This window comes from Lentiprolixibacter aurantiacus (genome assembly GCF_026241225.1).
GTDB lineage: Bacteria > Bacteroidota > Bacteroidia > Flavobacteriales > Flavobacteriaceae > Lentiprolixibacter > Lentiprolixibacter aurantiacus.
Map to the genome: position 1 here is coordinate 57,672 of NZ_JAPFQP010000001.1, position 115,343 is coordinate 173,014.

General features: G+C 44.0%; 98 protein-coding genes and 1 tRNA gene (2 of these 99 cut by a window edge). 64 read left to right on the forward strand and 35 right to left on the reverse strand.

What is annotated here, in order from left to right; translation table 11 throughout:
- On the forward strand, nucleotides 1-794 hold the 3' end of the coding sequence (locus OO016_RS00240) for an alpha/beta hydrolase family protein (RefSeq protein WP_266009955.1). It extends 1,600 nt beyond the left edge of the window; 794 of the gene's 2,394 nt are visible here — the last part of the coding sequence; its start codon lies beyond the left edge, outside the window; the stop codon is at nucleotides 792-794.
- A 39-nt stretch (nucleotides 795-833) separates the two neighbouring features.
- On the opposite strand, the gene OO016_RS00245 is transcribed toward OO016_RS00240, so the two are convergent.
- Nucleotides 834-1,277 (reverse strand): hypothetical protein, encoded by a 444-nt coding sequence (locus OO016_RS00245; protein ID WP_266009957.1) that lies wholly within the window; start codon nucleotides 1,275-1,277, stop codon nucleotides 834-836.
- A gap of 147 nt (nucleotides 1,278-1,424) precedes the next feature.
- Here OO016_RS00245 and OO016_RS00250 point away from each other — a divergent pair, with 147 nt between their 5' ends.
- Nucleotides 1,425-1,955: a hypothetical protein gene (locus OO016_RS00250; protein WP_266009959.1), complete on the forward strand. Its 531-nt coding sequence runs from the start codon at nucleotides 1,425-1,427 to the stop codon at nucleotides 1,953-1,955.
- A 61-nt stretch (nucleotides 1,956-2,016) separates the two neighbouring features.
- A complete protein-coding gene (locus OO016_RS00255) occupies nucleotides 2,017-3,153 on the forward strand; it encodes a serine hydrolase domain-containing protein (RefSeq protein WP_266009961.1) in 1,137 nt (378 codons plus the stop codon).
- Nucleotides 3,154-3,210: 57 nt separating this feature from the next.
- Here the strand turns inward: OO016_RS00255 and OO016_RS00260 are convergent, their stop codons facing one another.
- Nucleotides 3,211-4,299, reverse strand: coding sequence for a DUF4932 domain-containing protein (locus tag OO016_RS00260; protein WP_266009963.1), 1,089 nt, complete (start codon nucleotides 4,297-4,299; stop codon nucleotides 3,211-3,213).
- A gap of 132 nt (nucleotides 4,300-4,431) precedes the next feature.
- Entirely contained in the window at nucleotides 4,432-4,659 is a 228-nt protein-coding gene (locus OO016_RS00265; RefSeq protein ID WP_266009965.1) for a hypothetical protein, read from the reverse strand.
- 187 nt (nucleotides 4,660-4,846) lie between these two features.
- On the opposite strand from OO016_RS00265, the gene OO016_RS00270 reads away from it, so the two are divergent.
- The 6 genes from OO016_RS00270 to OO016_RS00295 all read left to right on the forward strand — a co-directional run bounded on the left by OO016_RS00270 (nucleotide 4,847) and on the right by OO016_RS00295 (nucleotide 9,537).
- Nucleotides 4,847-5,560 carry a Type 1 glutamine amidotransferase-like domain-containing protein gene (locus tag OO016_RS00270; protein ID WP_266009966.1) on the forward strand — a complete coding sequence of 238 codons (714 nt, stop codon included), beginning with the start codon at nucleotides 4,847-4,849 and terminating at the stop codon, nucleotides 5,558-5,560.
- A gap of 12 nt (nucleotides 5,561-5,572) precedes the next feature.
- A complete protein-coding gene (locus OO016_RS00275) occupies nucleotides 5,573-6,250 on the forward strand; it encodes a class I SAM-dependent methyltransferase (RefSeq protein WP_266009967.1) in 678 nt (225 codons plus the stop codon).
- Between the two features lie 121 nt (nucleotides 6,251-6,371).
- Nucleotides 6,372-7,139: a DUF6090 family protein gene (locus tag OO016_RS00280; protein WP_266009968.1), complete on the forward strand. Its 768-nt coding sequence runs from the start codon at nucleotides 6,372-6,374 to the stop codon at nucleotides 7,137-7,139.
- A gap of 57 nt (nucleotides 7,140-7,196) precedes the next feature.
- Nucleotides 7,197-7,721, forward strand: coding sequence for an ester cyclase (locus OO016_RS00285; RefSeq protein WP_266009969.1), 525 nt, complete (start codon nucleotides 7,197-7,199; stop codon nucleotides 7,719-7,721).
- Nucleotides 7,722-7,755: 34 nt separating this feature from the next.
- On the forward strand, nucleotides 7,756-8,457 hold the full coding sequence (locus OO016_RS00290) for an NAD(P)-dependent oxidoreductase (protein ID WP_266009970.1): 702 nt from the start codon (nucleotides 7,756-7,758) through the stop codon (nucleotides 8,455-8,457).
- 75 nt (nucleotides 8,458-8,532) lie between these two features.
- Nucleotides 8,533-9,537, forward strand: coding sequence for an acetamidase/formamidase family protein (locus OO016_RS00295; RefSeq protein WP_266009971.1), 1,005 nt, complete (start codon nucleotides 8,533-8,535; stop codon nucleotides 9,535-9,537).
- Nucleotides 9,538-9,594: 57 nt separating this feature from the next.
- Here the strand turns inward: OO016_RS00295 and OO016_RS00300 are convergent, their stop codons facing one another.
- Together OO016_RS00300 and OO016_RS00305 are read right to left on the reverse strand one after the other, a co-directional pair.
- Complete coding sequence (locus OO016_RS00300; protein ID WP_266009972.1) at nucleotides 9,595-10,290, reverse strand: helix-hairpin-helix domain-containing protein; 696 nt, start codon at nucleotides 10,288-10,290, stop codon at nucleotides 9,595-9,597.
- Complete coding sequence (locus OO016_RS00305; protein WP_266009973.1) at nucleotides 10,287-10,712, reverse strand: hypothetical protein; 426 nt, start codon at nucleotides 10,710-10,712, stop codon at nucleotides 10,287-10,289. The genes OO016_RS00300 and OO016_RS00305 overlap by 4 nt, the downstream gene beginning before the upstream one ends.
- A 186-nt stretch (nucleotides 10,713-10,898) precedes the next feature.
- Between OO016_RS00305 and OO016_RS00310 the strand changes: the two genes are divergently transcribed.
- The 8 genes from OO016_RS00310 to OO016_RS00345 all read left to right on the forward strand — a co-directional run bounded on the left by OO016_RS00310 (nucleotide 10,899) and on the right by OO016_RS00345 (nucleotide 18,805).
- Nucleotides 10,899-11,372 (forward strand): ester cyclase, encoded by a 474-nt coding sequence (locus OO016_RS00310; RefSeq protein ID WP_266009975.1) that lies wholly within the window; start codon nucleotides 10,899-10,901, stop codon nucleotides 11,370-11,372.
- Nucleotides 11,373-11,478: 106 nt separating this feature from the next.
- The gene (gene lacZ / locus OO016_RS00315) at nucleotides 11,479-14,577 is read left to right on the forward strand and encodes a beta-galactosidase, LacZ type (protein ID WP_266009977.1); all 3,099 of its coding nucleotides are present in this window, start codon (nucleotides 11,479-11,481) and stop codon (nucleotides 14,575-14,577) included.
- An 11-nt stretch (nucleotides 14,578-14,588) separates the two neighbouring features.
- The gene (locus tag OO016_RS00320) at nucleotides 14,589-15,290 is read left to right on the forward strand and encodes a CPBP family intramembrane glutamic endopeptidase (protein ID WP_266009979.1); all 702 of its coding nucleotides are present in this window, start codon (nucleotides 14,589-14,591) and stop codon (nucleotides 15,288-15,290) included.
- Between the two features lie 95 nt (nucleotides 15,291-15,385).
- Nucleotides 15,386-15,898, forward strand: a complete 513-nt coding sequence (locus tag OO016_RS00325; RefSeq protein WP_266009981.1) for a hypothetical protein — start codon at nucleotides 15,386-15,388, stop codon at nucleotides 15,896-15,898.
- Between the two features lie 60 nt (nucleotides 15,899-15,958).
- The gene (locus OO016_RS00330) at nucleotides 15,959-17,320 is read left to right on the forward strand and encodes a TlpA family protein disulfide reductase (protein WP_266009983.1); all 1,362 of its coding nucleotides are present in this window, start codon (nucleotides 15,959-15,961) and stop codon (nucleotides 17,318-17,320) included.
- 64 nt (nucleotides 17,321-17,384) lie between these two features.
- The gene (locus tag OO016_RS00335; RefSeq protein WP_266009985.1) at nucleotides 17,385-17,771 is read left to right on the forward strand and encodes a hypothetical protein; all 387 of its coding nucleotides are present in this window, start codon (nucleotides 17,385-17,387) and stop codon (nucleotides 17,769-17,771) included.
- A 32-nt stretch (nucleotides 17,772-17,803) separates the two neighbouring features.
- Nucleotides 17,804-18,208, forward strand: a complete 405-nt coding sequence (locus OO016_RS00340) for a VOC family protein (RefSeq protein WP_266009988.1) — start codon at nucleotides 17,804-17,806, stop codon at nucleotides 18,206-18,208.
- A 6-nt stretch (nucleotides 18,209-18,214) separates the two neighbouring features.
- The gene (locus OO016_RS00345) at nucleotides 18,215-18,805 is read left to right on the forward strand and encodes a hypothetical protein (protein ID WP_266009990.1); all 591 of its coding nucleotides are present in this window, start codon (nucleotides 18,215-18,217) and stop codon (nucleotides 18,803-18,805) included.
- On the opposite strand, the gene OO016_RS00350 is transcribed toward OO016_RS00345, so the two are convergent.
- Nucleotides 18,802-19,560, reverse strand: coding sequence for a DUF481 domain-containing protein (locus OO016_RS00350; protein WP_266009992.1), 759 nt, complete (start codon nucleotides 19,558-19,560; stop codon nucleotides 18,802-18,804). The genes OO016_RS00345 and OO016_RS00350 overlap by 4 nt on opposite strands.
- A gap of 198 nt (nucleotides 19,561-19,758) precedes the next feature.
- On the opposite strand from OO016_RS00350, the gene OO016_RS00355 reads away from it, so the two are divergent.
- On the forward strand, nucleotides 19,759-20,166 hold the full coding sequence (locus OO016_RS00355; protein WP_266009994.1) for a hypothetical protein: 408 nt from the start codon (nucleotides 19,759-19,761) through the stop codon (nucleotides 20,164-20,166).
- 129 nt (nucleotides 20,167-20,295) lie between these two features.
- Nucleotides 20,296-21,459 carry a glycoside hydrolase family 16 protein gene (locus OO016_RS00360; protein WP_266009996.1) on the forward strand — a complete coding sequence of 388 codons (1,164 nt, stop codon included), beginning with the start codon at nucleotides 20,296-20,298 and terminating at the stop codon, nucleotides 21,457-21,459.
- Between the two features lie 48 nt (nucleotides 21,460-21,507).
- Here OO016_RS00360 and OO016_RS00365 read toward each other — a convergent pair whose 3' ends face one another.
- From OO016_RS00365 to OO016_RS00395, 7 genes are all read right to left on the reverse strand, one after another.
- On the reverse strand, nucleotides 21,508-21,690 hold the full coding sequence (locus OO016_RS00365; protein WP_266009998.1) for a CPXCG motif-containing cysteine-rich protein: 183 nt from the start codon (nucleotides 21,688-21,690) through the stop codon (nucleotides 21,508-21,510).
- Nucleotides 21,691-21,699: 9 nt separating this feature from the next.
- Nucleotides 21,700-23,049 carry a TolC family protein gene (locus tag OO016_RS00370; RefSeq protein WP_266010000.1) on the reverse strand — a complete coding sequence of 450 codons (1,350 nt, stop codon included), beginning with the start codon at nucleotides 23,047-23,049 and terminating at the stop codon, nucleotides 21,700-21,702.
- A complete protein-coding gene (locus OO016_RS00375; protein WP_266010002.1) occupies nucleotides 23,049-26,342 on the reverse strand; it encodes an efflux RND transporter permease subunit in 3,294 nt (1,097 codons plus the stop codon). The genes OO016_RS00370 and OO016_RS00375 overlap by 1 nt, the downstream gene beginning before the upstream one ends.
- On the reverse strand, nucleotides 26,342-27,472 hold the full coding sequence (locus OO016_RS00380; RefSeq protein ID WP_266010004.1) for an efflux RND transporter periplasmic adaptor subunit: 1,131 nt from the start codon (nucleotides 27,470-27,472) through the stop codon (nucleotides 26,342-26,344). The genes OO016_RS00375 and OO016_RS00380 overlap by 1 nt, the downstream gene beginning before the upstream one ends.
- A 12-nt stretch (nucleotides 27,473-27,484) precedes the next feature.
- The gene (locus tag OO016_RS00385) at nucleotides 27,485-27,946 is read right to left on the reverse strand and encodes a MarR family winged helix-turn-helix transcriptional regulator (protein ID WP_266010005.1); all 462 of its coding nucleotides are present in this window, start codon (nucleotides 27,944-27,946) and stop codon (nucleotides 27,485-27,487) included.
- A 157-nt stretch (nucleotides 27,947-28,103) separates the two neighbouring features.
- Nucleotides 28,104-28,997 carry a leucine-rich repeat domain-containing protein gene (locus OO016_RS00390; RefSeq protein ID WP_266010006.1) on the reverse strand — a complete coding sequence of 298 codons (894 nt, stop codon included), beginning with the start codon at nucleotides 28,995-28,997 and terminating at the stop codon, nucleotides 28,104-28,106.
- A gap of 178 nt (nucleotides 28,998-29,175) precedes the next feature.
- Nucleotides 29,176-31,086, reverse strand: coding sequence for an ABC-F family ATP-binding cassette domain-containing protein (locus OO016_RS00395; protein WP_304608058.1), 1,911 nt, complete (start codon nucleotides 31,084-31,086; stop codon nucleotides 29,176-29,178).
- A gap of 65 nt (nucleotides 31,087-31,151) precedes the next feature.
- Here OO016_RS00395 and OO016_RS00400 point away from each other — a divergent pair, with 65 nt between their 5' ends.
- Nucleotides 31,152-31,535: a DUF983 domain-containing protein gene (locus OO016_RS00400; RefSeq protein ID WP_266010008.1), complete on the forward strand. Its 384-nt coding sequence runs from the start codon at nucleotides 31,152-31,154 to the stop codon at nucleotides 31,533-31,535.
- Here OO016_RS00400 and OO016_RS00405 read toward each other — a convergent pair.
- The 7 genes from OO016_RS00405 to topA form a co-directional block, all read right to left on the reverse strand.
- Nucleotides 31,532-32,587: an NAD(P)/FAD-dependent oxidoreductase gene (locus OO016_RS00405; protein ID WP_266010010.1), complete on the reverse strand. Its 1,056-nt coding sequence runs from the start codon at nucleotides 32,585-32,587 to the stop codon at nucleotides 31,532-31,534. The genes OO016_RS00400 and OO016_RS00405 overlap by 4 nt on opposite strands.
- Before the next feature lie 110 nt (nucleotides 32,588-32,697).
- A complete protein-coding gene (porN, locus tag OO016_RS00410) occupies nucleotides 32,698-33,600 on the reverse strand; it encodes a type IX secretion system ring subunit PorN/GldN (RefSeq protein ID WP_266010012.1) in 903 nt (300 codons plus the stop codon).
- A gap of 20 nt (nucleotides 33,601-33,620) precedes the next feature.
- On the reverse strand, nucleotides 33,621-35,189 hold the full coding sequence (gene porM, locus OO016_RS00415; protein WP_266010014.1) for a type IX secretion system motor protein PorM/GldM: 1,569 nt from the start codon (nucleotides 35,187-35,189) through the stop codon (nucleotides 33,621-33,623).
- 53 nt (nucleotides 35,190-35,242) lie between these two features.
- Entirely contained in the window at nucleotides 35,243-35,890 is a 648-nt protein-coding gene (porL, locus tag OO016_RS00420; RefSeq protein WP_266010016.1) for a type IX secretion system motor protein PorL/GldL, read from the reverse strand.
- 60 nt (nucleotides 35,891-35,950) lie between these two features.
- Nucleotides 35,951-37,306, reverse strand: coding sequence for a T9SS ring complex lipoprotein PorK/GldK (porK, locus tag OO016_RS00425; RefSeq protein ID WP_266010018.1), 1,356 nt, complete (start codon nucleotides 37,304-37,306; stop codon nucleotides 35,951-35,953).
- 116 nt (nucleotides 37,307-37,422) lie between these two features.
- On the reverse strand, nucleotides 37,423-38,580 hold the full coding sequence (locus tag OO016_RS00430; RefSeq protein WP_266010020.1) for a formimidoylglutamase: 1,158 nt from the start codon (nucleotides 38,578-38,580) through the stop codon (nucleotides 37,423-37,425).
- 9 nt (nucleotides 38,581-38,589) lie between these two features.
- On the reverse strand, nucleotides 38,590-41,070 hold the full coding sequence (topA, locus tag OO016_RS00435) for a type I DNA topoisomerase (RefSeq protein WP_266010022.1): 2,481 nt from the start codon (nucleotides 41,068-41,070) through the stop codon (nucleotides 38,590-38,592).
- A 135-nt stretch (nucleotides 41,071-41,205) separates the two neighbouring features.
- On the opposite strand from topA, the gene OO016_RS00440 reads away from it, so the two are divergent.
- On the forward strand, nucleotides 41,206-44,346 hold the full coding sequence (locus tag OO016_RS00440) for a WD40/YVTN/BNR-like repeat-containing protein (RefSeq protein ID WP_266010024.1): 3,141 nt from the start codon (nucleotides 41,206-41,208) through the stop codon (nucleotides 44,344-44,346).
- Between the two features lies 1 nt (nucleotide 44,347).
- Here OO016_RS00440 and OO016_RS00445 read toward each other — a convergent pair whose 3' ends face one another.
- Complete coding sequence (locus OO016_RS00445) at nucleotides 44,348-45,589, reverse strand: LVIVD repeat-containing protein (protein ID WP_266010026.1); 1,242 nt, start codon at nucleotides 45,587-45,589, stop codon at nucleotides 44,348-44,350.
- A 349-nt stretch (nucleotides 45,590-45,938) separates the two neighbouring features.
- Between OO016_RS00445 and OO016_RS00450 the strand changes: the two genes are divergently transcribed.
- From OO016_RS00450 to msrA, 17 genes are all read left to right on the forward strand, one after another.
- Nucleotides 45,939-47,591: a glucosamine inositolphosphorylceramide transferase family protein gene (locus OO016_RS00450; protein WP_266010028.1), complete on the forward strand. Its 1,653-nt coding sequence runs from the start codon at nucleotides 45,939-45,941 to the stop codon at nucleotides 47,589-47,591.
- A 147-nt stretch (nucleotides 47,592-47,738) separates the two neighbouring features.
- Nucleotides 47,739-49,181: a tRNA (N6-isopentenyl adenosine(37)-C2)-methylthiotransferase MiaB gene (miaB, locus tag OO016_RS00455; RefSeq protein WP_266010030.1), complete on the forward strand. Its 1,443-nt coding sequence runs from the start codon at nucleotides 47,739-47,741 to the stop codon at nucleotides 49,179-49,181.
- A 2-nt stretch (nucleotides 49,182-49,183) separates the two neighbouring features.
- A complete protein-coding gene (locus OO016_RS00460) occupies nucleotides 49,184-50,446 on the forward strand; it encodes a sigma-54 interaction domain-containing protein (RefSeq protein ID WP_266010033.1) in 1,263 nt (420 codons plus the stop codon).
- A 2-nt stretch (nucleotides 50,447-50,448) separates the two neighbouring features.
- Nucleotides 50,449-50,994 (forward strand): LptE family protein, encoded by a 546-nt coding sequence (locus OO016_RS00465; protein WP_266010035.1) that lies wholly within the window; start codon nucleotides 50,449-50,451, stop codon nucleotides 50,992-50,994.
- Between the two features lie 6 nt (nucleotides 50,995-51,000).
- The gene (locus OO016_RS00470) at nucleotides 51,001-51,915 is read left to right on the forward strand and encodes a DUF8458 domain-containing protein (RefSeq protein ID WP_266010037.1); all 915 of its coding nucleotides are present in this window, start codon (nucleotides 51,001-51,003) and stop codon (nucleotides 51,913-51,915) included.
- A gap of 4 nt (nucleotides 51,916-51,919) precedes the next feature.
- On the forward strand, nucleotides 51,920-52,288 hold the full coding sequence (gene secG, locus OO016_RS00475; RefSeq protein WP_266010039.1) for a preprotein translocase subunit SecG: 369 nt from the start codon (nucleotides 51,920-51,922) through the stop codon (nucleotides 52,286-52,288).
- 137 nt (nucleotides 52,289-52,425) lie between these two features.
- A complete protein-coding gene (locus OO016_RS00480; protein ID WP_266010041.1) occupies nucleotides 52,426-52,704 on the forward strand; it encodes a co-chaperone GroES in 279 nt (92 codons plus the stop codon).
- A 21-nt stretch (nucleotides 52,705-52,725) separates the two neighbouring features.
- Nucleotides 52,726-54,357 carry a chaperonin GroEL gene (gene groL / locus OO016_RS00485; RefSeq protein ID WP_266010044.1) on the forward strand — a complete coding sequence of 544 codons (1,632 nt, stop codon included), beginning with the start codon at nucleotides 52,726-52,728 and terminating at the stop codon, nucleotides 54,355-54,357.
- A 114-nt stretch (nucleotides 54,358-54,471) separates the two neighbouring features.
- Nucleotides 54,472-54,924: an XrtF-associated fRMsr-like GAF protein gene (locus OO016_RS00490; protein WP_266010046.1), complete on the forward strand. Its 453-nt coding sequence runs from the start codon at nucleotides 54,472-54,474 to the stop codon at nucleotides 54,922-54,924.
- Nucleotides 54,925-55,013: 89 nt separating this feature from the next.
- Nucleotides 55,014-56,546 carry a bifunctional phosphoribosylaminoimidazolecarboxamide formyltransferase/IMP cyclohydrolase gene (gene purH, locus OO016_RS00495; RefSeq protein WP_266010048.1) on the forward strand — a complete coding sequence of 511 codons (1,533 nt, stop codon included), beginning with the start codon at nucleotides 55,014-55,016 and terminating at the stop codon, nucleotides 56,544-56,546.
- 56 nt (nucleotides 56,547-56,602) lie between these two features.
- Nucleotides 56,603-57,631 carry a rod shape-determining protein gene (locus OO016_RS00500; RefSeq protein ID WP_266010050.1) on the forward strand — a complete coding sequence of 343 codons (1,029 nt, stop codon included), beginning with the start codon at nucleotides 56,603-56,605 and terminating at the stop codon, nucleotides 57,629-57,631.
- 68 nt (nucleotides 57,632-57,699) lie between these two features.
- Nucleotides 57,700-58,521 carry a rod shape-determining protein MreC gene (gene mreC, locus OO016_RS00505; protein WP_266010051.1) on the forward strand — a complete coding sequence of 274 codons (822 nt, stop codon included), beginning with the start codon at nucleotides 57,700-57,702 and terminating at the stop codon, nucleotides 58,519-58,521.
- Complete coding sequence (locus OO016_RS00510; protein WP_266010052.1) at nucleotides 58,508-59,017, forward strand: rod shape-determining protein MreD; 510 nt, start codon at nucleotides 58,508-58,510, stop codon at nucleotides 59,015-59,017. Before mreC ends, OO016_RS00510 begins: the two co-directional genes overlap by 14 nt.
- Nucleotides 59,014-60,882, forward strand: coding sequence for a peptidoglycan D,D-transpeptidase FtsI family protein (locus tag OO016_RS00515; protein ID WP_266010054.1), 1,869 nt, complete (start codon nucleotides 59,014-59,016; stop codon nucleotides 60,880-60,882). The genes OO016_RS00510 and OO016_RS00515 overlap by 4 nt, the downstream gene beginning before the upstream one ends.
- Entirely contained in the window at nucleotides 60,872-62,155 is a 1,284-nt protein-coding gene (gene rodA / locus OO016_RS00520; protein WP_266010056.1) for a rod shape-determining protein RodA, read from the forward strand. The genes OO016_RS00515 and rodA overlap by 11 nt, the downstream gene beginning before the upstream one ends.
- Before the next feature lie 126 nt (nucleotides 62,156-62,281).
- Nucleotides 62,282-62,743, forward strand: a complete 462-nt coding sequence (msrB, locus tag OO016_RS00525) for a peptide-methionine (R)-S-oxide reductase MsrB (protein ID WP_266010058.1) — start codon at nucleotides 62,282-62,284, stop codon at nucleotides 62,741-62,743.
- The gene (gene msrA / locus OO016_RS00530) at nucleotides 62,733-63,275 is read left to right on the forward strand and encodes a peptide-methionine (S)-S-oxide reductase MsrA (RefSeq protein WP_266010060.1); all 543 of its coding nucleotides are present in this window, start codon (nucleotides 62,733-62,735) and stop codon (nucleotides 63,273-63,275) included. Before msrB ends, msrA begins: the two co-directional genes overlap by 11 nt.
- Before the next feature lie 80 nt (nucleotides 63,276-63,355).
- Here msrA and OO016_RS00535 read toward each other — a convergent pair whose 3' ends face one another.
- Nucleotides 63,356-65,488, reverse strand: a complete 2,133-nt coding sequence (locus tag OO016_RS00535; protein WP_266010061.1) for a carboxy terminal-processing peptidase — start codon at nucleotides 65,486-65,488, stop codon at nucleotides 63,356-63,358.
- Between the two features lie 309 nt (nucleotides 65,489-65,797).
- Here OO016_RS00535 and surE point away from each other — a divergent pair, with 309 nt between their 5' ends.
- From surE to OO016_RS00560, 5 genes are read left to right on the forward strand one after another with little or no spacing between them, the layout of a single operon-like run.
- On the forward strand, nucleotides 65,798-66,577 hold the full coding sequence (gene surE / locus OO016_RS00540) for a 5'/3'-nucleotidase SurE (RefSeq protein WP_266010063.1): 780 nt from the start codon (nucleotides 65,798-65,800) through the stop codon (nucleotides 66,575-66,577).
- Nucleotides 66,570-66,854 (forward strand): hypothetical protein, encoded by a 285-nt coding sequence (locus tag OO016_RS00545; RefSeq protein ID WP_266010065.1) that lies wholly within the window; start codon nucleotides 66,570-66,572, stop codon nucleotides 66,852-66,854. The genes surE and OO016_RS00545 overlap by 8 nt, the downstream gene beginning before the upstream one ends.
- Before the next feature lies 1 nt (nucleotide 66,855).
- Nucleotides 66,856-67,965, forward strand: a complete 1,110-nt coding sequence (lpxB, locus tag OO016_RS00550; RefSeq protein ID WP_266010066.1) for a lipid-A-disaccharide synthase — start codon at nucleotides 66,856-66,858, stop codon at nucleotides 67,963-67,965.
- Nucleotides 67,966-67,998: 33 nt separating this feature from the next.
- A complete protein-coding gene (locus OO016_RS00555) occupies nucleotides 67,999-68,565 on the forward strand; it encodes a C40 family peptidase (RefSeq protein WP_266010067.1) in 567 nt (188 codons plus the stop codon).
- Between the two features lies 1 nt (nucleotide 68,566).
- Nucleotides 68,567-70,627: a ComEC/Rec2 family competence protein gene (locus tag OO016_RS00560; protein ID WP_266010068.1), complete on the forward strand. Its 2,061-nt coding sequence runs from the start codon at nucleotides 68,567-68,569 to the stop codon at nucleotides 70,625-70,627.
- Here OO016_RS00560 and OO016_RS00565 read toward each other — a convergent pair.
- From OO016_RS00565 to OO016_RS00575, 3 genes are read right to left on the reverse strand one after another with little or no spacing between them, the layout of a single operon-like run.
- Nucleotides 70,587-72,353: a peptide MFS transporter gene (locus tag OO016_RS00565; RefSeq protein ID WP_266010069.1), complete on the reverse strand. Its 1,767-nt coding sequence runs from the start codon at nucleotides 72,351-72,353 to the stop codon at nucleotides 70,587-70,589. The two genes, OO016_RS00560 and OO016_RS00565, sit on opposite strands and share 41 nt — an antisense overlap.
- A gap of 48 nt (nucleotides 72,354-72,401) precedes the next feature.
- On the reverse strand, nucleotides 72,402-73,970 hold the full coding sequence (locus tag OO016_RS00570) for a peptide MFS transporter (RefSeq protein ID WP_266010070.1): 1,569 nt from the start codon (nucleotides 73,968-73,970) through the stop codon (nucleotides 72,402-72,404).
- 21 nt (nucleotides 73,971-73,991) lie between these two features.
- Nucleotides 73,992-76,157: a S9 family peptidase gene (locus OO016_RS00575; protein ID WP_266010071.1), complete on the reverse strand. Its 2,166-nt coding sequence runs from the start codon at nucleotides 76,155-76,157 to the stop codon at nucleotides 73,992-73,994.
- Between the two features lie 163 nt (nucleotides 76,158-76,320).
- On the opposite strand from OO016_RS00575, the gene OO016_RS00580 reads away from it, so the two are divergent.
- Together OO016_RS00580 and OO016_RS00585 are read left to right on the forward strand one after the other, a co-directional pair.
- Nucleotides 76,321-77,640, forward strand: a complete 1,320-nt coding sequence (locus tag OO016_RS00580; protein ID WP_266010072.1) for a hydroxymethylglutaryl-CoA reductase, degradative — start codon at nucleotides 76,321-76,323, stop codon at nucleotides 77,638-77,640.
- Nucleotides 77,641-77,643: 3 nt separating this feature from the next.
- Nucleotides 77,644-78,558 (forward strand): GYDIA family GHMP kinase, encoded by a 915-nt coding sequence (locus OO016_RS00585; protein WP_266010073.1) that lies wholly within the window; start codon nucleotides 77,644-77,646, stop codon nucleotides 78,556-78,558.
- Nucleotides 78,559-78,607: 49 nt separating this feature from the next.
- Here the strand turns inward: OO016_RS00585 and OO016_RS00590 are convergent, their stop codons facing one another.
- The 7 genes from OO016_RS00590 to OO016_RS00620 all read right to left on the reverse strand — a co-directional run bounded on the left by OO016_RS00590 (nucleotide 78,608) and on the right by OO016_RS00620 (nucleotide 86,317).
- The gene (locus OO016_RS00590; protein ID WP_266010075.1) at nucleotides 78,608-80,728 is read right to left on the reverse strand and encodes a peptidylprolyl isomerase; all 2,121 of its coding nucleotides are present in this window, start codon (nucleotides 80,726-80,728) and stop codon (nucleotides 78,608-78,610) included.
- A gap of 88 nt (nucleotides 80,729-80,816) precedes the next feature.
- The gene (locus OO016_RS00595; protein WP_266010077.1) at nucleotides 80,817-82,106 is read right to left on the reverse strand and encodes a hemolysin family protein; all 1,290 of its coding nucleotides are present in this window, start codon (nucleotides 82,104-82,106) and stop codon (nucleotides 80,817-80,819) included.
- A 2-nt stretch (nucleotides 82,107-82,108) separates the two neighbouring features.
- Nucleotides 82,109-82,309: a hypothetical protein gene (locus tag OO016_RS00600; RefSeq protein WP_266010079.1), complete on the reverse strand. Its 201-nt coding sequence runs from the start codon at nucleotides 82,307-82,309 to the stop codon at nucleotides 82,109-82,111.
- Nucleotides 82,306-82,908 (reverse strand): LPS export ABC transporter periplasmic protein LptC, encoded by a 603-nt coding sequence (lptC, locus tag OO016_RS00605; protein ID WP_266010080.1) that lies wholly within the window; start codon nucleotides 82,906-82,908, stop codon nucleotides 82,306-82,308. Before lptC ends, OO016_RS00600 begins: the two co-directional genes overlap by 4 nt.
- A 3-nt stretch (nucleotides 82,909-82,911) precedes the next feature.
- Nucleotides 82,912-84,282 carry a tetratricopeptide repeat protein gene (locus OO016_RS00610; protein ID WP_266010082.1) on the reverse strand — a complete coding sequence of 457 codons (1,371 nt, stop codon included), beginning with the start codon at nucleotides 84,280-84,282 and terminating at the stop codon, nucleotides 82,912-82,914.
- A gap of 40 nt (nucleotides 84,283-84,322) precedes the next feature.
- A complete protein-coding gene (gene bamG, locus OO016_RS00615) occupies nucleotides 84,323-85,588 on the reverse strand; it encodes a BamG family beta-barrel-assembly machinery protein (protein ID WP_266010083.1) in 1,266 nt (421 codons plus the stop codon).
- The gene (locus OO016_RS00620; protein WP_266010084.1) at nucleotides 85,589-86,317 is read right to left on the reverse strand and encodes a type III pantothenate kinase; all 729 of its coding nucleotides are present in this window, start codon (nucleotides 86,315-86,317) and stop codon (nucleotides 85,589-85,591) included.
- A 125-nt stretch (nucleotides 86,318-86,442) separates the two neighbouring features.
- Here OO016_RS00620 and OO016_RS00625 point away from each other — a divergent pair.
- The 5 genes from OO016_RS00625 to OO016_RS00645 all read left to right on the forward strand — a co-directional run bounded on the left by OO016_RS00625 (nucleotide 86,443) and on the right by OO016_RS00645 (nucleotide 95,040).
- Nucleotides 86,443-86,515: transfer RNA gene (locus tag OO016_RS00625), tRNA-Phe, on the forward strand.
- Between the two features lie 715 nt (nucleotides 86,516-87,230).
- The gene (locus OO016_RS00630; RefSeq protein ID WP_266010085.1) at nucleotides 87,231-87,857 is read left to right on the forward strand and encodes a hypothetical protein; all 627 of its coding nucleotides are present in this window, start codon (nucleotides 87,231-87,233) and stop codon (nucleotides 87,855-87,857) included.
- A gap of 179 nt (nucleotides 87,858-88,036) precedes the next feature.
- Nucleotides 88,037-90,991, forward strand: a complete 2,955-nt coding sequence (locus OO016_RS00635) for a serine hydrolase domain-containing protein (RefSeq protein ID WP_266010086.1) — start codon at nucleotides 88,037-88,039, stop codon at nucleotides 90,989-90,991.
- Between the two features lie 103 nt (nucleotides 90,992-91,094).
- Nucleotides 91,095-94,127 (forward strand): hypothetical protein, encoded by a 3,033-nt coding sequence (locus OO016_RS00640; protein ID WP_266010087.1) that lies wholly within the window; start codon nucleotides 91,095-91,097, stop codon nucleotides 94,125-94,127.
- Between the two features lie 373 nt (nucleotides 94,128-94,500).
- A complete protein-coding gene (locus OO016_RS00645; protein ID WP_266010088.1) occupies nucleotides 94,501-95,040 on the forward strand; it encodes a lipocalin-like domain-containing protein in 540 nt (179 codons plus the stop codon).
- A 188-nt stretch (nucleotides 95,041-95,228) separates the two neighbouring features.
- On the opposite strand, the gene OO016_RS00650 is transcribed toward OO016_RS00645, so the two are convergent.
- Together OO016_RS00650 and OO016_RS00655 are read right to left on the reverse strand one after the other, a co-directional pair.
- Entirely contained in the window at nucleotides 95,229-97,697 is a 2,469-nt protein-coding gene (locus OO016_RS00650) for a YbcC family protein (RefSeq protein ID WP_266010089.1), read from the reverse strand.
- An 11-nt stretch (nucleotides 97,698-97,708) separates the two neighbouring features.
- A complete protein-coding gene (locus OO016_RS00655; protein WP_266010090.1) occupies nucleotides 97,709-99,370 on the reverse strand; it encodes a proton-conducting transporter transmembrane domain-containing protein in 1,662 nt (553 codons plus the stop codon).
- 501 nt (nucleotides 99,371-99,871) lie between these two features.
- Between OO016_RS00655 and OO016_RS00660 the strand changes: the two genes are divergently transcribed.
- Entirely contained in the window at nucleotides 99,872-100,744 is an 873-nt protein-coding gene (locus OO016_RS00660; protein WP_266010091.1) for a DUF808 domain-containing protein, read from the forward strand.
- 38 nt (nucleotides 100,745-100,782) lie between these two features.
- Here the strand turns inward: OO016_RS00660 and OO016_RS00665 are convergent, their stop codons facing one another.
- The gene (locus tag OO016_RS00665) at nucleotides 100,783-102,114 is read right to left on the reverse strand and encodes a YfcC family protein (protein WP_266010092.1); all 1,332 of its coding nucleotides are present in this window, start codon (nucleotides 102,112-102,114) and stop codon (nucleotides 100,783-100,785) included.
- A 645-nt stretch (nucleotides 102,115-102,759) separates the two neighbouring features.
- On the opposite strand from OO016_RS00665, the gene OO016_RS00670 reads away from it, so the two are divergent.
- The 13 genes from OO016_RS00670 to OO016_RS00730 form a co-directional block, all read left to right on the forward strand.
- Nucleotides 102,760-103,977, forward strand: a complete 1,218-nt coding sequence (locus OO016_RS00670; protein WP_266010093.1) for a gluzincin family metallopeptidase — start codon at nucleotides 102,760-102,762, stop codon at nucleotides 103,975-103,977.
- A 138-nt stretch (nucleotides 103,978-104,115) separates the two neighbouring features.
- Entirely contained in the window at nucleotides 104,116-105,099 is a 984-nt protein-coding gene (locus OO016_RS00675; RefSeq protein ID WP_266010094.1) for a serine hydrolase domain-containing protein, read from the forward strand.
- Between the two features lie 50 nt (nucleotides 105,100-105,149).
- Nucleotides 105,150-106,370: a S41 family peptidase gene (locus OO016_RS00680; RefSeq protein ID WP_266010096.1), complete on the forward strand. Its 1,221-nt coding sequence runs from the start codon at nucleotides 105,150-105,152 to the stop codon at nucleotides 106,368-106,370.
- A gap of 185 nt (nucleotides 106,371-106,555) precedes the next feature.
- The gene (locus OO016_RS00685; protein WP_266010098.1) at nucleotides 106,556-107,413 is read left to right on the forward strand and encodes a DUF5694 domain-containing protein; all 858 of its coding nucleotides are present in this window, start codon (nucleotides 106,556-106,558) and stop codon (nucleotides 107,411-107,413) included.
- Between the two features lie 196 nt (nucleotides 107,414-107,609).
- On the forward strand, nucleotides 107,610-108,995 hold the full coding sequence (locus OO016_RS00690) for an amidohydrolase family protein (protein ID WP_266010099.1): 1,386 nt from the start codon (nucleotides 107,610-107,612) through the stop codon (nucleotides 108,993-108,995).
- 200 nt (nucleotides 108,996-109,195) lie between these two features.
- Nucleotides 109,196-109,753 carry a DUF7010 family protein gene (locus OO016_RS00695; RefSeq protein ID WP_266010100.1) on the forward strand — a complete coding sequence of 186 codons (558 nt, stop codon included), beginning with the start codon at nucleotides 109,196-109,198 and terminating at the stop codon, nucleotides 109,751-109,753.
- The gene (locus OO016_RS00700) at nucleotides 109,750-111,228 is read left to right on the forward strand and encodes a serine hydrolase (RefSeq protein ID WP_266010101.1); all 1,479 of its coding nucleotides are present in this window, start codon (nucleotides 109,750-109,752) and stop codon (nucleotides 111,226-111,228) included. Before OO016_RS00695 ends, OO016_RS00700 begins: the two co-directional genes overlap by 4 nt.
- Nucleotides 111,229-111,246: 18 nt before the next feature.
- Nucleotides 111,247-112,164 carry a diacylglycerol/lipid kinase family protein gene (locus OO016_RS00705; RefSeq protein ID WP_266010102.1) on the forward strand — a complete coding sequence of 306 codons (918 nt, stop codon included), beginning with the start codon at nucleotides 111,247-111,249 and terminating at the stop codon, nucleotides 112,162-112,164.
- A 133-nt stretch (nucleotides 112,165-112,297) separates the two neighbouring features.
- Nucleotides 112,298-112,765 carry a hypothetical protein gene (locus tag OO016_RS00710; protein ID WP_266010103.1) on the forward strand — a complete coding sequence of 156 codons (468 nt, stop codon included), beginning with the start codon at nucleotides 112,298-112,300 and terminating at the stop codon, nucleotides 112,763-112,765.
- A gap of 242 nt (nucleotides 112,766-113,007) precedes the next feature.
- Nucleotides 113,008-113,676: a metal-dependent hydrolase gene (locus OO016_RS00715; protein ID WP_266010104.1), complete on the forward strand. Its 669-nt coding sequence runs from the start codon at nucleotides 113,008-113,010 to the stop codon at nucleotides 113,674-113,676.
- Nucleotides 113,673-114,383, forward strand: coding sequence for a hypothetical protein (locus OO016_RS00720; protein ID WP_266010105.1), 711 nt, complete (start codon nucleotides 113,673-113,675; stop codon nucleotides 114,381-114,383). The genes OO016_RS00715 and OO016_RS00720 overlap by 4 nt, the downstream gene beginning before the upstream one ends.
- A 14-nt stretch (nucleotides 114,384-114,397) precedes the next feature.
- Complete coding sequence (locus OO016_RS00725; protein WP_266010106.1) at nucleotides 114,398-115,078, forward strand: CPBP family intramembrane glutamic endopeptidase; 681 nt, start codon at nucleotides 114,398-114,400, stop codon at nucleotides 115,076-115,078.
- A 130-nt stretch (nucleotides 115,079-115,208) separates the two neighbouring features.
- A protein-coding gene (locus tag OO016_RS00730) for a hypothetical protein (RefSeq protein ID WP_266010107.1) crosses the window boundary here: on the forward strand, nucleotides 115,209-115,343 show its 5' portion. It continues 48 nt past the right edge of the window; the window shows 135 of its 183 coding nt (coding positions 1-135); it begins with the start codon at nucleotides 115,209-115,211; its stop codon lies off the right edge, out of view.

Consider the following 115,343-nt stretch of genomic DNA (forward strand, 5'->3'; position numbering starts at 1 on the left):
TGCCTGAAACCATATACCTCAACCAGTTCGAGGACTCAAATTTGAAGACGGTAGCGAACTTTGACGAAGATTTTAATGTAGCAAGCATCACCCGGGAAGGAGGTGAGGTTCGAACAGAAAACCTTTCCGTCTGGCGGGAACAGGAAATCAAACTCAAATGGCAAAAAAAGGGAAGCCGGGCAGTAATTGTGGGCTGGAACTATGAGCTTGAGGAAGAAACGGATTCAATAACTTCAATACCCGACTCATTGATTGCGAGTTATACCATCCGTATTCCGGAGATGCAACTTGATTCTTCTGCTGTACTGGTTTTTTCCATGGCTGAATCTGCGGAATCCGCGAAGCCCAAATCCGAAGGCAAATGGGTAAAAAACAATGATAACAATAACGGGAATAATGAGTCTGCAAATGATGTAGAAGACATAAAAGATGCAGAGGACAAAACCGATAGGGAAATGGAGGAATCAGATGATGACGAGGACAAGGAAAAAGAGCCCATTGATTTCACTATTCAACTTAGGGATTCCACCGGACAAAAGATATCATTCGAGTTGAGCAGGTTTTCCCCACTGCAAAGAGAAATTGAAGTGGTTATCATGAAAGTGGATTTTATCACCGGCAATAAACAATCGGAAAAGATCTTCCAGACCTTTTACTTTCCGGTAAAAGATTTTCAGGAATTAAACCCGGATTTCAATATCTCCGGGATGGAAGAGATCCGGTTTGTTTTTGACAAAACGGAAAGCGGGGTGGTTAATATGGACAATATTGGGTTTATGAAAAGCTTATATTAAGCAGAAAGCTCGGATTTGAAATCCGAGCCTTCTGTTTCACTATTTGACCCTCCTTCTGATTTCATAAAGCTGTGGAACCATGTCCATTATATCCGATCCGATAGCGGAAACTGCTTTTACAGGTCCGGAAAAAATAATGGAATCGTTGCGCACTTCCATATTAAAAGATAACCTGGCGCCTACGAACGTAGGGACCTCCAAATACTCGAACTTCTGGTGGATAACCTTGCCGTCATAGGTATACGTCCCGGCAGCACCGTCGGGACTGTCCTTCCATTGATATGAGAAGTGTGTTGGTGTTAACAAGGTTATGCCCAAAGGAGTGCCATTACTTTTCATCTCCGTGGTGTCATTCCTATAAACAGACCGGAAGTAAACCATTTCCCAGGCACCTATATGAGCATTTTTATTATTGCCACAACCATAACAGCTTAAAACGATCACGGCCCCAAGAACCAGGATGTAGTTGAATTGTCTCATCATCTGTATTTGAATATTGGTAATATGCGGAGTAAGATAATTTTTTTGCTGATAAGCTCATAATATCTCCTCGCAAAGGGCAGCGGTAATTCACAATTGAGAAATAATTAGCCTAATTCCCTATCTTGAAAATCAAATAATCTTACAAACATGAAAAAAGTTCTTTTCTCCCTGATTCTTGGATTCTTCTGCATAGGGGGCTTTGCTCAGGAATCAAGCAAGTACCATCAAAAAGTAAAAACCATAGACAGCACCGTTGAAGCCCTTTACGATGTAATTTCCGGGCCAAAGGGCCAGCAAAGGGACTGGGACTTTTTCAGGTACCTGTTTCACCCTGAAGCCAAACTGGTTATTGCCGGAAAGCAAGAAGACAGCACATATAATTCAAGGTATATTACCATTGAAGAGTATATTGAAAGTGCCAGTAAATGGATGTATGAAAATGGCTTTTACGAAAAAGAACTGCACAAGGTTACTGAAAGGTTCGGGCCCATAGCACACGTATTTTCCAGTTACGAAAGCTTCCGGACTGCAGCAGATAAGACACCTTTTATGCGGGGCATAAATAGCATTCAGTTAATGTACACTGGTGATAGATGGATGGTGATGAATATTTATTTTACACAGGAGACCGAAGAAAATCCGATCCCTGAAAAGTATTTGCCTTCCAGGAGCGAGTAATGTATTTCAGTTACCTGGTCCTATCTGCACATAATTCGTAAACTTTTTATACAAAACGATAATGAAAAAAATCCTCCTGTTAAGCTGTGTATTATGGTTGGGCCTTTTAAGTGCCCAGTCTGATAATAATGCCGCAATCCTTGATGCTGTCGATGAAAGGCTCGATGAAATATGGACTGAGGCAAATGTTCCCGGGATATCCCTATCCATTGTATTTCCCGATGGTACTACCGAAACATTAACCAGAGGATATGCCGATATTGAGAAAGGTATTGAAATGAGTTCAGACACAAAGATGTTGGGGGGTAGCACAGGTAAGGTTTTCTACTCTGTAGTTGCCCTGCAATTGATCGGGGAAGGAAAGATAAAGCTGGATGAACCCATTTACAATGCCATGTCCGACTATCCCTGGTTCAGCCAGATACCCAATGCCAAACAACTTACCGTCCGCTCCCTGATGAGGCATGAAACAGGCATCCCCCGATATGTTTTTAGTGAGACGTTCCAGGAAGATGTTACAGTGGATGTAAACAAGAAGTGGAAACCGGAGGAACTTCTGTCTTACATTTTTGACTCGGAACCTCTGTTTGATGTCGGCACAGATTTCGCCTATTCAGACACCAATTATATCATCCTGGGTATGCTTATTGAAAAAGTGACAGGGAATTCGCTTTATGATGAAGTGCAGACCAGAGTCTTGGATAAAGCCGGGTTAAAAAATGTGGTTCCGCAGACAGGAAGGTCTTTCCAGAAAATAGCACAGGGATACAACGCCCCGGATGATTCTTTCTTCCCAGGCCTTCAATTTGACAAGGAAGGAAAGAGCAATTACAACCTGCAGTTTGAGTGGGCTGGTGGTGGTCTTGTAATCACCACACATGACCTGGCAATACTGGGGAAAAAGATCTATGAAGGTCAGATGTTTGACAATTCCTTACTCAATGAATATTTTAAGGGTATAGATGCAGGAAGGTTGGGCGGTGAATGGGGCCTGGGTGTTCATATACGGGAAACCCCTGACGGAATGGTTTACGGCCACAGCGGTTTTATGCCAGGGTATATTACCAATATGCTTTATTTTCCGAAATACAGCTTTGGCATCTGTTATCAGATCAATACTTCGGATCGAGCCAGAACAGGTATCCTGAGGCAATTACCCACTATTAGCGGTACCATTGTCAAAGCCATGGAACAATAGGATTTCTTAAATTAAAATCATAAATGATTAATCCTGTTTACCGGGCTTGCTTCTCCATTATTCTTTTGATGCCTGATATTCGGTGCACCATAGGATCATCTCCATTTGAATCTCCTGTACTTTTTTGGAAGGCTTTGAAATGTAGAGTTCCAGTGTCTTTTCTGCAAAGGCCTCAAATCGAATAAAGCCCCTACCTCTGGTCATAGATTGGGAGGTTTCCTGAAATATTCGGTTGAATTCCTCTTGTCTGTCCCTGAGTTTGTCTTTTACATAAAGCAGGTAAACCGACCAGGTCATGTATTCATTGAACTTAAGTTCTGGTGAAAAATAATACTCTGCATCCCTGGTATTTCCCCATATTTCGGGATCAGACATTGCAACTTCGATTTGTTTAACATGCTTGCTGCTCACAGGGTTGACATAACCGTGGTCCAGCTCAGTGAATATTACCCTGGCATACCGCAATTTCTCAAATTCATTCAAATCTTTCATTTTAGAGGGATCCAGGGGGTTGATCCAGATGCGCTGCTGTTTACTGTAAAGCGTGGTCCAGTGAAATCCGGACATCAATGGGGAGATAAACACTTTTACGGGCCTTACCTCAATATCGAACTGAGCGGATAGCCAGTCCAGCATATCCCTTTCATCAACGGCTTCGGCAGTATTCTGAACATAACTGGCATACAAATCCTGCTTGCTTCGGTAAAATTTTTGATATTCGGTCTTATCCGCAAAATCCTGAATCTCATTCAGGTTGTTTGCAAAGTAGTTTTTAGCCGAATCCTTCCAGAGATCCTGGGATCCTTTAAGCAGATATAATTTTCCTTCTTCGTCAAATCTGTAGTTGGCCGCATTTCCTGCCAGTCGGGGCAGGTTGAATTCAGAACCTAATCTCTCAAATACAGGATGATTACGAAAATCTTTAAAGTATTCCTCCAGTTCTGCATAATAATCGGTATCCCTGTTAATACTATTGTTTGTAGACCGATCCAGTTCCGATAAGGCCGCTATTATCAGGGCAAGTTCAACCGTTTCGTTAACTTCAATTACTTGCTCTTCAAAGCAATATTCCTCTGACAAAGGCTGAAAATCATTTGGATTAGTCCAGTGAAACAGGAATAGCAGGGCAATTAATGCATATTTCATGTTATAGCTGCAAATGGTTATGTGATATAACGACGCATAAGCTTCCCATCTGTTACAGGTGAAAATCTTAACAGCGCACAGGAAGCTGTGGTTAATGAATTGAGGGCATCTGAATTCCTGCCCTCTTTCAATTTACTTCCCGTTTTGAACCGGATCTGTCCCGGGCATTATTTTATTCAGGATAAAATACACCGGGCAAAACTTGGTTAGCGGGCTGATGATTTGCAGAAAAGCTACTGCCCCGGCCATATAAAGCCACTGTATGTCTACCGTAAAGGCTAAAACAACACTAATTCCGTAAAGCAGGCCAACAATTAGGTCGTGTAATCTGATCTTGGTGTGGTTTCGATTTTGTTCCATGGCTAGTTGTTTATAGTTGTACTCCAATATACTGATTTTGTACCAATTATATCCATTTTAATCCTGAGCCTGTTCGCAATTATTCGGAATATGCAATATGGCGATTATCAATCAATTCCAGGCTGCTAACCTCAAGGGATAAAATGCTATATTAGATCGCATAATGCGCAAAAAGCTATAATTAACCATGAAACGCCAGATCATAGCCCTTGGAGGAGGAGGCTTTTCCGATGAACCGGAAAATCCGCTTTTGGATGATTATATCCTTAAGCAATCTCCCAAAACCAATCCTAAGATTTGTTTCATTGGGACAGCCAGTGGTGATTCCGAAGCCTATATCCAGAATTTTTATAAGTTCTTCAAATCCAAAGCCTGCACCCCCAGCAATCTGGCCTTATTCTACGGACATACGGATAAGATCGAAGAATTTATCCTGGATCAGGATATCCTGTTCGTGGGTGGTGGCAATACGCGAAACATGCTGGTCTTGTGGAAGGAATGGGGCCTGGACAAAATCATCAGAAAAGCATACAACAAAGGAACCATTCTCAGCGGCGTCAGTGCAGGTTCCATATGCTGGTTTGAGCAGGGACTCACGGATTCCGTTCCCAACCAGCTCAATACCTTAAACTGTCTGGGGTTCCTGAAAGGCAGCAATTGCCCGCATTTTGACGGAGAGCCCAAACGACAACCCGTCTACAGGCAAGAGATAGCCAATGGCAGGATGAAAGCCGGGATAGCCTGCGACGATGGTGTAGCCCTGCATTTTGTAGATGAGCAGTTGGTGAGAGTCATTTCCTCACAGGAAAATAAGCGCGCTATCCGATTTGAAATGAAAGAATCATTAACGGAAAGCTTCCTGGAACCTGAATTCCTCCACTCAACTGCACATAACCAATAAATCTTTGAAAAAATGAAGAACCTATTTATTGTGATTTCACTGGGCGGCCTGCTGGCCTGCCAGGGTCAGGAGCCTAAGCACAGGAAGGAACATGCCCCCGGAACGGCGAATGAGTATATGCATCAATCTTCGGTAAACGATCTTGCATCGCGTTTTGAATCACCGGAACGGGATGCTTATCAAAAACCCGAGAAAGTGCTCAGTTATCTGGGGAATATCTCAGGTAAGAAGATCATGGATATCGGATCCGGATCCGGATATTTTTCAGTAAAAATGGCCAAAAAAGGAGCCCGGGTAATTGCCGCGGATGTCAACGATGAGTTTCAGGCTTTAATTAAGGAACGCATCGAGGGGGAGAAAATTGAAAATCTCACCACCAGGAAGATCCCTTATGATTCCCCCGGACTGGAAGATAATGAAGTGGATATGGTGCTTATGGTAAACACTTATCACCATATCGAAAACCGCCCTGAATATTTCGCTAAAGTCAAAAATGGACTGAAAAGCCGGGGCGAACTGGTAATCATCGATTTCTTTGATGCAGAGATACCGGTAGGCCCCAGGCATCATAAAATTCCCATAGACACCGTAATTAGCGAGTTAAAAAAGGCGGGGTATACCCATTTTCAGGTTGAAGTAAACCTGTTGCCTTATCAATATATCATCCGATGTAAAATGGGATTACAGTAATTCGTGCAAAATAAATCCTGTATTTCTATATCCGAAGTCCTCGGGGGATAATGTCTTATATTAGTTGGGGTATAATCAGTTGTGTTTTATCCCGATAACTATCTTGACCAATGACTAACCAATGATAAAATTCTTTCGCAGAATCAGACAAAAACTACTTTCTGAAAATAAATTCAGTAAGTATTTGCTTTATGCGCTTGGTGAAATAGTACTTGTGGTTATTGGTATTTTAATTGCCTTAGCAGTTAACAATTGGAATCAGAGCAAAAAAGAAAGTCGTTTAGGAGACGACCTATTACTCAGAATTCATCGTGATCTAGTAAAAGACACTATTAACTTTAATAGTGATATTGTCCGCAATGATCTATTGAGAGAAGATTTAAAGACACTCCTTATTGAATTGTATGATGGTGTTGATACAATGGGAGAAGTAGAAAAAATGAGTGCAACCTGGGATCAAATGTTGGATCAGGCATTTTCTCCTAATGATAATACTTACAAAAGCATGTTGAGTTCGGGGACTCTAGGGTTAATTAAAAATCAGGATTTAAAAGACGAAATACTTGATTTATATAGTGAGTATGATCAGACCAAGGTGTTGCTACAGGCTATAAGTGAGTGGATGATTGGTATGGCATCAAACATGGACTCAAAAACAGATTTCATCAAATTCGGAAGCTCAGTTTCGGACATATATACAACTGAGGAAATGTTCAATGAAGGTGATTATTCATTTCTTAATCAAAAGGAAAGTCCAGAGTTCAAATTGTTTGTGAGAACTATGTCAGGAGTAGCCTTTTATCAGAAAGCAAACAATGGTTACCGGACCAAATTAATTAAAAAATGTAAGTCTGTTCTTACTTCTATTGATCAGGAGTTAAGCAAATAATAAAAGCGCGACAATAGGTAAAAGCATAGCCAATATTTAACATTTTAATCAACCAGCATGAAAAAAATACTTTCAATTTTAACAATACTCGTTTTTACATTATTAAGCTGCCAAGACAATAAATCCAAGGAAATACCGGCAGAACAAAAAGCGCAGGCAGAAATCGCCGAAAACAACATCGCCCTGGTAAAAAAACTCCTGCAAGAGGGGGATAATAATAATGTGGATTTTTTAGATGAAATCTGTAGCCCTGAGTATGCATATTATTTCCCAAGCAATGGTGAAGCATTGAGTAAGGATCAACACAAGGAATTCTGGAAGGCGGTAAATACAGCCTTTCCGGACCTAAAACATAATATCCAGGATATTAATGCTGTCGATAATATGGTTATTGTCCGCGCAACGGTTAGCGGAACACATAGTGGCGATTTCACCGGCCTGCCGCCTACCGGCAATACGGTTGAGATTGGTCAAATATTCATTTGCCGGTTTGAGAACTCCAAACTTGTGGAACTCAGGGAAGAGGCAGATTTGCTTGGCTTATACCAAAAACTTGGCATGGAGCTTAGGGTGAAGGAATAAGCATTGCATTGATAGATGAAATACCCCCAGTAATATGAAAAAGGTTTGCGTTGTTGGTGCCTCTGGCAAACTCGGTAAATACATGGTACAACATGCGCTGGATCGCGGATATGAGGTGGTTGGTGTTTGCCGTAAGCAAAGTGTGGAAAAACTAAAGGATTTTGAAGATCAGATTACCATAATCCCGGGTGCAACAAATGACCGCGAAGTTATTGAACGCGCTGTTTCCGGCTGCCAGGGTGTACTGGTTGTTTTGGTCCCCTGGGGGGTTCAGCAATACGCATCCGGAACAGCCCAGGCAGTCCTGGATTTTGCGGAACCCGATGCCCGATTGATTTTTTCATGTGGATGGCACATAAGCCTCGATGGGAAAGATGTCTACAAGTGGAGATTCAAAGCCTTTTTAAAGATCTTCGGGTTTCTGGCCAGATTGTTTCGTTTCGCGGAATTGGAGGATCAGGATGAAGCCTGCAGGAGAATTTTTGCCAGCAACACCCAATGGACCGTAGTTCGAGGGAGCGACCTGGAGGAAGGAGAAAGCCAGGGATTACCCGTATGGAGTGAGCATGTTGGGGATCCCGTACTGCAGAGCAACCTCACACGGCGCATAGACTTTGCCCTGTTTATGGTAGCGGCGCTTGAAAATAACAATCTCATCCATAAAGCACCTGCCATTGTGGGCTGCCAGGCGGCCTCTGCAAAATTACATGCTAATAGTACCACACAAGGCGTATAAATATCCTGGAAATAGCAGCTGCGAGGAATTTATCTTAATATTGCTACATACTCATCCCATTAATCCTTTTGAATCATGAAAAAAATACTGCTTTACTCTCTTGTTATCACTCCCCTGTTCGCATGCAAAAATGATACAGTTTCCGAACCAACGGTTATGCCTGAAGAAGTCCTGCCCAAAGCAGAATATACCCTGACCACAGATAAGACCCACGACAAGTTCAGCAGTACTATCCCCCACCAGCTTCAGGTTCCTGATGGGAGCGTGGTAGAAGTATTTACACTGGAAGCTACAGGCGGACAACTAAACTTAAACTCCACCCAGGAAGACTTCGATAATGTGGATATGGATAAAATCCACACTTTAACCGGGCCCATTTACGTGGAAGGTGCTCAAGCAGGCGATGTCCTGGCCGTAGAGATCCTGGACCTGGAACCCGGAGACTGGGGATGGACCGGTATGGGACCGGATTTCGGATTTCTGGCAGGCGAATGGGAGACACATGGCTTCAAAACCTATGCCCTGGATAAGGAGAATAACCGGGTCAATTTCTCAGAAAACATTAGCATTCCCTTAAAACCCTTTCTGGGGGTTATTGGGGTTGCACCCCCAACTGAAGAGATGCTGGTAACCTTTCCCCCAAGGGCGAATGGGGGCAATATGGACGATCCCAACATGATCAAAGGTACAACCGTTTACCTGCCTGTATTCGTGGAAGGGGCTTTGCTGTCTGTGGGAGATTCCCACGCCGTTCAGGGCCTGGGGGAAGTCGTAGGTACAGCAGTGGAATGCGATATGCGTGCGCTTTTGAGGATTAGTGTTCTCAAGGACAAAAAAATAGAAGAACCCCAGTATGAAACGGACGAATATTACGCTACAACAGGTTACGGGACCACCATAGACGAGGCTGCCAAAAAGGCCACGAAATACATGATATCCCATATTTCAGAAACCTACGGCATGTCTGAAGGCGATGCCTATATGCTATGTTCCCTGATAGGCGACCTGAAAATCGCAGAAGTGGTAGACATGCCCCATATGCTGGTTACCATGCATATTCCAAAGGACGTATTCAAATAAAAAAGGTCATCCTGCTTCATAACAGGATGACCTTTTTCTTTTTACGGAAAATTCTGATTAGTCCTTAAGGTACACAAATCGCTCCAGTCGGGCCAGTTCCTTATCATCCACATACTTGCCAATTTCTTTCCTGAACTGCTCCATACTGCTGTATGGTCGGTACTCCTCAAACTCATGCGCCATGCGGTCGCCAACACCTGGCAGGGCCTTAATATCCTCTTCGGATGCGGTATTTAGCTCAACGGGAACAAAAACATAATTCTCGTAGCGTGCTACTTCATCCTCATCCACATATTTTCCAATTTCACGACGGAACTGCTGTATGCTGGTGTACGGCCGATATTCCTCAAACTCATGCGCCATGCGGTCGCCTACCCCCGGAATCATTTTAAAATCAGCTTCGGCAGTTGTGTTCAGGTTAAATGGAACGAATATTTGTTTGTATAGCTCTTCTTTATTGGCATCGCCCATAAGAACATCGAAGTCATTCATGCTTAAAAAAGGCCTTTTTTCCAGGATCTGGGTGACCACGTCTGACGAAAGGCCCATTGCATTCAGTTCCTCTTCTGTGGCCAGGTTGGCATTCAGCACTCCAGCAGTTGCCTTTTCTGGCGCTGCAGCTTCTTCAGCCTGTGCTTCTGATTGTTCTGTAGCCGCTTCTCCAGCTTTTTCCCCCTCCTTGGCTTGTTTACAAGCGATCATGGATATGCTTAACAGGGCACAGCCCAATATTAGTTTTGTAAAATTTCTCATTGTTTTTGTTTTAAAAGTAATAAATATGAATAACCGATTAATGCTAATACAATCATACTGCCCGGCGCAAGGGAAGGCAATGCACCGGATAAGCTTTCCAGAAACAAATCCCATGTTTTTGCTGTTGGTTTCATCTCCACTTCAAACTCAAAGTTAGCCTGAAGGTGCAGGAAAGTTCCATAAACGCCGCTCAGGGCAGTCAACCCCAGGACCAGCTTATAAATCCGTATTGTGTAGGTTGTCCTGTGGAAATGCAATATGGCTAATGTCGTTATAGAAGCTCCAATACAAATAATTGGGATAAGCTGAAGTGTACCTTCATAATGATTCAGTAAGTACAATTCCAAGGCAGTACCAACCATCATAAATAAGAGAGCCACAATAATGACCCGCTTTAAGCCAAACTCACTGGTTTTGTTCACTGGTTTTTGTATTGGCGCATAAAAATAAGCAGCCTAACCCGGTTATAAAAATTATTTAGATAAATTCTAAATAATTTGATCAAAAGCTAACTTGAGTTACACCACAATGAAAACTTCAGTCGATAAAATGTTATATTAGACTGTGTGTACCAAGTAGGCCAAAATCTGAATCAAATTCGACTATTTATGAAAGCTGCAATCTCAACTTCTGCCTTGATGTTAATTATCATAACGATGGTGTACGGATGCAAATCTGAAAAATCCGACTTCGATAAAATGGTCGAATTCGGACAACAATATACAGATGCCTGGAACAGTAAACAGCCTGAAAAAATGGCCTCGTTTTATGCTTTAAATGGTGTTTTGACCATAAATCTTGGTAAACCGGCCATTGGAAGAAAACAATTGAAGGAGACTGCCCGGTCTTTTATGGAGGCCTTCCCGGACATGGTCTTAACCATGGACAGTTTAACCGCAGATAACGGCATATACAGATACTATTGGAACTTTAAAGGAACCAACACCGGACCCGGTGGCAGCGGAAACAAAGTCGATTTCAGCGGGTTTGAAGAATGGACCATGAACCAGGAGGGACTTATTCAGAATTCAATCGGGACGTTCGATGCTGAGGATTACCAAAAGCAACTTGAGGGAAATTAAAAATCAGCCGTAATAATTACTAAAATCTATCAGGTAATAGATATTGGAACAAATTAACATGTCAACAAGGAGAATACTCAAATCAAAATCTCTATTATTACTGGTTATGTTGGCAATAACACTATCGTCCAAGGCCCAAAACTACTGGGAAGACCCAAGCGTGTTCGCCATAAACAAAGAGGAGGCACGAGCCAGTTTTGTCCCCTTCGAAAATGTTGAAAAAGCACTCAGTGGTGAGGTCTCAGAAAGTGCTTATATCCAAAGCCTCAATGGCAACTGGAAATTCAATTATGTCCCCAGAACATCTCAACGGCCCAAAGATTTCTATAAAACCACATACGATGTGAGAAAGTGGGATACTATCCCTGTGCCGGCCAACTGGGAATTGCACGGCTATGGTTTCGCCCAGTACAACAACATACAATACCCTTTTGAGAAAAATCCGCCGAATATTAAAGATGATTACAGCCCTGTAGGCTCCTACGTCACGTTTTTTACGCTTCCCGAAAACTGGGAGGACAGGGAAATTTTCATCTACCTGGGCGCGGTTAAATCCGGTTTCGACATATGGATCAACGATCATAAAGTGGGCTACAGCCAGGATTCCAAACTTCCGTCGGAATTTAATATTACCCCATATCTGAAATCCGGTGAGAATAAGGTGTCTGTTCAGGTATTTCAGTTTACAGATGGCAGCTACCTGGAAGACCAGGACTTCTGGCGTTTATCCGGAATACAACGGGATGTATATTTGTTGGCACGACCCAAGACCTATATTCGCGACTTTTTTGCCAAAGCAGGACTGGATGAAAGCTACGAAAACGGGGTATTTCAACTGTCTGTGGATATTACAAATATTGGTGAAGACGATGCCGGCCTTGAGCTGGAATGCATACTGCTGGATCCACAGGGCCGGGATGTTTCCAAGGGAATTTCAACGCTTGATCTTCCTGGAAAAACAGAAAAAAAACAAAGGTTTGCCTCCTTTCTTCCCAACATAAAAAAATGGACGGCAGAAACACCTAACCTGTATACCCTGCTGCTTGTCCTTGCAGAAGACAATGAAGTTATTGAAGCCACTACTGTCAAAGTAGGTTTCAGAACCAGCGAAATCAAAGGAGGGCAGCTTCTGGTCAATGGGAAACCCATCCTGATCAAAGGAGTAAACCGTCACGAGCACAATCCACATACGGGGCATGTGGTGAACAGGGAGACCATGATAAAGGACATAGAAACCATGAAGCGCCTCAACATCAATGCGGTGAGGACCAGCCATTATCCGAATGATCCGCTCTGGTATAGCCTGTGTGATGAGTATGGCCTCTATCTGTATGATGAGGCCAATATTGAATCGCACGGCATGGGCTACAATCCCGAACATACCCTGGCAAACGTTCCGGAATGGAAAGAGGCGCACGTTTCACGGGTTATGAATATGGTTAAACGCGACAAGAACCACCCCTCCATTATCGTATGGAGCATGGGCAATGAAGCAGGTACCGGACCCAATTTCCTCGAAAGCTACAAGGCTACGCAAGGCTATGACGAAACCCGTCCTATCCATTATGAACGTGCCGAAAAAATGACCGATGTGAAGGAAAATCACACCGATATCATTGGCAATATGTACATGCGTATTCCCGAGGTTAAAAAATTATATACAGAAGGTAAGGAACAACGCCCATTTATCTGGTGTGAATATTCACACGCCATGGGGAACAGCAACGGGAACTTCAAGGAGTACTGGGACCTGGTATACTCTAACCCCAAAATTCAGGGGGGATTTATATGGGACTGGATGGACCAGGGCCTCATACAGTACGATGAGAAGGGTAAATCGTACTGGGCTTATGGCGGGCATTTCGAACCTGAAGGTATATACAATGATGGGAATTTTTGCCTGAACGGACTGGTCAATCCGGATTGGAGCATGCATCCCGGCGCCATGGAGGTAAAAAAAGTGTACCAGAATGTGCATTTCAGAAAACTAGACCTTACGGCCAGGCAGGTGTTCATACATAACGACCACTTCTTCAAGGATCTGGATGGTTACCTGATCACCTGGGAGCTTATGGAAAATGGAATCGCAGTTCAGCGGGGCTGGTTTACCCCCAAAGACATAGAGCCACAGCAGGAAAAGGCCTTTCCACTGAATATTGATAAATCGAAAATTAAAGAGGGTAATGAATATTTACTAAATCTACATGCCAAACGCATTGGCAACAACAAGCTGGTACCCATGGGCTATACCCTTGCCGAAGAGCAGTTTGTATTGACCCCTTACGATTTTGCAGATAATAATGCCCACATCAATGAGGGATTAAGGGTAAAAGAACGTAAAAATGAATTGCTGTTGTCCGGATCAGGGGTCGAACTATTTTTCTCAAGGCAAACCGGTTTACTGAGCTCTTACAAGATCGACCAGAAAGAACTAATGATTCAGCCTTTGGAACCCACTTTCTGGCGGGCCCCCACAGATAACGATTTTGGCAACAATTTGCCCATTCGCTGCAAGCCCTGGAAAACAGCCTTTAGCGAGGGTAAACTGGCTGATTTCAGCTACCGGGAAATCTCAGCCTCCGAAATTATTGTCAAAACCAAATATGCGCTGGAATCCGTCAATGCCGAACTAGAAATATACTATACGGTTAATGCCCTGGGGGTAGTAATGGTTGATTATCTGTTCACGCCCCGGAACAGCGAATTGCCGGAAATCCCTCGTATTGGCATGAAAACACAGCTTCACAGATCCCTGGACAATCTGAAATATTATGGAAAAGGACCCTGGGAGAATTATGTGGACCGAAACCACAGCGCGAAGATTGGCCTGTATCGAAGTAATGTAGCAGAACAGTATTATCCTTATACACGGCCCCAGGAAAACGGCCATAAAACTGAAGTACGCTGGCTTAACTTAACAGGGGAATCCGGATTGGGATTAAAGGTTACTGCCATAAAGGCCCCTTTCGAGTTTAATGCCCTGCATTTTACCACGGCAGACCTGGACCCGGGCGAAAAGAAAACCGGCAGGCGCTATAATGAGTTAGTGGAAGGTGATTTTGTGGAATTGCACATCGACCATAAAATGATGGGCGTGGGTGGTGACAACAGCTGGGGAGCCAGACCCCATGAACAGTATCGCTATTATCCAGACAGGGAATATAGGTATCGATTTAATATCAGTCCCGTTCGACCACTAAATTGATTCTAAAAGAAATGAATAAAGTGAATAAATTAAAGTCCTTTATTGCCTTATCCATTATCGTATTTATCCCATTCGGACTGATGCTATGGATCAGGAATCATCAATCTACTGGTTTTGCCAGCATTGAATTAATAACCTATCCCCTGCTTTTTGGTGGATTGAGTATTACCATTCTGATTTTACTCAAAAAGTACTTTCTGAAGGAAAAACTAGCTGATTTAAATTCAGGACTGGGCAACTGGACCACTGATATCGTCTGGGGAATTCTATTAACCCTTATCTATTTTGGCCTATTTTATATTGAGCGACTCACCTTGGCCAATATACTTGAATTCAATTCCAACGTGGAATTACTGGGTTTGATGCTGGATATGCGGGAAAGTCCATTGCTCCTTTTAATTTGGTTTGGTCCGGTGCTTTGGATTGGTATTGCCCTATATGAAGAACTTATTAGGGTGTTTCTTTTAACCAGCCTTTGGAAATGGTCTGAACATATTATTTGGAATCTTTTAGTAATCCTCTTATCAGCAATAATAATTGGATTGGCCCATTGGAGTCAGGGTCCTTATGGAGTGGTTACCATTGGCATTAAAGGTTTAGTAAGCGGTTATTTCTTCTATAGTAAGAAACGTTTAATGCCTCTGGTATATGCCCATGTTCTCTATGACGGAATTCAGGTGGCATTGTTGCTGCTCACGTACCCGGATCCATAATTTGCTGCCTGTTTCAACATTATAGGCAATGGCTGATATCGTCTCTTAATAAGGGATAAAAAACTATCTTGCATCCCCGAAAAATCCCATATAGAATGAACAACAAAAATGCTACACCTTTATACTTTTTTCTCTTTTGTCTCCTATTCCTTAGCTGTGGAGAAAAAAAAGTAGAGAAAGAGACGGCAAAATCTGAAGATATCTCAATATATGATTTTGCCAATGAAGCAGATAAAAACAAATTCGACAAATTAAACCTGGACGAAACACATCCCAACCTTCTTAGCCCGCAAATATCAACAACCGACTTTGACCAGATAATGGAGTCCTGGACGGAACTACATCAGGAGATAGGGAAATACCTCAATGCGAATGATTTTGACTGGCAGGTTGATGATCATAATATTAACATTTTACACAAGTTTTATTTCGATCCCAATGGGAAAATAAAAAGTTACTTTTTCAGGATTCTGAATAATGAGGTCTCCTATTCCAAAAGAAAGGAATACGCTGGTTTGGTATTGGCGTTTGCAAGAGACTACCAGCTACCTTTAAATAGGGATGCCCAGTACGCCCAATGTGGAAAAACGAGGTATATGTCTAATTAGAATTTTGGGCTGTCAGGCTTCAGAATATCTTCTGATTCCTTTTTATCAATAATTATTTTAATGAAATACTTTATTATTCTGCCTGTTCTTGCGCTTTTGTTTTCCTGCGGGTCAAATGACGGGACCTACCTGCAAGTGGAAGAAAACAACAGTACAATCGACTCGCTGTATCTCACAGCCTTAATCAGTGACAAGCTCATTGCAAAGATTGATGCAAGGGACCAGAATTCTTTATTACCATTACCCGTTGATTCGGTCAGCATTGGTGTTATCAAAAAAAGGGGAGATCGGTATAACTACCATCTGACAGTGCTTGCACCAAATACAAAAACGAAACTAAGGGTCTTTTCAGATTCCACTTATGCCACCGATAAGCTTTCGGACTCTTTATTGAATTATATAAGTCGAAGCAACAATAACTTCATTGGAAGGCATCAGCCATTTATTTACAGTACTTCCGATATGGATTCCATTGTAGATTTATTCGAAGTGCTTAGGAATAAAAGGAGAACTGTTATTGAAAAAAACAAAAGCAGATTGAGCAAGGCAGAGTTGGAATTACTGCACTTCCAAAATGAAGAGAGAATCAATGGCTTCTTGCTCTTCTTTGGAAGGGTTGTAAAAAGACTATCCCCAGATGATTCTTACTTTCGGTTCATAAGCACAATAGATGAAAATACAAGGTGGGCCAAGACCTTGCCAGACAATATTTTATATAAGCATGAAATCAATTACCTGCGTCAACATGATTCCCTTACAAATATTGGTAGTTTCATCAATTATATTGACGAGAAAACAACGAACAGGGACCTGTTTTCCTTCCTGAAAGCGGTTTATCTGAGAGACATCATTGAGTCTCCCTCCTATTGGGAGAAGCACCAGAAGCTTTTCGACACAAAGGAATTGAAGCACCTGGCAGACGCTGAGGCTAACAACCCTTATTTCGCTATATTTAAAAGAGCTTCCACCAGTTATTTTGTGAGTGGCAAAGGCAAAAAAGCCTTTGATTTCACAGCCGAAAAACTTGATGGCACAGCAATAAAACTCTCTGATTTTAAAGGTAAAATTGTATTTATAGATACCTGGGCTACCTGGTGTGGCACCTGCCTTATTCAAAAACCACAGGCCCTGGACCTGGCAGAGCAATACAAGGACGAACCCAGGGTTGAGGTAATCTTTATCTCAGTAGATTCAAGCAGGGAAATCTGGGAAAAATACCTAAACCGAAAAGGTGAAACTGAGTCCCCAAACAATTTTTACATAGGAGAGGGAATGCGCTCAGATTACGCCCAAAATTACAACATCAAGTCGCTTCCCAGGTATATCCTTATTGATGCCCAGGGCGACATTATCAATGGGAATATCCTGGAACCTTCAGAATCCGTGGTCAACATAATTGAAAATGAACTTCAAAATATGTAGTACCAGAATTTCCATTTCTTCAGCAACCCTAATCCTGATTATGCATCTTTGTAAAAAAAAAGCAATGAAAAGAATATTTCTGATCCTACTATTTCCCTTTCTGGTAGCTTTTCAATGTGACGATGATGTGGATACAGGTTTCGAAACCACATACATTATACGGAACGATTCCAGTACGGATCTATACTTCCTGGACAGTCAGGAGCGCTTTGTTGGATTGCCCGGCCAATCCGAATTGTCCATCGGAAGTGCTTTAAAGAACGAAGCAAGTCCTTTGCTTCCCTCGGAATCATTCGTATTTAACGACATCAGGCTGTACAGGTCAGAGAATGGCAATTTCATTCTGAGTTATCAACAGGATCCTGTTGAAGATGAGATCTGGTCATTGACGGAACCATCAATTAACCGCTTTGAATACACCCTGGTGATTACGGATGTTGACTTAAATTAGATTCATAAAAGCATTTTCAATAGGATCAAATAATGGCAAAAAAAGAAGGAAAGTTCAGGTTTGCCTACTTTACGGACAAATATCAGGAAACCTGTGGTTTTTACCGGGATACGCTGGAACTAAAACTGGAGCATTCCTGGGACAGAAGTGAAGACGATAAAGGATCTCTGTTTAAAGCTGGTATGGGTCTGATCGAAGTACTGAAAAGGCCCGGCAATGAACAACAAAAAGTTAAGGACCTCGACTACCGGCATCCACAAGGGGCTTTTATGGTGGTTCAGGTGTGGGAGATCGATGAATTGTTTAAAAAGTATAAGAAGAAGAGAGTACCTTTTAAAGAGGAGATCAAAGACCAGGCCTGGGGACATAGGAGTTTTGCCGTACTGGACCCCAATGGGGTGGTATTGTTTTTTATCGAGGATCAATTTGATGTCTGAGGAACTATGAAAACAATTTTAAGCTGTGTTCTGTTATGCTCTCTTGGTGTGATTTTTGCGCAGCAAAAGGCATTTGAATATCCGGAAGGGATCTATTCAAATTATGATGACTTTATAACCGGAAAACCCAGTTTAGATAATTCCATAGAGGCAAAACAGGGTAAGAATATCGTGATTACCACCTTCAGAATCAAGGATGGGAATGGCAATAAAATAAAACACGCCTTTGCCGCTTCGGATGGAGAGAACGTATATGTTAGAACTAATGCCATGCTCGGACATCTCACTAATGTTGAATTCGACAAGCCCAATGCCACGGATAAAGACTACTCGAAAGCACTAATGGCTAACCAGGATTACCTCTATTTAGAAGTCTTTTTTCAGAGTAAATCGGTAAAAAATTGGGGGATTGGAAAAGTATACTTGTCGGGAATCCTATATAATAACACTTCTGGCAAATTCACAATTCTGGAATCGATGGAAAACCTGCAAACTGCCCTGGGCAGTCCGGTTAGTAATGGTGATCAACGTATTAACGGGCAAAATATTGATGCGGCCCGGAAAGCTGTCCTGCCGCTATTTAATACTAATAATTAATAGGATTTCAGGGTAAACCCAAAGGTCAGGAACTGGTCGCCCTGCTTCTGCCCTTCTATCACCACACTTTCAAAAGTATTCAGGTAGTTTATCTTGAAGTTCAAATGCTTCCAAACCGGCATTTCCAGAGCGAGATCCGAGCGCCAGCGATAGTTATTCCCATACCTCAGTGAAGGCTGAAAATAGCTTTCATGGCTAAAGATCACCTTGTCCTTAAACAGGTAGTATTTCCCGTTTACCCACAGGGTGGCCCGAAAAGTGTTGATGGTTGTGGAACCGTCGTAGTCTGAAAAATTGAAGTCGTTATTATCAAAATTGGTCTCCTCGTATTCACTGGAAAGTGAAAATTTGAGGAAATTCTTTTTCTTTTTCAACACCTGGAAGGTAACCCCGGCCCCGGCCATATAACGGGCATCGATCTCCCTCCTGAAATTGGTGCTAACAAAAGCCAGCAGCAAGGGATATATCTTTTTCTCGGGATGGATATACAGGAAATTGAGGCTTAAAATATCCTCATCGGCCTTTTCTCTTCCAAATTCCTGGTACACATAAGAATTCTGGGTTTTGAAAACCCATTGTTCCCAGGGTTTAAAACTTACCTCGGAACGGGCCCTGAAAATAAGGGTATTCACATTCCCCCCCTGCCAGAAACCGGTCAGAGAAAGGTTTGCCTTCAAGTTGAGCGAATCACTTTCGTCTATCTGAGCAGAAAGGCAAAAGGGAACAAATAGGAAAAAAAACAGAAGCCTCTTCATACTGATTCCTGTTTATTATTCAACATTTTGAAATCAGGACAAAATTAAGATTGATTGATAAACAGAAAATTAATTCTGCCAAAAACTACAGTTAATAGTACAAATCCCGGCCAAAGGAGGTCTTTGAAGTGACCCTGGTCATAGGATTCCCCTGCTCAACCATCTAATTTAACATCTTAATCATAAATCCCATTTAACATGAAAGCTTTAAACACCATCTTATTCTGCCTGCTTACTTCAGTAATGGTTTTTGCCCAACAGCAGGAGTTTACAGGCACCTGGAATCTTATAGATTTTAAAATGGTTATGGAGGAAAACACCAACCATATGGACAAAGCAACCCTGAATAAAGAAGGTGCCGTTTGGGATCTGATATTCCGTGAGGACGGATCAATGACCCAAACCAGCAATATGCGCAATGGGGAAACAGAATCCTGGGATGGACGCTATGAAACTGAAGGAGACAATCTAAAATTGTTCCTGATGATTGAAGGTCGGGAGATGCCCTTGCAATACCAATTTGAATTCAAGGATAATGTGCTGCACCTGAAACGCAGTAATCCCATGGGTACTGTGCATATCCTGACTCAATTCAGGAAATCCTGATTTGCCGCTTCCTGATGGACTATTTTTCAGATTTAGTTGATGTTGGTTATACCCCTTATAATAACCTTTAACAGGAATTCTACTCCAAATAAGGGGAAGATTTGGTATTATTGAAATCTAAAAATAGCTATGTCCATCCTGAACTCCGCTTTTACAGGTCAGAAATTAATCGGTTTTATATTCTTGTTTGTTGCCGGCATTACCTTCAGCACTTCCTGCAGCAACAGTAGCTCCGAGGCCGGTGTAACCTCCAATGTTCCGACTAACTTATCGATTTCTGTTACCATAGTTGGAGCAGACGATCAGAATCCATCGGGAGACGGTTCAGGGGAAGTTTTGATCGTTGCCACTGCCCGGAATACCAAATACTTTATACTGCGTGTTGGGAGCGATTCTGCTCAGCAGAGCACTACAGGTTCATTCAGTTATACCGTAAACCAGGGAGGGACCCAAACCTATACCGCAGAGGTATTTGCCTATTCAGACAGCGGTGAATCCATTAGCAGGTCCGCTACCTTTGAGGTATTCAAAGAGCAAATTGAACCTTTCTCCAGTTTGGTTTTTTCAGATGAGTTTGATTACGAAGGCAGTCCGGATGCTAACAAATGGCATCACCAGACCATCCCAATTGTTAATGGGACTGACTGGGCCAATGGGGAACAACAGCATTACACGGCCCGGATCGAAAACTCCTATGTGAGCTCCGGAACCTTAAAGATCAAAGCCATAAAAGAGAGTTATACCGCCTCCGGAACCACCAAGGAGTTTACCTCTGCCCGTTTGAACTCCAAGTTTGCCTTTAAGTACGGACGGGTTGAAGTAAGAGCCAAACTTCCTGCGGAAGCCGGAACCTGGCCTGCCATATGGACCCTGGGTGCCAACATCAATGAGGTGGGCAACTATTTTGGAGACCAGTATGGAAGTGTAGGTTGGCCGGCCTGCGGGGAAATCGATATTATGGAACAACGGGGCTGGGATAAGAATACTACTATTGGCTTTTTCCACTGGGGGCACACCTCTACCGGAGTATACAACAATGAAGGGGGAGATATTCCTATTTCCAATGCCTCCTCAGAATACCATGTCTTCGCCCTGGAATGGGACGAAACCACTATGAAGATACTTGTGGACGACACCCTGGTTTATGAATTGAGCAATACGGCAGACAAACCTTATGACAATGAGCATTACCTCTTGCTTAATATTGCCATGGGGGGCAACCTGGGTGGCAATATCCCCAGAGACTTCACAGAAAGCATTATGGAAATTGACTATGTGAGGGTGTACCAGTAGCCCGATCTACCTCAACATATTCTTGCCCGTCAGACAATTAACAACCAATTACTGTTCAATATCCACCGCTTCGAAAACCGTCAGCACCTGTTCCTCAAAAGCAGCCGTGACTTCAATAGGGTTACAGCACACCTCACAATCCTCAACATATGTTTGCTGAGTTACGGAAGGGTCCAACAGCATTGAAATATCCTCCCAACAATACGGACACCGGAAAAAATGTTCGTACATGATTCTATACTAAAGATCTACATTGAGTAGCTGACCAGTCAGCTGTAATAGTTGCAGTTCGGCCAATTTTGCATCGTACTTGGCCAGGTTTTTATTGGTCTGGGCGTTTAACAGGTTGATCTGCGCCTGGCGGAATTCTATCCCTGTAATCCTGCCCAATTGAAACTGTTCCCGGGAACGCTCAAAGTTATTCTGGTTGGTTATCACGTTTTGCTCCTGGATATGGTAGATATTCAGGCGGTTCTGATAAATGGCCAGGGCATTTTCAATATCCCGGTTTACCTCAAGTTCAATCTGTTTATTCAGCAGTTCCTGGTTCTGGTAGGCTATCTTTGCGTTCTTCACGCGAACAGCAGTTCCGCCTCCGTCAAAGAGGTTCCAGGTGAGGGTTGCCCCGAGGTTCAGGTTGTAGGTAGTATTGTTTACCCCGGGAAAGAAGGCCGAGGCTGCACTCTGGTTCAGGTTCCAGCCATAAGAGCCGTTCAGGGCCAGTCTGGGCAGGTAGCCGGACTGACTCACCTTGATATCGTATTCGTTGATCCTGAGGTTCTTTTCGGTTTGCAGCAGCGCGACGTTGTTCTCCTTAGCCGATGCAATATACTCCTCCAGTTCCAGCATGGGGATGAACCGGATTAAGGTGTCCACCTTAAAATCCTCATTCAAACTGCGGTTCAGTACCACGTTCAGATCCCGCTTGGTATTGGCCAATTGTTGCTGAGCATTCAACAAGCTAATACTGTCATTGGTAACATCGACCTGAGCATTCAAAATATCGAGTTTGGTACTTTGCCCAAATTCAAAGGCATATTCTGAACGGGTGATCCGGTCACGGGAGATCTCCAGTGCCTTCAGCAGCACATTTTCGTTTTCGGTGAGTCGGGCAACCTCAAAATAAACACTGAATAATTGCAGCATTGTATTTTCAATGGTTTCACGTGCCTGCAGCTCGCTTAAGGAATATTGTTCCTTCAGGCTGCGGTAATTGTATAATCGGCCTAAACCATCAAACAAGGTATAGTTCACCGTAAGGTTACCATTGTAACGCTGTGCCTCCGCCTGATCGATCTCAAGGTTGGGCCTTGGCGAGCCGTCTTCGAGGACCTGCCCGGGAAATTCTATCTCGGAATCATCCCGGTTATAGGTAGCTCCAGCCGCCCCGGTCAGTGATGGCAAAAAACCACTGTTAAGGATACTTTTGTTGTTTTCGGCCAGTTTTACCTGGTTGCGTGCCACCTGTATACCGAAATTGTTTTCAAGGGCCAGGTTAACGGCTTCCTCCTTGGATAAAAGGACTTCCTGTGCCATGGCTCCGGAAACCCCGGCTATCCACATTACAAAAATTAAAAACCTGTATCTCATTATCGTTGACCTTCTAATTCTTTAGGCTTGCTTCTTCTCGTGGTTGTTTCAGGTGCGCTATGCTCCTGCAGGTACCTGTCAGACAACTGCCCTTGCAGGTAAACTTCTTCCTTTTGTTCCTTGATTGCGCGTTCAACTTCCTCCCGGGTGATAGTATCTCCGGTAGCCAGCCATTTGGTACTTTGTTTCACCCGATTGCTGAAGGAAAGGAAAATCGGTAACATAATCAGGGTTAGAACGGTGGCGAAACCTATACCATAGGCGATAGAAATAGCCATGGGGATGAGGAACTGAGCCTGTCTGCTCTGCTCCAGCATCAGAGGTGCCAGTCCGGCAATTGTGGTAATAGAGGTCAGGAATATCGCCCGGAAACGGGAACGGCCTGCCTCAACAATAGCCTCATCAAACGCCATCCCCTGCCTGAGGTTTCCATTGAATTTCCCTATGAGCACCAGTCCGTCATTTACCATGATTCCTATCAATGCTATGATCCCCAGCATAGAAAGGATGTTGATTGGAAAATCATGGATCCAGTGACCCCATGCCACTGCCGTGAGGCTAAAGGGCACCAGGAGTATCAGCATTAGAGGCTGACTAAAGCTCCTGAAAGTAAAGGCAATGGTTACGTAAATCAGGAACAGTACCGTTAACCCAACAAAGCGAAGCGATCCCAGTAATTTGCCTGCCTCCCTGTTCTGCCCTTCGTAAGAGGGGGTAACTGTAGGGTAACGCGAGGTTATCTCTGGCATGATCTGCGTTCGGATCTCGGCCATGACATCTGTAGCACTTGTCTGCTTGGGGTCTTCCAGGTCTGCCGAGAGCTGTATCTCCCGCTGACCGTCCAGGTGATTTATAGCCACATCCCCACGTTCTATGGTGTACGTGGCGATTTCTTTAAGCGGAACCCTGCTGCCATCCGGCGTCACGATTCGCATCTCGTCCAGGTCGGTAATAGAAGACCGGTTTTCCCGGTCGTAACGGACCCAAACCCGAATCTCATCCTGACCACGCTGGAAGCGCTGGGCCTGGGTTCCGAAAAATCCGGCTCGCACCTGGTTCATGACCGTGCGCAGGTTCAGCCCCAGCAAATAGGCATTTTCTTTTAACTCCAGCCGAATTTCCTTGATTCCGGCAGGATCATTATCGGACACATCCTTAAGGGCAGGATTGTTGAGCATGGCTTTTTTAAGCTCTTCCTTGGCTCCTTTGAGTTCCTCAATATTGTACCCCAAAAGGGAAACAGAAACCGGATCACCCCCAAAGTTTCCACCAGATCCATAGATTAGGCTTTCAGCGCCTATCACCGGGCCTACCAATTCACGCAGGCGACTGGTAACCACATCAGATCGAATGGCGTCCGGACGCTCTTCCCCAGGCAGCAAATTAATAGTCAGGGTTGCCGAAGCGGATCCCGGCCCCAGCCGCTTAATCACATTTTCATAGAGGACCTTACCAGTACCCTGCAAATATTGCTCTGTCAATTCCTGGTTGACGATCTCTGCCTTCTCTTCGATCAGGGTGATGATGGAATCCGTAATCCTTTCGTTTGTGCCGTTGGGCATGAGCAACTCTACCTGCACCCGGTCACTCGCAATCCGTGGGAAGAAGGAGGTACGGATAATACCGCCGCCGATTGAGCCAAAAGTTACGATCAGTGCAAAAACGAAAAAGGAGAAGGTGAGCATCTTATATCGCATAGCGAAATACAGGGCTGGAGTGTAGATCTTATCCCTGTTCCAGGACATGAAGCGATCCCCGAGCTTGTTGATATTTCGGAGCTTGGCAAATACTTTTCCTACAGTTGTTTTTGATTCCTTTCTGCTGCGTTGCAATGCCTTGGAATGTGCAAGGTGAGCTGGCAGTATAATCAGGGCTTCAATTAGGGAAACCACAAGGGTCAGGATTACGATCACGGATACTTCCCCGAAGAACTCCCCTATCCGTCCATCAAGGAAGAGGAAGATGGAAAATGCCAGCACCGTAGTGATTATAGCGGAAACAATGGGAGGTATCACTTCCATAGTCCCGTCAATCGCGGCCTGTATGGGCGATTTTCCTTTTTCGTAGTGCTGATATATGTTTTCTGCAATTACAATACCATCATCCACGAGGATACCGATCACAATGATCATCCCAAACAGTGAAAGTACATTAATTGTGACATCAAAGAACCCGGCAAAGATGAACATACCCAGGAAGGCGACTGGCAGACCAAAGGCCACCCAGAATGCGAGGCGGGTATTCAGGAACAATGACAGGAAAATGAGTACCAGTGCCATCCCCATAATGGCATTTTCTGTTAAGAGCTTCGTCCGCTGCGTCAGGGTGGTAGACAGGTCACTAACCACATTGAGCCTTACGTTCGTATATTTCTGATTGAACTCATCAATATAAATCTTAACTTTCTCCGCAGAGGAGATCAGGTCCTCGGTATTGGTACTTGTAATGGTGGTGGTCACCGAAAGATCTCCATTGAAAAAAGAGGCGTTAGGTGTTTCCGAGAATCGATCCCGTACTATGGCCACATCTTTCAGGCGGATCGTTTGTCCTGACGCATCGGCGCGTATAATGAGATTGGAGAGTTCGTCTCCGTAATACGATCGGTTGTTGGCACGGATCAGGTATTCTTCAGCATTGGTTTTGATATTCCCCCCGGTAACCAGGATATTGGCGTTGGCCACCGCCTGGGAGACCTCCTGAAATGAAAGCCCATAAGCCAGCAGGCTATTCTCGTTTACAGCTATTTCAATCTCCTCCTGCGGGTATCCCGAAACGCTGATCTGGGAAATCCCATCTATAGCACGGATATCATTTTCAACCTGTCGGCCAATCTGTTTTAAAGTGGCCAGGGGTATGTTCTCCCCTGAGATGGCAAAGCTGATAGTCTGCCGTACCGCTTCCTGCTTGGAAACCACCAGGGGTTCCATACCAGAAGGGAAGGAGGGCACACGGTCTACCGCATTTTTTACCTGCAGCAACATAAAATCGATGTCCCGGCCCTTCTCGATTTCTACATTTATACTTCCGGTGTTTTCCCTTGAGGTAGAAGTTACGCGTTCAACTCCCTCCAGGCCTTTCAGGTTGTCCTCTATCTTGAGCACTATACCCTCTTCAACTTCCTGGGGGGAAGCACCTGGATAGGCTATGCTAATGCTTATATTCTTGGAATCCGTCAGGGGGAAAAAGGATGACTTCAAAGAGGTAGCCCCTACAATCCCGAAAATAAAAAACGCGATGATAATGACGTTTACCGCCACATGGTATTTAATAAAATACGCGATAAGGTTCCTCATTACTTTATGTTTTCAGCGGTTTGACCCCTGTATACTTTGACAAGCATGCCAGCATAAGCGCCAACTACGGGCTGGGTGATAATGGTAGTTCCATCAGGTACCTCCTTGAGGACTACTTTTCGGTCCGAAAAGTATACCGGCTTTACGTCTATCAGGTCCAGGATGCTATCGCGAACTACAAAAATCTGGTTGTTTTCCAGCAGCAGTTTCCGGTCTATCTCTATCGCATCATTTTCGTCCTTGGCGTTAAGGTTGGCTTCGAGGTACATACCTTCTCTCAGGTCGGAGTGGCTCACCTCTATATACGCCTTGATGGTCTGGGTAGCCTGGTCTATTCGACCGTTGATCCGTGTAACTTTGCCCTGGTAGGTTTTGGTCCGTTCCAGGTTAACAAGTTCAACAACCTCCCCTACTTTGAGCAGGTCGCTGTAGGTTTTGCTTACAGCCACTTCAAGCTCGTAAACATCTGTCCTGATAAATTCTCCCAGTTTCTGGCCTGCCCTTACCAGGGTACCTTCGGTAACCAGGGCTTCTGTAAGCACCCCTGAGAATGGAGCTGAAATGGTATATTTTGACAAGCGCTGCTCCAGATTTTTTACGTTGTAATAACTGGTCAGGATTCCCCTACCGGTAATAAAGAACTTCTCCTTTTCCGAAGTCATTACAGGCAATTCGGGCGTAACCCTATCGAGATCAAATTCACTCAGGTAGGCCTGCCATTTGGGATATAATTCAGGATAATCCAGACGCAGGTCCGGCATAACAGAAGTAATCAGGTTGAGCAGGTTACTCTTAGCCGACTGAACGCTGGCATAGTATTCGGCCGCGTCAATACGGATAATCGTTTCCCCTTTGCGGTATTCCTGTCCCGGGCGAAACAGTTTATTGCGCCCACGAAATACCCCCTGCACCTCCGAGAACAGTTCTACCCTGGTCTTGGCAGTTAGGTTGCCATTGGCAGGTACTATAATAGGTACCGTCCCGTTAGAAACCACATCAGTAAAAACGGTCTTGACCACTTTCTGTACCTGAGGCCTGTACTGTTTTTTGCTATTTACAATTTGTCTTGCTACAAAAACCGAGGCTACTATGATAACAAAGCCCAGTACGGATAAAATTATCTTTCTCATATTTTTTGTCCATTAATCAGGCAGTCCGCCTGAAAAGTTTTGTTGTACTTTCTTTAAAATCCGAATCATCTGTTGGATTTCCGATTCGTCTATATTCTTTTCAATGGTTTGAATGATCTTGTTGATAACCACTTTACATTCCTGGAAAATATCCTGTCCCATTGGGGTCAGAAAAACCTCATTTATTCGTTTGTCATCTGCATTCTGTTGTCTGTACAGATATCCTTTTTTCTCCATCTTGGCCAGTAAACGAGCCAGTGAAGATTTATCGCGGTAGGTGAGAAAGGCAAGTTCATTCTGGTTAAGCCCATTCTGATCATTGACTTTCTTCAATACCACCATTTGCTCCTTGGTAAGATCCAGCCCGTGCTTTTCCAGGGCCTCCTGGATATAATAATCGACCATCTTGGAGGTTCTCCCTATCCAGGGACCCAGGGACCTTTCAAAATCGATATATACATCCGTCTTTTCCATACCTGCAAAACTAAACAAATCCCATATAGTTGCACGTGCAACTATAGTTAAATTATTCTTAAATTTTGTTTAACATATAAGATGTATTATTTAAACAAAAAAGAAGAATGCCTTAAACATTCTTCTTTTCACCAATTTAACTAAACTATAAAGTCAACTACTCATTATTATTATCATTTTCCTCATTATCCTCGAATTTGGTCTCCGCCATCCGGGTCCTTGAAAAATTGAGGTCCTTAAACTTCAACTTAGCATCGTCCTTGTCGTAGTCAAATACAAGGAATTGTTTGCTATCCATCATTTCAAGGCTTTTATAGGAATCGAATTTGTTGTGTTGTATCTGCAGTACCTTAAGGCTTGCCAATTGCCCGAACTCTTCCGGGATTGGGCCTCCCAACTGATTGTTGGCAAGCACCAGTTCCCTGAGCATAGTAAGTTTGCCCATTTCCCCGGGGATATTTCCCTCCAGGCCATTTTCAAATAGTCCAAGTGTCTCAAGGCGAGCCAGGTTCCCGATTGATTCCGGGATTTTACCTCTGAGGTTATTGCTGGAAAGGTTTAGTACCCTTAGGTTTTTCAAGTTACCCAGGCTTTCCGGGATATTGCCTGAGAAGAAATTGTTAAAGGCAGTAAGTTCCTGAAGCGACTCCATATTGCCCAGCTCTCCGGGAACATCTCCCTTGAACCGGTTCATCTCAATTTTTAATACCTCAAGTTTATTTAACTGAGATATCTCCCCGGGTAGAACCCCGGTAAGCTTGTTAAAGGCAAGATTGAGCTTTCTGAGGTAATTTAAATCGCCTATTGATCCGGGCACCACACCGGCGAGGTTGTTTCGGAACAGATTTATCTCCACTACATGGCCGTCCTCAACCGTTACTCCATACCATTTGGCAACAGAAGTTTCCGTATCCCAGGGATTTAACCAGTCCTGTCCGTTCGTATTCTCAAAAAGATCTAACAGCGCCAAACGTTCCTTTTCGGAAACTTGAGAGCAAACCAATTGTGCGGAAAGAATCAGGAGGAAAATAAGTACCCGGGATTTTTTCATGTTCTGCTTATTTGGAATATTCTGGTAATAATCTGATATTTAATAAAGAATTGTCTTACAAATTTAACGTAGGATTCAGATAAAATGCCAATTTTATCGACGAACGGTACGTTTTTGTTGCGAAACCCTTTTTATCTGTTGTGAAAATTTTTCGATCCCGTGAAAATAAGTGGAAATACTAGAGGTCTTCGAGGCTTAGAGTGAGCTCTTCCCACTGTTTCATAAGGGTCTCCAGGGTTTTTTTCCTTTCCTGATACCGGTCAAAAAACCCCTCTTCGGAAATGGTTGCATCGTAATTCATCAAAAGCTGATGATCGATTTCTGCAAGCTCCTTTTCAAGCGCTGCAATCTTTTTTTCTACACTACTGAGACGATTTTTCAGAGACTTGACCTTTTTCTGGTCTTCATAAGAAGTTGATTTTTCATCGGATTTTTCCCTGAAAACGGGAATTTGATCCTTCTTTTCCAATTGCCGGAAATTATCCAGCTGTCTCTGATCAAGGTAAAACTGGATATCCCCCAGGTACTCCTTGATACCCCCTCCTCGAAATTCGTATACCTTGTTGGTCAGGCCCTGCAGAAAATCCCGATCGTGGGAAACCAGCACCAGGGTCCCTTCAAATTGTTGCAGGGCTTCTTTAAGGATCTGCTTGGACTTCATATCCAGGTGGTTGGTAGGTTCGTCCATTACAAGCACATTGAAGGGTTGTAGCAAAAGCTTGGCCAGAGCCAGACGGTTGCGTTCCCCACCGGAAAGGACCCTCACATACTTTTCTACCTCATCGCCGCTGAACAGGAATGAACCCAGAATATCCCGTACACGTGGCCTGGTTTCCTCATTAGCCGCATCTATCATGGTATCCAGTACCGTCTTGTTCCCGTCCAGGTAATCTGCCTGGTTCTGGGCAAAATATCCCAGTTGTACATTGTGACCTAACTTAACCTTACCCCCATGGTCTATTTCCCCAACCAGTATCCTGGCCAGGGTAGTCTTTCCCTGACCATTCTGCCCAACAAATGCGGTTTTGCTGCCACGCTCTAGAAGAAGGTCAACCCCCTTTAATACCTGTTTATCACCATAGTTTTTAGAGACCTGCTCCATTTCCACGACCACTTTGCCCGGGACTACAGAAAGGGGGAAGCGGATATTCATGGCAACCAGGTCTTCCTCATCCACCTCAATGCGTTCCATCTTCTCCAGTTTTTTGATCATGGACTGTGCCATGGAGGCTTTGGAGGATTTGGCCCTGAAGCGCTCAATTAAACGTTCGGCCTGCTGGATCTCACGGTCCTGGTTCTTTTTCGCATTGCGCTGCTGCTGACGTATTTCCTCCCGTAGCTCCAGGTAACCACTGTAGGGTTTGTTGTAATCATAGATTCGACCCAGGGAAATCTCCAGGGTTCTGTTGGTAATATTGTCAAGGAACATGCGATCGTGAGAAACCAGCACAACTGCTCCACTAAAATCCTTCAGGAACTGTTCCAGCCAGATAATGGATTCTATATCCAGGTGGTTAGTTGGCTCGTCCAACAGCAAAATATCGTTCTTTTGTAATAGCAGTTTGGCCAGTTCTATACGCATCCGCCAGCCCCCTGAGAAAATATCTGTCGGTTTATAGAAGTCCTCCTGCCGAAACCCAAGACCCTGCAATACCTTTTCGGTTTCACCCTTATATGTGTATCCTCCCAGAATCTCATAGCGATGGGTAATCTCATTGAGGTCTACCATAAGCTGGTGGTATCCTTCGCTCTGGTAATCCGTTCGCTCTGCAAGTTCGGTGTTTACCCTCGCCAGCTCTTTTTCCAGGCCCATCAATTCCGTAAAAGCCTCGTAAGCTTCTTCCAGGACAGTTCGCCCATGGAAAAAGTCAATATCCTGTTTGAGAAATCCAAGTTTCAACCCTTTTTCGAGTGCAAGCTCCCCTCCATCAGGCCGTAGTTCACCAGCCAGGATATTCAGCAATGTGGATTTGCCTGCCCCATTTTTACCCACAAGACCTACGCGGTCACCTGGATTCAGGCGAAAGGACATCCCATCAAATAATGGTACACCGCCAAAGGAAATGGAAAGGTTATGGACGCTTAACATAAATTGTTACCGAGGTTACAGGAATAAAAATGGCAAAAGCCTACTTTTATCAAAAATCTCTGCAAATGTTAAAAAAAGGCAGCAAACTCTATAGCATTTTAACAGGAAGGTGTCCCAGGTGCCACCAGGAAAGCATGTATAGGGAAACCAACCCGTATCGGTTAGGAAGTTTGTTTAAGATGCATGAACGCTGCTCGCATTGTGGCACCAAGTACAAAATGGAACCTTCATTTTTCTACGGGGCCATGTACGTTAGCTATGCGGTTGGGATTGCCTTTGCGGTGGCAGCCTTTGTGATCTCCTTTCTTTTCATAGGAACATCGCTGGTTAACACCTTTATCGCCATTGTAGCCACCCTGGTGGTCTTTATGCCGGTTATAATCCGCCTGTCCAGGAATATCTGGATTAATTTCTTTATCAAGTACAATCCTTCTGCGGAGAAAGCCTAGTTCGGATTATATCTACCGGAAAACCGACTGATATCCAATTCGGGAAGCAACGAAGCACCGTTTTCAATATGGGCCAATAATTGACTGGCAGCATAGGGTGCAATAAGCACTCCCCTGGAACCAAATCCGTTGAGTATATACAGCTTGGAAAACACCGGATGCCTGCCTACGAGTGGCCTTCGGTCTGTAACTGTTGGCCTTATACCCGCCACATGGGATACGACCTCGTAATCGGCCTTTAAAAAGGTTCCGAGCTTGTCTAACAGTTCTCTGCGTGATTCCTCTGTTGGGGTATTGGTCTTGTCTTTCCATTTGTATGTGGCCCCTATCCGGTACAGATCTTCACCAAGCGGAATAATAAATACAGAAGATTTGATGACGTTCTCTTCTTGTAAAGCCCCGGATCTTATTGTGAGCAGTTCTCCTTTGGTGCCATTGAGAGGTAAGTAGTTAAAATAGGGGTTTGCCTTAAGACCATACCCTGAGGCAAACACTACTTTCCGGGCGGAAATCTCCTCATAGCGGACTCCCTTGTTGTCTACCTCCAGCTTCGAAAAATCAAAAGCAGATTCAATGAGAACGCCCTTTTGCCCCAGGTATTCCGAGTAGGTCTGCAGCAGGGTTTTGGTGTCTACCCTTCCCGTGTGCAGGACCTCCCCGTAACCGAAGGGAGCATCCAGCATGGGATTGTGATTTTCCAAAATCCTGAGTGAAAGGAAGGGTCTCAATTGGGGACGGTCTGCGGCCTGGAACCAGTTATTCTGCTCCTCCACCGATGCGAATCGCCTCAACACCCTCAACTTGTAGTCCAGCGGTCTTTTCAGTTTTTCCTCAAGGCGGGCATAAAAAGGCATGGCCATTTCCATTTGCTCCTTAGCCCTCCAGGCAGGGGTAAAGCGTTTCAGGATAACGGGGTTGTAAAGCCCCCCTGCCACCACTGATGCCTGTTGTGAATCGTCATTAACGCAAATAAAAGAGCGGTCGTTCTGTTCCAGCAATTCGCAGAAGGCCATTCCGGCTAACCCCAATCCAACAACCAGATAATCTACCATTTAACAAAGGTAGGGATTCAGCATGCTAATTTGAAGCGGCCTGGGGGTACAAAAAAAGCGCCGCTAAATTGCGGCGCTTTGTAATCTATATAGAATTGGAATCTTAAGACCTAGTAGGCCCACATATCCTGTTCACGGTCCCGAATCTGCTCTTTGATACGATTGGATTCAAGCAATTGGAACAGGGCATTGTCTGCAATATACTCGGTAATCTCGCGATCGCCGTGTACATTGTCTTCCCGATAGATCATCGCATTGAAACGCCTCGAGTTAAGAAGCATATCAAAGGATAGTGGCTGGGCGGAATTCCGCTGGTTAAAGACTTTCGCCTCATGAAGGATCTGACGGGCGCTTGGGTACCAAACCCAGAACAATTCCACTTTGTTGCTTTCCGGGTCAACAGACTCGTCGTCAATAAAGTTTACGTCGGGTGCTACCGGGGCTATCCCCAATAGACGGTACTTCAGCTCTCCCTGGCGTTTGTCAAAATACCAGATTCCTTTGATGCGGTATTCCTCGATTTCTGCAGCCGTGATATTCCTTTGGTTTACGAATTCCGGAGAAAGTTCCTCCCCGGCATTGATCTGCTCATAACCCAGGTCAGTAGTATCTACTTTGACCAGAGTAGCTTCCAGATCACTCAGCTTACGCTTTTCCGTAAAGTAAGAGTCGGCATAGATATCGGTTAACTTCCCGTTCTTGATGTTCTTCATCAGAACATCGTAGAGCGACCTCCTGTCGGAACCAATATTAATGGTATCCAGAGGATAGTACAGGGGAAAGTTCACCCTTTCGTCCAGATCAATGACTTCCCATACTGTTTTAGACCAGAGGATATCTCTGTCGTCCACATAACCGTAAGGCAGGGGTTTGTCATTGTCTGCCGCAACCTGGGCCATAGTTTTCTTTCCTATTTCCTCTGGCTTTTTAGCGTTGAGGATGTTGGCCTGAGCTGCCAGGGATACTGGCAGGCAGGAAACTACGGCAACGATGATTAGATTCTTCCAATTCATAGATCTATACATTTTCAATTTTAATTGGTAAGCTCCACGATAACCGGAGATACCTTTTTCAACTTGTAGCTCTTATTATTAGTGATGTAAGCCTCGATATCGAATATCTGCAGGGCATCACCTCTTTTAGCTCTTTTTAAGGCGGATTTAGCTCTTGAATCCAGTTTGTTTCCTTTTACGATAACAGTAGGTTGTCCGGGAACTTTGAATTTAAACCCGCTGATGGCAAGGTTCAGGTCAAAGTCGAAGTCTTCCAGAAGAGCACCAACAGTGGCGATTTCCAGGTTCCTTCTTGGCATTTTAGCCGTTCCGGTTTCCCCTCGGATAGATCCGGCTGGCCTTGGGATGTCCTTGATCCTGAATTCGGACTTGGAACTTACCCGCTGACCATCTGGCAATACACCAGAAGCAGTAATGGTTACCGTTCTTCCCGTTCCAGGGTTCATCACGTACTGGCTTCCGCTTCTCTTAGAAAGTCCGGGAGCAGAGGCGCTAACCTTGTTATTAGGGATACCGGGAATCGTAATCGACATTGGATTGGCAACTCCGCGATACACTACATTCATCTTGTCTGCAGCAATAAGTGCAGCATTTGGCTTGGCGATAGTAGAGAAGGTATTCTTTACAGGTACTTCTTTCTCTTCACCATCCTGCATATAGATCAGGTTTCCACTGATTTCGTGATCACCAGGATTACCGGCACCAATCAACATCTTAACGCCTCCTTCTTCCAGTTCGTAATCCCTTCCTTCAGTCAGTTTACGACCGTCCAATTTAAGATCCGCACGCACAGGCTTCGCAGACTTATCTGTTTTACCAAGTACAATACTTCCTGTGAATTTCTCTCCTGAATAGAAGGCAGATTTCTCTGACTCGATCAGTGTTGAGAAGTTAGAAAGTGATACCTGGGAGGTAAGCTCTCCCTGTAACATTGCTTTTAATGCAGACTCTTCAGTAGCTCTGATATCGGACTGAAGGGAAGTCAGATTGGTAAGGGAAGCGATCAGAGGGAAGCCTTCGTAGTGGTAGTTGATCCAATCTACTTTTACGCCATCTCTTCTTTCTACTTTTCCTTTTTCATCACCAGTCTGAAAGCGGGCATTAAGAGCATCCGAAACTTCAGGGTAGGCATCTCCAAGGATACCAGCAACCTGAGTGCGGTAGTCAGTAATACGCTTCATAAATTCCTTTCCAATCGGGGCAAGGTTATCGCCCTGGAAGAATTTCTGGTCAAGATAATCGGACTTGTCCATAACCTGGTAGTCAGTAGGATCGTCGATTTCGGCGATCATTTCCTTCTTCAGGTTTTCAATCCAGTTGTAATAATCCTGGGAAAGCTCCTTGATTTTCTGAGCATCTTTATACAGATCCTCATACTTAGCAGCATCTTCCGAGGCTTTGGTTTCCAGGCTCGCCAGGAACGAATCGTTGTTCTCAGTGGCCTTTTCGTTATAAGCTCCCAGCTTTTCATTCATCAAACCGAATGCAGCCAGAACTTCTTTACTCATATTCAACGCCAGCATTGCAATGAAGATCAAATACATAAGATTGATCATCTTCTGACGTGGTGACAATTTTCCTCCTGCCATGTTTTCTAATTAGTTTTTGGTTATTACTTGATTTGGGTATGACAAAAAACTAATTAGTTTCTGTTCATTGCAGTGAGCATTCCTCCGTAAACACCATTCAGTGAAGAAAGGTTAGAGGCAAGAGATTCCATTTGATCTTTAAGTGTGGTAGCGTTTTGAACCACTTCTTCGTTGATAGAAGCTTGTCTGCTGGCGCTTTCCAATTGAACCTTGTACAGGCTGTTCAGAGATTCCATCTGAGCAGCAGCAGTAGATAATTCCTCAGAATACTTCTGGGTAGATTGCATAGCATCGGCAGTAGGAGCGATACCTTTGGCTGCATCTTCGAAATTACGGATGCTTTCTCCAAGGCTGTTCATAAGTTCAGCGTCTACACCAGCTTCTTTAAGCAGGTTGTCCAGCTTTTTGGAAAGAAGACCTTCAGCTTCCTGAGCTTCCTGGGCCTGGTTCCTTCCTGAAGATTGTCCTCCAGCTAACTCTGGGTATACCAAAGACCAATCGTACTCGTCGTCTACAGGCTCGAAAGCACTAATAGCGAAAATAAGGGCTTCTGTAATCAGACCTATCGCCAGAAGTAAACCGCCGGTAAGGGGACCAAATTCCCAGTGCAGGATTTTGAAAAGCGCCCCAATGATCACCACGGAAGCTCCAAGGCCATATGCCATGTTGAAAAGTTTCTTTGTTGATTTTGACTGTGCCATAATTTGAAATTTAATTTAAGTTTAATGTTAAAATAAGTATTTGGTTTATTGTTTGATCTTCTATTGAGTGGAGTCTTCTTCGCCCATGTAATCCTGAACAGTTCGGAATCCGATATAGCTTCTGGCCGAATCCTTGTACTCATAATCCCTTGTAGAGACCTGTAAGAAGTAGGCCACATCTTTCCAGGAACCTCCGCGGATTACCTTACGTGCATTGTCGTTAGAATCTGCATTAGGGTTCATGGTTGAAGCGTATTCATAAGAGCCCGGAAAGTAGCTGGAGTTTGTCCACTCGGCAACGTTCCCAGCCATATTATAAAGGTTGAAATCGTTAGGTTCGTAAGATTTGGCTTCTACGGTGTACAGGGCAGCATCTGCTGCATAATCCCCTCGCTGAGGCTTAAAGTTAGCCATAAAGCATCCCGTATCACTTATCACATAAGGTCCACCCCACGGATATGTTCCTCCTTCAATACCACCACGGGCAGCATATTCCCATTCGGCCTCAGTAGGAAGGCGAAAACGGTTTACAAATTGTTTACCCCTGCTTTTCTGATCGTCATTCTTGAATTTGGTTCTCCAGTGGCAGAATGCTCTGGCCTGTGACCAGGATACACCAACAACAGGATAATCACTGTAAGCATCATGCCAGAAATAATCATTGTGCATGGGCTCGTTGTAAGAATATTCAAAATCACGGATCCATACGGTAGTATCGGGATAAACCTCAATTTCATTTGTCCGGATAAAATCTTTTCTCCTGCCATCCCTTGAACGGGCAGCAGCTTCAATATCCATCCAGGTGTAGTTGTATTTCAACTGGGTAATATCAATGATACGCTGACCATTATAGGACTCTTCCTCGGGAAGGTAAATGGAATCCATTACCTCAGTATAATATTCATCCGGATAATCTGAAGTGTCCCAGACCAGGTCTTCATCCCTGTTCAGTGAACGACCTTCCAAACCTGTAGGTCCAAGTCCGGCGTAGTTGTCTAACATATAACGGTCATAAACAGACATCTTGGTGGTATCAGCATCCTTGAAGGCGTATTCACCTATTCCCCCATCATCAGGTCCCATACCCAACTCGTCAGCGAGTTTGGCAAGCTTGAATCTGACGATAGAATCTTTTACCCATTCCACATACTGTCTGTATTCACTATTGGTGATCTCAGTATCATCCATATAGAAAGACCGTACGGTAACTGTTTTGGTGGGAGCATTCTGGACCTGGGCCATATCTTCTTCGGCCTTACCCATTATAAAAGAACCCCTTGGAATAAGTTCCATTCCATAGGGTTTTTCAGGGTGCCATTTTTTACCCTGAACCCCAACAAGTTCTCCTTTTGTTTTGGACCCACAGCTGGTGAGCAAAAAAACAAACGCTAATGATGATAACAATAGCTTCTTCATACTTTAGGTTAAATTTCGATTAAGACTTTAAAGCAGTAACGCCAATTATTAATCCTTAAACAGCGTTTTGGCTAAATTATTGTATGCCCGGCCTTATCACCTTAAATTATTTCCAATTAGTTAAACCCTTTCTTGTAGGCTTTAAACCACCGCTCCGGAATATTCTGATCACAAGCGGCCAGATAGTCCTTTTCGGTGCATGGTAATAACGCAGGTGCATTTAATTTAGTATGTGAAGTAATTAAAGAAGGTACCTCAACCCACCATCTCCGGGTGAGCTGACTTTTGTAAAAGACGAGTTCCTCTGTTTCTGTGGGAACGATAAACTTGGTGAAATCCTTGCTTTCGGACCTGGGATATTCCAGGATCCTGAAGTTGTGCCCTTCTATGAAGTACCAGATAACCTGGGCGATCAGCTGGAAGGTCTGTGCATTGTTTTCCGCTTCAAAAATACCGAAGGAGGAAACGCTATCGCTAATACCGGCATAACGTGCAATGGCACAGATTTCCCTGCCGCTGAAACCATTGGGCGAAAAGTTTCTGGACCCCTGTATTTCACTTGATTTGATTGCCCTGAAGTCCAGACTTACCAGATGGGCGTTGCGCAGCACCGGCTCGGCAAGGGTGATATCTGAGGTAATTTCCCCCAGGCGATAGGCATCGAAGAAGAGGCGCTCCATAAGGTCGATCTCTTCCTGGGCATTGAAATAACTCTGGTAACCTATGTTGGAAAAATTAAATAAGTTATTGGGTTTTTCAGTGATGATCTTACTCATATAGGAATGCGACGAGATAAGTTCCTCATCTACTCCAAAATCAAAACGACTATCCACAGACACCAGGTTAACCATATCCTTGATACGGTCGTAGGCACGATACATGGGATAGGTAATATCCTGTGTAGGACCAATAACAATAGGAATGATCTTTTCTTCCAGAAGGCCGGCAACAATTTCCTTGACTACAAAGTAGGTGTCTTCAACGGTCTCCCCCTCTTCAATATCACCCAGGTCTACCACGGTGGCATCCCAATTGCCAATCATCAGGCGGTATAGCTGGATACGGATCTGATTGATATCCAGTTTTTCTGGTTTCTTTTCAAATGCGTTACGGGATTCATTTACCCCCAGAATTGCAAAAGAAGCATTAGCCAGTACAGGTAATCCCTCTTTTTCAGTGTGTATATGAATGTGTCTTCCCAGGGCCTGAAGCGGCAACAACTCATTGTGAGCTAAAACCTGATCGGCAACAGGAACCAGAAAATCAAATGCCATGGCCCGATATTAAGTTTTGGACTTCCTTGTTTTTTTCTTTGGTGTTTTCTGAGCCAGCAATGCCTGCGCCTGCTCAAGGGAAATCTCTGATACTTCCACGTCTTTGCCCAGTTCCACCTTGGTGCGGCCCTTGATCAGATTATGCCGGCCCCAGCGTGCCTTCTCGATGCGTATGCCTTCATCCGGCCACTCCTGCACCAGCTTCTCGGCTTCTTTCTTCTTCTTGTCTTCTATCAATTCCTCAATATCGCTATCGGAAAGTGCGTTGAAGTCGTATTTCTTACCCACACTTATGAAGATTCCGTTCCACTTGATGAAAGGGCCAAAACGACCTTTGCCCCTGGTTACCTCATGCCCTTCATAAGTAGCGATGGGGGCATCTGCTTTTTCCTTGGCCTTAACCAGTTCGATGGCGCGTTCCAGATCCACATCAAAAACACCTTCTCCTTTTTCAAGGGAAACAAACTTTTTGCCATACCTTATATATGGTCCATATCTACCCACATTGGCTTCCAGCTGTTCCCCTTTGTACTCGCCCAGCTGTCGGGGAAGTTTAAAGAGCTCCATGGCCTCTTCATAGGTTATGGTGTTTAGCGACTGGTTAGGCAACAGGCTGGCAAACACCGGCTTTTCTTCCTCATCAACCGTGCCTATCTGTACCATGGGACCAAACCTCCCAAGCCTCACAGCTACCTGCCTGCCGGTTTTAGGATCTGTACCCAGCACTCGCTCCCCACTGGCTCTTTCCGCAGTAGCCTCCACTTCGGCTACGTTGGGATGGAAGTCCTTGTAAAATTCCCGCATTACCTTTTGCCAGTCTTCCTCGCCTGAGGCGATCTCATCAAAATCTTCCTCAACGCGGGCTGTAAAGTTGTAATCCAGGATATTTGAAAAATGGTCCACAAGAAAATCATTTACAATCATTCCAATATCTGTGGGTACCAGTTTACCTTTATCGGATCCGACAGTTTCCTTGAGGTCAACTTCCTTTATAGTTCCGTTTTGCAGGCTGAGTTGCTTGTATTTTCTTTCATGGCCCTCCACGGTACCCTTTTCCACATATCCCCGGTTCTGGATTGTGGAAATGGTTGGCGCATAGGTAGAGGGTCTTCCAATACCTAGTTCTTCCAGCTTCTTTACCAGGGTGGCCTCGGTGTAGCGATAGGCAGCTCTGCTAAAACGCTCCGTGGCCATTATCTGCTGATTCGTAAGGGGGTCTCCCTCATTCATGACGGGTAGCAAACCGGCCTGCTCTTCGGTAAGGTCTTCTTCATCCTTACCTTCCATATAAACTTTCAGAAATCCATCAAACTTAATCACCTCCCCATTTGCTGTAAATTGTTCCCCATGCTTGTCGCACCCAATCTTAACCAGGGTACGCTCCAGTTTAGCATCACTCATTTGAGAGGCAATGGTGCGTTTCCAGATAAGTTCATAAAGTCGGGCCTGGTCGCGCTCAAGTGATGGAGACTGCAAACTCATGTCCGTTGGCCGGATCGCCTCGTGAGCCTCCTGCGCCCCCTTTGTTTTACGCGTATAGTTCCTGACCTGGCTATACCCTTCACCATAACTATTTACAATGGCACTCCTGGCGGCAGTCAGGGCTTCCTTGGACAGGTTCACACTGTCTGTTCTCATATAGGTGATCAGTCCGGCTTCATAAAGCCGCTGTGCTACCTGCATGGTCCTTGATACTGAAAAATAAAGTTTCCGGGACGCTTCCTGTTGCAGTGTGGAAGTTGTGAATGGTGCCGAAGGCGATTTTTTAGCCGGTTTCTTCTCCAGGTTCTCAACCGCAAACTCAGCCCCGATATTTTTTTGCAGAAAACTTTGGGCGGCTTCGCGTGTCGGAAAAGTTTTTCCCAGTTTTGCCTGGAAACCTGTCCCCTCTTTAGTGAGGAACTGGGCAGTAACCCGGAATGAAGACTCCGGTGTAAAAGCGAGGATCTCTCGCTCCCGCTCAACAATTAGACGTACAGCAACAGATTGTACCCTTCCTGCCGAAAGGCCGGGCTTAATTTTTTTCCAGAGTACCGGGGAGAGTTCATATCCCACCAAACGATCCAGCACCCTGCGAGCCTGCTGGGCATTCACAAGGTTGTAGTCAATGCTGCGTGGGTTTTCTATAGCACGTTGTATGGCCGACTTGGTAATGGAGTTAAATACTATCCTCTTTGTCTTGCTGCGGTCTAAGTTCAGGGCCTCCACCAGGTGCCAGGATATAGCTTCCCCTTCCCGGTCTTCATCACTTGCCAACCATATAGTTTCTGCTTTTTTCGCGAGCTCTTTAAGCTTTTTTACTACCGGCTTCTTCTCGGCATTTACAATGTATTTGGGTTTAAAGTTATTGTCAATATCCACCCCGAGCTCCTTGGAAGGCAGGTCTGCAATATGTCCGAAACTACTGGCTACCTTGTAATCCTTCCCCAGGAAACGTTCTATTGTCCGGGCTTTTGCGGGCGATTCCACAATAACTAAATTCTTGGCCATGCGAAGCTTTTTGTGCTGACAAAAGTATATGAATTTTTTTATTTGCAATATGCACCCCCTAAGTTCACCATTTCTTTGGGGGCTGGAAAAACCCGAATTAATCCCTATTTTAGACAGGGACCAGAACACTATATAATGAAAGCCATTTATTTATTCCTTCTTGGCCTTTTGCTGAGCTTCCCGGTGCAGGAAAATCAAGCACAAAGAAGAAGACAAAAACAAGAAGCCACTTCATTTGACCAGAACCTGTATGAGGGAATTAGTTGGAGGCTGGTGGGACCATACCGGGGAGGAAGAGCAGGAACCGTCAGCGGAGTACTGGACAATCCCAACCTGTATTACATGGGTACCGCTGGAGGCGGGGTATGGAAAACCGAAGACGCGGGAAGTACATGGAGTTGTATTTCAGATGGATATTTTGGCGGATCCATCGGGGCAATAGCTGTATCAGAATCGGATCCAAACGTGATCTATGTAGGTGAAGGCGAACAAACACTGCGGGGTAATGTATCTTCAGGACATGGGTTATGGAAAAGCATGGATGCCGGAAAATCCTGGGAGTTCATCGGACTGGAAGGATCAGAGCATATCTCCAGGATTCGCATACATCCCCAAAATCCGGATATCGTCTACGTAGGTGCTATAGGTAATTTATGGGTCCCCAACAAGACACGTGGCGTTTACCGATCCGTGGACGGCGGAAAAAACTGGGAGCAAATACTTTATGTAAGCGACAAGGCGGGTGCAGGCGACCTCATACTGGACCCCAACAACCCCAGAATTATCTATGCCTCTACATGGCAAATGAAACGAAACGGTTATCGCATGGACAGCGGCGGACCGGACAGCAAACTTTTCCAAAGTACGGATGGTGGGGATACCTGGACAGATATCTCCAAAAGAAGCGGACTGCCGGATGGCCCATGGGGTATTGTGGGGATTGCCGTATCCCCTTTAAATTCCAATAGGATATGGACCATTATTGAAGCGGCAGAAGGAGGGGTATTCCGATCCGATGATGGTGGGTCAACATGGAAAAAGGTAAATGAGGGCAGGGCACTCCGTCAGCGCGCCTGGTATTACAGTCGTATTTATGCAGATACCCAGAATGAAGACAAGGTCTATGTTATGAATGTTAGCTACGGGGTATCCACCGACGGAGGAAAAACCTTTACCCTTAAAAATGCACCCCATGGCGACCACCACGATCTTTGGATTGATCCCAGCAACAATAATCGCATGATCATTGCGGACGATGGCGGAGCACAGATTTCAAATGATGGAGGAAATAACTGGTCTACTTATTACAACCAGCCTACTGCACAGTTTTACAGAGTTACCACTGACAACCATTTCCCCTATCGTATCTACGGTGCACAGCAGGACAACAGTACCTTGCGAATTTTGCACCGCACTTCAGGCGGCTCCATAACAGAACGCGACTGGGAACCCAGTGCAGGAGGGGAAAGTGCCCATTTGGCTCCAGACCCTAACAACCCGGACATTGTTTACGGAGGTACTTACAAGGGGTATATGATGCGCATGGATCATGATATTGGCCAGACCAGGTCGGTCAATGTCTGGCCGGACAACCCTGCTGGTTCCGGGGCTGAGGTAATGAAATACCGCTTTAACTGGAATTTTCCGGTGCTGTTCAGCATGCACAACCCGAAACGCCTGTACGCCGGTTCTAACTTCCTGCATGCTACGGAAAATGAAGGACAATCCTGGAAACTGATCTCACCAGACCTGACCAGGGGCATACCTGAAACCATTAAGTCGTCCGGCGGGCCCATAACACAGGATAATACCGGAGCAGAGTTTTATTCCAACCTGTTTGCTATAGCAGAGTCTCCGCAGGAGCCCGGTGTAATCTGGACCGGAAGTGATGACGGACTAATCCATATTACCCGCAACAATGGGGAAACCTGGGAAGATATAACTCCCCCTTCCGGGATGTCCCCTAAGCTTAACATGATCAATTGCATTGATCCCAGCCCTTTTAAAAAGGGTACTGCCTATGTAGCAGCTACCTCCTATAAATTCGGAGACTATACTCCTTATTTATATAAGACCACAGACTACGGTAAAAGCTGGACGCTCATCACTGATGGTATACCCAAAAATCACTACACAAGGGCTATCCGCACAGACAAAGTACGGGAGGGGCTCCTTTATGCCGGAACTGAATGGGGCATGTATGTTTCCTTTGATGACGGGGCAAGCTGGAAGCCTTTCCAGTTAAACCTCCCTGTTACGTCCATAAGGGATCTGCACGTGCGGGATAACGACCTGATTGCAGCTACCCACGGCAGGAGTTTCTGGATGATAGACGACCTCACCCCCCTTCAGCAACTATCTCCTGAAATGAATCAGCAGGAGGTTATTTTATTTAAACCGGACAAGGCCTATCGCATGCAGCAATCCGGAAGGGGAAGGGCCAATACTAAGCTGGAAGGCACAAATCATCCCAATGGAGCCATCTTCCATTACTACATCCGCGACCTGAAAGAAACTGATACGGTAATGCTTGAAATCAAAGAAGCAGATGGAACAATTATTCAACGGTACTCAAATAAGGCCGAGGAGGATAAATACAATCCACATGCTATAAAAGCATTAAAAGTGAAAAAAGGGGGAAATCGTTTTGTCTGGAATATGAGATACCCAGGCTTCAGGGCATTTGAGGGTATGGTACTGTACTCCTCTCCTAATGTGGGGCCCAAGGCCGTGCCTGGCACATACAAAGTGTCTCTAAGTTACAATGGCGAAGTCTCCCAGCAGTCTTTTCAAATCGTCAAAGATCCCCGACAATCCAACACCCCCGAGGATTACAAGGAGCAATTCGATTTCCTGATAAAGGTTCGGAATGAGGTAAGCAGGGCCAATGAGGCCATTGTTCGCATTCGGAAAATCAAAAAAGATCTGGAATACCTCAAACAGAAAGCTGATGACAAGCCGGAGGTGCTGGAGCTTGTAAACCGTTTTGAATCCGAATTAAGCCAGGTGGAAAACAATATCCATATGACCAGGAATCAAAGCAGGCAGGACCCCCTTAATTATGGTATTCGGATCAATAACAGGCTGGCCTTCCTCATGGCCGACTCACAGCGGGGGGATTATCCACCAACCGATCAGGCCAAAGAATTTTTTGTGGAAGTGAAAAACGAACTAGGAACTGAAATGAAGGCACTGGGTCGTCTTATGATAACCTATGTAAATCAAATAAATAAACTGGTTGATGAAAATCAGATTAAAATGATTTCATTTAACTAATTCAAAGCGCAAGGGTGCTCAATAAGCTAATCCCATCCTGGTTGTACTGATACTGATAAAGCACATCATCACCAACCATAAGAAGTTGATTTTGCATGGGTATTACATCAAAGGTCACCACATCCTGGAAATGATCAAGCATCTGCAGGTTGTGTATATCTGTTTTATCGTAAACCTTCAAACCACTGTCTCCATCGCAGACAAATAGTTTTTCATCCTTGACCCCAAGACCGTAAGGCCCATCCATTGGGTAACTAACCGCGAGTTCAGGACTGGAGATATTGGAAATATCAACGATAAACAAACCGCTCTCCGTTGCCCCGCAATTATTACCGCCCCTCAACGTAACATAAGCATAGTCTCCGTCCACCACAACGGGGTCGCATGCAGTACCGTGCTGGAATTCTGATACAAATTCCGGGGTGGCCGGCACGGTGATATCGTAAATGTACATGCCGCGCATACTGCCGAGGAACAGGTGTTCCCCATTGTAGAATATGGTTTCTATATCGAAGCCTGCATAAACATCATCAAGATCCGCAGGGTTATCCATATCACTGATATCAAATACGTTAATATTGTGACTATCCACAGCGTAGAGGTAATCCCCGACTATTTTGAAGCGCGCCAGAGAACCACCCTGCCCAACATTGCCGGCATCCATAGCTTCTGCCATAAGTATGTCTACCTGACCCCAGCGGCTTTCGTATTCTGAAATGAGCCTGCGCTCAGTTACCAATTCCCAGCCTACGAGAATATCTGTTCCATAATTCAGGTTCTCATACTCAAAAATATCCGCTTCCAGGGGCCACATGATATTATCCCGGAGTACATTTTCCAATCGCCTGACTATTTGAATATTGTTGATGTCGGATATATCGAACACCATAAGGTCAGTAATACTGTCTGCATACAGGTAATTGTCCTTTACTGAAATATCAACATTCCCGGCGATCTTAATAAAGGATATTTTGCGGGGGTCAGCAGGGTTACTGTTATCTATTACATGAACCCCCTTGTATTTGTCATTGACAAATATGTAATCATTATAGGCATAAATCTTTCCGGATTCTTCCACAGGCACAGGAGCAATGATATCCACACTGTTTTTAAATTCCTCCAGGCTCATGACCAGGGGGCGGGCCACCAGATAATCGTCATAAAGGTCATCGTTATTTTTCTCGCAGGAAACAGTTGTGAGAATCAGGAAGAGGCCATAAAGAGGGTAGATCACATTTTTCATAGCTTGTTAATTATTAATTAGAGGTTGTATGTAATAGATACAAGCCGAACAGGCGCGTTGCGTAAGAATTGGTAATTATTTAACTGTCAAATTGTCCGAAGATCTTGAGAAACTTGAACTTCGCTGCCCGTTCATAAGAATAAGACTGTTAATACACGGAAAAATCTATTGATGAATCGGCAATGGAGAAGTCCTCCATTATTGAACTTATCATCAAATAATACTCCTAAATCGATATATATATATTAAACTTGTGAATCAAATTTTCAAATACCCTTATTTTGGGTATACTGCGATTACTTTAGGCTAACTATAACCTTCTAATTCTTAGATAAGTAAAAATAGATTTATGTTAAAGATTGGAATTTTAATAAGAGATTTTGAATCATTAAGAAATTATGAATTAAGAATAATTAATAACATAATTGATGATGAAAATTTAAAACTTTCATTGTTGATTAAAGACGGAAGAAAAAATGTCAAAAATTCACACTCTAAAAAAAATATTTTATTGAAAATATTAAGTTCAATAAGCTTGATAGGTAAAGCCCTATTTGATTTTCAATGTAAAATTGAAAACAGATTATATCCAGAAAAAGTAACTGTCAATAAAGAGGAAATAATTAATCATCTCCATAAAATTCCTTGTGTGAATTTAAATCCGAAAAGAACAGGATTTTTTGATGTTTTTAGCATTAAGGATAGTGAAATGATTAGAGAACATAACCTTGACATCATTCTCCAACATGAATTTAATAATATTAGAGGGAACATTTTAGAATCTTCAAAATATGGTATTTGGTCATTTCATTATGAAGATAAACCCATAAATAGCGGAGTACCGGCAGGATTTTGGGAAATAATATTAAAAAAACCCAGTGTTGGAATTACTCTTCAAAAATTAACATCAGAACGTGATGGTGAATTAATAATTGATAAAACAAATTCAAATAAAACAAGGTCCTTTGTTTTAACGAATAGAAAGATTCTCGAAGATTCCGTGTCACTTTTGTTTAAAAACTTGAAAAAATTAAAAAATGGAGATTATTCTCCTGCTAAATCAAAAACATACAACAATCCTATTTTCAAATCGCCTGATTTAAATAATACTGTTAAATATATTTTTGGTTTTTACTTCGAAATATTAATGCGGCAGATTAGAAAAATTGAAAAAAAGATATTTAATGTTCGATATAGTTGCTGGACATTGTTTATAGGAAAAGGAGTTTTTATAGAATCTACCTTATTCGGATTAAAGCCCGTCAATCTGCCCAAAAATGAATTTTGGGCAGATCCGTTTTTATTCGAATATAAATATAATCATTATGTTTTTTTTGAAAATTATTCCTATCTAAGTGGAAAAGGTAAAATATCATGTGGTAGAATAGAAAAAGATACAGTGGTAGAAATTTGCGATGTACTAGATTTAGATTACCATTTATCCTATCCATTCATCTGTAAAGAAAATGGGGAAATATATCTAATACCAGATACACACGAGAACAAAAGATTGGAAGTTTATAAATGCATTGAATTCCCAAATAATTGGGAATTATTTTCTACAGCATTTGAAGGTGAAATTGTTTTTGATGCTCATTTTTATCAAGATAATAAAAATCAAAAATGGCTTTTTATTAATAAAAGTTCAGAAACTACAAGTTTTGATAATGAGTTATATGTTTACCGAGTTGACTCTTTGAAATTGGAAAAGATTGAAGAACATAAACAAAATCCTGTCATAATTAATTCTAAATCTGCGCGAAACGGAGGTTCAATTTTTAAATTCGAAAATGAGTTTTTCCGACCTTCACAATATAACGCCGATGGAATTTATGGTAGAGGTCTAAACATTAATAAAATTACAAAACTATCGCTTGAAGAGTATGAAGAAGAGAATATCCTTAGAGTAATGCCAAATTTTCATAAAGGTCTCATTGGAACTCACCATTTACATCAAACTGAGGATTTATTTGTTATAGATGCATGTTTTCGGAAAAAATAAAATCAACCTTCTTTTTAATTAGAAAAGATACAAGCCGAACGGGCGCGTTGCGTAAGAATTGGTAATTATTTAACTGTCAAATTGTCATAAATTTGGTATATATCTTATCTTTGCAGCCTGCCTAAAAGCAGATGACAGTATATATTTATGGAGAAGGTAATTGATGAATCTGTTCAGGGAAAGGCCCTGCTTATTGAGCCCAACAAGGCTAATGCCCGTAAGTTGTACATCGAAAGTTACGGTTGTCAGATGAACTTTTCTGACAGCGAGATAGTAGCTTCCATCCTTACGGGAGCGGGCTACAATACCACCGACCAATTGGAGGAGGCAGACCTGGTCCTCGTAAATACCTGTTCCATACGCGAAAAAGCCGAACTCACGGTAAGGAAGAGACTGGAGAAATTCAACGCTGAAAAAAAATCACGTCCGCATCTCAAAGTAGGAGTTCTGGGCTGTATGGCCGAACGACTTAAAAGCAAATTGCTGGAGGAAGAGAAAATAGTGGATATGGTGGTAGGGCCCGATGCCTACAAAGACCTGCCCAACCTGCTGAAGGAGGTTGATGAAGGCAGAAACGCGGTCAATGTTATCCTTTCCAAAGAAGAGACCTACGGGGATATAGCTCCGGTTCGACTGAATTCAAATGGCGTAACTGCTTTTGTATCCATTACCCGGGGTTGCGACAATATGTGCACTTTTTGCGTTGTGCCCTTTACTCGTGGGCGAGAGCGAAGCAGGGATCCGTATTCCATTGTGGAAGAAATAAACCAGCTTTGGGATAAAGGATTTAAAGAGGTTACACTGCTGGGGCAGAATGTTGACAGCTACCTATGGTATGGTGGTGGATTGAAGAAGGATTTTGAAAAAGCCTCAGAAATGCAGAAAGCAACTGCCGTAAATTTTGCAGGCCTGCTCAAAATGGTTGCGGAAGCCCAGCCCGGTATGCGTATTCGTTTTTCCACCTCCAACCCTCAGGACATGACGGTGGAGGTTATCGAAACCATGGCCAGGTACGAGAATATTTGCAACTATATCCATTTGCCCGTACAAAGCGGAAGCGATCGAATCCTGAAGAAAATGAATCGCCTGCACACCCGGGAGGAATACTTTGAACTCATAGATAACATAAAACGCCTGATCCCAGATTGCGGTATCAGCCAGGACATGATTGCAGGATTCCCTACGGAAACCGAAGAAGACCACCAGGACACCCTTAGTCTGATGGAGTATGTGAAATACGATTTTGGCTTTATGTTCGCCTATTCGGAAAGGCCCGGAACCCTGGCGGCCCGTAAATTGGAGGATGACATTCCCATGGAAACGAAAAAAAGGCGCCTCAGGGAGATCATTGAACTGCAGCAGAAACACAGCCTGTATCGTAACCAGCAACACCTGGGCAGGGTTGAGGAAGTATTGATAGAGGGGAATTCAAAAAAATCTGAAGAACACTGGATGGGCAGGAATACCCAGAACACCGTGGTAGTCTTCCCCAAGGAGAACTACAAAGTTGGCGATTTTGTGAACGTAAGGATAAGCGACTGCACATCTGCAACACTAATTGGGGAAGCCGTAGGATATTCAAAAGACTAGACATGGAGAATCTGCAGGCAATAAAACAACGTTTTGGTATCATTGGCAACAATGAAAAGCTAAACCGGGCATTGGAAAAAGCCATACAGGTAGCCCCTACAGATATTTCTGTCCTGGTCACTGGTGAGAGTGGCGTGGGTAAAGAAGCAGTTCCTAAAATTATACACTCCCTCTCACACCGAAAGCACGCGAAATACATTGCAGTTAACTGTGGCGCCATTCCGGAAGGGACCATAGACAGTGAATTATTTGGTCACGAAAAAGGTGCCTTTACCGGGGCCACCCAAACACGTAGTGGTTACTTTGAAGTGGCCGACGGTGGCACTATATTTCTCGATGAAGTTGGTGAACTTCCGCTCACCACACAGGTACGCCTTCTGAGGGTGCTGGAAAACGGTGAGTTCCTGAAAGTGGGTTCGTCCAATGTTCAAAAAACCAATGTACGCATAGTGGCAGCCACCAACATGAATATGCTGGAAGCCATCAAGAAAGGGAAGTTCCGGGAAGACCTCTACTACCGCCTGAGTACCGTGGAAATAAACATTCCACCGCTAAGGGAACGGCAGGAAGACATATACCTTCTGTTCCGGAAATTTGCTTCAGATTTTGGCCAAAAATACAAGATGCCTACTGTAAGGCTGGAAGACGATGCCGTACAGTTATTGATAAAGTACAGATGGCCCGGAAATATCCGTCAGCTGCGCAATGTGGCCGAGCAGATATCGGTATTGGAAAAAAGCAGGAATATTTCCCTGTCTGCCCTGAATAGTTATCTGCCCAATGCAAATGATTCGAATTTGCCTGCGGTGATTAGCCCTAAGAAAAGTGAGGGTGATTTCAGCAACGAGCGTGAAATTTTATACAAGGTGCTCTTCGACATGAAGTCTGACCTGAACGACCTGAAGCAACTCACTCTGGAGTTGCTGAATAGTAGCGACCTCTCCAAAGTACAGGAAGAACACGGACCGCTGATCGAGAAAATCTACGGGGATAATGGAGAAACATTGCAGGAGGAAAGAAGTTCAGTAGAACTCCTGCCAATGCCTGAAAAAGGTAACCACGCACCAGTAAACACCCCTCATGAAGACAAGTACGACTTTGCCGAGGAGATTGAAGAAGAGGAAACCCTATCTTTACAGGAAAAGGAGATCGAGCTGATCAAAAAGTCCCTGGAACGGAACATGGGAAAAAGAAAGGCAGCGGCAGCAGAGCTCGGTATATCTGAAAGAACCCTTTACAGAAAAATCAAACAATACGACCTCTAAGGATGCACAGGAAATCTCAATATCAAAAAGTTCAAAGGCTCCGGAGCCTTTGGATACTGGCTATTCCTTTATTCTTTGTCCTGGCCTGCGGTGCGTACAATTTTACTGGTGGCGATGTGGGTAGCGCAACAACTTTCCAGGTCAATTATTTCCAGAATTACGCTACTCAGAGTCCAGGTTCCATATTTGAGCCCGGACTGGACCGGGAATTTACCCTTTCGCTTCAGGATGTGATCCTGAACCAGACCAACCTGGACCTGGTTTCTTCCAATGGGGACCTTCTCTATGAAGGTGAAATTGTGGAGTACCGGATATCCCCAATGACGGCTACAGCCGAACAAAGGGCTGCGCAAAACCGGTTGACGATGAGCATCAATGTGCGCTTCTTCAATCGCACCAAGGACGATGCCGATTTCGAAAGGCGGTTTTCTTTCTTCTTTGATTTCGATGCCAATGCACAGTTGTCATCCGTTCGTGATGAGGCACATGAGGCGATTTTTGAACGAATTAACCAGGATATTTTCAACGAATCCCTGGCCAACTGGTAATCCGGAATGAAGGTATCCGATTTTACATATTTGCTGCAAAACCCGGACCAGGTAATCCAGGAAAGTCAGACCCAGCAACTGGAAGAGATCCTCAAGGAATTTCCCTATTTCCAGGCAGCCAGGGCCCTGCACCTCAAAGGGCTGAAAACCCTGAACAGCTATAAATACAACAATGCGCTCAAGGTTGCAGCTGCCCATACTACTGATAGGGATATCCTTTTTGATTTTATCACTTCAGAAGAGTTCCTGCAGAACAAAATAGCCGATACGGTATCCGGAAAAACAGCACTGGCCGATGAAGAAATCGAGTCAGAAGAGGTGCTGCCCAACCTGGACCGGAATACGGAACTCATCCCCGAAACCGAAGACCTTCCCCTGCCCAGATCTATCAGTGACGCAGAAGAAATATTGAATCCTGACCTTTTTGAATCCAGGGAAGAACCTTCAGATGAAGGTCTGACCCAGCAAAAGGAAGCCGAAGAAAGCCTGCAGCTTGGAAAACCCATCACTTTTACCCGGGATGAAAAGTATTCCTTCAGTGAATGGTTACAGCTTACCTCCCTGAAAGGGGTCCGAAAACAGGAAAGGGCCGAAACAAAGGATCAACCGTCCGACAAGGAATCAAAAGAAGAAAGCCTGGCTCGTAAGGAAAAATTTGAACTGATTGATAAATTCATTGAGGAAAACCCAAAGATTGGAGCCGTGGGTAATGCCGCTGAAGAAGTGGACATCAGTTCATCCACTAAAATGGATAAAAAGGCCCTGATGACAGAGACCCTGGCCCAGGTTTACCTGGAACAGAAAAAGTACAAAAAAGCCATACAGGCCTATAAAATCTTAAGTTTGAAATATCCAGAAAAAAGTAGTTTCTTTGCAGACCGAATTAAAGCGGTGAAAAAATTGCAAAAAAATAAACCGTAACCCTATGAGTACGTTTACAATATTCCTAGTCCTGATCATTGCCGTATGCTTTCTGCTGGTTCTGGTGATCATGGTACAAAACCCTAAAGGAGGCGGACTGTCATCTTCATTCGGAGGTGGAGGAAATCAGATGATTGGAGGGGTCAAAAAGACCGGGGACTTCCTTGATAGAAGTACCTGGACGCTGGCCACACTGCTAATTGTGCTGATACTACTTTCCAATGTAGCCCTGAAGGGGAATTTTGCCGAAGCTGAATCCAAACTACTGCAGGGGGATGACATGGAAACAACAGTGCCTGAAACGGTTCCCGAAGAAGTACCTGAAGAATTACCTGCAACTGAAGGAAGCAGCCCTGCAGATACCATTCAGTAGGTATTTATGAAAATAACAGCTTACAATGCCAGCTTATGTGACAAGCTGGCATTTTTGTTTAACAATCTGTCAGTTTTTGTGCCATGGCACAGTTTCTGACTATAGCAATCCTGAAAATTTAAACTAAAAACATAACTATGGCTAAAGTGAACATCAAACCATTGGCAGATAGGGTTCTTATTGAACCTATGGCAGCGGAAACCAAAACCGCTTCCGGTATCTATATCCCGGATACAGCTAAAGAAAAACCCCAAAAAGGCAAAGTGGTTGCTGTTGGTCCCGGAACCAAGGACGAAAAGATGACCGTTGCAGTTGGAGATACCGTATTGTATGGTAAGTATTCCGGTACGGAGCTCAAACTTGAGGGTACAGACTATTTGATGATGCGCGAAAGTGATATTCTGGCAATTGTATAACCACTAAAAAACGACTATAAAATGGCAAAAGACATACAGTTTGATATTGATGCACGGGACGGCCTCAAACGAGGAGTGGATGCCCTTGCAAATGCAGTAAAGGTTACTCTCGGGCCCAAAGGGCGTAACGTAATCCTGAGCAAAACCTTTGGAGCACCTCAGGTAACCAAGGACGGGGTAACTGTTGCAAAGGAAATTGAATTGGAAGACGCCCTTGAAAACATGGGTGCACAGATGGTTAAGGAGGTTGCCTCCAAAACCAATGACCTGGCTGGTGACGGGACCACTACGGCAACCGTACTGGCACAGGCAATAGTTAAAGAGGGACTGAAAAACGTAGCTGCAGGTGCCAACCCAATGGACCTGAAACGCGGAATAGACAAAGCTGTGGAGGCCATCGTTGAAAACCTGTCCAAACAGGCTAAAAAAGTTGGTGATTCCTCAGAGAAGATCAAGCAGGTTGCCTCTATTTCATCCAACAACGATGAAACTATCGGAGAACTTATCGCTGAAGCTTTTGAAAAAGTAGGTAAAGAAGGTGTTATTACCGTGGAAGAAGCAAAAGGTACCGACACTTACGTAGACGTAGTGGAGGGAATGCAGTTCGACCGGGGATATCTGTCTCCTTACTTTGTAACGGATTCAGAAAAAATGATCGCTGATCTGGACAACCCGTATATCCTCTTATTCGACAAGAAGATATCGACTATGAAGGATTTGCTTCCTGTTCTGGAGCCAGTTGCTCAATCTGGCAAACCCCTTCTTATTATTGCTGAAGACGTAGATGGTGAAGCACTGGCAACCCTGGTGGTAAACAAGCTAAGGGGATCCCTTAAAATCGCCGCAGTAAAAGCACCAGGTTTTGGAGATCGAAGAAAAGCCATGCTGGAAGACATCGCAATCCTGACCAACGGAACTGTAATCAGCGAAGAACGCGGATTCTCCCTGGAGAACACCACTATTGATATGCTGGGTACCTGTGAGAAGGTTACTATAGACAAGGACAACACTACGGTTGTTAACGGATCCGGAGCAGCGAAGAACATCAAAACCCGCGTTAATCAGATCAAATCCCAGATAGAGACCACCACTTCCGATTACGATCGCGAAAAACTTCAGGAAAGACTTGCCAAGCTTTCTGGTGGTGTAGCCGTACTTTATGTAGGTGCTGCCTCAGAAGTGGAAATGAAGGAGAAAAAAGACCGTGTGGACGATGCACTTCACGCCACCCGTGCTGCTGTAGAAGAAGGCATTGTAGCCGGTGGAGGCGTTGCCCTCGTAAGGGCTCAGAAAGTCCTGTCCAAGGTTTCTACAGATAATGCCGATGAAGCTACCGGCTTGCAAATTGTTGCCCGGGCTATTGAGTCACCCCTTCGTACCATAGTAGAAAATGCCGGTGGAGAAGGCTCTGTAGTTGTGGCCAAAGTTCACGAAGGAAAAGGTGATTTTGGATACGACGCCAAATCAGAGAAATATGCCGATATGATGGAAGCCGGGATTATTGATCCTAAGAAGGTAACCCGTATTGCACTGGAAAATGCTGCTTCTGTGGCCGGAATGATCCTGACTACGGAATGTGCTCTGACAGACATCAAGGAAGACACCCCTGCAGCACCTCCAATGGGTGGAGGCGGAATGCCGGGCATGATGTAATATGACCATAATTTGAATTCAATAAAGCCGCCCGGATAAACGGGCGGCTTTTTGGTTTAAAGATTTCACAAAGAGGCTAATAAAAATTAAATACTTTTACATAAAAACAACGCAATGACTGACAAGCTGCGCTCAGAAGTTTTGATGCTCCTAAAAGATGAATCTGTCCCTGTAAACGATAGGTTGCAAAGGGTATGTGAATTACTAAAGGAGCGTATTTCTTATTACGACTGGGTTGGTTTTTATTTCCGAAACGGCGACAAAGAAGAGCTAAAACTTGGCCCTTATGCCGGGAATCCAACGGACCATACCATAATTCCTTTCGGAAAGGGCATCTGCGGGCAGGTTGCGGTGAGCAATAAGAACTTCGTGGTCCCGGATGTAAAAGCACAGGACAATTACATTGCCTGCAGCCTGACGGTCAAGTCCGAGATTGTGATTCCCCTCTTCAAAGACGGTGTCAATATTGGTCAGATAGACATTGATTCCAATACCATAGATCCCTTTGGCAAGGCCGATGAAGAATTCCTTGAATTTGTCAATGCCGAAGTCTCTAAAATTCTTTAAAACTTAGTGGTTTTTGTTAATAACCCGGGGAATTATCTCCGGCTAAAAACATTATTTTTGGTTCTTAATCAATTTTGAGAATCAACCCGATGAGCACCCTGAAAAAAGCCACCTCAGCACTTATTTCCGTCTTTCACAAGGAGGGCCTGGAGCCCATAGTTAAAAAATTAGATGAACTGGGAATCACTATCTATTCCACAGGAGGAACAGAGGCCTTTATAAAAGACCTGGGCATATCGGTTATACCGGTGGAAAGTGTTACCAGTTATCCATCCATTCTGGGAGGGCGTGTTAAAACCTTGCACCCGAAAGTCTTCGGTGGAATCCTAAACCGTCAGGATAATGCCGGAGACGTTGCGCAGCTAGAAGAATTTGAAATCCCCCAGCTGGACATCGTGATCGTGGATCTTTATCCCTTTGAAAAAACGGTGGCCAGCGGTGCTTCGGAACAGGATATCATAGAAAAGATAGACATTGGAGGGATATCCCTGATTCGTGCAGCAGCAAAAAATTTTAAGGATGTCTGGTGTGTTTCCTCCCGTGGGGATTACAATGATTTCCTGGATCTTCTAAACAAACAGGAAGGGGCTTCTACCCTGGAAGACAGGAAGCAATTTGCTGCAAGGGCCTTCAATATTTCTTCCCATTACGATACCGCAATTTTCAATTATTTTAACCGCGATCACAGCCTGGCTGCCCTAAAAATCAGCGAGATGCAGGGAAGGGTACTACGCTATGGTGAAAATCCTCATCAGAAGGGATACTTTTTTGGGGACCTGGATGGGATGTTCGATAAGTTACATGGGAAAGAACTGAGCTACAACAACCTGTTGGATGTGGATGCTGCAGTTACCCTGATGGCTGAGTTCCAGGGAGAAGCCCCCACCTTTGCGGTCTTAAAGCATAACAATGCCTGTGGCATCGCCCAACGGGAAACCGTACTCGATGCCTACCTGGACGCCCTGGCTGGTGATCCCGTATCTGCCTTCGGGGGTATCCTGATCAGCAATACACCCATCGACCTGCCTACGGCTAATGAGATCCATAAGCTATTTTGTGAGGTAGTTATTGCGCCGGCATACAGCGATGAAGCTCTTGAGGTCTTGAAAGGAAAGAAAAACCGCATCCTGCTTGTTCAGAAACACAATGAACTGCCTCCTACCATAACGCGCTCATGCCTCAACGGAGCCCTGGTACAGGACCGCGACTTAAGTACGGATTCCAGGGAAGGATTACAATATGTAACCGATCTTAAACCAGGTGATAAGGAAGTGGAAGACCTGCTTTTTGCTTCCAAGATATGCAAGCATACAAAATCCAATACTATTGTTCTGGTTAAAGGGAAGCAACTTTGTGCCAGTGGTACTGGTCAAACCTCCAGGGTAGATGCACTAAACCAGGCCATACACAAGGCCAGGTCCTTTGAATTTGACTTGCAGGGAGCCGTAATGGCAAGCGATGCGTTTTTCCCTTTTCCGGATTGTGTGGAAATCGCACACAAGAACGGAATCAGTAGTGTAATACAGCCCGGAGGCTCCATAAAAGACGAGCTGAGTATTGATTACTGCAATGCCAATGGAATTTCCATGGTAATGACTGGCACACGTCATTTTAAGCATTAATTTTACTACTTTTGTCGATAAAATATACCCGTATATCGGAATAAAACAGAGCATTAATGGGATTCTTTGATTTCTTAACGGAGGAGATCGCCATAGATCTTGGCACAGCAAATACGCTGATTATCCATGCTGATAAAGTTGTAGTGGACAGCCCCTCTATTGTAGCCAGGGATCGCGTTTCTGGGAAGATCATCGCCGTTGGCAAGGAAGCCAATATGATGCAGGGTAAAACACACGAAAACATAAAGACCATTCGTCCGCTTAAGGATGGGGTAATTGCAGATTTCGACGCCTCGGAAAAGATGATCAACATGTTCATCAAGAATATCCCGGCTCTGAAGAAGAAATGGTTCCCGCCAGCACTGCGGATGGTTATTTGCATCCCCTCCGGGATAACCGAAGTGGAAATGCGGGCGGTAAAAGAATCGGCCGAAAGGGTAAACGGGAAAGAAGTATACCTTATCCATGAACCTATGGCTGCTGCTATTGGTATTGGCCTGGACATCATGCAGCCCAAGGGAAATATGATCGTGGACATTGGAGGTGGAACTACGGAAATTGCCGTAATCGCCCTGGGCGGAATCGTTTGCGACAAATCGGTTAAGATTGCGGGTGATGTCTTTACAAACGATATCATTTACTATATGCGTACCCAGCATAATCTCTACGTTGGAGAAAGCACCGCCGAAAATATTAAGATCCAGATTGGATCGGCTACAGAAGACCTGCAATCTCCCCCTGATGAAATGTCTGTTCAGGGCAGGGATCTGCTGACAGGAAAACCAAAGCAGGTATCCATTTCTTATCGGGAAATTGCCAAGGCACTGGACAAATCCATCCTGCGTGTTGAGGATGCGGTAATGGAAACCTTATCGCAAACTCCACCAGAACTGGCTGCCGATATATACAACACGGGGATTTACCTGGCAGGTGGAGGTTCAATGCTTCGTGGATTGGACAGGAGGCTTTCCCAGAAAACAGACCTTCCGGTTTACATCGCAGAGGATCCGCTAAGAGCTGTTGTGAGGGGAACCGGTATAGCCTTAAAAAACCTGGAGCGCTACAAGAGCATCTTGATTAAATAGGACGATTTTAAAAATCGAACCCTGTTTTACGCTTCAAATCGTCTAATTTCCGCCAATAGGGAAAGTGAATGCAGCAGATTATAAATTTCTTAATCCGGAACAAGACCACACTGCTTTATTTGCTGCTTTTGTTCATCTCATTACTGCTCACCATCCAATCACATTCTTTCCACCAATCCAAATTCTTTAATTCGGCTAACAGGGTTTCCGGAAATATTTTTCAGACCGCCAGCAATATATCTTCGTATTTCAGCCTGAGGGCAGAAAACAAATCTCTCAGAGAGGATATCGAGAAACTGCGAAACCAGCTATTCAACCTGACCTACCTGGACAGCCTGGAAATGGACACCACAAACCTGCAATACAGGATATCTGTCGGCAGGGTGATCAAAAACAGCTACAGCAACCAAAAGAATTACCTCACCATAAACCTGGGGAGCAAGCAGGGCATTGTTCAGGATATGGGCGTGATAACCGCAAAAGGGATACTGGGTATTGTGGAAGCCAGTTCAAATAATTATGCGATTGTGCAAAGCATTCTGAACACCAATTCCAATATCAATGCCAAGATCAAGAACACCAGTTACTTTGGTTCGCTCACCTGGGATGGCAATGATTTTACCACGGTACAATTGGAGGATATCCCCAGACTGGTTCCCCTTATGGTAGGGGACACCATCGTAACGGGTGCCATGTCCAGTATCTTCCCTGAAAATATTCCCATAGGGGTAATCAAAAAATTTGACCTCAATACCTCCCAAAGTTTTTACAGCATTGATGTGGCACTCTTTAACGACATGACCAACATCAGGAATGTTTACCTGATCGAAAACCTGGACCGGGCTGAAATCCTGGAACTGCAAAACAGTATAGAGGATGGGCAGGAATAGCATTTTTATTCATATCGTACGCTTTGTTTTGCTGGTCCTGGTTCAGGTCCTTGTTTTCAACCAGCTCAATTTCCTGGGTTTTGTCAACCCAATGGTGTACATCCTGTTTTTTTTCTGGTTCCCAATTAAGGAAAATAGAATGCTGTTTATAGGTATTGGTTTTTTCCTGGGTCTGGTGGTAGACCTTTTCTCGGACACACTGGCCCTGCATGCCGCTGCTTCAGTTACTATAGCCTATCTTCGGCCGGCCATGATGCGATTCGTATTCGGGGTTAACTATGAATTTCAAAGTTTCAGGCTTTCCAACACAACACGTGTACAACAATTCACCTTTTTGGCGTTATTAATTTTAGTACACCACGTTGTATTCTATTCTCTGGAAATTTTTAGTTTGTCAAATTTGCTTTTACTTTTGAAGAAAGTGCTGTTCAATGTCCTTGGTTCTATAGTGCTGTGCACGCTGCTTAGTTCATTATTCAGCCCGGAAAAAGAATGAAAAAGATACTATTATCCTCCATTATTGTGCTGATAGGGGTCACATTTGTCCTCAGGCTTTCCTATTTGCAACTTTTCAGGTTCTCGCCTAACCAGGTGCTGGAGGATACGGCGGTAAAAGCCATCTACGATTATCCAGAACGCGGTTATATCTATGACAGGAATGGCAAACTACTGGTGGCCAATCAGCCTGCTTACGACGTGATGGTTATCCCCAGGGAAGTAAAACCCCTTGATACACTGGAGTTTTGCTCCCTTCTGGGAATTGAACGGGATCAGTTTATTAAGAGTCTCAAAAAGGCCAGGGTGTATTCACCCAGGCTTCCCAGCGTACTGGTACCTCAGCTTTCAAAGGAGGACTATGCCCGCCTGCAGGAAAAAATGAGGAAGTACGAAGGCTTCTACATTCAGAAACGATCTTTACGATATTACGACACCCCAAGTGGAGCCAATGTACTGGGTTACATTAGCGAGGTTAATGAAGACGACCTGAGGAAGAATCCTTACTACGTACAGGGAGAACTTACCGGTAGAACCGGTATAGAAAAGCAATATGAGGAAATCCTCAGGGGGAGAAAAGGTGTGAAATTTATTCAGAAAGACCGTTTTAACCGGGATATTGGCCCTTATAAAAATGGCACCCTGGACACCCTCCCGGAACAGGGCAAGGAAATCCATATCAGCCTGGACAAGGAGTTGCAGGAATATGGTGAAAGGCTAATGGTGGGTAAACGCGGTGGTATTGTAGCCATAGAGCCGGGGTCTGGTGAGATCCTTACTTTGATATCCGGACCCACATATGACCCTGCCCTGCTAGTGGGTAGAGAGCGTTCACGGAATTACAGCAAACTGCATTACGACACTATATCCAAACCCACATGGGACCGGGCGATACTCGCTGAGCCTTCCCCCGGATCCCCATTCAAAACACTCAACGCGCTGGTTGCCCTGCAGGAAGGTGTAATTAAACCACAGACCACTTTCCGTTGCTATAATGGCTTCTATGTAGGGAATGTAAAAAGGGGCTGCCATTGTGGAGGTGGAGTACGTAACCTGACCAGTGGTATTTACGAATCCTGCAATGCCTATTTCGCCGGGACCTTCCGTAAGCTGTACGATAAATATCCCACTACGGACGAGGGCATGGACGTTTGGGAAAAACACATTAAAAGTTTTGGACTTGGTAATTACCTCGGTTATGACCTTCCTACGGGCAGGCCAGGCAGAATTCCTTCCAAGGAATATTACGATCGCGTTTACGGCGATAATCGCTGGTCCTCAACTTTTATTATTTCCAACTCCATCGGCCAGGGCGAGGTAGCCGCTACACCCATTCAACTGGCCAATATGACTGCTGCTATAGCCAATCGGGGTTATTTCTACACCCCTCACCTTATAAAAAAAATAGCAGGGGAAGAGGCGGATATATCCAATTTCTCAGAACGCAAATACACAACCATAGATCCGCAGCATTTTGAGCCCGTAATTCGTGGAATGGCTGACGTCTATACAAAAGGTACCGCTAAATGGCTGCAGGTACCAGGCATTGAGATCGCAGGAAAAACTGGTACTGTGGAGAATTATACACGAATTAACGGCGTAAAGACCCAGTTAACGGACCATTCCGTATTTGTTGCATTTGCCCCGGTTGACAACCCAAAGATAGCCCTGGCCGTATATATTGAAAACGGGTATTACGGTGCACGCTATGCCGGGCATATTGCATCCCTTCTGATAGAAAAATACCTCAAAGGAGAAATTACCCGGAAAGACCTTGAAAAACGAATGCTGGAAAAGACCTTGGAGCATGAGTACGCCAAACCGTACAGTGGGGAAGAATTCAAGATAAACGAGTATGTTTGGTAAACAGCTTCTTAGGCGGATTGACTGGGTTACTATCTTTCTTTTTCTCTTATTGGTGACTATTGGATGGGTTAACATTTACTCCGCGACCCTGACAGAGAATACCGGCTCAATCCTAGATTTTAGTCAGTTGTACGGTAAGCAACTCTTTTTCATAGGCGTGAGCCTGGTTACCGTGGTCATTGTCCTTGCCCTCGAGGCTTCACTTTATGAGCGTTTTGCCAGCATATTGTATATCATTATGATAGGACTGTTGCTTGGTCTTTTTGTGTTTGGAAAAACCATAGCAGGGGCCACTTCCTGGTACGATCTGGGATTTTTCAACCTGCAACCTTCTGAGCTAGCAAAGTTTGCCACAGCACTTGCACTTGCCAAATACCTCAGTGACATTCAGACAGACATCAAGCGCAGGAAAGATCAGTTTTATGCACTGCTGATCATCCTTATCCCGATGATGCTCATTGTCCCGCAACCTGATCCGGGCAGTGCCCTGGTCTTCGCAGCACTGATCTTTGTTTTATTCCGGGAAGGGCTTCCCTTGGCCTATCTCTGGATTGCCCTGCTTTTAATTGTAATTTTCATCACCACCCTCATGTACGGCACTGCTTGGATGGCTATTGGACTGGCATTGCTCATCACCATATTCCTGCTGGTAAAGAAAGCTTCTTTTAAGGTACCTACACTACCCCTGATCATGTTCTATGTTCTGGCCATAGGTTTTTCACTATCGGTAAACCTTGTTTTCAATCATGTTTTCGAGCAGCGCCACCGTGATAGGTTCAGTCTGTGGCTGCGATTGGAAAAAGATCCCGCCAAACTCGAACAAATCCGAAAGACCATTGGTTACAACACCTACCAGTCCGAAAAAGCAATAGAATCAGGCGGGCCTTGGGGCAAAGGATTCCTTGAAGGTACACGTACGAAAGGTGATTTTGTTCCGGAACAACATACCGATTATATATTCAGTACGGTTGGGGAAGAATGGGGTTTTATGGGTACTGCTATCGTAGTTCTTCTGTTTACCCTATTGTTGCTTCGGCTGGTATATCTGGCGGAACGACAAAAAAGTGATTTCAGCAGGATGTATGGCTATGGGGTAATTTCCATTTTGCTTATCCATTATTTTATCAATGTAGGTATGGTTATCGGAATACTGCCAACCATAGGGATCCCTCTGCCTTTCTTCAGTTATGGCGGATCCGGCCTGCTTGGCTTCACCATTCTTCTCTTCATCTTTATTAAGCTCGATGCCAACAGGCTTAACGAATGGCTCTAATTGTACAGTCTGGGGCTATTGTATAGCATTCAAAGCTTAAGACAAGATTAACTGTAAGGTTTTGATTTTATATCGACCTTTACATTCTTTTGGAAACGGTTTAAAACCAATAAGTAATTTTTACCCATGCTGACCTGGAAAGACGTTATCCGATTTAGCACTAAAGGAAATCCCGACCCCGATAATCGCGTCGAAAAAACCGAAAAAGAGTGGCGGGAATTGCTCACTCCCGAACAATTCAGGATTACACGACAAAAAGGAACTGAAATGCCTCATTCCGGAGCGCTGTGCGACATCCACGAGGCCGGCAAATACGCCTGTATCTGCTGTGGGACCGAACTGTTCGATTCCAGCATTAAATTCGAATCTGGAACAGGCTGGCCAAGTTTTACCCAGCCCATAAAGGATAATGCCATCAAGTACCACAGGGATACTTCTTTCGGGATGGTCCGGGTGGAAGTGCTCTGCAACACATGCGACGGGCATCTTGGCCATGTGTTTCCTGACGGACCGGAGCCAAGTGGGTTGCGTTACTGTGTGAATTCAGAATCAATAAAGCTTTTAAAAACAGGGGAACATGAAGATTGATGCCCATGAGAAGGCAACCTTTGGAGGAGGTTGTTTCTGGTGTACAGAGGCCATTTTCCAGCATGTTAACGGAGTAATTGAAGTAGTTTCGGGCTATGCTGGTGGACAGGTGCCCGGAAAACCAACTTACCGTGAAGTATGTTCCGGCCTTACTGGGCACGCGGAAGTGGTGCAAATTACCTTTGACCCGGGGCTGATCACATACCGGGATCTGCTGGTAATATTTATGACCACCCATGATCCCACCACACTCAACCGACAAGGGGCCGATGTGGGAACACAATATCGCTCTGTAATCTTTTTCCATGATGAATACCAGAAAGAGATAGCACATGGCGTCCTTGACGAAATGAAAACCTACTACGAGAATCCTGTGGTAACGGAATTAAGTCCCCTTCCGAAGTTCTTTGAAGCCGAAGACTACCACCAGGACTATTACGAAAACAATTCCGCACAAGGCTACTGCCAGTATGTTATAACCCCAAAGCTATCCAGGTTGCGGGAACATTATGCAGACATGCTGAAGAAATAAAGCCTTCCTGATAACACGATATTTGGAAACAAAAAAGCCTTGCTCAAAACAGCAAGGCTTTTTTGTAACCGGGTATTTAATTAACCTTTAACACTGGCTAACTTGCCATTTTTGATGTTGTTTATCCTGAGATCCTGCAGTACATTAACAGCCTCCTCAACATAAACGTCCTTGGCCAGGTCCTGATGCCAGCGATCTCTCTTTTCTCGCAATATCGGATCCTGCGTAAACAACTCCTTTTCGTATTTAAGGGATTCAAAAGTGAGTTTTGAATCGTATTTAGATATGGTCTTGAAGTAATTGGAACGTTCCTTGTTCTTTTCTTCTTCAACCTTATAGATTTCGTAGTTAAGCGATATCAGGGTCTGCTCCTGCTGTTGCTTAAGCCATTGGGCATTTTCCTCAATCAATTTGATTTGGGGATGCTGGTTCATCCTCCTTTTACTATTGGCAATGGTAGTTTCATAATCGATGTATCCTTCCCAGGGCTGGTATTTGGCAGGAGTAATCTTGTCCCATTGCAGTGGGTTATCCTGGTCCTTCTCACCGAGGTCTATATAGCTGTAGCGGTCCGGAACTACAACATCACTCTCCACTCCCTTAAGCTGGTTAGACTCTCCGTTTACCCTGTAAAATTTCTGGGTAGTAATCTTTAAAGCACCAAGGTCGCCATACTCGTTGCTGTGTACAATGTTCTCAAGCGGGATAAATCGCTGCACAGTTCCTTTTCCAAAGGTCTGTTTGCTGCCAATTACAACGGCACGCTTATAGTCCTGCATAGCTGCAGCCATAATTTCTGAAGCGGAGGCAGAGAGTTCGTTCACAAGGATTACCAGGGGACCGTCCCACTGAATTCGTTCGTCTTTATCCTCGTATACGGCCTTATCGCTCCCCGAAGACTTGACCTGTACAATAGGGCCATCTTTGATAAACAAACCGGCCATTTCCACTACAGTCTGTAATGAACCCCCCCCGTTGTCGCGAAGGTCCAGGACCAGGCCCTGAACACCTTCCTGCTTCAGGCGCTTCACTTCCCTGGCTACATCAGTAGCAGCGTTCTTCTCTGCGTAATTATCAAAATCTGCGTAGAACTTGGGAAGGTCTATAATGCCAAACTTGTATTTTCCCTGGGTTACAGTAGCAGATTTTGCATAACCTTCTTCCACCTCAACCACGTCACGGGTAATTGAAATTTCTTCAATGGTACCATCCATCTTTCTAACGGTAAGGTTCACGACTGTACCTTTGGGTCCTTTGATCAGCTTAACTGCATCATCAAGCCTCATTCCTACAATATCCACAGGTGTTTCTCCATCCTGGGCTACTTTCAGGATCTGGTCACCTACTTCGATTTTCTGGTCTCTCCAGACCGGGCCACCGGAAATGATTTCCACGATCTGAGCCCCTTCGGGTTTCTTCTGCAACCTGGCCCCGATCCCCTCGAATTTACCTGACATATCTATGTCAAACCTGTCTTTGGCTTCAGGAGCGAAATACAGGGTGTGCGGGTCAAATTCATGGGCAATGGTGTTAAGGTAAATCACAAACCAATCCTTCCGCTCCATTTCGTTGAAAACCACGTCGAAATAATCTTCGGTTTGTTCACGGGTTGAAACCCGGGCGCTCTCCTCTATTTCGGAGAGGGATAAGGGCTTATACCCTTTCTCGGTTTCCGCCTTTATTTTTTCATTGTTGATTTTGCTGCCATAGGTAGCTATGGTATTCAATTTCATCTGTTTTCTCCAGCGTTCCTTCAGTTCTTTCTTAGATCTGGAGTAATCGAGATTTTCATAATCAATATTAATGGTTTCTTCCACGCTGAAATCAAACGGGGAATCCATTACTTCAGTGTAGATATCCCGTGCCTCCTCCATTCGGATCATCAAACGATCGTATACAAGGTTGAAGAAGCTGATATCGGTATTTTTAATCTGGTCGTCTATCTGGAATTTATACTGTTCAAATTCCATTATGTCCCTCTCAAGGAAGTACCTTTTCGTTGGATCAATGGTTTCGAGGAAGTCCTCAAAAACATTTACCGAAAAATCATCGTTGATGTTCTTGGGTTCATAATGGCCGCGCTCCAGGACATATGTGATAAGGTCAAGCAGTAGTTTGTCCTTGTCGTCTGTCTCAAAAGATTTGTTGGTAAAACTGCAGGATGCAACCGCAATCAGGATTATTAAAAATCCAAGAATGAAATTCTTTTTCATGTACTTTTCTTTAGGCTTATTAATCCGTATCTCCTTCATTAATCCGTTTCCGAACGAATAATACAGAAATAGTCAATTTTTAAGTCTCTAATATACTGAAAAAACCATGCCAGTGAGACCGGGCCCGGCATTAATTTTATGTTAAAGCCCCAAGGCACTGCACTTTAAGGGTCCCGACTTTTAAAAATATCGTTCGTTGGAGCTTATAAAAAAAGCCGGGAAACATGTAGCTTTCAAACTAACAATGCACCCGTCCCTACTTCGGCAATACCGTATTAAAACGTATTTTTGTCCTATAAAGTATACGGAATGTCAAAACCACTGATTCTGGTCACCAATGACGATGGTATAACCGCTCCCGGACTGCGAGCTCTGGTGCGTTATATGAAGGAGATCGGGAATGTTATGGTGGTTGCTCCTGATAGTCCGCAGTCAGGAATGGGACATGCCATTACCCTGGATAATACCCTGTATTCCAAACAGGTGATCTTTGAACAGGGAAAGGATGCTCCTGTTGAATTTAGTTGCAGTGGCACCCCGGCAGATTGCGTCAAGCTGGCGCTTCAGGAGCTGTTGCCCAAAAAGCCAGACATCTGTGTAAGCGGGATCAACCATGGTTCTAACGCTTCCATCAATGTCATTTATTCCGGCACAATGAGTGCAGCCATAGAGGCCGGGATAGAAGGAATACCTGCTATTGGATTCTCCCTCTGCGATTATTCCTGGGATGCCGATTTTGAACCCGCTGAACAATTCGTGAAGACCATAGTAAGACAAGCCCTTGAGCGCGGTATTCCAAACGGGGTGGTACTCAATGTTAATATACCCAGGACAAATGGGGAAAGTCCGAAGGGCATCAAGGTATGCCGGCAGGCCCGGGCTAACTGGAAAGAGAAGTTCGATAAGAGGACTAACCCCATGGGCAAGGATTACTACTGGCTTACGGGAGAGTTTGTGTTACTTGACAAGGGTGAGGATACCGATGAGTGGGCACTTGCTAATGGATATATTTCGGTAGTACCTACCCAATTTGATCTGACTGCACACCATGCCATACAGGACGTTAACAACTGGACATTAAATGAATAGAAACAAGGAAACACTTATTGGCTTTGGAGTTGGAGTTATCGCCAATACCATAGGCACTTTGCTTTATATACTGCTCTTTTCGGATCTGGGTATACAGGACACCTGGGAAGTGGCTGTTGAACAGGGACATGTAGGAAGCCTTCTCGCACTGGGTGCTATCCTGAACCTCTTTGCCTTTTTTGGTTTCTTAAAGCTGAGGCGGGACCACCGTGCCCGCGGAGTCTTAATGGCAACAGTACTAACCGCCCTGGTGATCCTTTATTACAAGTTATTTTAGGATGAAGTACTACATCATAGCAGGGGAAGCTTCGGGTGATCTGCATGGCTCCAATCTGATCAGGGCCCTGAAGAAGGAAGACCCCAATGCCAATATACGTTGCTGGGGTGGCGACCTCATGGAAGAAGCCGGAGGAACCCTGGCAAGGCATTATAAGGAAATGGCCTTTATGGGATTTCTGGAGGTGCTCCTGAATCTGGGCACTATCCTGAAAAACATACGCTTTTGCAAAGAGGATATAACCAAATTTTCACCAGATGTTATCATTTTTATAGACTTCTCTGGGTTTAACCTCCGGATAGCCCAATGGGCTAAAACACAGAATTTTACTACAAATTACTATATCTCACCCCAGGTATGGGCCTCAAGGGCCGGGAGGGTAGAAAAAATAAAAAGAGATATAGACCACATGTATGTTATTCTCCCTTTTGAAACCGAATTCTATGCTCAGAAAGGGATGGAGGTTACCTTTGTGGGGCACCCGCTTCTGGATGCCATGGAAAACAGGCCTGAAATATCTTCGGAAAGTTTCCGGGAAGCCCATGGCCTTGACCCCAAAAAGCCCGTTATAGCGCTACTTCCTGGTAGCCGCAAACAGGAGGTTTCCCGTATGCTTGCCATTATGCTGCAAACTTCCGCTGATTATCCGCAGTATCAATTTGTGGTAGCCGGCGCCCCAGGTCTGGATGCCTCATTTTATAAAGAAATCCTCAAAGACAGCAATGTGACATTGATTAGGAATAAAACCTACGAGTTGCTGAGCATTTCAGAAGCCGCACTGGTAACCAGCGGTACGGCAACACTGGAAACAGCCCTCATCGGGATTCCGCAGGTGGTTTGCTACAAAGGGAACTGGTTGTCCTATCAAATAGCGAAAAGACTGATTACCCTCAATTATATCTCCCTGGTTAACCTCATTATGGGAAAAGAAGTTGTTGAGGAGCTTATCCAGTCCGATCTTACCCCAAATAACCTGAGCGAGTCCCTTAGAAAAATCTTATCCGGGCCCGAACGGGAGCAGCAGATCAAGGACTATCAGGAATTAAAAGAAAAGCTCGGCGGACCGGGTGCAAGTCGCAAAACTGCAAGGTTAATTCTGGAAAAAATGTAATTTTAGCAGTAAAAGGGAGTTATAATTCCTGTGATGGTTAGGTATTTAGTACTTGTTTTTGCTGTATTCTTACTGATTGGCTGTGGCGCCGTAAAAAAGCGCACCACCTATGGCAAATCAAGACAGGTAACCGTAGGTGCCTCTGCCCCGGAGCCTGTATTAAGCTCGGCACCGGAAGAAATCGAAACTCCCGAAACTACGCTCGATTCCCATACCCTCAAAGCCGAACAAGTAATCAACACAGCCCTTTCCTATTCCGGTGTGAAGTATAAATATGGGGGGACCACCACGAAAGGAATGGACTGTTCAGGGCTTTTATTTATCTCCTTCTCAAAACATGAAGTAGACCTGCCACGTACCTCCCATTTAATGGCTGACCTGGGTCGCAAGATCAGGATCGATGAAGTGGAAAAAGGAGACCTCCTGTTCTTCAAAACAAACTCAAGGGGAAAGCGCATCAACCATGTAGGACTGGTGGTTTCGGTTAATGAACAGGAAATTAAATTCATACACGCTACGACCTCCCGGGGGGTTATTGTTTCTTCGCTCCGTGAAGGATTCTGGAATTACGCATTTGTAAAGGCAACCCGTATCCTTTAGGATGAAGCCAATGAACTTCCTGGCTGTTAAGCTGGCATGCCTGCTTATCCTGGGGATATTGTCAGGGTACGTGCTGAATATCGGTCCAACTCTTGCAATAGTCACCTCAGCAATAAGTGTAGTGTTACTGGCTATTTCTTTTCTGTTTAGCCGGGGAAAGTCAGTTCTTTTTGGGATCTGTGCCGCTATCACTACCCTCTCGGCAGGTATATTGAGCTATGCCCTTTCGTCTGAGTTACATCACGAAGGTCATTATAATAATGTCCATATATCTCAAATGCAACTGTGGCATCTGAAAATTCGTGGAATAGAAAAACCCACACCTTTCAGCAGCGTTTACAGGGCCAGAGTGCTTTCCCTGGACCAGAATCCGGCCAGGGGCAGCATACAGTTAAGGATAAAACGCAGCGATTCGGTAAACTTGAATTTGGATGACGAAATCCTGGTCTGGGGCAGCGCCCGAGAAATTACACCGGCATTAAATCCCTATCAGTGGGATTATGCCCAATACCTGGAAAAACGAAATATCTACCTTCAGCTGCACACTTCATCCCCTTACCTCCATACACTAAACTCCTCCCCAAAGACCCTTCGCGGATGGGCATCCGGTTTACGAAAAACTTTATTGAACAAATTGCACGAAACCGGGATCCCGGAACGGGAACTAAGCATTGTCAAGGCCATGCTTCTGGGAGAACGAGCCGATGTTTCACCAGAGACCTTCGATGCATACAGAAAAGCAGGGGCCATACATATCCTGGCCATTTCAGGCCTTCACGTAGGAATAATACTCCTTTTACTTAGATTTTTACTCCAACCCCTGACCAGGCTTCCTGGTGGCAAACAGGTGGCCCTTACCCTTTCCGTGATTCTATTATGGGGCTATGCCTTACTAGCCGGATTTGGCCCTTCGGTCATACGGGCAGTAGCTATGTTCTCCTTCCTCGCCTATTCCCTATTCCTTAACCGTGTTACCCACGGCTACAATACCCTGGCCTTATCACTGCTTTTCCTGCTCCTGCTGATCAACCCGCTGCTGATTTTTGAGGTGGGCTTTCAGATGAGCTATGCGGCTGTAGGTGGCATTTTATGGATATATCCGGTGCTTGTTCGTAAGTGGCAGCCAAGGGTTCTAATTGCAAAACGAATCTGGCAGGTTGCGGCTGTTTCACTGTCTGCTCAATTAGGTGTTTTTCCCATAAGCCTATTCTATTTTCATCAGTTCCCCGGTTTGTTTATGGTGTCAAGTTTGGTGGTCATTCCCTTCCTTGGGCTAATACTGGGAACAGGTTTTGCAGTTAGCCTGCTTGCCTTAATAAATCAGCTGCCGCAATTGCTTGTTGATTTTTACGGCTCCGCTATTTACTACCTTAATGAATTTATTGCCTGGATCTCGGGAATGGATTCTTTTCACTTTGAAAACCTCCCCTTCGGACCCCTTGAACTGGCCCTTACTTATCTGTTAATTTTCTGTTTGATTCGAATGCTTCAGAAACCAGGAGCGAAATGGGTGCGACTAACCCTGGCTTCATTCCTGATGATTCAGCTATGCGGCATTTTTTATGCCTGGGATACCGGAAATACCAGTCGCCTCATAATCGGGCATCAATACGGGGATCCAATACTGATCAGCCAAAATGGAAAACAACTTACAACCCATACATCGGCAAAAACTATATATCCCCACACACTTAAGAATTATAAACTCGGCGCACGTACCCGGGCGTATAAAGAGTACCCCTTAAAAAACAGCTATGTCATTAACGGGGAATCCCTCATCCGCCTGGATAGCAGTTTATTGGTTTTATCTGAAAAGGAAATCGATTATTTATGGCTCACCCACTCGCCGAGGATTAACCTGGATCGTTACCTGGCTGCATATTCTCCCAAAAAGATCATAGCAGACGGAAGCAGTCCGCCCTATCTGGTAGACAGATGGCGGCAAAGTGCAAGGTCCAGCAACATCCCCTTCCACTATACAGGACGGGATGGTGCTTTTGAGTTCAGGAGTCAGCCTTCGCCTAACGAACGCCGTGCATCAATTTCTTCAACAGTCGATTAAGCAATATGGCAACCAAACCCGCCCCAATGGGAGCCAATGTGAAAATCAGGAAAAACACGGTCAGGGAATACTGTTCCGTCACCTTGTCTATGAGACCCCCAAGAGATCCTGCCAATTTTTGACCAATGGCAATGGCGAGATACCATATACCAAACATGAAGCCAATCATTCTGGCAGGCACTAGTTTACTCAGGTATGAAAGCCCTACAGGGGAAAGGCATAATTCTCCCATGGTATGGAGCAGATATGCCAGGATTAGGAAAACCATGCTCACCGAAGCCGTTTTGGCTCCCTGGGGTATCCCCATTGATCCAAATGCCAGTATGGCAAAACCCAGTCCCAACAATATCAAGCCAAGGCCGTATTTCATAGCTGCACTGGGATTGTATTTGCTTTCCCACCACCTGGAAAACAAAGGTGCCAGGGTGATGATAAAAAATGAATTGAGGATGGCGAACCAACTGGCTTCAACTTCATTGCCTTCCTGAGAAAATTTATCGAATAGCCTCCAGATAACCAGCCCCCAGATGCCAACAAATGCCAGGGCAAGGGTAAGGTTGGAAAATGGAATGCGCTGGTAAGTCTTTTTAAATAACAGGTAAAGTACCCAGGTAATTACGATAAGAGGCACCGTTGTTAAGAGCGCATCCACTACCTTAAAAATAATGGAAGCCGATCCTATCAAAGTCCGGTTGGTATAGTCTCTTGCAAACAAAGTCATGGATCCCAGGCTTTGTTCGAATGCCGAGAAAAAGAAAACGGTAAAAATACCGAATATGGCAACAGCAATTATACGGTCTCTCACCACCCTGGTGTATCGGAACGTCCTGGATATAATCAGGAAAAGAAAAAGTATCAGGGCAATGAGCACAACCACATAGGACCCGTCCAGACCCCCTAAGCTGAAATTCAAGATATTCTGATCGCTAATCTTGGAAATAGGATCATTAAAGAGGTAGAGTAATCCACCCAGGGCAGATACTACAATAAGGATCTTATCAAAAAGGGTAAAGGGGTTAAGCCGCTCTGTATCTTCGGACTCGGTTGTTTCTTCAGAAGATTCAACCTCCTCAATCACATTTTTTTCAGGTTTGGCCCCAACCTTCCCGAACAGGCTACTGGCCATCCAGAATTGCAGCATACCCAGGAACATAAAAATACCTGCAAGACCAAAACCCCAGGACCAGCCGTAATTCTCTGCCAGGTATCCACAAAGCATCATACCAAAGAATGCCCCTGCGTTTACCCCCATGTAAAAAATGGTATACGCACCGTCTTTTTTGGATTCCTTGCCTTTGTACATTTCGGAGATCACTGAAGTAATATTCGGTTTGAAGAACCCGGTCCCTATTACCAACAATGCTAATCCCAGGTAAAATGACCAGGTCATCTCCAGCGCCATGGAAGCATGACCCAGGGTCATAATAAAACAACCAATAATCACAGCGCCCTTGTATCCGGTATACTTGTCCGCAATATGCCCTCCAATAATAGGAGTCAGGTAGAGCAGGGAAGCGTAGGTGCCAATAAGCGCGAGCGCATTTTCCCTGGGCCACTCCCATCCCGGATTGTCACTGATTAGTGGAGCCGTCAGAAAGAGCACCAGCAAAATGCGCATCCCGTAAAAGGAGAAGCGCTCCCACATTTCGGTAAAAAACAAGATCATCAGACCGGCAGGGTGACCCAATACCTTGTCTTTGAATAGATTTTCAATATCCGTGTTCATAATTGGCTTATTGGTTGTTTGGTTTGTTCAAAAAAAGTAATCGGACACTTATTCGTCGGCAAGCTCAAAACCTTCCGTTTCATCGTGTTGAGAACCTTCCAGTTCTTCAGCTCCATGTGTAAGGCGTTTGAGAGGCTTGAGTACCAGGATTACCAGGATCCCGAAGATGGTACAGAATACCCCGATCCCGGTAAAAATGGCAAATTCACCAAAATCGGTAGCCGATTCACCGAGCAGGCCGGCCACTTTATTACCAAGTCCTGTAGCCGCAAAGTATGCCCCCATCATAAAAGCCATCCACCTGTCTGGTGCCAGTTTGGTAATAAAAGACAAGGCCACAGGCGAAGCACACAATTCTCCCAGCGTGTGGAATAAATAGGCCAGAACGAGCCATTGCATTCCAGATTTCTGAATGATCTCCCCGGCAGCGTCATAACTAACTTCCTGGCTGGCAACCGACATGAAGAAGAAACCCCAGCCCATAATAATTACCCCAATGGCCATCTTAAAAAGGGAAGAAGATTCCCTGTTGCGGTTCTTCCACCAAACCCAGATGCTTCCTACTATAGTGGCAAAGATGAGGATGAAAAGTGCATTTACGGACTGGAACCAGCTTGCTGGTATTTCAAAACCTCCCAGCATCAGATCCGTTTTTTGTTTGGCATAAACATTCATCAAGCCCCCGGCCTGTTCGAATGCACCCCAGAAGATAATTATGATAAGGAATGACAAATAAGTGACCAGAATGCGGTCCTTTTCAATCTTGTTTCCATCGTTGTAGACCACAATACCTACCCCTACTGCGAATGCCAACCCAATGATCAGCAGGCCGTAGGACCAGGACCCCCCAAAAACCCATACCGCTATCCCGGCCAGAACGGTGACTGTAAATCCGGCAAGGGAATTACTGTGGTTAAAAATGGCTCCTATGAGATTGGTGCTTTCCTTTTTCTCAGTGTCTTCCCTGGTATCTACCACCAGGTTCCCAACATGTTTCAGGTAGCGCTGGCCATACCAGTAAGTAAGCTGGCCTAATGCCATTCCAATACCAGCCAGTCCAAATCCGTAATGCCAGCCTATATTTTCTCCTATGTACCCCACTATTAAAGCTGCAGCAGCTGCACCTAAATTGATCCCCATATAGAAGATATAGAAGCCCATATCTCGCTTGTTCTGTTCCTTTTTGGGATATAACCCGCCAACCATAGTGGAAATGTTTGGCTTTAGCATTCCAACCCCCATTACAATTAATATCAAACCGGAATAAAATGCCCAGAGTTGTTCAATTGCCAGGACACTGTGCCCGGCCACAAGCAATAATCCTCCAACGAATACAGATTTGCGCTGACCCAGGAGTTTGTCTGCTATAATCCCACCGGGAATAGAAGCCACATAAACAAACATGGTATACCAGCCATACAGGGCGATGGCACTGTCATTAGCCCATCCCAGACCAGGGTTGTCTGCTGCCGTTTCAGCTACCAGGTAAAGTACTAATATGGCCCGCATTCCATAGTAGGAGAATCGTTCCCACATCTCTGTAAGGAACAGGATATATAAGCCTACAGGATGACCAAATAATCTTTTATCAATAGGTGATTTTTCTACAATTGCCATAATGGTTACGGGTTGGTTTTTCTATAAGTTTTCTTTGATGAATTTTGTCATTTTGGTGAAGAGGTGCAAACTGGTATTGCCTCCGTATATTCCGTGATTTTTATCTGGATAAATGGCCCAGTCAAATGGTTTGTTTGCCTGGATCAATGCTTCTACCATCCGCATCGTGTTCTGCACATGCACATTGTCGTCCCCAGAGCCATGTATGAGCAGGTACTTTCCCTTCAGCAATTCCGGGTAGTTAAATGGCGAATTATCGTCATAACCTGAAGGGTTTTCCTGGGGAGTGCGAAGGAAGCGCTCTGTATAGATGGTATCATAAAAACGCCAGCTGGTTACCGGAGCCACGGCAATAGCCATTTCAAAAGTGTCATTGCCTTTTAGCAGGCAGTTTGTGGACATATGACCGCCAAAGCTCCAGCCCCAAATGCCGGTCCGGTCAGGGTCTATAAAGGGCAGTTCACTCAGTTTTTTAGCCGCCGCGATCTGATCTTCGGTTTCCAGTTTTACCAGGTTGAGATAGGTCACCTTTTTAAAATCACGCCCTTTAAAGCCGGTACCACGACCATCTACGCAGGCAATTATATAACCATCCTGTGCCAGCATCTGGTGCCAGTAATCCCTGCTCCCCATCCAACGATTGGCCACCTGCTGAGATCCTGGTCCACTGTACTGGAACATCAGCATGGGGTATTTTTTACCAGGGTCAAAATCAAGGGGCCGGATCATGTACATATTGAGATCGTTGCCATTGATTTTTAGGGTACTGAATTCCTTGGGTGAAATCTGGTATCCTTTAAGCTTGGAAAGCAAACTCTCGTTATCCTTTATTTCCTTGACTACTTTCCCACTGGATCCAAGATTCAGTGTGTACCGGGGTGGTGTAGTAGCACTTGAATAGCTATGGATAAAGTAACTGAAGTCTGCACTGAAATCCGCAGCATTGGTGCCGGGGTCAGCCGCAAGCGATTGTTTGCCCTTTCCATTCTTTTTCACACTGTACACCCCGCGGTTTATGGATCCATTTTCTGTGGACTGGTAGAAAATACGTTTACTTTTCCTGTCGTATCCGTAATAGCGGGTTACCTCCCACGGACCTTTGGTTAACTGCTGTAGCTGATCCCCATTACTGGCATGAAGGTACAAATGATTATAACCATCCTTTTCGCTGGACCAGATAAAACTGTCGTCCGAAAGAAAGGTGAGGTCATCCGTAACGTCCACGTATGCAGCGTCTTTTTCCTCCAGGATAACAGTGACTTCATTTGTTTCCACATCCACCCTGTGCAGTTTCAGGTTGTTCTGTTGTCTGTTAAGGGTCTGCACGCTCAGGTGCCTGGGATTATTCATCCATTTCATCCTGGGAATATAGTAGGCATCTCCCAGGGAAACCTGAGATGTTTTACCGGAATCCACATCATACATATGCAAAGTCACGATGGCGTTATTCTCACCAGCCTTGGGATATTTGAAACGGTGTTGTTGAGGGTAGAGGGAGGTTCCGTACACATCCATGGAAAACTCGGGCACCTCAGTCTCATCAAAGCGCAGAAATGCGATCTTACTGCCGTCGGAATTCCAGGCATAGGCTTTTACAAAAGAAAATTCTTCCTCATACACCCAGTCGGTAACCCCATTGATAATAGCATTAGTTTTTCCATCGTCCGTAAGTTGTCTGGTACTCTTATCTTCCAGATCAAAAACGTATAAATTGTTTTCGTAGACATAGGCTACTTTACTCCCGTCCGGGGAATAGGCAGGTTCCTGAATCTTCCTTTCTGATATTTTCACCACATTCCCGGTATTCCGGTCGAAGCTGTAATAGATCCCCCGTCGCGAACGCCGGTAAATGCGTTCAATATCCGTGGCCAGCAGAAGCTTTTGCTCATCCTTGCTGAAGGTATACCGGCTGAACTCGTTTACCTGTGGAAGCATACTCGTGGAGACCAGTGTTGCAGTCTTCTCCTGTGTCAGGTAGTTGTATTGATCCACGGATACAGTTCGGTTACCGGGATTATTACCAAGTACAGTGTAGTGCTTTCCATCCTGCATGGAATGGAGAGCGCTCAACCCTTGAGTCCTAAAGGTTCCGTTCCAAATTTCTTCTAGGGATACTTGCTTCTGTTGAGCAGTTGCGAAAGGTAAGGTCCCGATGAAAAATAGAAGGGACCAGCATAATTTATTCATTCAGAATGATAAATTGATTATAACTCCCAAGTTTACTAATAATTTTGCGAAAATCGACCGTTTCTCCGTTAAAACTTGGGCCTGGAACAGGCTGTTTATCTAGCTTGGATTGGGCATGAATCAGTATCGAATCACTATCTTTGCCAGCGCTAATTGATTCAGTATGAGTGGCCCGGTACAAGGATTCTCAAAACTATCCAAAGAAGAAAAAATACAATGGGTGGCCAAACACTACACCTATGACCCTGAGCAGACTACAGCACTGCTTAAAAAATACTGGAATGAAGACGCCCAGTTACAAAAACTTCATGATGAGTTTATAGAAAATACCATCACCAATTTCTATCTGCCACTTGGGGTTGCACCAAATTTCCTGATTAACGACAAGCTTTATACCCTCCCCATGGCCATTGAGGAAAGCTCTGTGGTGGCAGCTGCTAGCAAGTCGGCCAAATTCTGGTTAAACCGCGGTGGATTCAGGACCCGTGTATTGGGTACAGAAAAGGTTGGTCAGGTACATTTTCTGTTCCGGGGTGATCACCATAAACTTGCCGCTTTTTTTAAATCAATCAAATCCAGGCTGATCAGTGAGGTATCTCCTATCACAAAGAATATGGAAAAGCGCGGGGGCGGGATTACAGATATAGAACTACGGAATAAGAGTCAGGAGCTTCAGGATTATTATCAGTTGCACTGCACCTTTGAGACCCTGGATGCTATGGGAGCCAATTTTATAAATTCCTGTCTGGAGCAATTCTCTAAAACCCTCAGGGAAGCCGCACAGGAATACGAGAGTTTCAGTCCTGAGGAAAAGAACATTGAGGTAGTAATGAGCATCCTTTCCAATTACGTACCCAATTGTGTGGTAAGGGCCGAGGTCTCCTGCCCGGTTTCCGATCTGAACGAGGATGACGGGGTAGCACCGGAAACTTTTGCGGAAAAAATAATACAGGCAGTAAAGATCGCAGAAATTGAACCATTCAGGGCCGTTACCCATAATAAAGGAATTATGAATGGCATAGACTCTGTGGTACTGGCAACCGGCAACGATTTCCGTGCTATCGAAGCCGGTATACACGCCTATGCAGCTAAAGATGGGCAGTATCGTAGCCTGACCCATGCCAGGGTGGAAAACGGAATGTTCCATTTCTGGATCGATGTGCCTCTTGCCCTGGGAACTGTTGGCGGACTAACAAGCCTGCATCCCCTTGTTAAACTGGCACTGGAAATATTGCACCAGCCCAAAGCAGAAGACCTTATGCAAATTGTAGCTGTGGCCGGACTGGCCCAGAACTTTGCTGCCCTGCGATCACTGGTTACCACAGGTATTCAGCAAGGCCATATGAAGATGCACCTCCTGAATATCCTGAACCAGCTTGGGGCTACAGAGGAAGAAAAGGTTAAAATGGTAGACTATTTTAAAACGCATACCGCTACCCACAATGCGGTGGTGGAAGCTTTCCGGAAACTAAGAGCAAACTAGGACTTGAAGACGTACTACAGCAGTGGAAAACTATTACTAAGCGGGGAATATGCCGTTCTTGATGGGGCACTATGCCTGGCCCTGCCTACCAAATACGGACAGCACCTCCAGGTTACTGCTATAGAAGATCCCCTCATTGAGTGGACCAGCAAGGACCATGACAATACGGTTTGGCTGAAAGAGAAAATACCTTTGAACCATTTAGCAGACGTTACAAAAAAGACCGTTAGCGGAATGGCTGCCAAAGAAATCCTGATACAGGTCCTGGGTATTGCCCGAAAGTTAAATCCGGATTTCCTTTCTGACCCCAACGGGCACAGGGTAGAAACGCGACTGGAATTTCCGAGGGAATGGGGACTGGGTACTTCTTCTACCCTAATAAACAACATTGCACAATGGGCTGGGGTTGATCCCTATGTACTATCGGACAAAACATTTGGCGGGAGCGGATACGATATTGCCTGTGCGCAAAGCAACAGCCCATTGCTGTATCAGCGACATAATCAAACTCCCAGGGTAGAAAGGGTGAATTTCAGGCCTCCATTCTTTTCCTCCCTGTTTTTCGTTTACCTCAACCGGAAACAGGACAGCCGGGAAGCCATTAAAAACTACAGAAATCAAAGCAGGGGATACGGGCAGCTCGTTGAGCAGATCAGTTCCCTTAGCAGGGCAATTGTTGAATGCTCCCGGTTGGAAGAGTTCGAATCCCTGCTGACTCAACACGAATCCCTGATTTCCGAAGCTTTAAAAACACCTACAATCAAGGGTAGATTGTTTGCTGATTACCCTCGTTCCATAAAAAGCCTGGGGGCCTGGGGAGGTGATTTTGTACTCGCGGTGGGTAAGGAATCAGATCAGGATTACTTCATTAAAAAAGGGTACAGGACCATTATATCCTACACCGATATGATCGCATAAAAAAACCCCGAACCATAAATCCGGGGTTCAAATTTATGTGCTTAGTATACTAGTAAAATACAGAACGGTTGTCTTCTATATCCGCTTTGTTCTTAAGAGCCGCAAAAACTGCATTGTTCACTCTTGCAGCATTAGCATTCTGCACGTTACCTGCATAGGTAGAATAATTATCAAGGTCGGGAGCAGCCTCTTTTTTGCTCACTTCAACAAGGTATACACCGCTTTCACCCTTAATAAGTTCTGATACCTGTCCTTCTTCCATGGCGAAGGCCGTACCTACTACCATGGGTTCCCTTCCTGCACCAGGAATAGTTGGCGAACTGGCGGTAAGGGCAGTGGCATTTGAAATGATGGTGTTATTGGCTGTAGCCAATTCCTCCAGGGATTTACCCTTGTTCTCTCCTATGATCATAGCCGCTTTCCTCTCTTTCCTGATTTTTGGAAGTGCTGTAGCCGAAGCATCTTCAACAGCCATGGGGCCTTCGTTGTATTTGGCTGTAAGTTGGACAACAGCATATCCGCTGTTTATGTTAAACCGACGGATATCCCCTACTTCTGTTTCCTCGTTGAAAGCCCACTGAACAATGCTTCTCTGAGAAGACAAGCCTGGTAGGTTCTCATCCATGGCTTTTATCTTGTTAACCGGGCGGATCACGTACTCGCTTTCGCGTGCGGCATCTTCAAATGGCTTTTCATCGGAAGTTACTGCCATTTCGAATTTTGTAGCTTCGGTAAAGAGGGTATTGATAGTTTCCTCGGAAGGTTCCAGGCTACGGGTGAGGTCTGCAAGTTGTACAATATCCTGCTTATCGTCTACACGAACTATGTGGTATCCAAATTCTGTTTCCACCAATCCTATATAACCCACCGCATTTCCAAAAGCAAAGTCATTGAATTTGGGGGTCATAACTCCTTCCTGGAAATATCCCAGGTCTCCACCTCGTGGCGCAGAAGGACCGTCTGAATTATCCCTGGCCAGTTGTGAAAACACCGCACCTGGCTTTTTCGCCTCGGCCAGCATCTCCTGAGCTTTTTTCTCAGCTTCTTCCTTGGTCCTGGTAATTTCAGGATTTGCCCTGAGGGCTCCTTCATAGGTAATCAGTATATGGCTGGCCTTAACAGAACCATTGGCTTTCCTGTCAACCATCCGGGATATTTTATAAGTATTTCCATCCTTGTAAGGCCCAAAGACCTCTCCAACCTGAAGGGCCATCAATGAATCGGCAAAAAGGGCAGGCAGGTCTTTCTTAGCTTTGTATATGGTATCGAACTTGGTGTCTGAATTCCTGTCCAGAAAGGCTTCCAGGTCCTGGGTAGATCGGAATCCTGGTATGATTTCGGTGGTATCTCTTTCCTCGTTGTATTCAGCAGTATCTGTAAGCAGATTGTTCAGAGCCAGTTTGATGGCATCCTCATCTGCCTGGGAAGGTTTTTCCTCAAAGTATACAAAGCGGATATCGCGGGCTCTTTCCTGCTTATAGTCGTTTTCGTGTTGACGGATATAGGCGGCAATTTCATCCTTGGTAACCACAACAGCACTATCTGGAATGCTGGTATAAGGCACCCTTACATAGCGGATGTCTACCTTGTCATTAGCAAGCCTGTACTGCAGTTCCCCTTCCTTCAGGGTTGCTCCCACTCCGGCCCTGATGAGATTAAAATAGGATTGTTGCTTAGCACTTTCAATAATGGCCTGCTCATCCTGAAGCCAGTCTTCGTATTGTGCCGGGGCACTTAACCTCAATTCGGCAATAAAATCCCGGAAGAGGCCTTCGTCAAATAATCCGTTTTCATCAAGGAATTGTGGATTCTGGCTGATCCCGGGGCTGGACTTGATCACCTCAATGATCTGGTCCTGCTCAATGGACAGTCCCAGCTCGGACATTTGCTGGTCCAGGATGGTATTTCTCTCCAATTGGTTCCATACACTGTTCACCAGTTGGGTAGAAGTTGTGGTAGGGCCACTGCGTCGTGAGATCCGCTCCACACGCTGGCGAAAGTCATCAATTGATATAGCCTCTCCATTAATCTCGCCCACTGATGTGCCTACCTTGCCTCCTCCTAAGTCGTTACTCGTAAAGATCCCGGAGATTACAAAGGCAAACAATGCCATCCCGATGATCAAAATAAGCACAGTGGTCCGCTTCCGTATATTCTCTAAAATTGCCATTTGCTAACGTTTGAATCAGTGCGCGAAAATAGTATTTTCCAGTAAATTATGAAAGGAAAGAGCCCCCAATCTATCAGCCGTCTGGGCCTTAATCATTGTCTATCACTTCAAGGGCTACCAGATCAATTTTTGTATTGGAGACTTCCAGGATGGTGAAAACGAAACCATCCATCTTTATTTCGGAATCTTTTTCAGGTATTTCGCCCGTTATATTGACGATTAACCCGCCCAGGGTCTCATATTCTTCACTCTCCGGGAGTTCCAGTTTGTATTGCTCATTCAGGTAATCCACTTCATGCCTGGCGGAAAACTTGAAGGTGGTGGCCGTAAGCTGTTCTTCCAAAAGGTCTGTGGAATCGTGTTCGTCCTCTATCTCCCCGAATAGTTCTTCCACAATGTCTTCCACGGTCAATATCCCAGAAGTGCCGCCGTACTCATCCAGTACCACTGCAATACTTTTGCGCTTTTTGGTAAGTACGTTCAGTATATCCTGTATGAGCATGGTTTCCGGGACAAATTCCACAGGAAGTAATATACTCTTTAATGTTTTAGGCCGCTTGAACAACTCAAAGGAATGGACATAGCCGATGATATTATCTATAGTATCCTTAAATACCAGGATCTTGGAATAACCCGTCTCTGTGAAGAGCTTGGCCAGGCTCTTTGGCGTCTCATGCAGTTCCACAGCCATAATTTCGGTCCTGGGTACCATGACCTCCCGCGCCTTAACCGCTGAAAACTCCAGGGCATTCTGGAAAATCTGTATCTCCGAGTCTACCTCATCTTCTTCTTCTACGGTTTCCATTTGTTCTGTGATGTAGTCGCCCAGTTCATTTTTGCTGAACGCCAGTTGCACTTCATCCCCATCTGTGCGGAAGAACGTCTTAAGGATTACATCGGAAACGCGAATTACGAAATCTGATACTACGGAAAACAAGAGGTAGAACAAATAGGCCGGAAAGGCAAGGAGTTTCAGCAAGTTATTGGCATAGATCTGAAAAAGCACCTTGGGCAGGAATTCGGCGGTTATCAGGATAACCAGGGTGGATATCACTGTCTGGCTTAAAAGGCTGAAATCTGTAAGCAGAACATGCAGGAACTGGTTCTCTGCAGGCAACAAGCCCTGAAACCAGTTCATGAGCAAATCGCCCATATAAAATCCATAAATAACCAGGGCTGCATTGTTGCCAATGAGCATGGTTGCAATAAACTTGGATGGCTTTTTGGTTATCCTGGAAAGAATACCCGCCAGGAAGCCCTCCTGCTTCTTTTCGATCTCAATATGGATCTTATTGGCCGAAACAAAGGCAATCTCCATTCCGGAAAAGAATGCCGAAAGCACCAGGGATGCAATGATAATGATCCAGGAGGTCTCCAATTTTATTGCTGATCTCGTTTGCGTTTTTCAAATCGCCTGCGGTAGTTTCGCCTGAATACAAACATGGCGATGGATACTATGGCAAAAAATATAAAAATATAGGTGCCCTGCTGGTCTACCTCCCAAAGCGTGGCGATCTTGTAAATGGAAATGATAGCTACTGCCAGATAGAGGTATTCGGTGTATTTGAGAATTTTTATCATGATTCGTCTTCTTTGATGGTCATTAATCCGTATGTCCTGTGTGCATTGAAAAAACTAAAATCCCGGTTAAAATCCATGCCTTCCCCGTCCATAACGGTTCCGTCTTCGGGATTGGTATACCGGAATTTTTCCTGGGTAAAGATCCACTCCAGGGTTCTGTCCCAGTACAACTGGGGTGCTTCCAGTTTTTTCCCGTCATGGGTGGTGATAACCACATTACCCCTGAGGTCTATCAGGTTTGTGGTGGAGTAAATTATACCGTAATCGGCGGTAATGGTACTTTTATTGCTGTCTTCATCGAAATACTCCACCTGGAGTCCTTCAGGAAAGGTGCGGTATTTGAACCTGAGGTTGTCAAAATCTTCGCTTAACGGGCTTTTAAGAATAGCAATTACCCGGGAAGATGCTGAGTCCTGGCTGCCCAGGGGCGGGGTTTCCGAATAGGTAAGGGTAAAATCACGGGCTACACCCTGGGGAAAGATGTTCTCAGCAGCTTCTTCACCAATACGCCTGTATTGGTCCTGGCAACCCAAAAAAAACATTGCCACAGTAAAAACTATGGCAATGCAAATAAATTTATTTCCACGAAAGCGTTTCATCCACTATAGGTTAGGTACCTTTACGCTACCTCCTACCCAACATTTGAAAGTCATTGTCTTTCCGGCCATTCCCGAATTAAATATATCGGTTTTGGAAGGAGCTTTGGCACTGTAACTGGCAGCGGACTGGTTGGCCCGGCCACTCAGGGAAGGATCTACCCTGCCAGCTTTCCTCGCCATTTCAGCAGCTTTCCAGTAGATAGCTCGTTTTTCAAATGGCGTTTCTCCACATTCGTTGGCGCTGGTTGCGTATAAATTAGCGATCAGCAAATATGCTTTTCCATTAGATGAATTGGCACTAATTGCCTTATTGCAATAGGAACGGGCTTGTGACTTACTAAATTTACGTGCAATGGTAGCAGCTTTATACAATATATCCGATCTTTTAACTGCGTCTGTTTCCAATTCCGCAGCCTTGTCAAAGTCTGCAAGAGCTCCCCTGGTATCGCCATCTTTGGCTTTCAGGGTTCCACCGTAAAGGTACGCACTGGCAGAAGGCTCTAATGCCAGCTGAGCTTCAAAAAGCTTGCGGAAAAGAGGGTCGTCTGTACATTCTTTGTTAAACATCCTTCCCACAGCACGCTTAACCCAGGTAATATCGCCCTTCTTTTCGTCAAAGGTCTTCTCATAAAGCGGTATAAGGTTGGCACAATCCGCAAGGGCACCCAGTTTTGAATCAATACTGGAAGCAATCTTACCATAAGATTCTGAATTGGTACTTGCTACCTTAAGCTGCCTTTTTTCCTTTGAAGTTAGCGTGCCCGCATCTTCTTTTGGCAATAGCTGCGTAATACGATTGGTAAGCTTATTGTTTTCCTCTTCTATTTTCTCCGTAACGTCATCGTAGGTATCAAAAACGGACTGAAGGTCTTTTTTACCTTCATTGTGCAGGTCTACCAAACTGGAGAAGTACAGGTAAAGTGCTTTTGGGTTTTTGAAGTTCTTGCGATCATTTTTGAAGGCATCATCCAGCATTTTGAACAATTCCTCATCAGAGGCCATTTTATTGTCGTACAAAAGGATTGACTTGTCCTCAGCAACTCCAGCTACAGTAAACTTGGCAGGATAATACTGGCGACTTGCATCATAAAGAGCAAGCAAATCCTGAATAAATCCGTCTTTTTCAGCGCCGGAAGATTTGCTGATCTTATCCTTCAGTATCCTTTCCCCATAGGTAAAATTAGCCCGGTTAAGGTCCGGACAGGTTTCATAAACCATTTTCCAGGGCGAATATGCTGCATCGTAATTTTTCACTTTTACATGCTCTGAATATATGGACAGGTTAGTCATACATTCAGGGTTTTGACCCTGACCAAAACTTACCCCATAGGTACCCAAAACAGCAATCGTCATTAAGATCAGTTTCTTTTTCATTTTGATTCTTGATTTAGAGCGGTAATGTACTAAAATTTTATCAATTTATTTTCCTTTTCTGGAACCATAAGCTGTTAAAAGACAGGCCCAGATTGACTTTTACATAACTTTCCTCAACAAGATCATTCACCGCTGTCCCTCTCTTTCCAATTTCAAAACCGAGGTTCAGGTTGGAAAAATCTCGTCCCAGTGGCAGACCAAGTCCAAAAGTTATGCCAAAGTTATTGATCTCCTCATCGTTTACTATAATTCCGGACTGATTGTAACGCAGCCCGGCACGATAGGTTATTCGCTTCAGATAAGAGCTAAAAGAGCTGTAGTTAGGCACAAAATAACCTCCAACTGCCAGGGTACTGGCATCCTGATAGGCCAGGTTCTCATAAGTGATGAACTCATTTTCGAATGTGCTGAGTTCCTGCATGCTGTATTCTGCACCAACAAACCATTTCTTGTCCTCTCCAATTCCAAGCCCCACAGTGGCGGTAGTGGGAATCTTGATTTCCGTATTCTTCCTGCCCTGGGCCACAAGGTCTACTTCAACAACCTCAATATCAAGGCCTGTAGTCCTTGAAAAGGATCCGATGGTCTGGGTGTTTTGAGAAACCAGGTTGGCCTGGGTATTGACCGTTACAGAGGTAAACAAAGTAAGTTTGTCCGTGATCTTCGGATAATAGGTGGCTCCATAGTTAAAATCAAAACCATTAACCCTGGATTCCCTGCGGTCCAGGGTGCCTAACTGTACGTCCTGAACACTTTGAACCCGATTGTTATTCAGCGTTCCGAAGTTAAAATTTACAGTAGCCCCAATATGCAGGTTTTCGGCCAGTTGGAGACCTGCGGAAATATAAAGTTGATCCAAGCCGCCATTGCCGGAAAACTCATTAAGCACATCGGCTCCGTTACTGTTAACAGACCGCTGAACCAGGTTGTACCCCACGGATGAAAATGGCATTATCCCGAAACCAAAACCCAGATGTCGACCTACCGGGAATCCCAGCGCAAGGTATTCGAGGTTCGTTACACTGGAATTTGCCTTATCTGCCGAGGTTGTTAAGCTAAGTTCCTTATGGGAAAGCGCTGCAGAGTAGGTCGTTAATCGCAGTCGGCCATATGCCGCCGGATTCCTGAGGTTCACGTGAATACTGTCTGCATACATACTCAGGCCGCCCATCATCTGGTTTTCCACTGTGCCTATAGAACGAAGGTCGCCTATACCAAAAAACGAATAAGGGGAGACAGTCCCGTTCTGGGCATAAATTCCTGTTGCCGAAAGGCAAACCATGGCCACCAATAAATATCTAAACATCTAGCTTTTGTTGTGTTCCAGCAATAAATTCAAGCCCTGTAGGAGGAAATTAGAATGCGCAAATATGGTATTTTTTAATTGCTTAGACAAAAATTGAGCATCCCCGCCTGTTAAAATAACTGTTAAATCTGGGAAGAGGGCCCGGTATTCCTCAATTACCCCCTGGATTTCGTAGCAGATCCCAAGGACCACCCCACTGTGGATGCTCCCTGAAGTAGAGGTTCCTGTGAGTTGTTCCGGAACTTCAGGTTCCAGAAGAGGCAAGCCGGCGGTACCATCATGCAGTGCCCGGTATCGCATCTGAAGTCCGGGCGAAATAGCGCCCCCCCTGTACTCTTTCTGATCGGTGATTAAATCATATGTTATGCAGGTACCGGCATCAATTACCAGCGCATTTTTACCGGGATAGGCAGAAAGGGCGGCAGCCGCCAGAGCGATACGGTCTTTACCCAGGGTTTCAGGAGTATCGTAAAGCAACCGGAAAGGTAATCTGGTCTGTGCATCCAAGACAACAAGGGTGCAGGATGCAGGAAGCCACTGATCTGAAGTGAATTCCCAAGGACCTACTGCAGACAGCATCGCATGGGAAATCTCAGGATAGGAACTGAACAGCTTTTCAAGTCCAGAAATGGTCTCCTCATAGGGTATTATTACCAGTCTGACCAACTTATCCCGGTCAAAAACGGCGAGTTTTACTGCCGTGTTTCCAGCATCGATTACAAGGTTCATATTGCAAAGATGGAAAAATTAAAAAAGACCCCGCTTTTTTTACTTTTTAGTTTGTAGTTCCTAAATTTGCAGGTATATTTGCCCCCGCCTCCGCGCGAGGCTTCGGCGGGTGCAGACCCGCAAGAGGTACCTTAGCTCAGTTGGTAGAGCAACGGACTGAAAATCCGTGTGTCCCTGGTTCGATTCCTGGAGGTACCACGAGAGTAGCGAGTGGAAGCTACAGTAAAAAGCACGCAGAAAAAGCGTGCTTTTTTTTGGTGCCAGCCAAATGAATCGAAGTCTATGCCGTGAAGGCCAAAGGCCGCAGCGGTAATTCCTGGAGGTACCACGAGAGTAGCGAGTGGAAGCTACAGTAAAAAGCACGCAGAAAAAGCGTGCTTTTTTTTGGTGCCAGCCAAATGAATCGAAGTCTATGCCGTGAAGGCCAAAGGCCGCAGCGGTAATTCCTGGAGGTACTACATCAAGCACAAGAAGCTCATTCGAAAGAATGGGCTTTTTTGTTTTAAGCACCGCAGCAAGCTTGCTTGCTTAAGGTGCGAGGAACAGAAAGACATTGCTGATAAGCAATGGGCTTTGCCGTATTTGCAGGAGTGGCACCAAAGGAAGACTGACTGAAAGGAAGTATCTCCTGGAGGTACCACATCAAGCACAAGAAGCTCATTTGAAAGAATGGGCAGGCTTCTGATTGGTCTATTCCTAAACCCCTTAAGGCATTTAAGCTACCAAAACAACATTTTGCTTTGGTGTCTGGACAAGACGCTAACTCAATATTTATATCGCAGCCATTACCTTTTAATGAAAGAGAATTGTTCCGGCATTACATTTAATTCAACTGCATTTTTTGATTCTGTTAAAAAAATGTAAATTACTTGAGTTATTAATCATACAACTTCCTAAAAACCAGACAACACGCATGAAAACAAACTTTACAAAATTAGCGCAACGAGCCGCTCTAATGATTATCCCATTAACTATTTTGTCTTTTATGATTTCTTGTAAATCTGAAACAACCAAAAAGGCACAAGAGACTATTGAAGAAGTAAAAGAAATTAAATCCAATATCGATAATAATGGGTCCATTCAAGATCGGGCAATGGCCCTCTCTCAAAAAACGCCTCTTTCGAAACAGCAATTGGAATCTTGGGTGCCAAATGAACTTAATGGCATGACCAGATCCGACCTTAAAGTAACCGATCCCGAGAGTGACGGTGAAGCCCGACTGAAGGCAACCTTTGCGAACGAAAACAAGAAAGTTTTTTTAGACTTGGCAGATGGCGCGGGAAGTATGGCCGGATTGGTTTTAATGAGTGCCAATACTATGCGCCTGGAAGAAGAGCGCGACGATGAATATCAACAATTGCAGTTTTTAAATAAAGAGGGTGTTAATGCCCTTCAAACTTATTTTAAGCGAGAGAATCGAACCACCTTAAAATTTCTGGAGCAAGGACGGTTTATGGTCCAAATAGAAGCGGAGGGCTACAGCCCTGAGGAAGCATGGAAATTAGTTGATGAATTGAAGTTAGATAAACTGACCAATTAATTCTGAATTCATTGAAGAACAAGATTTCAATCTTTATACTGCTTTTTTTTACCTTTCCCTACCCCGGTGAAGCCCAAATTCTTAAGAAGCTAAAGAAGGCTGCCAATGAATTAACTTCTTCCATTTCAGTCGATAAATTAATTCAAGATCCAGTGACAACCTCGTTTAAGGATGTCGACTTGACAAGGTATCTTCCGGATGATTTTGGAAAGGAGGTAACTTACCGTAATCTTCACCAACAAACCTACGATAAGGAAAGAGGGTTCTACTTAACGCCCGGATTTTATGAAGGCCACTTTAATTCGTTTTGTATTCGGGCAGGCACCTATGCTCCACGCAAAGGCAACGGCCGGTATTATGCGCCCTTAAAAGGACCTAAAGCAGATATTGTGGAGGCCATTGTTAAAGGCTATCAGGATAATCCTGCCATCACACAGCAGGAAGTGCAGCTTCTGCTTTGGGCCATTATTGCGAAAACCGATTTTCAGGAAATGAAGGGGGATATCAAGGCTACGGCCCTGAAATTGTTGGATTCAAAACAAATTCTTCGCCTAAGCAAGGGAACCCTGGAAAGATATGCCACCGATGAATTAAGAAAAGTGGCATTTAAAAACGAATCTCTGCGTTACATTGCTCAAGCGGAGAATGATTTAAGAAATCTCTATCACCAGGGCGTTGAATCCTACCAGGATTATGAAGCTATTGCCATACGTGAAGGAATGGAGCCATTATCTGAAAAATACACAGCCGATCGCTGGACCAGGCATCCCGATGGGTTTTTTATACGATATAAGGTGCAAGATTTTCCGTATACCATAACCCAGGTTTATGTCCCCGAGCAAAACATAAATAACTTTTCTCCTATTACCGATCATGGACCCTCCCCTCCTGAATCTAACCCTGGGCAGGGGGGCGTTTATTTCATGCCTCGAAATGCTGTGGCGATGCCTTCGGATGGCAGTGCGCAACGTATTCTGCAAACCGATGTTCCCCATGGCGATGAGTCCTGGGGTGAAAACGGGGGAATATTAACAGATGGCGGAGCAATTGGAACCTCGGACGATAATTCAGAATCGAGTGCCGATACCGAAAATCAGGAGGACAATACCATAAGTTGTCAAGAAATTGTACATCCTGCCATAGATGCTGCTATCAAGGAAGAGATGATTATGCAGGATCTGCCCGGTATTGCAGTGGGAGTCTTTAAAAAAGGGAAATTAGTTCACCTTAAAGCCTATGGGTATACCGATATTATCAAAAAGAAGGAAGTTACTTTAAATACCGTAATTAGGTGGGCTTCCATTTCCAAAACGGTAACGGCCGTAGCGGCCTTTCAACTGGAGGATTTTAGCACCAAAAATAACTCAGGAATAGGATATAGTATTTCCGACACTATAACCGAACATTTCAATTATTGGCCAAAATCGGTAGACTATTGTTCACTTGAAGCCTACAAAGATTCTTGCCAGACTAATGAGAGAAAAGTTGACACTAGATTCGGAGATATTACTATTGCCCAGCTTTTGCAAAACAGGGGTGGCTTACAGCATTATGGCAAGGGTTTACGGGACAGCACTACTGCCGTTTTTGACAGCCTTACTTTGCCCTTTAGACACGATAAAAGTTTATATAAATCCGATGCTGACGGCTTCAACGCCAAGTCTGCGGTGGATATTTTCAAAAATTCAATTCTTGCCTTTACTCCTGGAGCAAGTTACAACTATTCAACATACGGATTTAGTCTTGCAGCAGCTACCATTGAAGCAGCAAGCCCTAATGGCTATGTGGACTGGGTCCTGGAAAATATTGCAAAACCCGCAAATATGGATAGTTTTCGAGCGGGTAATAAAAGGGATCATTACGGTCATGAAATGCGAGAAGATGGCTTATTTGCCACGACCATTGCCGGTTCGGAAGAAAGAGTATTACCTGGCGGGGGCTGGGAATCGAATATATGTGATTTGGCCAAGTTTGCCATTAACCTATCCGGTGATGCTTTCTACAATGTAAATACACATCCGGTAGGAAGAATTTGGGAAGGAGCTATTGGCAATGGCGAATACCGTCATGGAATACGGCGGAGTTTCAATCCAGGTCCCGGCAATACAAGCGTTTGGCATACCGGAGATGGAAAAAACAGCCGCACCATGATGTACTTCTTTCCTTCCGATACTACAGGGGTAGTTTTTTTGGGTACTTCGGATTATATGGACCGATCTCGAATGGCCAACAGAATCATGTATGCCTTTGGAGAACACCCCTCGGTCTTTAAAAACACACCCATACGAAACACACCGGTAGACAATTGTAATGGCCCTAATAAAAAGAAGAATGGCAATGACCTTTTTGTTGGCATCTGGCGAAAAACCGATAAAGATTCCTCCAAGACCGATAGTGATCAATTGATTCGAACTGGGAGACCTCATGAGGAATTCTTTGATCAACTACTTTATCTGCAGGCAGCGGGGTATTACTGTACCGATATCAAACCCTTTATCCATAACAATAAGCTATACTGGGACGGCGTGTTTAAAAAGGGAAACGTAAAAGTTAAAATACGCAGAGATCATACTAAGGAAGGATTTATTAATGAAATAGGAGATAAACTAAAAGAGGGATATGCTTTAGTCGACTTGGAAACTTATAGAAACCCCGATGGGAAAAGACGCTGGGCCGGACTCTTTAGAGAAACCAGCGAAGAGTATGCTTATCTTATCGATCAGGACTACTCTACCCTTCAAAATAGGATTGAAGAACTGGGCCAAAAAGGACTGTATTTAATAGATATTGAAGCTCATTTTAAGGGCGATAAAAAAAGATATAGCGGCATCTTTAAAAAAAGAAGAAAGACTTGGCTAGGGTTTGCTAACACACTCGATGATTTTGAGACCCTCATTAGAGAACAACAATCCAAAGGATTAAAGCTCATGGACCAAGAAGTCATAGAAAATAATCCTGGTGGCCATTCTGTGGACTTTATTTTCTATGGCATCTGGGAAGAATCGGTAAAAGATGAAATATTTGAATATAAAACCAAGTACTGTGACTTTATGGATAGTCATGAAACGGAAAGTGCCAGGGGATATCTCCTTCTGGACATGGATCGTATTTCATTTAATGTTGAGGAAAAATAGTGCTAATCAAAAGGATGCGGCACTATAAATGATGCTAAAGGAATAGTTGTTAAAAAAAGTAGGCTTTAAGAGTACCCTGTCCATTGTCATAAATTCAAACCCTATGAGCGAAGAATCATCACGACGGCTTTTTTTTAAGCAATTAATTACAGGGAGCGCCGGTTTATACCTGTTTCCAAATTTACAAGCCTGTAAAAACAAAGAAACATCACAACTTGTAGAAGTTACAGGACCCCCTCCGTTTAGTGTTTGGGAAGAAATGATTTCTGTTTTGGAACAAAGTCCGGACCATTGGATATCCCGTTTTAACAACCTGATTATATCTAAGAATCCGGAGGCCATGATTGATTTTGTCAGGGAGGATATCGGAATGATTCCCAGTGACGAAGAGTATTTTAGAAACATAGGAAATCAAATTATTTATGGGCCATCGGGGACATTACGTTGTGGTCTGGCCACTCCAAGGGGAAAGGCCGAGTTGCTTAAAAACATGCTGGAAAAAGCAGGATTTGAGGCCAGGGTGGTCTACGAAACCGTTGATCTAAGTGAATCTGAGGTCAAAAAAATATTGTTTAGTGATGGCCAAAGTTCCTTCGATCCCCCTTTGGATGACTCAAAGGTAAAAGAATGGCATACCAGACTGGGAGTATCGGAACCTAAAGGTCAGGTAGAATGGCTCAATTCTATTGTAGACCAATCGGAAGGGTTAGGGAAGGTATTACTTGACAAAATTCCCGAAAACTTTAGACTTACGGCCGAAAGAGGCTTTAGGTTTTCAGCCATGGATGTGCCTGGTGTTATCTACTCCAACGGCACGGATGAAATTTTTGTTCATCTTTTTGACCCCAGTGTTTCGTCTGGATCATATCATCCATCAAATACCCAATATTCCTATCGCGAGGCAGATCCTGCCATCGCAACAAGAGAAGAGATTCAACTTTCATTGAAAGGAATTAATGCCCTCAATCCTTCAGAGGAAATAAATTTGCTTGAAGGAAAATGGAATGCATCCGAATTGGTGGGCCAACAATTGAAGTTGTTTTTCTTGAATAACATGACCTTTCCACAGCAGTTGGCGAATACCATATCAGACATTTCAACTTTCACCCCCTGTATGGCTGTCCAAAATTTATATGAGGATGCGGCATATATGGAAAAGGCATCTGTCTTGGGAAAACCAATCGGTTTAGGAGGTGAACCCATAATGAATGATTACAGAATACAATTTTCAAATGAAGGGGAAAGCAGTCGTCTGCAAGCGAATGTTACTTCCCTTGAATGCAGAGCACGCACAAAAGCCTATCCAACCGTTGCCCTGGAGATATATCCAAGGGATTCCAGTGGAAAAATAATTGAAGGAATGAATCCTTCCGATTTTAACATTGTCGATAATGGAAAAACAGTTTGTGGTTGGATGCAATCAAACCACAAAGCACCGAAAATAATGCTGCTGCATGATACCTCTTTCAGTATGCCAGAGGCTTATTATGGGGAAGGCATTCAGGTATTTCTGGAAAACCTGGAGAGGGTTATCCATAACGTTTACCCCAAAGCAATTATACAACGACAGGAAACGGATTCAGGCATCTATTCTGCGCATTTAAAGGCTGCATTATCTGATAACGACTTGATACTTTATGCAACAGACGGGGATAATGACGACCAGTTCAATCCCGAGGATGCCAGTATTTATAAATCGGGGCCACCTACGATATACCTGAATGTTCGGGAATCTTCCACGGCCTTACTATCGGAAATAACCGAAAACACCTTTTCAGAATTCATTCAGGCAGAAGACCAAACTAAAACGATTGAACGAATTACGAAAATCATAGAAGAAACGGATTTCCCGCCATACATCTTTATGTATAATTCGAATAACTCAAGTATTCCTCATGAAGTGCATGTAAGTTTAAAAGGAACCGACTTGAAAGCTGAAACTCAATACACATTTCCTGCACAAAAGGAAAATCTGATTGGAGATCGTCTCATTAGTTTAATTCTCGATGTGAAAATTGGCGATAATCCTATAGTAAGGAGAGTACTGGCGGGGTGGAATCCTTTAACGGAACCCAACATGGAGCCAAATATTCATATGGCCAATGCTGTTCATGAAATGCTCATGGGAGGTGTAACATTGGCTTTTGAAAGAGAGGGTGCTTCCGAGAGTATTCGCCTGACAGAGTATTTGAAATACTTACTAACCCATAAAGATTGGTTTCAATCCTATCAACAGGGTAAAGTTGACCAGGCAATAGCCGCCATCGATAAGGGCGGTTATTCGTATCCCCAACAGTTTTTGAGCATGATGCAACCCATTCGTGAAGCACGAACCAAGAAAGCGCTTACTATACCCCTGGGCTATCGAATTGGAGTACTAAAGTTTAAACCTGGTCTATTTAGTGAAAATACCGAATTGAACTTCGACTATTTACCTACTTCAAAGTATGTGACGTTTGCAGTGGATAAGGAAAAGAGTTTTGAAGAAACACTCAAAAAAACCGCTCAATTAGCCCTGCTGGAAAATGCAACATTCACCCATTCTACGCTCTCCAAGTTAAAGAACGCAGAGTTGGCATTGAATAAAATTACCATAAATGAAGAAACGTATTCTGCTGAACACCTTGAATCGAATTATCATTATTTCCAAGAGAAGATTTTTAGGGGGGCATTGGCCTTATTTGACAAGGAGGCAAAGCAAAAAGCATTCTGGCAAATTGACGAATATAGTGGTGAGCTTTATGGAATTTTGCCCGATGGATCAGGAGGTGGAGGCAATTCAGTTATGGCGCAGCTCCAAGAATTAAAAAACGTTGTGAAAGAATACGAGAAGATCGTGGCCTTGATGAATTTGGGAATGGGAGCAACTGGTACAGGCAATTTTCCAATTGGAGTAGTTGCAAACTATAGTGTCACCCTTGTGAAATTATATTCCTTTGCTACCGAAGCCATTATCATAATGGATGCCTCGGGAATAGACAAAGACGTTCAGGAGGCCATTGCTCAGTTTGCATGTAATGTCTATAAAGACATACTATACGTTTCTTTTGGACCTGTAGGCGAAGCAATGGGTGGTATTGAAAACCTAATTACCGCACTAGGAGGCAATTATTCCTTTATTGATTGTCCAAATTAAGACACTAGACCACTCCATACGGATTGTCCAAAAACTTCATTGTATAAAACAAAAAAAGCCCGTCAAAACGGGCAGGCTTCTGATTGGTCTATTCCTAAACCACTTAAGGCATTTAAGCTACCAAAACAACATTTTACCCTGCTGTTATCAGATTTTATTTTTGCTTAAATCAGACAGTCTAAAGCTGAAAAAATTCCATAAAAAGGAATGAAATAGCTAATACTTCTCCAGGATCAGAAGGCACTTCAAGCAGAGTCTCATTCTAACCACTAACTGACGTAAATCATTGATTGGTCCCCTGCCTCCGTTTTACCTTTACTATTGTTAACAGACAATTTTATAAAGAACCCATTAATAGAAAAATTCCTTTATCATGAAAACTTTAAGTACCCTATTTTTCCGGCTTCTTATCATCGCATTGCTGGTTGGCTTTACCGGATGCGACAAAGATGATGACGTTGATAGCAGTAATAATTTAAGTACAAGCGAATTGCTGATCGGCACCTGGACCGTATCAGATTTTGACCTGTCGATCACGGTAGGAAATCAATCCTTTATTGATTATCTGATCGAAGAAGAAGGTCTTACTCCTTCCGAGGCAGCTGACCTGAATGCTCTCTTTGAAGCTTTTTTGGGATCGGAATTAACCGGGACACTTACCATAAACTCTGATAAAACCTATGTGTCAAATTTTGGTGAAGAGTCCACAAGCGGCACCTGGAGCCTTAGTGCGGATGAAAAGACATTAACTCTCGTTGAAGAAGGTGAGACTATTATCATTACGATCGATTCGGTATCATCAAATACCTTGAAAGCAACTATTTCTGAGAGCAGCCCGGAAGACATTGATGAAGACCCTCAAACACCGGATGTTATCATTACGATAGATATTATGCTGACCCTTACCAAATAACCCTTTGTTGAGGTTTTTATTTAACAATAAAGAACCAAAAAGTTTCCTGTACTGACTTCAGGATAATTGAAGTAATCTGTAATGGAAGGTAAACATGAATAAAAAAGCCCGTCTTTCGGACGGGCCATATGTCTGGTACAGTGACTTAATAAAAAAGAACCGGGGTATTATCAAAAAATGCTGAGGGACTAATGTACCACTTCCCATTGCAGGTCCCCTATATATTTGTAGGCCACCTTCCCCTGCTCGTTCATCCCAAAGAGATAGATCCACTGATTATCGCAGAGATGGCGAATAGATTCATGCTTCTCTAATATTTTGCTCATCTCATCAACAGGTGCCTCAATAATAACATTCAAACGCTGAGGCTGGTGCTGAAACTGCTCCCCGTCATGTACAGACTGCCAGGGAAGTCCTACCCTCAGATCTCCACCAAATCCTTCCAGTACACCGGCTCCTCCCACTACATTATGCAGTGTTTTATTTCCGGATCCGAACTTCTTATTGTCCACTGCAGAAGCATAATATTGCAGATTAATCCAGCTGGTAACCACCATGGGGGCCGTCATGATCAATTCTAGCACACCAAACCCTTCATCCTTTTTCCAGTCGTAACTGTGCATAAATGCCTTTCCTCCGAAATTGAGCTGGGCTGTTCGTTTACGGGGGGCCACAATAAATGATGAACATCCGGCAAGTCCCCACTCGGGGCGTACCTGGGACCAGTCTTTGCTTCGCTGCAGTACCTGCCTGCCTACATCACCCTTCTCAATTTTCATTCGTGCGCCCCGTTCCTTGCGGGCATTTTCCCCGGCCAGCTTAAGGGCATATTTTATTTCATCTATTTCTTTTTCATGGGTTGCAGGCCAGGCCTTACCCGAATTAAAAAGATTTACCTCATCCGTAGTAGTATCGTGAAGGGCCGCAATAAAATACGTTGTTTCAGGTATATGTATACCTGCATCCTTCAGGCCTCTTCTCACTTCAGTTTCATTTAAAACAGCCGCCGCCACTTTGGCATTTGCCTCACCGGAATGACCGCCACAGGCGCCGCAATCCAATCCGGTAGCATGCGGGTTGTTTACCGTAGAAGCCCCGTGCCCCACAATGAGAACGGTATTTGCAAAATTTTCTGTCAGCGACATGGCTTTCAACGCAGATGCAGCCATCTGAATACGTTCTTCCAGAGGTATTCCGCTCATTTCTTTCATCGATGCATCCCCATCAAGCTGAATGCCTTTTTGTGCTAACTGCCTACCGGATAAACCATTCTCTTCCGGGCGGGGAAGTGGCCTTGTGATTCCAAAGGCATCAGAAAGGAGTTTTGGAAGGAAATACAGTCCCAGTGGACTTACAAAACCGAAACAGCTTATGGCTCCGGACTTGAAAGATTTCCAGGCCTTAAATACGTGTTCTTTCAGGGACCTTTTGCCTATCATGCGCTGATCATCCTCCTCATTACCCAAGCTTTCTTTAATAGTATGCGAGGTATTGAGCAACACCGGACATTGGTTAGCACCCTCATTGTGGCCGATGGGTACATATTTAATGGGAAAGGCAAAGAATCCGGCAAATCCCATGGTTTCAATTTCTGCATCTGCAGCCTCCAGGTTCCTTCTGAATAATTCGGAACGCACATCAATACAAAAGATAGCCTGGGCTTTTGGCTTTACCTCATCCTGTACATTATGCTCCTGCCCATTAATTTTTTCAATGATCGAACGCTGATTTGCCCTGTCAAAAGCATCCTGCAAAACAAGTTGTTGTGCCAGCCTTTTGCTCATGGTTTCGTCCGCAAGAAGCTCCTGGTTTCTTTTCCTAGTTTTCTTCCACTGTGCTTCCAGGTTTTCATATGGCAATAATTCCTTTAAAGCAAGCTCCCAGACAAGAAGGATTGCTATGAATTCTTCAACGGCATGACTTGACCTTTCCGCCAGTCCCTCATCCCAATCAATCCTGGCAGCAAAACCAGCCCATCCATTCATTTTCATGGTAAGGGCAATGAGGTAGTAATCTATGCTTTCCTCGGAAAGGCCGAGTAATGCAAGGGCTATGGATGCAGCCTCCCTGTAGTCGTCGGGAAGCGTCTTGATAAAATTACGGAAGCCTTTCAGCCCCATAGCTTCAGGAGTGAGATCCACTTCAGCTTCTTTCTTCCATGCCGCAAAAAGTGAGGTATTTTTATCCGAAGTATCCCAAATTGCCTGGCTATTGTCAAAATAAGCTGAGGCCCAGAACGAAATCCGGTCAATTAGGAAGCGCTCCCATTTTTTGCCGTTGATCTCACTGGCCAGATCACTCATGGTCCTGATAAAAACAGCATCATTGGGTTCCTCGTTTTCAATAAGTCGGGCAATGAAGCTATCAGTATCTATATCCAGGCCATAGCTGTTATGTTCAAGGGCATCGGCGATATGTACACGACTCATCTCTCCCTCCTTCAGGGCTTTCAGAAAAAACGAAACAGGGAGTGTAGCCCTTACCTGGCTGCTTTTATGTAAAAAATCCATGGCCTCCGAGAACTCCATATGGGTCATACCCAGATATGGATTAACGGCCACAAAATTTTCCAGTGACCAAAGTGGGGCTATTTTCTTGGCTGTTCTATTCAGAAAAGTGCTTGTTTCAGACAGGGTTATTTTTTGATCCAATTGCATGGTTAAATAGATTAACTTTTTGATACTACTTCAGATTTCAAATCTTCAATTACCTCAACAGGTATTTTGGTTTCTTCCTGGTTTTCCTCGCGGACAGTAAGATTTGCCCATTTGAATTTCTCATTTTTCAATGACCCGATCATACGATCGAAGATAACATTGGCATACAGGCCATTGCGCAAATGAATCCCAAGTGCATAGCCCCAATTTTTATTCAGCCTCGATGAGAACAACTGCAAAACCACAACCACTGAATATATGGCCAGAACCAGTGCTGCAGCTGATTTGATAGCAAAACCGGGATTTGTAAAAGCCGGGATTTGGGTCCCTAAAAGAACCCGTGCACTATGCTCAAATGAGAAGAAAGAAAGGGCTACAAAAAAAGCCAATCCGGCCGTCTGCAACACAGCCTTGAAGGTGCCCCTTGAATCTAATGTTCCGGAGATGACCTGGCTCAACCCCATAACAATGATAGCACCGGTTGCCATCAGGCTGAAGTCTTCTGCAGGATTAACCCCCCAGATATAGCAAAACAGAGCGTAAATACCTATGGAAGCCAAAATACCCAGCCCTATGTGACCCGCACTCCCCATGCGTTTAGGGACTTTTATCTTGTGGGCGCGAACCGAATCAATGACGCTTCCGGACGAGAGAAAAGCATGAGCTTTATAAAAAGAGTGTGCAACCACATGCAGTAAAGCTGCACTATATACCCCAAAACCGCAAATGAGAAGCGAAAAGCCCATGTGTGCAATACTGGAATAACCCAATGCTACTTTTATGGACGGCTGGGTAAGGTACACCACGGAAGCGAACAGGGCTGTAAAACCAGCAATCCCAATCAGTAACAATGAAGCGGCATCAGATGCTATCATCAGGAAGCTCATGCGCACCATTAAAAATGGTCCCGCATTGAGCAAACCGGCATGCAGCATCGCAGACACTGGTGTTGGAGTTTCAACCACCTTAACCAACCATCCATGGGTAGGGAATTGCGCAGATTTGAGCACCGCAGTTATTACCAGCAGTACGGCAGCTGCGACCAGGGCGGCATTCAATCCTGCCTTTTGCTGAATGCCAATAAAAATAGCATCCAGATCACCGGTACCAAACTGTGCATAAAGGATCATGGTTGCCACAAACAGGGTAACATCTCCTATGCGGGCCATGATAAACTTTTTCCTTGCAGCAGCTATAGCCTGTGGGCGACTGCGATAAAATACCAGTAAATAATGCAGGCAAATACTGGTAATGACCCAGAAGACAAAAAGCTGACCCAGGTTACCAGATAACACCAGCAACTCTACTCCGGCAATAGTTATAGCCATCCTGGCCATGAAAATATTCTTTCGGGGATCCCCGTCCATGTAGTTAATGCTGTATCTCATCACCACCAGGCCCAGAATTGCAATCATGGAAAACATAATCATACTCAGTGAATCGATGCGGATGGCGAAGCCAAGTCCCTGCCAGCCCAGTAAAGCAGATTGCAGTGTGCCATTCATGTACAGGATAAATCCGCTTGAAATAGCCGTTAATACTCCTATCCATGTTGCAGTTTCGGATAAGGCGGAGAGCCTTGAACTAACTTTCTTCCTAATGGCCAAAAAAGAAAAAACCAGCAAAACTGCTGGTGCAACTACAGGTAAGAGGGTAAGCAATGAGTCCTTCATGACAATTTTATTTTCTGCCGCAAAGAAAACAGTTCTAATTCATTAATGAAAATTAATTCTTTTTATACAATATATAAATATTTATTTATGTGTTTAAGGTGGTTAACGACCTTGATCAATGTTACACATACCAATAACAAAACTATAAATATCTGTTTTTTAATTACTTAGTGTTGTAAAATCAGATCCCCAAGAAAAGGCTTTGATGATTTTCATTCCTTTGAATAAGCACACCTGAGGTAATTTCGAGGTTGGTAGTTATTGAAAAATCAGAAGAATTTATCAGCTTGTACAGGCCAAAATGAAAAAAATGATCCTCCTGTCCCTGGCTTTTGAGTCCGGATTTAATTCAAAAGTAACCTTTGACCGGGGATTTATAAAGAACAAGGGATGTTCACCCAAGTAATTTTTAATAGACAACAAGTAAAGGGTATCCCCTCTTTTAACTGATCTTGAATTCATCTATTAAAAAATCTTATTTTTCGACACTAAACAAAACGAATGGCTTCTGGATTTTTTGCAGTATTGGATGATATCGCGGCACTTATGGACGACGTAGCCACGATGAGCAAGGTGGCAACCAAAAAAACCGCTGGTATTCTGGGAGATGACCTGGCTGTTAATGCGGAAAAGGCCACCGGCTTTGTGGCAAGCAGGGAATTGCCGGTGCTTTGGGCTATTATTAAGGGTTCTTTCCTGAATAAACTGATCATCCTGCCCATTGCTTTCCTGCTAAGCGCTTACGTCCCGGCGGCAATTACCATAATTCTCATCCTGGGTGGCGTATACCTGGCTTATGAGGGTGCGGAAAAGATCATCGGTTTTTTGGTCGGGCACAAGAAAGAAGATGCCAAAAGCACTACCGTATCCACTCCACAAAACCAAACACCTGAATTGGAAAAAAAGAAGATACGGGAAGCCATAATTACGGATTTCATCCTCTCGGTTGAAATTGTGATCATTGCACTGGGCACGGTGGTGGAACAGCCCCTGAAGATACAGATAGGGGTGGTTTCCGTAGTGGCCCTGCTGGCCACGGTAGGGGTTTATGGCATTGTAGCCCTTATTGTACGCATGGACGATTACGGCATCAGGCTTATCAACTGGCAGGATGGGGACGACGGGCTGTCAGATAAAATAGGGCGGTTTCTGGTGAATGCCCTGCCATGGGTAATCAAGGGGCTTTCTGTTATTGGCACCCTGGCCCTGTTGCTGGTTTCAGGAGGTATATTCAACCATAATGTGGAGTTTGTGCACCACCTTCTCCCGGATTTACCTGTGCTCCTTAAAGATTTTATTCTGGGGCTGCTGGTAGGAATGGCAGCTGTCTTACTGCTAACGGCAATCAAAAAACTATTTCAGAAGAGCCAGTAGTTGTTAGCCGGGATATATTTTATCCCCATCAATTAAGCTTAAATGCCGATGTAGACACCGGTTATCACTGCTATTATTGCAATAACAAAACACAAAAACAAGGGCTTCCATACAAACTTCACCCATTTGTCGTAGGATATCCCAGCTACCGCAATAATGGCCATCAGGGCGCCATTAGTGGGGACAAGCATGTCCATATTTACAGCTCCATACTGGTAACTCAACACACAAACCTGCCGGGATACCCCTACCAGGTCTGACAGTGGGATCAGCACCGGCATGGTCATCAGGGCCTGTGCAGAATAGCTCATTATGGGGAAGTGCAGGAGCGCCTGGCTTCCCATCATGCCCAGGGCCGACATACCCGGAGGAAGGTTTTCCATAGGGGTGAATGCCGCATGGATTACCGTATCCATGATCTGGCCTTTCTCCAGGAGTAAAGGTATACTGCTGGCCAGTCCCAGGATCACTACCGCATAGGTCATCTCTTTCATGCCTTCCACATACAACATCCCTGTACGCCCAATTCCCAAACGGGCCAGAAGACCGGTTAGAATTCCGAGAACAAAGAAGCAGGCCGATATTTCGTTAAACCCCCAGTCCATCAAAAGCAGCCCATAAGTAACTATGCTAAAGGTCACCGCTACCAAAAAAAGGATCAAGCCATTGCGGGCCGACATTTTTTCGTCAGTATCTGTCATGGGCTGTTTCTCAATTGTATTGGCCCTGGCATAACGCCAGAGGAAAAAGACATAGGCAACCAGTGCCACCAGCAGGAAAACAAGACGAAACTCCATGCCGGAGAGCAACGGCAATTCTGCTTCCTGTTGTGCGAGTACCACGGAGAATGGGTTCATGGGACTAAATGCTGCTCCCACTACCCCCGCGCCGAAGCTCATCCCAATCGCCACAAAGGCATTGTAGCCCAAAGAGCGGCTGAATGCAATCAGCAGCGGAGTCAGGGCTATAAATTCTTCCTGCATCCCAATGGTAGCCCCTCCGGTAGCAAATACAATGGATACCAGGACAAGTGCCACCCAGTCCCGGCCCTTGAGTCGGTCTACCACCCATTGCAACCCCTGTCCCATAGCTCCTGTTTTTTCAATGATAAAAAAGCACCCCCCCAGCAGAAAAATGAGTACGATGAGATCGGCCCTGCTAACCATTCCTTCCGGGGCCGCAAGTATAAGATCCAGTATATCCAGGGATTCTGCCTCTATCTGTTTGTAGGAACCATTGACCACAGTGGTCCTTCCGCTATCCGGATCGGTAAGTCGCGAGTAGCTCCCTTTGGGGATTATAAATGTTGCCCCCCAGGTTAGGAAGATAATCCCTAGCATAAGGGTGAAGGCATTAGGTAGTTTTTTCATAAAGGGATAAGAGTGATTGGTTACTTGAAGAAGAATAGTTTGATTGGCTAGCCTAAAAATAGAAAAACTCCTGACACTTTAGGTAGCTATTTCTAGTATCCGAACAACTGCAAGACGCCAACACCAGATTAGTGCAAACAGAAGTCAGTTTGATTCAATACCATTGTGCCAAGAAAAATTACGCTGCTTATGAAGTGGTTTGTAAACTAAAAATTCCAAGCAGAAAAAACACAAAAATCAGGATAAAGGACAGGTAAAACTGATAATACAGCTTCCCTATTTTCCCTGATTCCTGAAGAGTAGTCTCCCTGTAGAGGGGAAGGTACTGGAAGATTTTACCCTTAATATAAAACCCGTATTTAAACAGGCTAACCTCTTTCCCCTTAGATTTCAGATACTTAACTATGGAAACGCTGACCCACAAATTATACCAAAGGCAAACAAGCGTTAATATTCCAAATAATATTGAGGTTTCCATTTAAGTTTTGAGAATAATAACATGCAGGGTATGCATCATACCCCTCCTATAAAGATAAGCAGAAATTATATCTTGTACTAAATACTCTTAGATACAAACTTTGACAAATTTTACCGGAGATGTAACTATATCCCACATAAGACGTCTCCTAAGAAACAACCAACCTTATGAAAAACATACTCTTTACCCTTTTCCTGGGTATAGTCGCTATTCAGGCCCAGGAGGCAGATCACCTGTCCATGACTCTGAAATTCCAGGATTCCACACTCCTTATTGATGCCAGATATGAGTCATCTTCCATAGGAGACAGCGACTCAGCTTATTTCCTGCTTAATCCTGGGTATGAATTGGATACCATTGTTTCAAAAGGCCTAAAATCCTACACAGTCACACAAAAAAAGGGTTCACCCCTTCCTTTTTACCATTTGGAATTCGATAAGGAAGTTGCTGGCCAGAAAACACTGCTCGTGGATTTCAGATACCAAATCAACCTTAGCGAGCAAAATCATATGAAATCCAACTGGATTGAGTTGAATGCCGACAAACTCTGGTTTCCCAACCGAAATAATCTCAATAACGAATTGACCTATGAGGTATCCATCAGTAATTTTCCGGAATCCTATCACCTCATTACCCATAGCGATGCAGTTATAACCAAATGGGATAATCAGATAACCATCAGCAAAACCGATCCCTGGTATGAAGTGATGATCCTGGCGGGGGACTCGATGAAAGAATGGGAGTTCGATGACAATATTACCGTGATTGGGAGCACTGATATTGACGAATCTACCTTCCGGTCGATCGGCCTTAAAGTAAAACACAGCATTGATATACTAAATGCATATTTCGGTAAGTCAGATCCCATTAATGACTTCAAGGTTGTGTTACGGAACAGCAGCAGGTCGGAACTGGGGCTGGGTTATCAATTTAACCGCCGTGATTTAATCGTTACCGGGGTCGATTTCGATTCCTACGGCAACCTTTCGCATGAAATAGCTCATTTCTGGTGGAACAAAGCCGATTTTATTAAAGAACCCTGGATGAACGAGTCCTTTGCAAACTGGGGGATGTACCAGGTACTCAGGAAGTACGACAAGGAAGAGTACGAAAAGGTCATTGCCAGTGATATTGAAATTGGCGAAACTGCCATGCCGGTTGCAGATGCCAGCCTGTTTGCTCCTGATGCCTATGGTTCATACTACTGCAAAGGAACTGTATTGTTACTGCGTCTTGAGGAAAAAATTGGTGCCGATGCAATGCAAAAGCTGTTATCTGATTGTGTGGAAAAGAATATTAACAGTACCGAAGGCTTTCTCTCAGAACTCGAGCTTCTGACCGGTAAGGAGGTGCGCTCCTATTTTGAAAATTTATTGAAAAGCTAGTATGGAAATCAGACCCTGCACACCAAAAGATGTAGAAAACAACAGTAACAATATTGAAGACAAATTAATTCCGTATATACTTGTTTTTCATGTAATTGGAACTTTCTACGCGACCCTTGACCTTAAAGCAATTCAATCATGAAAATTCTAATAAAGAAAAAATCCGTCTTATTTATGTTCCTGCTTTTTATTGGAGGGACGGGGTTAACTGCACAATCAAACACAAAAATCAATACAGAAAACCTGGAAAAGTTAATCCAGTTTAGTAAGGAAACCTATACCGATGAGATAATGCTTGTTCACCATGGCAAGGTTATCAGTAACTGGAAAAATTCGGAATGTGAGTCCATTCATTTTAATACGGCGTCAATGGTGAAGTCATGGACCGGGCTTGTTGTGGGCATCCTGATTGACAAAGGATTTATTGAAAGTGAAGATGAGGCCGTATGCAAATATATTCCGGAATGGGAGGCCGGTTGTCAGAATCAGGTAACCATAAAAAACCTGCTGACCATGTCATCAGGTTTGAGGAAACGAAGGGGAGCAGAAGGCATATTAGCTAAAGACACCATTAAAGATTACATAATGAATTTAAGATTAGACACCTCACCAAATGAAGGGTTTCAATATTCAAACGAATCCGTTCAGCTGCTGGGGTCGATAATCGAAAATGTTACCGGAAAGTCTGCCAGTAAGGTATTCCGGGAATATTTATTTAGGCCTCTCGGAATGGATTCAACAAGTTTGTACAAAGCTGCCAGCGGTGAGGATGTAGTTTATGGCGGAGCCCGCACTACAGTTGATGATGCTGTAAAAATAGGTTTGCTCATGCTTAATGGAGGCAGGTATAACAACAAACAAATTATATCGGAAGAGTGGGTTAAGAAATCGACCACCCCTTCTGAAAAAGCACCCTATTACGGGTATCTGTGGTGGCTGGATAATAACTCGGAAGATAAAAATTATGCCGCAACAGGAGATCTCGGTAAATTAACCATCGTCTTTCCCGATCTCAACCTCGTCTTTGTAAGGCGGCAGTCCTGTAATCAGGATATCAGCGGCAACATGCCCTGGATGGGGCCTGATTACCTAAAATTGATTGCCAGTGTTTTAAAACCATAGCCATTTGGTGTTATATTAGTCTGTATTGTTAGGATAAAATTTTTATAACCATGAAATTTCGTATCCTTATTTTAATCATATGCATCAGTTTATCAAACGCGGTTGTGAGCCAGGTAGATACCACTATCTCCAGGGAACAGTGGATTGAGGATCTGGAGTTTTTGGAAAATACCCTTAACAAAAAACATAAAAACGTAAATCACAGGATTTCAAAGGAGGAACTGGCTTCCAAGTTTTCTGCATTAAAAAGTAATCTGGACGATCTTAATTCCAGGCAAAAACTGATTGAAATCATAAAGCTAACGTCATCTATAGGTGATGGACATACCAGCATCAGATCTTTTGATATTTTCAACTACCTGCCCATACATGTAAAATGGTTCGGGAAGGACCTCAGGGTCATCTATGCAAAAAACTCCCTCTCAGATATTGTCGGGTTTAAGATTGTGGCAATGGGTAAATACAAGGTTTCCGAAGTGCAGGAAAGAATTAACGTAATGACACCGCAGGCAGAGAATAGGTACATGCTTATACAATGGGGGCAACAATGGATGCGAAATGCAGACGTCCTCAAGCACCTGGGTATTTCCGATTCGAATTCCGGGATTGACCTTTTACTGGAAAATACTGAAGGAGCACTGGTAAAAAAACACATCCCTGCCATGATAACCGATGCCCTTAAAAAAGAAAAATGGATAGGGGTATATGAGCCACAGCCACTTTATATGCAAAACCCAGGCTTTGCTCTAAGTTCGGTAATCTTGGACGATGCCTTGTATTTAAACTTCAGGTCCTATCCTTCAAAAAAGGAAATAAAAAGTCTTAGCGATGAACTGATAAATACCTTATCCAATCAAAAAAACCTTTCCAAACTGATTGTCGATTTTCGTGTTAATGGAGGTGGCGATTTTAATATCGGCCGATTTCTGATCGAAAAACTAAAAAAGAGTTCTTCACTGGACAACGCAAAGGTTTATGTTATAACCGGCAGAAGGACCTATTCTGCGGCCATGGTAAATGCCCTTGATTTTAAAAAGGAATTAGGGGCGCTTATCATTGGCGAACCCCCTATGCAAAGACCCAACGGCTATTCGGAAAGCTATCCCTTCACGTTGCCTAACTCCAGGATAAAAGCGACGGTATCCATTGAGAATTACACCTTTCAGGAAGGAGATACGGATGAAGTAATCCTGGACAAGTACTTTATCCCTAATTATGACTTACTGAAATCCGGCAGGGATGAAATATTGGAGTGGATTAGCCTGCAATAAACGAAAAGGCAGATAAGTACTTGCAGAAAGCTGAGTCCGGTATGCAGTTTACCTCTTTTATGTGGAACAATCTTCATCGCTATTCTGACCAAAGAGAACGTTCAATACAACTGAATTTCCTGGATCCTGTAACATTCCGTGGAAGATCACCTCTTTATATCCGTACAACCAAAACATTTCAAAAAATGATTAAACCAACCATTTTGATCATAACCATGCTTTTCACTTTCCTGGCATGTGGCGAAGATCAATCCAAAGAATCTGCTTTAACAGAAAACGAACCGGTAACCCAAACGGATGGGGTTCCCAAAATAAAAGTCCTGAATTTCGGCACCTTCCATTTTGGCTATACTACCGATGCCACCAAGATGGAATTCGACGAACACGATGATTCGAACCTCAAAGCAGCTCATGAAGTAGCGGCAAAACTGGCCGAGTTTAAACCTACCGTACTAATTGTAGAGCATATTCCAGAACGAAATGAGAGATTACAGGCCGATTATGAGGCCTACCTGCAAAACCCGGATACGGTATACGCAAATACAGGAGAAGTGCGTATGCTTGCTTACGAATTAGGTCGACTTGCAGGAACCAAGCGAATCTACGGTATTGACCATAAAATGGGTTATAACTACATGATTGGGCAAACCATTGAAGAAAACCATATCGATTCAGTTACACATGATGCTTTTTATGAAGATCCTTCAGCCTATTTTCCTTCTGTTGGTGTGAACATGGACTCCCTGAATTTATTTGACAAACTAAAACTTATGAATGAGGATAGGTTCCTGGATTTTCTGATTACTGTTAATTCCGATGCGCTAACCTATGTAGGAAGCGAAGAAGGCTTTGAAGGAGCCGATGAGGCGGCCAAATACTACCAGCGCAACCTGAGGATGTTTTCCAACCTCAACAGGATTAAATTCAATAAAGATGACCGGGTTTTTATACTAATGGGAGGCAGTCATACCGCATTTTTCAGGGACTTTATCAGCAGGAGTCCTACCTACGAAATGGTAAACACCTTTGATTATTTGAAATAAAACTGGTCTTGGTAAGTTCCAAGTTCCCTTCCAATTCTCATAATCCATAGAGAGCAGCAGTGAAGCAATTCGAGCCTGAAACAGTGTATCGCCTGTCATAAAATTAAAATGCAACATATTAAAATAAGTGCCGTCTTTCAAAGCGAATGTCTAAGGCGTTTGCACCATTTCAACTATTAAATATACAACTGGATATATGATAAAGCCATATTTTTTACTTGTTCCATTACTAATTCTGTCCTCATGTAGAAAATCGAAAGATGTAGATGACACAGCGCTATTACTTCTTAATGCAAGAATAATCAATGTACTTGATGGTAGCATTTCAGATAATCAATCAATTCTTATTCAGGATGGTAAAATAGAATCCATTGGTGCCTATAAGGACTTAAAAGGGTTTGCCGTAAAGCAAAATCATGTAGATATAGAAAACCGATTTGTTATTCCAGGTTTATGGGATTCTCACGTTCATATTGATCAGTTGTCCGATGATTTCAACCATTCTAAGCAAATGTTAAGTCTCTATACCCTAAATGGAATAACCTCTATTAGGGAAATGGGAGGTGATTGGACTAGAATCAAAAAGTTGAAGCAGGTTGCTTCGGAATCCCATTTCTTGCCGACAGTTTTCTCGGCTGGGCCCATTTTTGAAAACAAGGCTTTTGTTGACTGGGTGGTGGAACAGGATAATGATATTGCCTTTGGAAAACAGCGAATAAGTGTATCCAAACCGGAAGAAGTCCCCTCTCTGATCGATTCGGTGATCAATCTCGGAGTAGACTTCATCAAGGTACGTACTGCCGCATCACCGGAGGTGTTTTTTGAAATCGCAAAACAATGTAGAAAGTATGGAGTTAAATTCTGCGGGCATGTTGATGCAAAAATCGATTTATATGAGGCAGTAAACGCTGGAATAAGTTCTTTAGAACACATAGATATTTTTCAGCTTACGGGGATGAATGAATCTAAAATGGACTCCATTGTATCCTTAATGAAATCGATCAACACTTATTATTGCCCAACATTGACCTACTTCAAACAACATAGGATATATGACAAAGAAAAAATTAATGCCTTTTTAGACGATAGCACCTATGCTACCTACCCGCAACGGGCATATGCTTCCAAAAGTCTGTTAGATAAGTCTAAACAAGCTATTGGGTGGGCGCAAGAATCTCAGGTCCCTTGGAAGAAGTTGGAACCCAATTTCCTGAAATTTGCTAAGAAATTAAACGAAAATAATGTATCCGTTCTAGCAGGTACAGATGGAGCCAATGCCCTTGTGCTTCCCGGTTTCAGCCTTCATGAGGAACTAGCGTTATACAGCTCTGAACTTGAAATGGAGAATCTTAGCATATTGCAGTCTGCCACTATTAATCCTGCACGATATTTTGGCTTAGAGAATCTTGGCCTCGTAAAAAAAGGGTTCACTGCTGATCTGGTTGTTCTAGATAAAAATCCATTAAAAGCCATTGATCATATGCAGAGCATTTATGCTGTAGTAAAAACCGGAAACCTAATTAATCAAAAAGAAATAAAAGAGCGCCTGATAAGTATTCAAGAATACAATAGACATGAGTAATACTGGACCAGAATTGATATTAACACCTGCATTAAAATCAATCTGTTTAATTACACTCATAAGCAGAACTCCTGTATTTTTTATGGGTATTAATACCGCTGGGTTTAGTAATTTATAAAAGCCATATGACCCGTTTTAAGGTGGTTAAGAGGCTTGTTTTTATTCCTTATCTTGGTTAGCAGTAGTTAAATCAAGATCATATGGTTGAACAAGCCTTTCAAAAACTTAAACAAGAGATTCAGTTACAGGCTAAAAACGGCATAGAATTTATACTTGCGGCTGGAATCTTGTGGCTGTTTATATCGTACCTGTGGACCCTTGAATATTCTGCTTATAATAAAAGTATTTTCACATTCATTGTTGGTGCATTCCTTCTTCCCCTGGCCTTCGGATTATCAAAAGCACTAAAGACCAACTGGAAAATAAAAGACAATCCCTTACAACCCCTGGGACTCTGGCTTAATTTCGCCCAGTTGATCTATTTCCCCTTTCTCATTTTTATCCTGATAAAATATCCTGACTATTTCATCATGACCTACGCCATTATTACGGGTGCACATCTGTTTCCTTATACCTGGTTTTATGATGAAATGGGTTATGCAGCCGCAGCCATTCTTATTTCGGTGGGTTCTATGCTGATTGCACTAAATTCGGGTCCAGAAAGTATGTGGCATGTTCCTTTGTTCACAGCAATATTGCTTTTCTTACTGGCTTTCTGGATTTATGTACGTTGGAAAAACAAAAACCTTAAATCATGAGAGTTCTATTCCAATTACTCCTGGGAATTTTTCTTCTGATTGGCTGTTCAGAATCAAAAAATACGGTTGATAGCGAAATTGAAGCGATTGAAAATGGATTGACCAGAGCCTTCATTCGCTCCACTGAAACTCTTGAAAAATACTCCATTTACGAAAGGATGGAGCACTACAAAATTCCCGGTCTGAGCATTGCGGTAGTTATCGATGGTGAATTGCGCTGGGCCAAAGGATATGGAACTGCGAACAGTAATACGGGAAGCACAGTTGATAAGAACACCTTATTCCAGGCTGCCTCAATCAGCAAACCCCTGAGCGCCCTGGCTGTATTAAAATTAGCTGAAGCGAAGAAAATTCACCTGGATTCGAATGTCAATAAATACCTCTTTTCATGGAAATTAGACGAAAATGAACTTACTGAAGAAAAAGTGCCATCTCTCAGAAGGATACTCTCCCATAATGCAGGGATTTCAGTCCATGGCTTTGCTGGGTATACCAATTCTGAGGAACTACCTTCCCTGGAAGAGGTATTGAACGGTGAAGGAAATTCCCCCAAAATATTGGTTAACAACATACCCGGAGAACACGCTATTTATTCCGGGGGAGGCTATACCGTAGTTCAAAAATTAATTGAAGACTTGGAGGGCAAACCTTTTGACCTATATATGAAAGAAACCGTCCTGGAACCCCTTAGCATGTTCAGTAGCACCTATGAGCAACCTTTGCCATCGGAATATCACCCACAGGCGAGTGCCGCTTATGACAAAGAAGGAAAAATAATTGAGGGACTTTGGCATAATTATCCGGAAAAGGCAGCCGCAGGGCTCTGGACAACACCCTCGGACCTTTCTATGTATTTGATTGAGATCATGAAAATCCGGAATGGCAAAGAGAATGGGTTTTTAAGTAAAAAAACAGTAGATGAAATGCTCAGGATTCAGGGGGGCGGATATCACGGTCTTGGACCCGAGGTATACGAATTATATGACACAGATGGAACATTAGAATTTGGACACCTGGGTAAAAATGCAGGCTTTACCAATGATATGCTGGCAGGAGCTGATACTCAGAATGCCATAGTTATCATGACCAATGCCGATAATGGAGGATATATCATGTCAGAGATTCAGCGTGCAGTATGCAATTATTACGACATAAATCTGGGGGTTCCGGAAACGCAGATCGTAGAGGCTACAACAGTTTCAGAAGAATACCTTGATAAATTAACCGGACGGTATGAATTTGTTGTTCCGGATACCGGAGAAAAATTAGGGCAATTTATGGACCTGAGTACTAAAGACGGAAAACTCGTCATCCTGCATGAAAGTTCTGGAGATGTCCATACTCTTGAAGCACTTGTTGGAGACAAATTCCTGGACTTTGGCTCAGGCTTGCTTATCGAATTCAAACCTTCAGATCCCATAAAGGAATTTATTATAGAAGATTGGGAAGCCAGATTGATAAAACTAAACCAATAGACTTTTCTCCCCAGTTAAATGAAAATCATTTTCATTGTCAACAATAAAGACAACCGCCTGGCAAAGTTGCTTCCCAAACTGGATCAATACAGCCGGAAAGTATTCCAGGGTGAGGTACAGTTCCTTTTTACAGAACGGAAAAAACACGCGATCGAACTGGCTCGGCAGGCTACCGAAAATGAATGCGATTACCTGATTGCCGTTGGGGGAGATGGCACCCTGCATGAAGTGATCAATGGGGTGATGCGATCCGAAATCCCCTCTACTGAATACCCAACAATAGGCCTTCTTCCCTATGGGTCTGCCAATGATTTTGCCCGGACTGCTGGTATATGCAAGTCTACTGAAGAACTGTTCGAACTCATTCAATCCAACAGTACCCAAAAAATAGACCTGGGAAAGCTCGAGTTACAGGAGACTCGTGAAACCCGCTATTTCATAAACATTGTTGGAGTCGGCCTCGGACCGGAGGTGGTCCGGAACATGGAGCAGTCTTCAGGAGTGTTAGGCCCCGGCTTCCAGTATTTCTGGCATATCATCAAGGGCTTTCTCCGTTACAGGAAGAAACAACTGAGTTGCAGCAGCGATTCCTGGCAATGGCAGGGTAAATTACTTCAAATGGCCATTGCCAACGGACGCTTCTTCGGGAGGGCCATATGCATCGCCCCGGATGCCCAACTGGCAGATGGCAAATTGCAGGTGGCTATTTTTGGAAATTTGAGCATCTGGGACTACCTAAAAAACCTGGGCAAATTGAAAAAAGGGATTAAGATCAGTCATCCTCAGGTGTTCTATCAGCAGACCTCGGAAGTCCTGATAGAAAGTGAGGAAGCCTGCGGTATAGAAGCCGATGGAGAATATGTAGGCATTGCCCCGGCTACGATAAGTGTATTGCCCGAAGCTCTAAATTTTTTAAAATCTTCCGGCAAGCTCTAAGGGTTTATATCAATCCGATCATTAATTCGGCAAAACACATTAATTATTACTATAGTTTCCATAAAAGAAATTAATACAATAATACCCCCCCCCTCATACGTTTAGTAACAATCAAATCTTTTAAACTTTTGTTATGAGAAAATCAAATCTTTTGAGTGTTTTTGCACTCGCATTTACCATGATTTTTTTCGTTGCCTGCAGCAATGACGATGATACTTTTGCCAGGGTAACTGTTAATGGAACAGCGTTAACCACTAGCCCATCTGACTTTGTTGTTGGAGACCGCTCTGATTTTAACGGTGACATCGATGCAAGTTTCACTGGCAACGGAGGAACTGCCATTAGAATGTTCAGCTGGAACAACAACCTGAGCACTGCAGATTACAATGCTGATATTACGGTTGGTTCAGAAGGGAGCTTCCAGATAATCGTAGAGGATTCTGAAGGCGTAGTGGTTTTAGACAGTACCATTGAGGGCGGTATTGAACCGGATACGATAGGAGGCGTTACTTCACAGGGAGCTCCAGGTATATGGACGGTAACCATACGGGTTACTAATTTTAATGGTGATGGAAGCTTTTCACTCAGTGAAGGCAACTAAACTAAATTTACCTAATCTTAGAAACCCCGGCGCAATAAGTGTCGGGGTTTTTTTGTCCTGCCCAAAACACCTCCGTCGGGGCGCAATGCGCCTCCTCCCCTTAATTACAAGTTAATCTTCCTAACTGCGAATTCCCAGCATCATTGCAATAACTGAAAATCACGGTAATGGATTACCCAGGTGGTACAATGGTCTTTCATTTTCAATTATATTTATAAACAACAACCAAACCAAAAAGCCTTATGTTCATAGGACATTTTGCCGTTGGTCTTTTTAGTAAAAAAGACAACACACTGCCATCACTGGCCATGATGTTTATAGCCGTTCAAATGCTAGATCTGATCTGGCCTGTTTTTGTGTTATTGGGAATTGAAACCCTTTCCATAGATCCCGGCAATACAGCACTTACTCCCCTGAGTTTTGATTATTACCCCTATTCCCATAGTTTATTAATGGCTCTGGTCTGGAGTGTAGTACTGGGCGTTATATACCTGCTGTATACCAAAAATAAACAAGGTTCCATAATTCTTGGGGTGTTGGTGATGAGCCACTGGGTCCTGGATTTCATTACCCACCGTCCGGATTTGCCAATCTCTCCATTTGGAGATGCCAAAGTAGGACTCGGATTATGGAATCACCCTGTCGCTGCCGTAGTACTCGAGTTATCGCTCTTTAGCCTCGGTGTCTTGCTTTATCTAAAATCTTCAGTCTACAAAAGAAAAACAGCATTCTGGTTATTAATAGTTTTCCTCCTGACGATACATATAATGAATCTGTTTAGTCCGCCGCCCCCGAATACCATGGCCGTAGCCTGGTCGGCAAACCTGGTATGGATCATTGTTCTCTGGGCCTGGTGGATAGAAAAATCACCCTCTAAGAATTCAAAATATCAAACAAAAGAGAAGATATGAAAACTGAAAATCTAGTCTTAAAATTCTATGCGATTACCGTAACCGGAATATTATTATTTGCCCTGTTTACAAGTTTCAAACCGGATGCTAATCAGAAATTCGAGGAAATTACGGTAAAACGCATTAATATAATTGAACCCGACGGCAAACTTAAAATGGTCATCAGCAATGCGGAACGACAGCACCCGGGCATGATGGATGGCAAGATGCATGATAAAAGGCAACGGCCCCCTGGAATTTTATTCTTTAATGAGGAGCAGGACGAAGTTGGAGGCTTAAGCTACTATGGCAATAAAAATGAAGGAGGCAACCAGCTTTTTTTGTCTTTTGATCAGTACAAGGAAGACCAGATCATGCAATTAATGGAATATACCAGACAGAATGGTGAAAACCGCTACGGCCTGCAGTTATGGGAACGGGACAAAGGGTTTACCATGGAAAAAAGAATGCTAATTATGGATTCCCTTGAAAATGCCGGATATAACTACAGACAAAAATTGAATTACCTGAAGGAACTTAATCAGGGAGAACCCTTACTTGAACCGAGAATGTTCGTGGGGAAAAATTACAACGGAGAAACCGGATTATTTATTCAGGATAAATATGGGGTGGATCGCCTGCGCGTATATATCGATTCCAATAATTTACCAAAACTTGAACTTCTGGATGAAAAAGGCAACTTGGTAAAAGATATCTTCAACAAGTAATAATCACCAAAGCCATGAGAACAAAAATCTTCAACTTTTTGACATCCCCCATAGCCGTAATAGTTGTTATTCTTATAACTGCAGGACTTCAATCGGTCAGCGGCAACCTAGCCTATTTTTTCGGGATTATAGTAGCCCTGATAGCTTTGTGGGGCAGTAAATTTAAATGGTCAGAATTCGGGATCAATAAATTCCCATGGCTAAAAACCTGTATGAGAGCCCTGCTGCTAGCAGTTCTGATCTATTTAGGAATAGACTTTATTGTTCAGCCCCTTATTGAACATTATCTGGGCGCTATTGATTTAAGTGCCCTGGACCATATCCGCGGCAGTTTGGTCAATTATCTGATTTTTATAGTGATTATGTGGGTATTTGCTGCCTTTGGGGAGGAGTTCCTATATCGTGGATATTTCATGAAGCGGGTTGCCCTGTTCCTGGGAGATACCGATAAAGCCTGGCTGACCTCAGCTGTGGTCATTTCCGCACTCTTTGGCCTTGCCCACTATTATCAGGGTTTATCCGGCATGATCACAACTGGGTTGATCGGTTTCTTACTTGCCTTAATATTCTATAAAAACCGCAACAATTTGGGCCTGGCCATACTGACCCATGGGTTTTATGATATGATCGGTATTACATTGATTTATTTAAACAAGGAAAGGCTGATTGCTGATTGGATTGGGCAATTTCTTTAAGATATTTGGAACATCCCATTTACCACTATTTAAAGACCAAATTACCGGGGCAAGTAGTCCTGCAGATTGAATTTGCGCATTAAATGGAATAGCAATAAACTATTGTCTTTAATAACAAAAGGAAGAAGTCATGAATTACAAAGTGCACAAAATTGAGGTCAGCAGCCGGAATATGCAGGAAAAACTGGAACAATTTTTAAACACTCTTGAGGGAGAAGTAATCTCCGTAATGCCCAACGTAAGGCCCACTTTTCAGGGAATGGGG

Excerpts from the sequence above, each read along its gene's own strand:
- OO016_RS00390 (WP_266010006.1), bottom strand. The coding sequence starts at position 28,997 with ATGAAAAAATCCCGGGTACTTATTTTCCTCCTGATTCTTTCCGCACAA.
- OO016_RS00260 (WP_266009963.1), bottom strand. The coding sequence starts at position 4,299 with ATGAAATATGCATTAATTGCCCTGCTATTCCTGTTTCACTGGACTAAT.
- OO016_RS00510 (WP_266010052.1), top strand. The coding sequence starts at position 58,508 with ATGGGCAGGAATAGCATTTTTATTCATATCGTACGCTTTGTTTTGCTG.
- OO016_RS00320 (WP_266009979.1), top strand. The coding sequence starts at position 14,589 with ATGAATAAAGTGAATAAATTAAAGTCCTTTATTGCCTTATCCATTATC.
- OO016_RS00310 (WP_266009975.1), top strand. The coding sequence starts at position 10,899 with ATGAAAGCTGCAATCTCAACTTCTGCCTTGATGTTAATTATCATAACG.
- secG (WP_266010039.1), top strand. The coding sequence starts at position 51,920 with ATGAGTACGTTTACAATATTCCTAGTCCTGATCATTGCCGTATGCTTT.
- OO016_RS00280 (WP_266009968.1), top strand. The coding sequence starts at position 6,372 with ATGATAAAATTCTTTCGCAGAATCAGACAAAAACTACTTTCTGAAAAT.
- OO016_RS00690 (WP_266010099.1), top strand. The coding sequence starts at position 107,610 with ATGATAAAGCCATATTTTTTACTTGTTCCATTACTAATTCTGTCCTCA.
- OO016_RS00670 (WP_266010093.1), top strand. The coding sequence starts at position 102,760 with ATGAAAAACATACTCTTTACCCTTTTCCTGGGTATAGTCGCTATTCAG.
- OO016_RS00285 (WP_266009969.1), top strand. The coding sequence starts at position 7,197 with ATGAAAAAAATACTTTCAATTTTAACAATACTCGTTTTTACATTATTA.
- OO016_RS00470 (WP_266010037.1), top strand. The coding sequence starts at position 51,001 with ATGAAGGTATCCGATTTTACATATTTGCTGCAAAACCCGGACCAGGTA.
- miaB (WP_266010030.1), top strand. The coding sequence starts at position 47,739 with ATGGAGAAGGTAATTGATGAATCTGTTCAGGGAAAGGCCCTGCTTATT.
- OO016_RS00255 (WP_266009961.1), top strand. The coding sequence starts at position 2,017 with ATGAAAAAAATCCTCCTGTTAAGCTGTGTATTATGGTTGGGCCTTTTA.
- OO016_RS00715 (WP_266010104.1), top strand. The coding sequence starts at position 113,008 with ATGTTCATAGGACATTTTGCCGTTGGTCTTTTTAGTAAAAAAGACAAC.
- OO016_RS00570 (WP_266010070.1), bottom strand. The coding sequence starts at position 73,970 with ATGGCAATTGTAGAAAAATCACCTATTGATAAAAGATTATTTGGTCAT.
- OO016_RS00560 (WP_266010068.1), top strand. The coding sequence starts at position 68,567 with ATGAAGCCAATGAACTTCCTGGCTGTTAAGCTGGCATGCCTGCTTATC.
- OO016_RS00400 (WP_266010008.1), top strand. The coding sequence starts at position 31,152 with ATGTTAAAAAAAGGCAGCAAACTCTATAGCATTTTAACAGGAAGGTGT.
- bamG (WP_266010083.1), bottom strand. The coding sequence starts at position 85,588 with ATGTTTAGATATTTATTGGTGGCCATGGTTTGCCTTTCGGCAACAGGA.
- OO016_RS00250 (WP_266009959.1), top strand. The coding sequence starts at position 1,425 with ATGAAAAAAGTTCTTTTCTCCCTGATTCTTGGATTCTTCTGCATAGGG.
- OO016_RS00680 (WP_266010096.1), top strand. The coding sequence starts at position 105,150 with ATGAAATTTCGTATCCTTATTTTAATCATATGCATCAGTTTATCAAAC.
- mreC (WP_266010051.1), top strand. The coding sequence starts at position 57,700 with ATGCAGCAGATTATAAATTTCTTAATCCGGAACAAGACCACACTGCTT.
- msrB (WP_266010058.1), top strand. The coding sequence starts at position 62,282 with ATGCTGACCTGGAAAGACGTTATCCGATTTAGCACTAAAGGAAATCCC.
- OO016_RS00720 (WP_266010105.1), top strand. The coding sequence starts at position 113,673 with ATGAAAACTGAAAATCTAGTCTTAAAATTCTATGCGATTACCGTAACC.
- porK (WP_266010018.1), bottom strand. The coding sequence starts at position 37,306 with ATGAAGAAGCTATTGTTATCATCATTAGCGTTTGTTTTTTTGCTCACC.
- OO016_RS00580 (WP_266010072.1), top strand. The coding sequence starts at position 76,321 with ATGAGTGGCCCGGTACAAGGATTCTCAAAACTATCCAAAGAAGAAAAA.
- OO016_RS00490 (WP_266010046.1), top strand. The coding sequence starts at position 54,472 with ATGACTGACAAGCTGCGCTCAGAAGTTTTGATGCTCCTAAAAGATGAA.
- OO016_RS00380 (WP_266010004.1), bottom strand. The coding sequence starts at position 27,472 with ATGAGAAAGATAATTTTATCCGTACTGGGCTTTGTTATCATAGTAGCC.
- OO016_RS00365 (WP_266009998.1), bottom strand. The coding sequence starts at position 21,690 with ATGTACGAACATTTTTTCCGGTGTCCGTATTGTTGGGAGGATATTTCA.
- OO016_RS00620 (WP_266010084.1), bottom strand. The coding sequence starts at position 86,317 with ATGAACCTTGTAATCGATGCTGGAAACACGGCAGTAAAACTCGCCGTT.
- OO016_RS00370 (WP_266010000.1), bottom strand. The coding sequence starts at position 23,049 with ATGAGATACAGGTTTTTAATTTTTGTAATGTGGATAGCCGGGGTTTCC.
- OO016_RS00430 (WP_266010020.1), bottom strand. The coding sequence starts at position 38,580 with ATGGCATTTGATTTTCTGGTTCCTGTTGCCGATCAGGTTTTAGCTCAC.
- msrA (WP_266010060.1), top strand. The coding sequence starts at position 62,733 with ATGAAGATTGATGCCCATGAGAAGGCAACCTTTGGAGGAGGTTGTTTC.
- surE (WP_266010063.1), top strand. The coding sequence starts at position 65,798 with ATGTCAAAACCACTGATTCTGGTCACCAATGACGATGGTATAACCGCT.
- OO016_RS00330 (WP_266009983.1), top strand. The coding sequence starts at position 15,959 with ATGAAATACTTTATTATTCTGCCTGTTCTTGCGCTTTTGTTTTCCTGC.
- OO016_RS00705 (WP_266010102.1), top strand. The coding sequence starts at position 111,247 with ATGAAAATCATTTTCATTGTCAACAATAAAGACAACCGCCTGGCAAAG.
- OO016_RS00725 (WP_266010106.1), top strand. The coding sequence starts at position 114,398 with ATGAGAACAAAAATCTTCAACTTTTTGACATCCCCCATAGCCGTAATA.
- OO016_RS00555 (WP_266010067.1), top strand. The coding sequence starts at position 67,999 with ATGGTTAGGTATTTAGTACTTGTTTTTGCTGTATTCTTACTGATTGGC.
- OO016_RS00300 (WP_266009972.1), bottom strand. The coding sequence starts at position 10,290 with ATGAGAAATTTTACAAAACTAATATTGGGCTGTGCCCTGTTAAGCATA.
- OO016_RS00640 (WP_266010087.1), top strand. The coding sequence starts at position 91,095 with ATGAGCGAAGAATCATCACGACGGCTTTTTTTTAAGCAATTAATTACA.
- OO016_RS00685 (WP_266010098.1), top strand. The coding sequence starts at position 106,556 with ATGATTAAACCAACCATTTTGATCATAACCATGCTTTTCACTTTCCTG.
- OO016_RS00480 (WP_266010041.1), top strand. The coding sequence starts at position 52,426 with ATGGCTAAAGTGAACATCAAACCATTGGCAGATAGGGTTCTTATTGAA.
- OO016_RS00590 (WP_266010075.1), bottom strand. The coding sequence starts at position 80,728 with ATGGCAATTTTAGAGAATATACGGAAGCGGACCACTGTGCTTATTTTG.
- OO016_RS00375 (WP_266010002.1), bottom strand. The coding sequence starts at position 26,342 with ATGAGGAACCTTATCGCGTATTTTATTAAATACCATGTGGCGGTAAAC.
- purH (WP_266010048.1), top strand. The coding sequence starts at position 55,014 with ATGAGCACCCTGAAAAAAGCCACCTCAGCACTTATTTCCGTCTTTCAC.
- OO016_RS00460 (WP_266010033.1), top strand. The coding sequence starts at position 49,184 with ATGGAGAATCTGCAGGCAATAAAACAACGTTTTGGTATCATTGGCAAC.
- OO016_RS00360 (WP_266009996.1), top strand. The coding sequence starts at position 20,296 with ATGTCCATCCTGAACTCCGCTTTTACAGGTCAGAAATTAATCGGTTTT.
- topA (WP_266010022.1), bottom strand. The coding sequence starts at position 41,070 with ATGGCCAAGAATTTAGTTATTGTGGAATCGCCCGCAAAAGCCCGGACA.
- OO016_RS00660 (WP_266010091.1), top strand. The coding sequence starts at position 99,872 with ATGGCTTCTGGATTTTTTGCAGTATTGGATGATATCGCGGCACTTATG.
- OO016_RS00450 (WP_266010028.1), top strand. The coding sequence starts at position 45,939 with ATGTTAAAGATTGGAATTTTAATAAGAGATTTTGAATCATTAAGAAAT.
- OO016_RS00325 (WP_266009981.1), top strand. The coding sequence starts at position 15,386 with ATGAACAACAAAAATGCTACACCTTTATACTTTTTTCTCTTTTGTCTC.
- porM (WP_266010014.1), bottom strand. The coding sequence starts at position 35,189 with ATGGCAGGAGGAAAATTGTCACCACGTCAGAAGATGATCAATCTTATG.
- lacZ (WP_266009977.1), top strand. The coding sequence starts at position 11,479 with ATGTTGGCAATAACACTATCGTCCAAGGCCCAAAACTACTGGGAAGAC.
- OO016_RS00545 (WP_266010065.1), top strand. The coding sequence starts at position 66,570 with ATGAATAGAAACAAGGAAACACTTATTGGCTTTGGAGTTGGAGTTATC.
- OO016_RS00645 (WP_266010088.1), top strand. The coding sequence starts at position 94,501 with ATGAAAACTTTAAGTACCCTATTTTTCCGGCTTCTTATCATCGCATTG.
- OO016_RS00295 (WP_266009971.1), top strand. The coding sequence starts at position 8,533 with ATGAAAAAAATACTGCTTTACTCTCTTGTTATCACTCCCCTGTTCGCA.
- OO016_RS00335 (WP_266009985.1), top strand. The coding sequence starts at position 17,385 with ATGAAAAGAATATTTCTGATCCTACTATTTCCCTTTCTGGTAGCTTTT.
- OO016_RS00665 (WP_266010092.1), bottom strand. The coding sequence starts at position 102,114 with ATGAAAAAACTACCTAATGCCTTCACCCTTATGCTAGGGATTATCTTC.
- OO016_RS00275 (WP_266009967.1), top strand. The coding sequence starts at position 5,573 with ATGAAGAACCTATTTATTGTGATTTCACTGGGCGGCCTGCTGGCCTGC.
- OO016_RS00270 (WP_266009966.1), top strand. The coding sequence starts at position 4,847 with ATGAAACGCCAGATCATAGCCCTTGGAGGAGGAGGCTTTTCCGATGAA.
- OO016_RS00340 (WP_266009988.1), top strand. The coding sequence starts at position 17,804 with ATGGCAAAAAAAGAAGGAAAGTTCAGGTTTGCCTACTTTACGGACAAA.
- OO016_RS00385 (WP_266010005.1), bottom strand. The coding sequence starts at position 27,946 with ATGGAAAAGACGGATGTATATATCGATTTTGAAAGGTCCCTGGGTCCC.
- OO016_RS00610 (WP_266010082.1), bottom strand. The coding sequence starts at position 84,282 with ATGAAAAAGAAACTGATCTTAATGACGATTGCTGTTTTGGGTACCTAT.
- OO016_RS00710 (WP_266010103.1), top strand. The coding sequence starts at position 112,298 with ATGAGAAAATCAAATCTTTTGAGTGTTTTTGCACTCGCATTTACCATG.
- OO016_RS00655 (WP_266010090.1), bottom strand. The coding sequence starts at position 99,370 with ATGAAGGACTCATTGCTTACCCTCTTACCTGTAGTTGCACCAGCAGTT.
- porL (WP_266010016.1), bottom strand. The coding sequence starts at position 35,890 with ATGGCACAGTCAAAATCAACAAAGAAACTTTTCAACATGGCATATGGC.
- OO016_RS00345 (WP_266009990.1), top strand. The coding sequence starts at position 18,215 with ATGAAAACAATTTTAAGCTGTGTTCTGTTATGCTCTCTTGGTGTGATT.
- OO016_RS00515 (WP_266010054.1), top strand. The coding sequence starts at position 59,014 with ATGAAAAAGATACTATTATCCTCCATTATTGTGCTGATAGGGGTCACA.
- OO016_RS00290 (WP_266009970.1), top strand. The coding sequence starts at position 7,756 with ATGAAAAAGGTTTGCGTTGTTGGTGCCTCTGGCAAACTCGGTAAATAC.
- porN (WP_266010012.1), bottom strand. The coding sequence starts at position 33,600 with ATGAATTGGAAGAATCTAATCATCGTTGCCGTAGTTTCCTGCCTGCCA.
- OO016_RS00500 (WP_266010050.1), top strand. The coding sequence starts at position 56,603 with ATGGGATTCTTTGATTTCTTAACGGAGGAGATCGCCATAGATCTTGGC.
- OO016_RS00405 (WP_266010010.1), bottom strand. The coding sequence starts at position 32,587 with ATGGTAGATTATCTGGTTGTTGGATTGGGGTTAGCCGGAATGGCCTTC.
- OO016_RS00445 (WP_266010026.1), bottom strand. The coding sequence starts at position 45,589 with ATGAAAAATGTGATCTACCCTCTTTATGGCCTCTTCCTGATTCTCACA.
- OO016_RS00465 (WP_266010035.1), top strand. The coding sequence starts at position 50,449 with ATGCACAGGAAATCTCAATATCAAAAAGTTCAAAGGCTCCGGAGCCTT.
- OO016_RS00700 (WP_266010101.1), top strand. The coding sequence starts at position 109,750 with ATGAGAGTTCTATTCCAATTACTCCTGGGAATTTTTCTTCTGATTGGC.
- OO016_RS00630 (WP_266010085.1), top strand. The coding sequence starts at position 87,231 with ATGAAAACAAACTTTACAAAATTAGCGCAACGAGCCGCTCTAATGATT.
- OO016_RS00600 (WP_266010079.1), bottom strand. The coding sequence starts at position 82,309 with ATGATAAAAATTCTCAAATACACCGAATACCTCTATCTGGCAGTAGCT.
- OO016_RS00245 (WP_266009957.1), bottom strand. The coding sequence starts at position 1,277 with ATGATGAGACAATTCAACTACATCCTGGTTCTTGGGGCCGTGATCGTT.
- rodA (WP_266010056.1), top strand. The coding sequence starts at position 60,872 with ATGTTTGGTAAACAGCTTCTTAGGCGGATTGACTGGGTTACTATCTTT.
- OO016_RS00350 (WP_266009992.1), bottom strand. The coding sequence starts at position 19,560 with ATGAAGAGGCTTCTGTTTTTTTTCCTATTTGTTCCCTTTTGCCTTTCT.
- OO016_RS00535 (WP_266010061.1), bottom strand. The coding sequence starts at position 65,488 with ATGAAAAAGAATTTCATTCTTGGATTTTTAATAATCCTGATTGCGGTT.
- OO016_RS00675 (WP_266010094.1), top strand. The coding sequence starts at position 104,116 with ATGAAAATTCTAATAAAGAAAAAATCCGTCTTATTTATGTTCCTGCTT.
- OO016_RS00395 (WP_304608058.1), bottom strand. The coding sequence starts at position 31,086 with ATGTTAAGCGTCCATAACCTTTCCATTTCCTTTGGCGGTGTACCATTA.
- OO016_RS00565 (WP_266010069.1), bottom strand. The coding sequence starts at position 72,353 with ATGAACACGGATATTGAAAATCTATTCAAAGACAAGGTATTGGGTCAC.
- OO016_RS00265 (WP_266009965.1), bottom strand. The coding sequence starts at position 4,659 with ATGGAACAAAATCGAAACCACACCAAGATCAGATTACACGACCTAATT.
- OO016_RS00355 (WP_266009994.1), top strand. The coding sequence starts at position 19,759 with ATGAAAGCTTTAAACACCATCTTATTCTGCCTGCTTACTTCAGTAATG.
- OO016_RS00575 (WP_266010071.1), bottom strand. The coding sequence starts at position 76,157 with ATGAATAAATTATGCTGGTCCCTTCTATTTTTCATCGGGACCTTACCT.
- lptC (WP_266010080.1), bottom strand. The coding sequence starts at position 82,908 with ATGAAACGCTTTCGTGGAAATAAATTTATTTGCATTGCCATAGTTTTT.
- OO016_RS00650 (WP_266010089.1), bottom strand. The coding sequence starts at position 97,697 with ATGCAATTGGATCAAAAAATAACCCTGTCTGAAACAAGCACTTTTCTG.
- lpxB (WP_266010066.1), top strand. The coding sequence starts at position 66,856 with ATGAAGTACTACATCATAGCAGGGGAAGCTTCGGGTGATCTGCATGGC.
- OO016_RS00440 (WP_266010024.1), top strand. The coding sequence starts at position 41,206 with ATGAAAGCCATTTATTTATTCCTTCTTGGCCTTTTGCTGAGCTTCCCG.
- OO016_RS00695 (WP_266010100.1), top strand. The coding sequence starts at position 109,196 with ATGGTTGAACAAGCCTTTCAAAAACTTAAACAAGAGATTCAGTTACAG.
- groL (WP_266010044.1), top strand. The coding sequence starts at position 52,726 with ATGGCAAAAGACATACAGTTTGATATTGATGCACGGGACGGCCTCAAA.